Here is a 113597-nt window from a genome sequence, read left to right on the forward strand (position 1 = left end):
ATTTTAGTTTTAATAATATTTTTTATATATTAAAAAAATCAAAATTTCATATCCAAAAACTTCAGCTATTAGATCATTTTCAATTTTAGAAAGTTGTAAACTTTGATTTTATTGGAACTCCTACTAAAATGTGACGCACTTCTACTTTTTTAGTAAAATATAATTAACCAATCACAGTTAAGCGTATTTATAAAGTAATTCTGGTAGAAAGATAAATTTTTTTGAGCAGGGTGATTTCCGTTTCAAAAAGTGCATCCACTCTAGCGCTAAAGCCCGCGTGATGGATAATTTCCTGGCAAATGGTCAGGCAGCTTTAGACCTTGCCGATTTAATTCATCAGGCAAATGCTGAAGTTGTAGGTATTGGTATTGTGATTGAAAAATCTTTCCAACCTGGTCGCCAATTGTTATTGGATAAAGGTTACCATGTTGAATCTTTAGCACATGTTAAATCTTTGGAAAATGGTATTGTTGAATTTGTCCGTGACTCAGATTTCAACTGAATTTAAAAAGAGCACTCAGGCGCTCTTTTTTTATAGCAAATATTTTATATGAAAGAATATTCTGAACAATGGTGACAAAATCGGCAATTAATCGCCGACTCTATCTGAATAAAATTTTCCAGTACCTGCTTCAAATTTAGATACAAGAAAAAGATGAAATTCGTTGCACTCTTTTTCTATCTAATCATTCAAGTAGAACCTTGTGAATAGCGTGGTTTACACTTGATAGCAAGCGAAATTTCAGACCAAATATTATCTTACTGTAGGTTGACTCTATTATAGAGCAATACTCAATAAACATTTTTTGTACTAAAATAAAAAAGTCTAACTATCCGCAAATAGTTAGACCCTGGATCATATTGAACGGTGGATTTACTTTACGGTCACAGTAATGCTACCAGTGTTCACAGCACCAATAGCTGAAGTTTTGATGCCATCAATATGATTCACTTTTCCATCTACATTTACAGATGCATCAATAGCTGCTGAATTAAAGGCTAAATTCGCTGCAGTGTAATTACTCAGAGTTTCAGAGAACTGGTCATAAGTGTCAGTATTCAATGATGTACTGATAGAGCTTTCAAACTCTGATGAGCGTTCAGTACGCCATTCTTCCAAATTACGCGCCGCACTTCTTTCAGCATCAAGAGTTGTCTCTAATGTACCCGTATTCACTGCGCTCAAATTGCCTTGCTGCAAATTGATACTACCGGTGTTTACCGCACCAATTGCTGAAGTTTCTACTGCGATTTTGTCTCCCACATTATTCAGTGAGTTATACCGCCCATCTACATTGACTGTTGCATCAACAGTAGCGGTATTAATGGCAAGGTTAAGCGCAGTACCATTTGGCTGGGTATGTTGAGATAAAAGATTTAAGGCACCATTTAACCCAGTATCTACAGTGACCTCTTGAGCATTAGCCATGCCTGCACCGGACACGAAGGCAACAGATAAGGCGATTGTTTTGATAGTCTTATTCATGGTTATTTTCCTTTTTTCTAATTTTGAAGTACTTCTCGCTAAGCACTTCTTTTTATAATGGGAGCGAGCCCATTTTTATATATTCTTTAATCACGCTGCGTGCTTGACCAGTAGTTTTCGACCACTTCCGGATTAACATCCCACAGCATCTGAGTCTTTTCATTGTCTTTTTCTTCATTCATTTTTTTTAAAGAAGATGAAGGCTTTTTCATACTGATATATTTAATCAAGTCCTGCTTATTCGTTTCAGGCTCCCCTTCAGGATTTTCAATCAATTCAGACTCTTTTTTCTTAGGGGGTTGTGTATCCTTACTTGGTGAATCGGTCGATTTATTTTTCTCATTAGGCAAACTGGTTTTATGTGATGACGATTCCAGAACGGTATTCGGTAAGTTTGCGGTACTTTGCTGCTGACTCTGCTTATACTTGTACAGTGCAACTGAACTTCGGGTTAAACTCAACTGGCCAAATTCAGGCGGTATTTGCGCACGGCAGCTTTCAAATGTTGCTGGCGGAATCACCTGACTGAGCAATTCAAAGGTCGCCAGATTCAGCATTTGACGCAGGGCAAAGTTGGTTGCCTCTCGTTCCCCTTTGCCAAGCTGAATATTTAACAAGGTATGCCCAGCAAACCTGCCTGCACTCAGACCATAATCCTGTGCAGCAATCTGTTTTTGCAGGGAAACATTGGCCACCACCTTACTGCTGCGGGTATCGGTTAGAGACAAATCCAACCCCACCATAATGCGGGTTTGACTGTAATTCGGACCAACCCCGCCTATCTGCATGTCCACACCGCCCCCCGGAATAAAATCCAGACTGTTAATGCTGCCAGTGACATAATAATCAGAAGCCTGGATTTGCCGTGGATCACGAATGCCCCACTTGGCCTCACTTTCGATAATCCGTGGATCGCGCCGGTTCAATAGGCTGACCCCGGCCTGAAACAAGGCCGACTGCACCATATCTCCCGCGCCTTGGGTCACCATTTTGCCACTGCCCCCATTAGTCACCACATCTTTGCCGGTCTGGTCCAGAATCGCGCCAACGGAAAAGCTGACATCACTGCGCAGTTGCCCCTTCAGGCAGGATAAAGCCATATCAAAAGGGGTAAAAATATCGGTAATTGGTGGCCCCTGTACCAAGCTGACCGGCTTCTTGTTTGAGGGTGCCAAGCCAGTACACCCAGTCATAAGTTGACTAAATATAACCAAAGCACTCACAGAAGATATTTTTCTTCTATTTAAAGGAAAGTTCAGCATAGTGAGCCTCCCGGTTGAGTGCTTAAGTTAGGGCATTGCTGATTATTTTGAGTGGTGGTGGAACTTAGAGTCCCATCATTCGTAGTATCATTGGAAATATCTATACCGTTATTGGAACCATTAATATTTACATTGCTCGTAGCCGAATTCACTGTACCGATAGAGCTGGTCGAGGTGCTATTGATGGTGGTCTTTCCCAAGCCGGAATAATAATCAGAATCCTTGAGCTCGATCAGGTTTGCCTGCACCAGATTCTCATTGGAACGGGCACTTGACGATTTCCAGCGCTGACTCCATTCATCCGATGTGGCATAAGCATTGCCCAAAACACAGCAACAAAATAAACCCACATTGATCACTGATATTTTCATAATCATTACCCGTCCTTTGATCCAGGATGTTTATTTATTTTCTAATTAATAAGGTTTAATTTATATTAAAAATATTAAATCACATAAAAAAAACAAAAGGCAAAATTTATGAGGTTTTACATGCATTACGTTTACTATAACAAATTATCTTGTTGTTATTATTAATAAATTGTTAATTATTGTTTATTTTTGAATTGTAAGAAATCATTATGTAACAATTCCCTAAAATTAAAATTTACAACAAAATTTTAGTTTTAATAATATTTTTTATATATTAAAAAAATCAAAATTTCATATCCAAAAACTTCAGCTATTAGATCATTTTCAATTTTAGAAAGTTGTAAACTTTGATTTTATTGGAACTCCTACTAAAATGTGACGCACTTCTACTTTTTTAGTAAAATATAATTAACCAATCACAGTTAAGCGTATTTATAAAGTAATTCTGGTAGAAAGATAAATTTTTTTAGCAGGATGATTTCCATTTCAAAAAATGCCTCCACCCCAGCCATAAAGCCGGGGGCAGGAATGAATAGCAGCCTTGATCTGGCTGATTCAATTGATTAATCAAATACAAAAAAGCTGGGCATAGGTAATTTCGTCTTCCCCATCCGTCCCGTGCAAAAGGAATCTGCCCCCCAGAATAGGTTAATGATTTTATTCTTATCAATTAAATCAATAATTTATTTAAAAAAGAGGCCTAACTATTTACCAATAGTTAAACCTTTAGTCATGTTGCAAACGGGGTTACTTTACGGTTACGGTGATGCTACCTGTATTCACCGCACCAATGGCAGAAGTTTTAATACCGTTGATATTATTCTCGGTTCCTCCTGTGATTGTATTTACAGATGCGTCAATAGCGCCGGAGTTAAAGGCGACATTGGCTACACTGTAATTGCTCAAGGTTTGATTCAACTCCTCATTAAAGCTGGCATCAAGACTTTGACCAAGCGCACTTTCGATCTGTGATGACGAATCGCTCTCAGTATCGGTCAACGACTCCAATTGACTTTGTTGATCTTCAAGCGTTGCATTGAGTGTACCGGTACTCAGAGCACTCAGGCTGCCTTGCTCCACAGCGAGATTACCTGTATTTACAGCACCCAGGGCCGAGGTCTCTATGGTGTTTTCAAAATTATTGACAGCATCAAAACCTCCCTCTGTGTTGACGCTTGCATTAATATCCGCTGTATTGACTGCAAGGTTAAGCGCAGAGCCATTGGTGACCTGCTGGGATAAAGTAGCCAGAGCCGTTTCCAGACCCGTATCTACAGCCACTTCCGTGTCTTGAGCATTTGCCATGCCTGCACCAGTCAGGAAGGCGACGGATAAGGCGATTGTTTTAACAGTTTTTTTCATAGCTGTTCTTCCTTTTCACGTTTTGAAGCACCTCTCGCTAAGTACTTCTTCTGATCATGGGAGCGAGCCCATTTTCATAGTGCTTTTAATCAAGCTGCGTGATTGACCAGTAATTCTCGACCACTTCGGGGCGGACATCCTCCAGCATTGAAGTCTCTCCCTCTTGCTGGTCTTTCTTATCCTTCCGGTCATCTGTCTTACCTAAAGAAGATGAGTTCTGTTTCCTGCTGATGGATTTAATCAAGTCCTGTTTATTCATCTCAGGCTCCTGTACCAGGCTGAACGGCTTCTTGCTTGAGAATGGCAAGCCGATGCGGCTTGAAAGCAAATGCCCAAACAGGACATAGATACCCCCCAGAAGATCTGCTGTTTTGGGTGAACGGAAAATTCAGCATAGCGAGTCTCCCGATGGGGTGCTTAAGTTAGGGCATTGCGGATTATTTTGAGTAGTCGTCGAATTTAAAGTCCCGTCATTCGCAGTATCACTGGAAATGTCTATGTCGTTATTTGCACCACTGATATTGATATTGTTGGTCGGGGTATTTACCGTACCGATAGAGCGGGTATGGGTACTATTGATGATGGTTTTTCCCAAGCCGGAATAATAATCGGAATCCTTGAGCTCGATCAGATTTGCCTGCACCAGATTCTCATTGGAACGGGCACTTGATGATTTCCAGCGCTGACTCCATTCATCCGATGTAGCATAAGCAGTGTTCAGAAAACAGTAACAAAATAAACCCAGATTGATCATTAATATTCTCATAATCTTTGAAGCCCTCTGACCTGAGATGTTCATTTATCTTTAACCCAAATAAGTTTTAATAAATCTAAGTAAAATTAAATCACATAAAAAAAATAAAAGGCAATTTTTATCCAGATTCACATTTTTTCTGTTTTTTATAAAAAAATTATCCACTTGTTTTATATTAAAAAAATAAGGATTTGTTATTTATTTGTGATTTGTAATAAATCATTATATAAAAATTTTTTGAATATAAAATTCACATAAAAAACTTGATTAAAATAATATATTTTTTATCTAAACAGTAATAAATAATTTCGCTAATAAAGTATGAAATTATGTTCTTCACTTATTTTATAGAATGGTAAATTTCGATTTTATGAGGACTTCTTTCTAAGTGTGATTTTCATCATATTTTATTAAAAATATAATTAATCAATCACAGTTAAACCTATTTATAAAGAAACCTTGAGATAAAGGTAATTTTTTGCCTCTATCCCCCAAATCGGCATTCTCCCCCTCCCAGCCTCCATAGAATTAAACTCAAGCACACTTAAAATGAAACTTGAACAGAGGACCGGAGCAGCCTCACCCTGCTTGAGGTTGCAGAACCTAGAGGATGAAGCGATTGCTCATGCTTTTAGAGCTGATGAACACTTAAAAACCCATCCGTAATCCCTCCTATTCGATGAAGAATGAATGTGTTTACAACTCAGATAAACTGTTTTGACTTTATTTCAACTAGAATCAGGTTGGTATGAAATGTTCCTGACATCCAGATGTAGAACAGACATACTGTTGCAACATGTCATAAATACCCGCTGACCTTGAAGCCCGCTCTATTCCATATAGCCCAAGATCGGTCAAGCTAACTTGTTGATGGAAAACTCTATGAAATGTCCTAAATGTGGATCGACTGAAGTTGAAAAACGTGATCATGAAAAGAATTTAAAGACCATTAGTGGAATTTTAATGACCTCAGCCGGGGCAACCGCAGGAACAGTCGGTGGGGCCGCAACAGGTGCATCCACAGGGGCCGCAATTGGGGCAATTGCCGGACCATTAGGAGTGATTTTCGGTGGTACTGTAGGCACCTTTGTAGGTGCCATTGCCGTAGGGGTGACAGGCGGGGTACTCGGTAATATTTTCGGTAAAAAAGCCGGAGTCATTATCGATAAAAATGTGTTCCTGGATTACAAATGCTTAAAATGCAAGCATCGCTTTAAAGAAAAAGCATAAGCATTCAGATACTTAAACTTTAAATTGCAATAAAAAAGACCATTCATTTTTAGAATGGTCTTTTTTATCTCTATATTTTAAGAATAGGGTGAGTTGAACCCCGTTTCTCAATAAAAAATCAGTTTGCCTGCAATTTTTTAACCACATCGCCCAAGCGCTTACCCTGCTCTTCACACAGGATTTTTTCATCCTGGCTCAGTCCCAAGTCATGGCGTGGACCACTCACATGGCTTGCGCCATACGGCGTACCACCCGATTTGGTATTGGACAATGCCGGGTTGGCATTCGGCAGACCCATAATCATCATGCCATGATGAAACAGGGGCGGAAGCATAGTCAGCAATGTACTTTCCTGCCCGCCGTGCATAGAACCTGAAGATGTAAAGACACAGGCCGGTTTCTGATGTAAAGCGCCATTCAGCCACAGGCTGGTGGTCTGATCCCAAAAATATTTCATCTCGGAGGCCATATTGCCAAAGCGTGTAGGCGAGCCCAGAGCCAGACCTGAACAATTAGCCAAATCCTCCAGGGTACAGTAAATATCCCCGTCCTCCGGAATATTCGGTTCAGCCTGTTTCACCACAGTGGATAGATTAGGCACCGTACGAATTTTTACCGCCATACCTGTAGATTCAATTCCATTGGCAATTAAATGCGCCATTTCTTTGGTTGAACCATATTTGCTGTAATATAAAACAAGGACATAAGACTGCATAATTTTTATAAACAAAGCCAAAAGAGAAAACTATACGGTATTTTTCCCATTTTTTGGTTAAGCTTGGTATTGAAAATTCATAAAGACGACTAAAAAAATTGAGACTTCATCACTATGTTAGAAAAGTATTTAAAAAAACTTCCTTTTTATAATGAGACTTGGTTTCAGTTTGCTTTATTTGTTATCAGACGTTTTGAAGCCGATCGTTGTCGTGATCAGGCAGCTTCTCTGACCTATACCACGCTGTTTGCAGTAGTTCCCATGCTGACGGTTTTTCTGGTGATCATTTCTTCCATTAAAGCCCTGGAACCAGCAAGACAGCAATTACAACAACTGATTTACAGCCATTTTCTGCCCCGAACCACCATCGCCTTTGACAAGGCCTTTAATGCCTTTACCGATAAATCCAGCAACCTGACAGTGATTGGTATTTTATTTCTGTTTGTGACTACAGTCATGATGCTTTCCAGTATCGAGACCGTATTTAACCGGATTTGGCGGGTTCAGGAAACGCGAGGTGGAATCATTGGATTTATGCGTTACTGGACCATTATTTCACTCGGTCCAATTCTGCTAGGCAGTGCGTTTGCTATTTCATCGACTGTGGCTTCATTAAATGTACTCAGCAATAATTTTGCCGGTTATGAGGTCAACGGTGAATTTATCTTGTGGGGCATTTCCTTTGTCCTGACCATTTTGGGGTTCTTTATTTTAAACTGGACCATTCCCAACCGTAGCGTTCCAATTAAAGCTGCCTTGATTGCCGGTACATTCAGTGCAGTCGTCTTTGAATTGTTGAAGAATCTGTTTGGCGTCATCATGTCGAATTTCACCAGTTATGAAATTGTCTATGGCGCTTTTGCAGCCATCCCGATTTTCCTGTTATGGATTTTCCTGTCCTGGAACATTGTTTTGCTGGGGGTCGAAATCAGTTATGGCCTGACTGCGTTTAATTCAGGTAAAGAACAGAAGCGTCATCCGGTAATCATGCTGTTAGACGTGCTTGAGCTGTTTTATAGAAAGCAGCAAATTGGCGAAACGGTTTCAGATGAAGAAGCGCTGCTGGTTTTGGGTCGTGATGAAATTGGACGCTGGCCAAGTTATGTACTGATGCTGGAAAAGCAAAATCTGGTGAAACGTACCGATGATGATCAATACATTCTCGCGCGCAATCTGGCTCAGGTCGATTTCTGGAGTTTTTATAAACAGTTACCCTACCCGCTTCCACGCAGCAAAGATGTTGCCAATATCCGTCCGGATGATGAATGGATACAAAGACTCGGACCCGCACTAGTTGAATCGGATGACTATCTGGCTGCAAAACTTTCCATTCCCCTGTCCGCTATTTTTGAAAAGAAATAGCGTTAACTGACGTTGACGATGCCATAAAAAAGCCTTCACATATAAAGGCTTTTTTAATAACTACGCGGAGGTATGAGCAGACGAAAATATCTGATCCAGCCATGCAAACTGACCGTCATGTAAAAATTCAGAACTTAAAAAGGCCACATTTAAGCAGCCTTTTTACTCAGCTTTTTCACTTATTGAACAAAGGTTTTCCAGACAAAATCCTGGCTCTGACCTTGCAACGTCATGGTGAGTTGATCACCTGCCTTTAATGCAGCCACACCCGCAGGTGTACCCGTCATCACCACATCACCTTCTTCCAGGGTAAAGACCTGGCTGATATCAGCAAGTAAAGTCGCAATATCAAAAATCAGCAAAGATGTATCGCCTTTTTGACGCAGCTCATCATTCACATGCAAGGTGTAATGTACATCTTTCCAGTCTTTCACTTCTGAAAGCTCAACCCAGTCACCCAACAGGCATGAACCATCATATGCTTTGGCACGTTCCCAAGGCTGACCTTTCTTTTTCAGGTCATCCTGTAAGTCACGCAAGGTTAAATCCAGGCCCAAAGTTACCGCACCCACAGCTTCCAGCGCCTTAGCCGGATCGGTCTCTGCCTTTAAAGTGCGGTCAATCCGCAGGCTGAGTTCACATTCATAGTGACAATTGCCCCAAGCCGGGTTCCATGAAATCCCCTCTTGCAATGCCGTTAAGGCACTCGGTGGCTTGATAAACAAAACCGGACGATCAGGAATGGCATTGCCTAATTCTTTGGCATGGTCCGCATAGCTACGGCCGACACAGACAATCTTCGATGGACGTGTACTCATGATCTTCCCTTTTTATTTCACTGTTAGGTTATTTCAGGCTTACTTTTTAAATGTATTTTCAAATACGGTTTGCTCGGTAGAATGTTCAAAAGCGCGTTTCGGCACAACCACCACGGTACGGTTCTTCAATTCAATCATGTAGGTCAGTTTACCTGTAGCAAATTTTTGCACGTCGCTATAGTTAAACATCTGTTTACGACCATTGGCATAAATTTCCGCATGATCCTGAAACAATTCGATGCCTTGTTCACTTTTACCAAGCTGGTATTTTACAAATTGACGTTTAAACATCATCGGTAAAAACCAGTAACGCATAATCAGCTGCAAAATTAAAAAGAAAGCACCGAGCGCAACATAATAGCGACCCACGCCATTAAAGCCGAGGTAAAAACCCCAAATAATAATTCCGATACTTACGAAGGGGGTAATAAAGCGGCTAATCTGCTTTTTACCAAACGTCGCAAGCGCAAAACCGTCTTGTGATTCTTCCAGATTTAAGAAATAACGTACCGATACAGCAGGCTTGGTCTCTGACATGATTCATCATCAAATTATTCGAACAATTGTGCTAGATATTACACCAGATTCGGCCTTTTCCTTATTGTTTTTGCTCGGCTCATTACAAGCTAAATTACATAAGTTTGCTTCACAACCGTTTTGAAATTGATTAAAACATCATCATTCACTTAAAAAGCATAAACAGGATGTGAAATGCAAAACAATAAAAATAAATGCGGTTTGCTGCTGCTGTGCTGCCTGCTCGGCACGCAGGTCTCGGCAAAGATCATTCCATGGAAAGAACAGATTCCCAGTAGCCTGAATGCATTTCATGGGAAGGCGCAACTTCTGGCTGACTTAACCGCAAACCGTATTTTGATTTACGCCCATCCGGCACAGGCAATTACTTTACCCACCTTTAAAAATCCGCACAGTATCAGTGGCAAGTTTTATACCGGTGCAGTGGTGGTACCCGCCAGCAGCCAAAACGTAGCGCGGCTTTTAAGCAACTATAACGGGTATAAAGGGCTATTTCCGACCTTAAAGTTAGCAAAGGTCGTTGAGCAACAAGGTAACATTACCCAGATGAAATATCAGGTGTCCATTCCAACGCCGATTCCAATCTTAAACTTTAAAGAAAATGTGCTGATGCAGCACCATTTAACGGCGAACAGTATTTCAACCCTTGTCCTGGATGCACCTATTCCTTATGGTGCAGGCAAAATTGAATGGTTTGATTTAGGCAACAATAAAACCTTAATTACCGTGACCCAATGGGGCGACTTAAACCACCCCAAAGGCTTTTTATTCAGCAGCATTCTGAATGCGCTTCCGGAAGCCAAACTCGGCATTCCCTCTGGCACCAACGCTTTTTTACTCGAAGCCCTGCAACAGCACTTTAAAACACCGAGTTACCACAGCTTGAAAGCTGGAGAATTACCCGAAGCCCCATTAAGCTCGAACCAGGTTCAAAAAATTGCCACACTGAGCCAACTGTCCCAGGAACCGGTTTCTTTTATCTTGCCCTCTAGCAAGGTGCCCTATCCGCATGGTCTGGAAAGCTTGCGTTTTAGTAGCAGCTATCAGTACTTTGCAAAAAAACCGCAACAGATGCAGCACTGGCTGAATGCGCCTGCCTATCAGGAACTTTTTCCACGCCAGATTAAAGAGATCGACCTGAAAAAAATTGACCCCAACACCATTGATGCAGATTACAAAATTTCAGTCGGATTAGGCGTGATCAATATTCCCTTCGATTTTAAGCTGCGTTTTGACTATCCCAACAGTCTGGAAAATCAGTTTGATGCGGTGGGTGGAGATTTGCAGTTTGTCAAAGGCGGGATGCAGCTGATTCCGCAAGGTCACGGCACTTTGTTAAATGTTACCAGTGCCATGAAAATCCATGACCAAGCGCCCTTTCTGCTCAGAGCAATGAGAAGCATGCCTTATCACGACATGTTACCGGCCATAGGGGGCAATACCGTATTGGCATTAAAGATTAAACACAAGATGAAATAATTTTTTCACACATTTAATTTATTCTAGGCACAAAAAAACCGCATTAAATGCGGTTTTTTCCAGTTTTACATCTGTCGATGCGATCAAGTTGGTGCGCTCAGAGAGATTCGAACTCCCGACCCCTTAGTTCGTAGCCAAGTGCTCTATCCAGCTGAGCTATGAGCGCGACGTCTTGATGTGGTGCATTATACGCGTTTTTAATATTCTGTTAAGTGCTTTTTAACAAATACGCAATCAAGTGAACAGTTATTGGGCAAAATTAGATTTTTCATCTATTTTTTAAACAACATTTGTTTTTTGAGGATTGCACAGATTACTTTGAGATCAAAATAATCAATTTCACCAGTGCATTTTTACTCCAGGTTTCGTCCAGATATCTGGAATGTCTGGAGTAGATATTTAAGATGCCCTACTTTTTTTAAAGACATCTCCACTCATCGAAAAAACTTACCCGCTCAACTGCACCAAATTTCAGGCACAAAAAAACCGCAACATGTGCGGTTTCTTCCATTTTTACATCTGTCGATGTGTTCAAGTTGGTGCGCTCAGAGAGATTCGAACTCCCGACCCCTTAGTTCGTAGCCAAGTGCTCTATCCAGCTGAGCTATGAGCGCGTACTTGAGTTGCTTTTCAGCATTCGTTACTATAAAAAATTGCCGCGTTTAACTTGATTGGTGCGCTCAGAGAGATTCGAACTCCCGACCCCTTAGTTCGTAGCCAAGTGCTCTATCCAGCTGAGCTATGAGCGCATTTCAAGTTATTCGTGGCGGTGAGAGAGGGATTCGAACCCTCGGTGGGCTTTAAGACCCACGCTCCCTTAGCAGGGGAGTACCTTCAGCCACTCGGCCACCTCACCGTAACGAGCCGCCATAATACAAATTAAACTTCGTTTCTTCAAGTCAGATTTCAAAAAATTCTGATATTTTTAATCAATCATCTATTTTTTAAACAATTTCCGAGCTGGCTCTGCCCTTTTCGCTGTTTTTTATGGCAAATACTGCTGAAATATTAAACCTTGCCCGAAAATTTGCACTGAAAAACACAATATTGCAATCATTTACGTGCAGTCTGTTGCTGCATGACTTATGCTAATCCTATCTTCTGACATGAAGCCAAAGACATTATGAAAAATTGGGTCGATCCTGAAGCTAAAGCTGAAGCTGAACGCTATGAAAATCCTATTCCCAGCCGTATTCTTATTTCTGAAACGATTGAAAAACTACAAGCACCACAATCTCATGCAGATCTAGTGGAACATTTTGAAATTGCAGATCAAAAAAGTATTGATGCCCTTAGCCATCGCCTGATCGCCATGGTTCGGGATGGCCAGTTGATGAAAGATGGCTACAAGTTCCAGCTTGCCGCCAGCCAGCCGACGCATGAAGCCACGGTCTATATCAACTCCAAAGGTCTGGGCAGTGCCTCGATTGCCGATCATGAAGACCTTTTACTGCCTGAACGCGAGCTGCGTCTGGTCTTTAATGGTGACCGCGTCAAGGTTCGTCAAACCTCGGTCGACCGCAAAGGCAAGGCTTGGGGTTTTATTACCGAAGTGGTGCAGCATCGGGTGAAACAGATTATTGGTAAAGTGGCGGTTCACGATGGCGAATACTTTATTCAGCCCGGCAATCCGAATGCCCATCAGCCGATTACCCTGGAAAAAGAACTGATTGAACATGCCCAGGTCAAAGTGGGTGATTCGGTTCGCGTGGCGATTGATGACTATCCGACCCGGGAAGAACTGGCGACCGGTCATATCGTTCAGTCTATGGCAGACAAGGCCGATACCGAAATCATTATTCCGCAAACCATTTTAGAATTTGGCTTGCCTTATGAATTTCCGGAAGAAGTGATTCGTGATGCGGAACACTTTAAGGAACCTTCTGCACAAGACCGCGAGGGCCGGATCGATTTACGTGATTTGGCCCTGGTCACCATTGACGGTGAAGATGCCCGTGACTTTGACGATGCCGTATATGCCGAAAAACGTCCAGGCGGCGGTTACCGCGTGGTCGTGGCCATTGCGGATGTCAGCCATTATGTGCGTAATGACCAGCCTTTGGATGATGAAGCCAAAGAACGTGGCACGTCAGTCTATTTCCCGCACTTTGTCTTGCCGATGTTGCCGGAAGCCTTATCTAATGGTCTGTGCTCGCTGAATCCGCATGTCGACCGTCTCTGTATGGTTTGTGACCTGAAACTGTCCCGTGCCGGTCGTGTCACTGGTTTTGAATTCTATCCATCGGTCATGCATTCTAAAGCACGTCTGACCTATACCCAGGTGGCGCAGTATTTTGATGGTGACAGCAAAGCCGTTCCTGAAGATCGCGATGTGCGTAAATCGCTGAATACCCTGTTCCAGCTGTATCAGATTTTAAAAGGTTTACGGGCGCAGCGTCATGCCATGGAATTCGAAACCGTCGAAACCTACATGACCTTCGATGAGTTGGGTGGCATTAATGAAATTCTGCCGCGTACACGTAATGATGCGCATAAACTGATTGAAGAATGCATGTTGCTGGCCAATGTGGCCGCCGCCGAATATGCCTTGGAAAATGACATTCCGATGTTATACCGTGTGCATGAGCCACCTGAATTTTCACGTATCCAGAAAGTGCGTGAATATGTGAAATTGCTGGGTCTGCCCTTCCCTGAACAGCCAACGCAAAAAGACTATCAGGCGGTCATTGATGCGACTAAAGACCGCATTGATGCACCAAGCATTCATGCAGTGCTGTTACGTTCCATGATGCAGGCCTATTACGGCGCCAACAATGCCGGGCATTTCGGTTTAGCTTATGATGCCTATACCCATTTCACCTCTCCAATCCGCCGTTACCCGGATCTGTTATTGCACCGTGCCATCAAGGCTCATTTAAAGCAGAAGCCTTTCCTGCTTTCCGGTGCAGCTTTAGATGACGCCGGTGAACATTTCTCGCAAACCGAACGCCGTGCCGATGAAGCTTCACGTTCAGTCACGACCTGGTTGAAATGTCACTATATGCAGCAGCATTTAGGTGAAGAATTTGTCGGGATCATCAGTGCCGTGGCCGAGTTTGGCCTGTTCGTGACCTTAAAAGACCTGTATGTCGATGGCATGGTTCACGTGAGCCAACTGGGCGATGACTATTTTGTCTATGATCAGGCCAGCCAAAGCTTAATCGGTCAGGCACGTGGCCAGACCTTTAGCCTGGGCGATGAAGTCAAAATTAAGGTGGCAGCGGTGAATCTGGAAGATCGCAAGATAGACTTTGAACTGTTGCAACAATTGACCCATGCCGGCCGGGTGATTCGTAGCCGAGCGCCACGTGTGGCCAAGACTACCACAGAGGAAGTCTTTGGTTCACGAGCCAAAGCCGTGGTGAGTGAAGAGGGCGAACAGTCGGTTCGCAAGAAAAAGCCAAAAGCCAAATCTGCTGCACCAGCCAAAAAGTCAGATAAAAAATCTTCAGCCAAGGCAGATGCAAAAGCCAAAGACAAGCTGAAGAAAAAATCTAAGCCGAAAAAGAAAAAGTCGAATGCGAAAACCAAGATAGAATAATTTTTCGATATAAGCCCTACTCCGGTAGGGCTTTTTATTAGGTCTGGTCTACCAAGTATTTACCGACTGAAAAATAATAGCCCTTGATTTAACCCTCTCTAAGCCTTACATCTACTATTAAGTTTATAAATGATATGGCGTATTAGAAATGACTTTAGAAAAGGCGACCTTGCCCGTTCCACAATTTGACCAGATTCAACTGGCCGATTTAAAACAACAGATTGAACAGGCCATTCAACAAGGACAAAGTTTTTTAAACGATTTAACCGCAGTTCCAGAGGATGCTCAGGCACAGCTGAATATTCTGGAACAGGTCGATACGCTGGAAAACAACATGAGTGAAGCTTGGGGTGTGCTGTCACATCTCAATGCCGTGATGAACAATTCAGAAACACGTGAACTGTACCAATCCCTGCTTCCGGCATTAAGCGAATACTACACCCAACTGGGTCAACATACGGTGCTGTATCAAACCTATCAGCATGTGCATGACTCATCCGTATTTAGCACGCTTCCAGCAGCCCATCAAAGTGCCATTAAACTGGCGCTGCGCGATTTCAAACTGTCAGGGGTTGCTTTAGAAGGTGAAGCGAAAAAACGCTATGCAGAAATTTCTGCCCGTTTGTCGCAGCTTTCATCTGGCTTCTCCAACCATGTATTGGATGCCACACAAATCTACTTCAAGCCGCTGACTGAAGATCAACTCAAAGGCTTGCCGCAAAGCAGTATCGATTTACTTAAACAATATGGCCAGCAACGCGAACTTGATCAGCCGGTGGCGACTTTAGACATTCCGGCTTATCTGGCCATCATGACCTATGCCGATGACCGTGGCTTGCGTGAAGAGTTGTATAAAGCCTATACCACACGTGCTTCCGACCTGTCAGAACATCCTGAATTTGACAATACCCAGGTGATGGAAGAAATCCTGAGTCTGCGTCATGAAATGGCTCAACTGTTAGGTTTTAAAAACTATGCCGAGTTATCGCTGGCCAGCAAAATGGCACCGGATGTCGAAACTGTAGATAAGTTTCTGGTCGACCTGGCTGAACATGCACGCACACCGGCCAGCAAAGAAATTGCCGAATTAAAAACCATTGCCATTCAGGATGGCATTCTCGAGTTACAGCCTTGGGATACCGGTTACTATTCGGAAAAACTGAAACAGCAACAGTTCAATTTATCGCAGGAATCACTCAAACCGTATTTCCCTGCACCGAAGATTTTGCAAGGCCTGTTCAGCATTGTGAACCGTCTCTATGGCATCAACATTGTGGAACGTGAAGCGCCGGTCTGGCATCCCGATGCGCGCTATTATGAACTGGAAGATCAAGGCAATGTGGTCGGCGGCTTCTACCTCGATCTGTATGCACGCAGTGGCAAACGCGGTGGCGCCTGGATGAGCGGTTTCCGCTCGCGCATGCAGACCCGACAAGGCCTGCAAAAACCGATTTGCTACATGGTCTGCAACTTCACCCCTGCTGTCGGCGATCAACCGGCGTTACTTACCCATGATGAAGTGAATACCCTGTTCCACGAGTTTGGTCACGGTCTGCATCATCTATTGACCGAAGTCGACCATATTGCTGTGGCAGGAACTCATGGTGTCGATTGGGATGCGGTCGAGCTTCCAAGCCAGTTTATGGAGTTCTGGACCTGGGATACAGACAGCCTCGATCTGCTCAGTGAACACATCGAAACGAAGCTGCATTTGCCAGAAGATTTGCTTAAATCCTTGCTGGATGCCCGTTTCTTCCAGTCTGGCATGCAAACTTTGCGTCAAATCGAATTTGCCCTGTTTGACCTGCATATTCACAAGCACAGTTCGGCTTTGAATGCCGAACAGGTACAAGCGACGCTGGATGAAATTCGCCAAAAATATGCAGTCGCGCCCACAGCCAATTACAACCGTTTCCAGCATAGCTTTAGCCATATTTTTGCTGGCGGCTATGCTGCAGGCTATTACTCTTACAAATGGGCCGAAGTTTTGGCCAGTGATGCCTTCGATCGCTTCGAAAAAGAAGGAATCTTTAATGTTCAGACCGGAAAAGAATTTCGTCAATTTATTCTAGCAGTTGGCGGAAAAGATACAGCACTTGACGCGTTTATCAATTTCCGCGGACGCGAGCCAAAAATAGATGCGTTATTACGTCATCAAGGTTGGACGAACCCCTCTAAAAACGCTTAAACTAACTGTCTAAGATTGTTCGGAAGGTTAGGATGATGACTATCAAACGTCGTTTCATTGCAGGTGCTAAATGTCCAAAATGTGAAGCGCTAGATCGGGTTGTCATGCTAACTTCTGGCGACGATGAATGGATTGAATGTATTGACTGTGGCTATAGCGAAAATCGGCCAACGCATGTCGATGAACCACAGATGCCGGAACAGCCGGATGAGATTGGTGTCATTCAGTTCAAACCGCGTCAGCCTAAATAAAAACAGGTTCAATATGACATTAGATCAAAGAAACAGCCCAAAACTTTTATTGGGCATTACTGGGGGACTGGTTGCAATCATTGCGCTTTTTTTGGCCTATCAATGGTTTTTTGCAACTTCAAATGAAATACTGCCTGAACATGAAGGAACCAGTTTAACGGCGCCTGCAAAACCGGCGGCTAAAGCTGAAAAAGCGCCAGAACCGCTTGCTCAAACCGAGCAGGAAACCATTCAGCTGGTGGATGAAAAAATCCTGAAAGAAGCTGTTCCAGAAAATGAATCACTCGCCAAAGAAGAAGTGGCTAAACTGGAAGATATTCAAAGCCAGCTAAATGAACAGGAAGCCATGCTGAAAGCCCAACATGCCGATGCAGATGAGCTGATTGCCCTGAAAGAAGAACAGATTAAATTACTTGAAGCCCAATTGGCTCAAAAACAATAATTTTATAGTTGAATATTCAGCTAAAATAGCAGTACATATTTTAGCTGAATTGTTTCATGTCCCTACCGACCAGCAGTCGGAACCTGCTTATAGCACTCGCTTTACTGACCTGCTCTGCCTTTTTATTTTCTCTTATGGGTGTCTGTATTCGCTATGCTTCGCATACCGTAGATAATCCCACCATTGTATTTTTTCGCAACTTTGTCGGCCTGTTTATTTTTCTGCCGCTTATTTGCTCTAAGGGAATTGGTTTTTTTAAAACTGAAAAAATCTGGATGCATAGCTGGCGTGCCGTCATCGGGCTGATTGCCATGTATGGCTTCTTTTATGCAATTGCCCATTTAAAGCTGTCCAATGCCATGGTTTTTACCTATTCTTCCCCGATTTTTATTCCCCTGATTGCCTGGTTGTTTCTGAAAGAAAAAATCACCAAATCCATGCTGCTCGCCGCAGCGATTGGCCTGGTCGGGGTCATTTTTGTGGCCAAGCCCGATGCTGGCATGTTTAACCAGATGTCTGTGATTGGGCTAGGTGCCAGCTTGTTGGCAGCCATGGCATTTGTAACAGTCCGCGCGCTCACTAGTACCGAATCTCCAGAGAAAATCGTATTTTATTTCTGTTTTATCGGCACACTCATTTCCATGATTCCGATGTTCTGGTTATGGCGTCCTTATACCTGGACTGAACTGGGTTTCTTGATTGGCGCAGGTCTGCTTGCCAATATTAGCCAGATTTTCATGTCCAATGCCTATAAACTCGCCCCTGCCGGACAGATTGGCCCCGTGAACTATATTGCCATTATTTTTGCAGGAATCTGGGGCTTTATCTTCTGGCAAGAAATACCGGATCATTATAGTTTAATGGGTTTCGGACTCATTCTGGGTGCGATTATCCTCTGTAGCCCCCTGGTTCAAAAACGTGCCACCCCATAATTCAGGCAGATTTCCCGTATATAATTCCCTATATAAAAAGTCATAAAAAAGCACCCGAGGGTGCTTTTTTTATGATGGATTAATGATACCAACCGAACAGCTTAAATACATAAGGAATATAAGCGATGATCAACATGGCAGGCAGCATCACAATCACCGGTAAAACCCAGCGTTCATAGCGGTAGTAGAAAGATAGATGACGCACTTCTGCATCCGCCTCAGCCACCTCGGCATCTCCAACAGACTGCCGAGCCAGAAGATGGTTCAGCGCTACAGGCGGGGTGACATAACCAAGCTCAAAACCAATCAGGGTAATCATCCAGAAATGTACCGGGTGGATACCGTATTGATAGGCCACCGGAGCCACAGTAGCGGAAATCAGAATAACGGCACCAAATGGGTCCATGATCATGCCCACAAAAATCATCAGTCCGACAATCAGGGTAATGACGAGAATGGTACTACTGATATCGGTCGGGAAGGCTTGCATCACTTCGATACGTTCCAGCAATCCCCCCACACTGACAGAAAGTGCCATCAGGATCACCAGGGCACCAATATGTCCAACCGTTTCACTGGTAGAAATATGTAGCGATTTCCAGAATCCGACATTGCGCAAACTTTCTCCATAAGCAGAATGTTTCACGCCATGATCAACTGCCAATTCTTTGCCCTGCTGTTTACCATGCTCTGCTTCACGGTATTCGGCATTCACTGCTGCACCGGCGGTTGCCAGTTCAGGGGTCGATCCCGGATTCAACTGGGCGGTCAGGGTTTCATCCCAATGTCCCACTGCGGGTAAAGGTGCAGGTTCATGGCGTAACTTGTCGAAAAGTACCACCAGCAACAGAATCACTGGCATCATGACTGGAGCGGTAAATTCATTCAGATCGGTCGACAAGGCATATTTGTAGAATAACCAGATCAAGATGAAAATCACGACATAAGGAATCACCGCCACTACAGCACGAGCCGATTGAGGTGCTGCTACACCTGGTGCTGCAATACGGAATTTACTTTCGGCGAAGAACAGTGAAATGATCAAAAATAAAGTTGACGTCAGCAGGAACACATATACGCCATAGTGATACAGCAAGTCCGTTGTCACTTCCTTATTCAGTGAGGCAACCACCACAATCAATAAACATGGACGTAATACCACACCTAGAGAACCTGACATAGCTGTTGCTGCCAGAGCAAACTGACGGCGTCCACCCGCATTCCAGACTTCCTTATAAATAATCGCACCTGCTGCGATCACGAAAATTCCTGATGCTCCTGTATAGGCCGTTGGCAACGCAGCTGCCACCAAGATCAGCCAAGTCAGGGTTTCAGGTGCCAGATTCCATGGACGCAGGATATTCAGGAACATGTCCACGACACGGGTCTGTTTCAGCAACATACCCGCCCAGATAAACAGTGCCAGATTCAGGAAGATACTCGAAAACTCGACCAGCTGCCCCAGGTAAATACCCTGTCCCATTGGATAATCCATCAGGAAGGTAAAACTAATCCCGGTAATGATCGCCATATAGCCATACAGCGGCACACTCAGAAAAGCCATTCCTAAGCTACCGCCCTCTTGGCTCTGCTTGGGCTGTCTGAATATCTGATACAGGCTGATCAAGGTCAGCGTACTAAACAGAATCATCCACAACCAGTAAATATATTTCATGTCTCCGATCGGGACACCCGAATTCAGCATGGACTGATATTGGCTATAAGACGAGTAAGCCAAAAAGGCGTTACCAATCAGCATTGCCACCGAGTACACTTTAAAATCGATACGCGTTGTGGGACTACGTAAACCAATATGATGGGTTTTCAGCGTTGCACTGATCGCTGCAAATACCACCATGATAACCAGTAACAGGGCCCGGTTTTCAGTACCGAACTTGAATACGCCAAAGAAAGACGTTTCAAAGGTACGATATGCGCGAATACTCGGATGAGCCTGCATATGGGCAATCGCTTTATCATAGAACTGATAGGATTCTTCACAGACCTGTTGAGCCTGTACTATCGCCGCACGCACATCAGCCTCTGAACGCACACCGAAAAAATCAGCATACTCGTCGGCTGCATCGGCTTTCATCTGCTCTTGCACTTTACGATCGACATTGACATTACGTTCACAGGTTGGGGAACTCGGTTCGGCACGTAGAAATGAATATTGCATGCCAGTCGCCGGATCACCGTACAGACGCTCACCCATACGCAACAGCTGGCCGTGAATCATTTCACCGGTACCAATAATCAAAGTCAGCAAAAGTAAGACAAGAACGACAAAGGCCGAGATCCACTCTGTCCATATATAACGTAACAGACCTAATCCAGATCTGTTGTTTTCATCATATTGCATGTGTATTCCTATTTTTATTTTGGTCATTACACGGTGGTTTGGTAAAGCCAATTTTGATTTATGAACGGAGAATATCCTTTCCCGATCCAATTTCTTTATTGTTATCTACAAATTTGCATTAACCCGACATTAATGAAAATGACAATATGTATTTTCTTTTCTGTTTTAAATGTCAATCTCGCCACTATTCAACGAAATATTCCCATAGAACATACGCCAAAGCGATGATTATTCCTCCAATCACTCCCAATAAATGAGCTTCAACCAATACCGGACTGCCAATAAGTTCTGCTGTGCTGACACTGCCGACGATATTTTCCCAAAGCAATTTTCCCAGAATCAGGCACAGCACCAAGGCAGCAAAATTGCGCTCTTTCCTATACAACAAATGCACGCAGGCAACGGTGACATAAGCCCCATGCAAGACTCCGGACAAGCCGGCATAGGCTTCTATATCTGGAAAGAAATAATAAAAACACAGGCTGATAAACGGCGGAAGCAATAACAGTAAAGCAACGAAATGCCAGATTCGGACGCGGGGAAAAATAAAAGGTAAGCAGGCAAAAGCCAGCATATTGAGCAGATAATGAATCCACCCCACATGTACCCAATGGGCAGTCCATAAACGCCAGAATTCTTTTAACAAACTGGCTTGCCAATAGATAAATGAATCTGCAAAAACTTGGAGGCATGCCGAGAAAGACATTACAAATGCAATAAAAATAATTTTTCGCATCAGAAACGGGTCTTTCATGGGCATGCCCTCCAGCTTAGAAGTGATGTATTCAAATGAACCTATCCTTCAAGCCAATCTTTTTATTCTCTGTTCAACACACTCGACTTAAGATGATGCAGCAGTCTCATTTTCAGTGAACAAATCATCCAATTCTGCAGAATTGTCCTTCTCATCCCAGAAATGTTGCATGCCGTCATCACTAGAGCGGATTCCGGTATGTTCAGTCCAATAACGGTCTGAAATACCCTGCACCATATTTTGTGCCATGCTGTCTACAAGTCGGAATTGGGGATTGACCGGTTTTTCTTCAGTACGGGCAGCAGCAAATGCTTTTAGTGCATCACGCATCTTGGCATCATCGCCACTGGCTTGAGCTGCAACCGCATACAAGGCATGAGATAAACGCACCCCTTTTTGTTCACCCAGCTGTACCGACTGTTTTAAAGTCTGGTAAGGATCTGGCTTGCCATCGCCTGCACCCGGCAATAAGGTCCAAATGACTGCACGTGCCGCTTCTGGCGCTCCCCAGAATTTGGCATTATCCAGGCACACCATACCGCGTTCAACAACGGCAGCGATATCTTTTGGTACATTGACTGCACCGCCAGAATTAATGTCATTGGTCATGGCCTGTAAGCCACTGATCATCCCCATCAAATACACGGTTTGATCCAAGTCACTTTTCATTTTTGGGCATCCATCACCCAATGCCTTATTATATTTTGCTTCCCAACGCTTTTCTAACAGCTGGTAGCCTGTATATTGACGTTGTGCAGCAATGGCAGCCCAGCGTTTTTGTTGAATACGGGCATCTTGCGCTTCTGAAACCTGCCCCGCTTTAGAGGCACGTAAATAATGTAATTCTGCTTCTAAGGCCTGATTTTCAGCACAAATTCCCGATGAAGCATATAACAGTACCGCAATACGGGTTGGATCTGCCCCCATATCTTTGGTTGACATAATGGCGGGCGTTAAGGCATTGCCTGAATTACACGCCATATCCGCATCATCCATGGCCAAGATTGGCGGTACGATATGTTTCTCACTAAAACCAAGTGCAATATTTGCCCCTGATTTAACCACTTGAGAACAACCTGATAATAAAGAACTTGTAATGATGATAACTGCCATACCCTGGCATATTTTTTGGACTTGCGACATTTTCCTGTCCTCTATAATTGTGTTTATGTCCATAGCAACCAAACATATCAGATGCGAAATCCGAATAAAAGAGTATTCACTCTAATTAGATTTGATACTTTGCCATGAAATGAGTTTGGGAAAATTGACTGTATTCCAGCAAGTTAAAAATTTTGGGCAAAAAAAAGTAGCATTGCGACGGTTCGGCACATGCTACTTATCAAGGGGTCAAAGCCTATTGGCTTTCATGTTGTGCAAATCGATCCTTCAGCACGGTTCCTAGTCGTCCAATAACAATTGCCAAAACAATTGCTACCACCAGAAACATCCAAGTTGGAATCATCATGATGATTTCCTCATTTGCTGTTGGTGTTTTTAATTTACATTTAGCTTAAATAATTCAGGGGAAAAATTGTCTGACAATTGCAATATTTGTTATTTTTTTCATTAAACTGTCTTACAAAATATCAAAAATTAAAATTATATTAATTATTATCAATATCTTACTTAAAACAAATTTTATACAACTGTCTAACAATTAGGTTAATTTTGCCAACTGTTTCAGTGCCTTCCATTGTTTAAAGGGCAATTGATCCACCCAGATCAAGAGTGGCTTTTCCTGAAAATGCTGGAAATACACCACAATATAAACCTGATGATCAATCAAATGACTAATCGAAACACGTTTAACCTGTTGCGATTTTAAATGGGACAACGACCATTCACGTGCATGCAAATGTTCAAGACACATCGGCTGAGGCATTTTAAAGCCATAGATATAGGTCAGCACACCCAGCACAATGCACAGCAACCATAACCATGCCGGCAACAGCTGCTGCAAAAGTATAATCAGCAAAGTAAAAATGCTCAGCTGAAATACAAATGCCAGACGGCTGCATTTCAGCTGAAAACAACGCTTAGCCATGGACGTAATGTTTTAACTTGACAATCAAGGCTTTCATTTCCGGGCGTGGAGGTTCAGAAACTTCCATAAACCAATCTAGCAAGTCCGGGTCCTCTTGTGCGACCAATTCAGCAAAAGCTTCTTTCTCTGCTGCATCTGCCTGCAGATAATGATTTTTTACATAGGGATCAAAATAAACATCAATCTCTTTTAAACCGCGACGGGCACGATAAATGACTTTGCGTTCTTCCAAGCTGATTTCTTCGCTCATAGCCTTTCCCCAACCGTATGAAATTTTTTGCTAGTTTACCCTATCCATCCCCTGCATTTCGAGCCATTTCCCCGAATTGACCAAATTCATCATTTTATCTGTACATTTGAGCATTCATCTCATTGCCGCTTGTGTCTCAATCTTTTAATTTTTATCTGACAATCACTTTGTAGATGGACAGAATAACAATGCAATCAGCTGCAATCCGACCTTTAGCCCCTATGCTGCCCCGCCATTTGTTTAATGCCGAGCACGATGCCTTCCGTGAAACGGTGCGCAAATTTTATGAAAAGGAAGTGGTTCCAAATACTGCCAAATATGAACAGCAGCAGCATGTCGACCGGGATTTATGGAACAAGGCGGGTGCAATGGGCTTACTCTGTGCCACCATGCCGGAACAATACGGAGGATCGGGTGTAGACCGTCTTTACAGCATGATCCTGATTGAAGAACAGGCCTATGCCATGGATTCGGCAACCGGCTTTTCGCTACATTCGGATATTGTGGCCAACTACATCTTCAATTTTGGCAATGAAGAGCAAAAATCAGCCTGGCTGCCCAAAATGGCTACAGGTGAAGTGGTCACGGCCATTGCCATGACCGAACCGGGAACCGGATCTGACCTGCAAGCGGTACGTACAACTGCTGTTTTGGATGGCAATGATTATGTCATCAATGGCTCTAAAATTTTTATCACCAATGGCTACCTGTGTGACATGGCGATTGTGGTCTGCAAAACGGGCAGCAGCGATAAAGGCTCTGCCAATTTATCTTTACTCATCATCGAAGCTGACCGTGCCGGTTTCAGTAAAGGCAAGCCATTAAATAAAATTGGCATGAAAGGACAAGATACCTGCGAGTTGTTCTTTGACAATGTACGCGTGCCCAAAGAAAATTTGCTGGGTATGGAGGGCATGGGCTTTATGATGCTGATGAAAGAACTGGCCTGGGAACGCATGCTGGTCGCAATCATTTGCCAGGCGGGAGCCGAAGCGGCATTCGCGCATACCGTGCAATACACCAAACAGCGGCAAGCTTTCGGCAAGCCGATCAGCGCTTTTCAAAATACCCGCTTTAAACTGGCTGAATTAAGAACCGAAATCGATTTCTGTCGGGCTTATTTAGACCGCTGTATGGAATTACAGCTAGAAGAAAAACTGGGCATTGATGCAGCGGCAGCCGCGAAATACAAAATTTCCGAAATGTTTTCTAAAGTTGTGGATGAGTGCCTGCAACTACATGGCGGTTATGGCTACATGATGGAATATCCAATTGCACGTGCCTATATTGATAACCGTGCCAACCGGATTTATGCCGGCACCAATGAAATTATGAAAGAACTGATCTCGCGTTCCCTGTAATCAAAAGCCCATCTACTGATGGGCTGTTTCTCTTAACTAATCTCTGCTAAAAATTCACTAATCAATGCCAGTACCAGTTCGGGTTGTTCTTTATGCGGCATATGATATAAGTCCTCTAGAATTTGCAATTCAGCTGCACCTTTCACTCCTGCAAATATCTGCCGAGGCTGTGCCAGCGTGCCGTATTCATCTTGCTCCCCATGAATGATCAAGCTGGGGCATTGTACTTGGGGCAATACCTGACTCAAATTCCAGTCCTTAAATGCAGGTGCCAGCCAGGTTTCAGTCCAGGCATCCAGCACCCACTGCGCTTTATCAGGATGATATTTGGCGAGGCGCTCCATTTGTCCCGCTTGCCGAAATGCCTGCTTGGCTTGACGGATGCCGGCTAAAGTTCGTTCTTCAACTTCATATTGCGCAGCAATGGTCACCAAAGCCTGACAACGCTGTGAATATTCAGCAGCGATGGCAGCCGACATTCCCCCACCTACACTATGTCCCAGCACAATAAAATCTTTCAGCGCAAAATAATCAAGCACGGCCTTAAAACCATGAGTCGCCTCAGTGATGACAAAATCCAGGCCTAAAGGCTGGTGATTGACTGCTGACTGTCCAAAGCCGAGCCGGTCATAAGCATAAACAATACGCTTGGTCTGAGCTGCAAGTTGTGCAGGAAAATCTCGCCATAAAGCCACACTGCCCAGTGAATCATGCATCAATAGAATCGGTGCTAATTCTGCATTGGCTTCAGCAGACTGCCAGGACTTGGCATAAAGGAAATAGGAGTCAAATGACAGTTGATATTCACGTGCTAAGATACTCAAAACTTATTCCTGTGCCTGCTCAATTACTTTTACTCCATACTGTAGGAATTTGCAGCAGAACTAAAGATTACAAATTGAACTCGTGATTTCAATATTCATAAAAAAGGAGCATGATTGCTCCTTTTTCAAAAAAGATGCTGAGACTAAACCATATCAATTACGAGACCAAACGCGGTGTCGAGCTTTTCTTATCCTCTTGCTCACGCTTATGAAATTTAAGCACACCATCCTCAAAACGCGCATGCTTCAATTGTTTGCGGTCAGCCAGATAATTATTGGAAACACTCCAAGGTGCATGCTTGCCCTGCTTCGGCATCACATCAGCAGCACGGGCAATATAGCCCGAAGACAGACTGCCCATCACCGTATCTTGCATTAACTCCGTCGCGTCACCTTGTGGAATCACTTCATCATAGCCATTTTTGTCCATATAGTTGATCAGACGGCAGATATAATCCGCTGCAATATCCACTTTAAGTGTCCAGGAGGCATTGATATAGCCAATAATCATGGCCATATTCGGCACATCACTGACCATGATGCCCTGATACAGCATATGCTGGGAAGTGTTCATCGGCTTGCCGTCAATCGTCGCCTGAATGCCACCTAAAATCTGAATATTCAAACCGGTTGCAGACACAATAATATCCGCATCCAAATGTTTACCGGACTTTAACTGAATACCTGTTTCTGTAAATTTTTCAATTTGATCCGTTTCAACCGATGCACGGCCTTCACGCAAGATTTTAAACAGGTCACCATCCGGAACCACACACAGACGCTGATCCCAAGGCTCATAGTTCGGAGTAAAGTGTTTCATATCCACCTTACCCTTGAGCTGAAATTTTACTGCATTCAGCAAAATTTTCTTGAGCAGTTTCGGCTGTTTCTGCGCCAGGGCATAAATACCGCGTTGCATGCCAATATTACGTGCGCGCGTTAATTTATAGGCCACATCTTCTGGCAAATACTTGCGCATTTTGTCATAGACCAGATCTATCGATGGCACAGAAGCAATATAGGTCGGAGAACGTTGCAACATGGTGACATGCCCTGCCCCACCTTTCGCCATCGCAGGCACCAAGGTAATTGCGGTTGCCCCACTGCCAATAATCACCACTTTTTTACCCGAATAATCTAACTGCTCGGGCCAATGCTGCGGATGAATAAAATGGCCTTTAAATACAGACTGATTTGGGAATTCAGGCTGGAATCCCTGATCATAATTATAATAACCAGTGCAACCTAGAACAAAATTGGCCACCCAGGTTTGCTTTTGTTGAGCTGCATCTTCAATTTCAATCACCCACTTTTTAGTGGCCGAATCATAATTCGCCGTCAAAACCCGATGCTGAAAATGGATTTTATTTTTAAGCTGATACTCTTCAATTACTTCAGATAAATAATTTTTGATGGATGGACCATCCGCCAAGACGCTGTCTTTTTGCCATGGCTTAAAATTAAAGCTAAAAGTCGACATATCTGAATCTGAACGAATGCCTGGATACTTAAATAAATCCCAGGTTCCGCCAAAACTTTCGCGACGCTCAATAATGTCAAAAGAGCGTTGCGGACAATTTTTGGAAAGATGAACAGCCAGACCAATACCAGAAATACCGGCACCGACAATCAAGACATCAATATGTTTTTCCATGTTCTTTTTATAACCTGTTTTAAGCTTTGTTTTATTAAACCACAAAATTGACAATACTCAATGTCAAGTTAGTGTAAAACTGACGAAAAATATATCAGTTCAGGACAAAAGCTTAAATTGTCAGACAATTGAAAATCATCAGGCATAAAAAAGACCGGTGAAACACCGGTCTTTTTTAGAACAACTGAAGCTATTCTTGCGAAATTATTTAGCTTCGCGATCTACTAGCTCAACGTAAGCCATCGGTGCAGCATCACCTGCACGGAAGCCCGCTTTAAGAACACGTAGATAACCGCCGTTACGTTCTTTGTAACGAGGGCCAAGAACGGTAAATAATTTACCAACAGTTGCTGCTGAACGAGTACGAGCAAACGCTAAACGACGGTTTGCAACAGTATCGTTTTTAGCTAAAGTGATTAAAGGCTCAGCTACACGACGTAACTCTTTTGCTTTAGGCACAGTTGTTTTAATCAACTCGTGCTCGAACAAAGAGTTAGCCATGTTTTGGAACATCGCTTTACGATGACTGCTTGTACGGCCTAATTTCACACCACTATTACGATGACGCATGGTGATAGTCCTACTTAATTAACGGCTACGATAGGCGAAACGATCGTCCATACGGAGACTAGCTGGTGGCCAGTTCTCTAAACGCATGCCGAGTTGTAAGCCTTTAGAAGCCAGAACATCTTTGATTTCAGTTAACGATTTTTTACCAAGGTTAGGAGTTTTTAACAACTCCACTTCAGTACGTTGAACCAAGTCACCGATGTAGTAAATATTTTCTGCTTTCAAACAGTTAGCAGAACGAACAGTAAGCTCTAGATCATCTACTGGACGAAGCAAGATTGGATCCACTTCTTCGCGAGGCTCTTGAGCAACAGGAGCTTGATCTTTCTGAAGATCAACAAAAATTGCAATTTGTTGTTGCAAGATTGTTGCCGCTTTACGGATTGCTTCTTCAGGATCAACTGTACCGTTAGTTTCAAGATCAATGATCAATTTATCAAGGTCAGTACGTTGTTCTACACGCGCGTTTTCCACGGTGTAAGACACACGTTTGATTGGGCTATAAGAAGCATCTAACTGTAAGCGACCCACAGGGCGAGTCTCGCCTTCTGGGAAACGTGAGTCAGAAGTTTCATAACCACGGCCTTGAGAAACTTTCAGGCGCATTTTTAAATTGCCTGAAGCACTTAAAGTGCCGATCAAATGCTCAGGGTTTACCACTTCAACATTATGAGGTAAACGAAGATCAGCCGCTGTTACATCGCCTGGACCTTGTTTTTCTAATGTCAAATATGCTTCGTTTTGATCGAACAGCTTAATCGACAATCCTTTTAGGTTCAGCAAGAGCTCGACGATGTCCTGCTGCAAGCCTTCTAAGGTACTGTACTCGTGCTCGACACCTTCTATCTCAACTTCTACCACAGCAGCGCCAGGTAAAGAAGATAATAGGATACGACGTAAAGCATTACCAAGAGTATGGCCAAAGCCACGCTCTAATGGTTCCAGAATAACTTTTGCCGAGGTCCCGCTAGCCGCTTCGACCTTGATCGCTTGCGGAGTTAGAAACTCATTTGCAGTACGCGTCATTATTGCTACCTCAAGGGATTATTTAGAATACAATTCTACAATCAAGCTTTCGTTGATTTCAGCAGGTAAATCAGAACGATCCGGTGCAGCTTTAAACGTACCTTCTAGTTTTGAATGGTCAACTTCCATCCAAGAAGGGATACCACGTTGAGCAGCCAATTCAATTGCGCTTTTAATACGTAATTGTTGTTTAGCACCTTCGTGAACCGCGATTACATCACCAGCTTTAACTTGGATAGACGCGATGTTAACACGACGACCATTCAAAGTAATGCTACGGTGAGATACAAGCTGACGAGCTTCTGCACGTGTAGAACCAAAACCCATGCGATAAACTACGTTATCAAGACGGCTTTCAAGCAATTTCAACAAGTTTTCACCTGTTGCGCCTTTCACACGAGCAGCTTCTTTATAGTAGTTACTAAATTGACGCTCTAACACACCGTACATACGACGTACTTTTTGTTTTTCACGTAATTGTAGTGAGTACTCAGATTGCTTAGCACGGCTTTGACCATGTTGGCCAGGAGCTTTAGCATGTTTTTTTGTCTTAACGTCAAACGGTTTAACGCCTGATTTAAGTTGCAGGTCTGTCCCTTCGCGGCGAGAGAGTTTGCATTTTGGACCAATATAACGAGCCATGAATGTTTCTCCTTACACGCGACGTTTTTTAGGTGGACGACAACCGTTGTGCGGGATTGGCGTCACATCGGTAATGCTGTTAATTTTATAACCCACTGCACCTAAAGCACGAACCGCAGACTCACGACCAGGACCAGGACCTTTTACAAGGACGTCCAAGTTTTTCAAACCGTAATCCAAAGCTGCTTTACCAGCAACTTCAGCAGCTACCTGAGCAGCAAACGGAGTTGATTTACGTGATCCACGGAAGCCTTGTCCACCAGAGGTAGCCCAAGCCAGTGCATTACCTTGACGATCGGTAATAGTCACAATGGTGTTATTAAAAGAAGCGTGAATGTGTGCAACACCTTCAGAGACGGTACGAGTGACCTTCTTGCGTGTGCGAGTATCTTTAGCCATCTTTTAGCTTCCAGAAATCTTATTTCTTAATAGGTTTGCGCGGACCTTTACGGGTACGTGCGTTAGTTTTGGTGCGTTGTCCACGGACAGGCAAGCTGCGACGATGACGAAGACCACGGTAGCAGCCTAAATCCATTAAACGTTTAATGTTCATGGAAATTTCGCGACGTAAATCACCTTCGGTTGGAACCTTGGTAATTTCTGCACGAATCGCATCAAGCTGAGCATCATCCAATTCACGGATCTTAGTAGTTGGTGCAATACCAGCAGCAGCTAAGATGTTCTTAGCAGTGTGGCGACCGATACCAAAAATATACGTGAGGGAGATAACAGCATGCTTGTTATCCGGAATGTTTACACCGGCAATACGAGCCATTCACTTTCTCCAAAAAGGCAGTAGAGATAATCAACCGCCCCACAAATATCTTGAGGGGCGGATAATAACCTAATTAGCCTACTGAAATCAACAGGTCTTGATCAGATTAACCTTGACGCTGCTTATGACGAGGTTCAGCGCTACAAATCACGCGGATAACCCCATTACGACGGATAACTTTACAGCTACCACAAATTTTTTTAACAGAAGCTTGTACTTTCATGATGAAACCTCAAGTGCGCTTATCCCTTAGGATGAGCAGTCGTTTTTCTCATTAACGTTTGATTGTCATACTGATGCGAAGTGAGATGAGCTTGTAGCTGTGCCATAAAGTCCATCACAACAACGACTACGATCAGCAAAGATGTACCACCCAAGTGGAATGGAATACCAAAAGAACTTTGCAGAATCATTGGCATCAAACAGATGACCGTAATATAAATTGCACCAATAAACGTCAAACGATTAAGAATATGATCTAAGTAACGAGCAGTTTGCTCACCTGGGCGAATACCAGGTACATAAGCTCCGCTGCGTTTCAAGTTCTCTGATACTTCTTTAGGACTGAACACAAGTGCAGTATAGAAATAACAGAAAAAGATAATTAACGCACCGAAGAGCACCAAATACAAAGGTTGTCCAGGCGATAATACCAATGCCAAATCTTGTAGGCTACGCTTTATGATTCCTGCATTTGGATCAGAACTACCCAACCATTGACCTAAACTTGCAGGGAACAGCAATAATGAACTCGCAAAAATTGCTGGAATAACCCCCGCCATATTCAATTTCAATGGCAAATGTGTCTGCTGTGCAGTAAATACGCGACGCCCTTGTTGCTTTTGAGCATAGTTAACCGGTATACGACGTTGTGCCTTTTCAATAAATACAATCGCAGCAAGAACTGCAACTGAAAGTAATGCAAATATAGCCAGACCAATTAAGCTTGATTGACCATTATCCACTGAAGTGAATGCTTGCATTACAATATTTGGCAAACCAGCAACGATACCTGCAAAAATGATCATGGAGATCCCATTACCAACACCACGTTCGGTAATTTGCTCTCCTAACCACATTAAGAACATGGTGCCTGCAACCAATGAAGTTACAGCAGGAATGTAAAAAGCCAGTCCTGAAGTCAAGGTTATTCCTTGGCTAATCAGACCAGCACACATACCTACACCTTGCACCAATGCAAGTAATAACGTGCCGTAACGCGTATATTGATTAATCTTACGCTTACCCTGCTCGCCTTCTTTCTTTAATGCTTCCAGCGAAGGAACCACTGTTGACATCAACTGCACAATAATCGATGCAGAGATATATGGCATGATCCCCAACGCAAGAATTGACATTCGCTCTAATGCCCCGCCAGAGAACATATTAAACAAACCTAAGAAAGTACCTTCATTAGCTTTGAAAAAACGTTCTAAAGCGACATTATCAATACCCGGCAGTGGAATATGTGCTCCTAGTCGAAAGACCAACAATGCGCCAACCAAAAACATTAATCGACGAATAATTTCACGATATTTCACATGAAATGGTTGGCCTTTCATCATGTTAACATGACCTGAAGAACTAGGAGACATAGACACTAGCGATTACTCCTCGACTTTACCGCCAGCAGCTTCTACAGCAGCTTTAGCGCCTTTAGTCAAAGCAACACCTTGTACAGTGAATGCACGAGTAATATCACCAGAAAGTACGATACGAGCACGAGTCATATCTTTACGTACAACATTGGCAGCTTTTAAAGTTTCAAGTGAAATGATATCACCTTCAACTTTAGCAAGCTCTGATAAACGTACTTCAGCAGTTTTTAAAGCAAGTTGGCTAGTGAAGCCGAATTTAGGTAAACGACGATATAACGCAGTTTGACCACCTTCGAAACCTGGACGTACGCCACCGCTCTTACGTGATTTTTGACCTTTGACACCACGGCCACCAGTCTTACCAACGCCAGAACCGATACCACGGCCTAGACGAAGGTTATCACGCTTAGCACCTTCTGCAGGTGCAATAGTATTTAAACGCAGAGTCATGGCTTATTCCTCTACACTAACCATATAGTAAACTTGGTTGATCATACCGCGGTTAGAAGGAGTATCAACTACTTCAACAGTGTGACCGATACGACGCAGACCTAAACCTTTAAGGCTAAGCTTGTGATTTTTCAAGCGGTGCGCAGAAGATTTAGTCTGGGTAACTTTAATCGTTTTCATGATTGATTACCCTTGAATTTGTTCTACAGACAAACCACGTTTCGCAGCGACTTTCTCTGGAGAAGTCATATCACGCAAACCTTTGAAAGTTGCGTTTACTACGTTAGCAGCATTTGTAGAACCATAGCATTTTGTCAATACGTTATGTACACCAACAGCTTCTAGAACTGCACGCATAGCGCCACCAGCAATTACACCAGTACCTTCAGAAGCAGGTTGCATGTAAACGCGGCTTGCACCGTGACGAGCATTAATAGGGTGTTGTACAGTACCGTTAACAAGCTCAACAGTAATCATGTTACGACGTGCAGCTTCAAGTGCTTTAGAAATAGCAGCTGGAACTTCACGTGCTTTACCACGACCAAAACCTACGCGACCATTACCATCACCCACAACAGTTAATGCTGTGAAAGAGAAGATACGACCACCCTTAACAACTTTGGCTACACGATCAACGGCAACCAGCTTTTCAACAAGACCTTCGTTTTGTTCAACTTTAGCCATGATTAGAACTCCAAGCCGTTTTCACGGGCAGCATCAGCCAAGGCTTTGATACGACCATGATATTTGAAACCAGAACGGTCAAATGCAACTTTAGTAACGCCAGCTGCTTTAGCACGTTCTGCAATTAAAGCACCTACTTTAGTCGCTGCATCAACGTTACCAGTTGTACCAGCACGCAAAGTAGCATCTAAAGTTGAAGCTTGAGCTAAAACTTTGCCACCATCTGCTGAGATAACTTGAGCATAGATGTGACGCGGTGTGCGGTTTACACACAAGCGAGTCGCACCCAATGCACGAATGTGCAAGCGTGTGCTTTTCGCACGACGCAAACGGGATTGTTTCTTTTCGTTCATAAGAACCTCGCGCCTTATTTCTTCTTAGCTTCTTTACGAAGTACAACTTCGTCAGAATAACGAACACCTTTACCTTTATAAGGCTCTGGTGGACGGTAACCACGGATGTCTGCAGCAACTTGACCCAAAGCAGCTTTATCAGCTGATTTAAGAATGATTTCAGTTGCAGTAGGAGTTTCAGCAGTTACACCTTCAGGAAGCGTATAATCGATCGGGTGAGAGAAACCAAGGTTAAGGTTAACAACGTTACCTTTAACCGCAGCTTTATAACCAACACCGATAAGTTGTAACTTACGTTCGAAACCTTCGCTAACACCTTTTACAAGGTTGTTAAGCACAGCGCGAGCAGTACCAGCTTGCATCCAAGCGTCTTTCGACTCAGCTTTAGGAGCAATTTGAAGTTGACCTTCTTCCTGTTTTAGCTCGACCAGCGCATGCAGGTTGAAAGACAATGTACCTTTGCTGCCTTTCACTTCGACCTGCCGGCCGTTCTGAGTAACTGTTACACCGTTAGGTACAGTTACTGGGGCTTTAGCCACACGAGACATGAGGAATCACCTATTAAGAAACAAAAGCAATAACTTCACCACCGATGCCCGCAGCACGTGCAGCGCGATCAGTCATGATGCCTTTGCTTGTAGAAACAATTGCAATACCTAAACCTTGCTTAACGCTAGGAAGTGCATCTTTACCGCGATACTGACGTAGACCTGGACGGCTTACGCGTTTCACAGTTTCGATAACTGGTTTGCCTTCAAAATATTTTAACGTAATGGTTAAAGTTGCTTTGCCTTCAGCATCTGCAACTTCTACGTTTGAAATATAACCTTCTTGTTGAAGTACGTTTGCAATTGCAACCTTCAACTTAGAATTTGGCATAGAAACAGTTTGTTTCTTTGCCATTTGTGCGTTACGAACACGGGTTAACATGTCGGCAACGGTATCTTGCATACTCATTTATAGTGCTCCTTACCAGCTTGCCTTAACAACGCCCGGTACATCACCTTGCATTACTGTGTCACGTAATTTGTTACGGCTTAAACCGAACTTACGGAAGTAACCATGAGGACGACCAGTTAAACCACAACGGTTACGTAGACGTACTGGAGACGCATTACGTGGTAATGCCTGTAACTTCATCATCGCATCGAAACGTTCTTCGTCGCTCGCATTTACATTTGCAATCGTCGCTTTTAATTCAGCACGTTTTGCAGCAAATTTAGCAACTGTTTTTTCGCGTTTCAATTCGCGATTAATCATACCTTTCTTAGCCATATCGACCTCTTATTTGAACGGGAAGCCGAATGCACGCATAAGCGCACGGCCTTCGTCATCGGTGCGAGCAGTCGTAGTGATGGTAATATCCATACCACGAATACGATCAATCTTATCGAAATCGATTTCAGGGAACATGATTTGTTCCTTCAAACCCATCGAATAGTTACCACGACCATCAAATGATTTCGCAGAAAAACCGCGGAAGTCACGAATACGAGGGATCGCGATAGAGATCAAACGGTCTAAGAATTCGTACATTTGTTCGCCGCGTAAAGTAACTTTACAACCAATCGGCCAACCATCACGGATTTTGAAACCAGCGATTGATTTGCGAGCGAGTGTAAGAACTGGTTTTTGACCAGCAATCGCTTGCATATCAGAAAGAGCGCCATCTAACAATTTCTTGTCAGCTGATGCTGCACCAACACCCATGTTAATGGTGATTTTAGTGATGCGAGGAATCTCCATCACATTTTTAACGCCCAATTGCTCTTGTAACTGAGCTTTAAGTACGTCGTTGTAACGTGTTTTAAGTCTGGCCATTGCCTATTTCAACCTTTTACTTCGCTACCGCCACTGATTCACCGTTAGATTTGTAAACGCGAGTTTTCACGCCTTCAATCGTTTGGTAACCAACACGGTCAGCCTTTTGGGTTGTAGCATTAAAAATTGCCACGTTTGAGATATGAAGCTCAGCTTCTTGAGTTACGATGCCGCCTTCAGCGCCAGTAGCTCGGTTAGGCTTTTGATGCTTCTTCACCAAGTTAAGGCCTTCAACCTTAACGCGGTCATTAGAAACTGACAATACAGTACCCTGTTTGCCTTTTTCTTTACCTGCGATCACGATTACTTGATCGCCTTTTTTAATCTTAGCCATGAGTGCCTCTTATAGAACTTCAGGAGCCAATGAAATGATTTTCATGAACTGTTCAGTACGAAGTTCACGAGTCACTGGTCCGAAAATACGAGTTGCAATCGGCGCTTTGTTGTTGTTCAAAATAACAGCAGCATTGTCATCAAAACGAATGATAGAACCATCCGGACGACGTACACCAAATTTTGTACGTACAACTACAGCATTCATCACGTCACCTTTTTTAACACGTGCGCGTGGAATAGCTTCTTTTACAGTAACTTTAATAATGTCGCCAACAGAAGCATAACGACGATGTGAACCACCAAGTACTTTAATACATTGTACGCGGCGAGCACCACTGTTGTCTGCTACGTCGAGCATACTTTCGGTTTGAATCATTGCCCTACTCCAAAACCGAGCATCACCGGTCACATTTCGAAAGGCTCAAAGAGTACTCGAAATTGACCGATGATGCAACAAGAACGTCTAATTACTCAGCAGCTGCTTCAATCACTTCAACTAAAGTCCAAGACTTAGTTTTAGAAATTGGGCGGCTTTCTTTAATGGTCACTACGTCGCCAGTTTTAGCAACATTGTTCTCATCATGAGCGTGTAATTTAGTTGAACGGCGGATTGATTTGCCATACAACGGGTGTTGAACGCGGCGTTCAATAAGCACAACAATAGACTTGTCCATTTTGTCGCTTACAACTTTACCGGTTAACGTGCGAACTGTTTGTTCACTCATTGTCCGTTCCCCTGTTTTTCGGTAAGGAGTGTCTTGATACGAGCAATAGTCTTACGAGTAAGTGCAACTTCGTGCGATTTACCCAATTGACCAGTTGCCTTAGCCATACGAAGACGGAATTGGTTAAGCTGTTGCTCATCAAGCAAAGCTGTCAACTCTTCTACCGATTTTTCACGTAGATCTTTAGTTTTCATTACATTACCGTCCGAGTCACGATAGTGGTTTTAAACGGAAGTTTAGCAGCTGCAAGCGTAAATGCTTCACGAGCCAATTCTTCGTTAACACCATCAATTTCGTACAAGACTTTACCTGGTTTGATTTGGCAAACCCAGTATTCCACAGAACCTTTACCTTTACCCATACGAACTTCTAATGGTTTTTCAGTAATTGGCTTGTCCGGGAAAACACGGATAAAGATCTTACCACCACGTTTAATACGACGGCTGATTGTACGACGCGCAGCTTCAATTTGACGCGCAGTCATTTGACCACGTTCAATAGATTTAAGTGCGATAGTACCGAAAGATACTGTGCTACCACGGTGTGCTAGACCAGTGTTACGGCCTTTTTGCACTTTGCGGAATTTAGTACGTTTAGGTTGCAACATGGATTATTCTCCTTTTTCAGCAGAACGATCATTGCGACGACCACGACGCTCTTGACCTTCACCACGACCGCGACCGCGTTTAGCTGGACGTTCTTCAGCAGGAGCAGGGTTCATGACTTGTTTCATGCCACCTAAGATCTCACCACGGAAAATCCAAACTTTAACACCAATCGTACCGTAAGTCGTTTCAGCACGCATAGTTGAGTAGTCGATGTCTGCACGAAGCGTATGCAAAGGTACACGACCTTCACGATACCACTCAGTACGAGCAATCTCAGCACCACCTAAACGACCAGAAACTTCAACTTTGATACCTTTAGCACCAGCACGCATCGTGTTTTGAACCGCACGCTTCATAGCACGACGGAACATTACACGTTTCTCTAATTGAGAAGCGATTGCTTCAGCAACTAAACGAGCGTCTAAGTCTGGGCGATCGATTTCGTTGATGCTTACTTGCGCAGGAACACCCATAATAGATGTTAATTCGCGTTGTAATTTTTCAATGTCTTCGCCTTTTTTACCGATTACGATACCAGGACGAGCAGTGCTAATCGTAATTTTAGCAGCGCCTGTTGGACGTTCGATAAGAATATTGCTTACCATTGCGTTCTTAAGTTTTTTAGTTAAAAACTCACGAACTTGCAAATCTTTAAGCAAGTATTCAGCGTATTGTTTCGGATTCGCATACCAGTTAGCGTTATGACGTTTCACAACACCTAGGCGGATACCGATTGGATGAACCTTCTGACCCATATCAAACCCCTACCTTAACGGTGATGTGACAAGTACGCTTAGTAATACGATCTGCACGGCCTTTAGCACGTGGCATAATACGTTTCAGGCTGATGCCTTCGTCAACGTAAATCGTAGATACTGTAAGGTCGTCTACATCTAAACTGTTATTATGTTCAGCGTTTGCAATCGCAGATTCCAACGCTTTTTTAACTAAAACTGCAGCTTTTTTGTTGCTGAAGTTCAAGATATTTAAAGCGTGAGCAACAGATTTGCCACGGATCAGATCTGCAACCAAACGTGCTTTTTGTGCCGAGATAGCGGCACCGCGTAATTTAGCAGTAACTTCCATCATCGCACCTTAACGTTTAGATTTCTTGTCAACACCGTGACCACGATAGGTACGAGTTGGCGCGAATTCACCGAGTTTATGACCAACCATGTGTTCAGATACGATCACTGGAACATGGTTACGACCATTATGAACAGAAATTGTTAAACCAACAAAATCTGGGAGAATCATCGAACGACGCGACCAAGTTTTGATCGGCTTGCGAGAGTTACTCGCTACAGCCGCTTCAACCTTAGCGAACAAGTGCGCATCGACGAATGGGCCTTTTTTCAGAGAACGAGGCATTGTCAGATTCCTTTACTTGTTACTTAACGCGACGGTCGCGAATAATCATCTTAGTCGTACGCTTGTTGGTACGTGTCTTGTACCCTTTAGCTTTTTGACCCCATGGGCTTACAGGTTGAATACCCTTGTTACGCCCTTCACCACCACCGTGTGGATGGTCAACCGGGTTCATCGCCATACCACGAACGGTAGGACGAACACCACGCCAGCGTGATGCACCAGCTTTACCTAGTGAACGAAGGTTGCTTTCTGAGTTAGAAACTTCACCCAAAACAGCACGGCATTCAACGTGAATTTTACGCATTTCACCAGAACGTAAACGAACGATAGCGTAAGAACCGTCACGACCCAACAACTGAACAGAAGTACCAGCTGAACGAGCTAATTGCGCGCCTTTACCGATTTTAAGTTCGATGTTGTGAAGAGTAGAACCGATAGGCATGTTGCGAAGTGGCAAGCAGTTACCTGGACGAATTGGAGCATCGTTACCAGATTGTACTTTATCACCAGCACGCAAACCTTTAGGCGCAATGATGTAACGACGTTCACCGTCAGCATACTTTAACAAAGCAATATGCGCTGTACGGTTAGGATCGTATTCAATACGTTCAACTACAGCTGGAATGCCGTCTTTGTTACGCTTGAAGTCAACGATACGGTAGTGTTGTTTATGACCACCACCAACGTGACGAGTTGTAATGTGACCGTTGTTGTTACGACCACCAGTACGTTTTTTAGCTTCAACCAACGGAGCATAAGGCGCGCCTTTGTGAAGATGGTCGTGAACGACTTTCTCTACAAAGCGACGTCCTGGTGACGTTGGCTTACATTTTTGAATAGGCATAATTCTCGTCCTTATTCCGCTGCGCTTTCAGCGGTATCGCCCAAGTCAGCCATTTCAACATCTTGGCCAGCTTTCAGGGTGACGTATGCTTTTTTAACATCAGAACGACGTCCTAATGTTTTACCAAAGCGTTTAGTCTTACCTTTAGTGATCGTTGTGTTAACTTTAACAACTTGAACACCAAAGAGTTGTTCCACTGCTTTTTTGATTTCAAGCTTGTTTGCATCAAGTGCAACTTTAAAAACTTGAACACCAGCAGTTTCACCTAAAACTTGTGCTTTTTCTGAGAATACAGGTCCTTGTAGGACTTGATAGATACGTTCGTTGTTCATCCGAGTTCTACCTCAATTTTCTTAGCAGCAGCTACAGACATAACAACTTTGTCGAACGCGATCAAGCTAACAGGATCGATTGCAGCAGCATCAACCACATCAACGTGTGGAATGTTACGTGCAGCAAGATACAAGTTCTCATCAACAGCATCAGTAACGATCAATGCACGAGTAGCATTCAAGTCGTTAAGTTTTGCAAGCAACTCTTTAGTTTTTGGAGCTGCAACAGCAAACTCTTCAACTAAAACCAAGCGATCTTGACGAACAAGTTCAGCCAGGATGCATTGCATAGCACCGCGATACATTTTACGGTTTACTTTTTGAGACCAGTCTTGTGGACGAGCAGCAAAAGTTTTACCACCGCCAACCCAGATTGGGCTACGAATAGAACCAGCACGAGCGCGGCCAGTACCTTTTTGACGGAATGGTTTTTTACCACCGCCAGAAACGTCTGCACGTGATTTTTGAGCTTTAGAACCTTGACGACCACCAGCTAAGTAAGCTGTAACAACTTGGTGTACAAGAGCTTCATTAAATTCACGACCGAACGCAACTTCTGATAATTCAACAGCAGAGCCGGAAACAGTATTTAAATTCACGTTATTTCCCCTCAGGCCTTGATCGTAGGACGAACAGTTACGTCGCCACCAGTAGCACCAGGAACCGCGCCTTTCACAACAAGAACTGAACGTTCAGCGTCGATAGCAACGATTTCAAGACCCTGTGTAGTTACGCGTTCAGCACCTAAATGGCCAGCCATTTTTTTGCCTTTGAACACGCGACCAGGAGTCTGGTTTTGACCTGTAGAACCTAGAACACGGTGAGAAACAGAGTTACCGTGAGTAGCGTCTTGAGTACGGAAGTTCCAACGCTTAACACCACCTTGGAAACCTTTACCTTTAGACTGACCAGTTACGTCAACGATTTGACCAACTGTAAACAGATCTACACCGATAGTAGCGCCAACTTCACGACCTTCAAGCTCAGCTTCTGAAACGCGGAATTCTTGAACCAGACGACCAGCAGCAACACCAGCTTTCGCAAAGTGACCTTTCTGAGCGTTAGTTACGCGAGATTCGCGACGTTCACCAGTAGTGATTTGAATCGCTTGATAACCATCAGTTTCAAGCGTTTTGATTTGAGTGATGCGGTTAGGATCAACCTCAATCACTGTTACAGGTACAGAAACACCAGCATCTGTAAAGATACGTGTCATACCGCACTTGCGACCGACTAAACCAATAGCCATGTGCATAAACCTCTAAAAAAGCGGCCTAATTAACTTAGAGTGTTAATTAACCCGAAAGCCTTAACCCAAAGCGATCTGAACATCAACACCAGCTGCAAGATCTAACTTCATCAATGCATCAACAGTTTTATCTGTAGGTTGAACGATGTCGATCAAACGCTTGTAAGTGCGGATCTCGTATTGGTCACGCGCATCTTTGTTAACGTGTGGTGATGTTAAAACGTTGAAACGTTCGATGCGAGTAGGCATCGGGATTGGACCACAAACTTGTGCGCCAGTACGTTTTGCTGTTTCTACGATCTCTTGAGCCGACTGATCAATTAAACGGTGATCAAAAGACTTAAGACGGATACGAATTCTCTGGTTAGACATACCAGTTAACTCCAAGCCAAATATATAAAGAATCACTCTTGACGCATCTCACCCCACTTTAATGAGGGCAAGTGTCAAGAGCAGTGAAATATCACTAAGGTCATGATCGATGCCACGACTGTCACGATGTTAACTACTTTATTCGTAGCCAACCCCCCTTTCATCAAAGGGTCGCCCATTATAGCGATTGTTTAACGCTTAAGCAAATCTCTTTTTAACTTTTTCCTCTTTTTTTACGTTTATCTATTGAGTCTCTTGTTTAAAAATAAGTCAGCATGAGGTTTTTTGTAAAACGTACTCTATAGCTTGGTTTAGTATCTGATTTCCTTTAATAAAGTCACTTTTAGGCATACTTTTTAATTGACGTTCAGTTTGTACATATTGACCGGAAAAATGCTCTAATTCTTCATCATTTTCTAAAAATAGTTGTAGCACTTCGGGAGTTATTTCAGGATGGAATTGAAATCCCAAGACATTTTTTCCAATTTGATACATTTGATTGCGACAGACATCATTTTCAGCCAGATGAATAGCACCTTTCGGGATTTCAAAGGTTTCACTATGCCATTGCATCACCTTAAATTGTTCTGGCAACTCAAAGCACTGTTCAGGTACATGCTTCACCTTGCGTACCTCCGTCAAACCTAACTCCTGCTGTTCATTACGCCTGACCGCCGCCCCCAAAGCATTGGCGATCAGTTGCCCACCTAAACACAGACCAATCGCAGGTTTCCCCATAGACAGATAACGTCTGATCCAGCGCTTTTCCACTTTCAACCACGGATAATTTGCTTCATCGTTCACACTCATTGCCCCACCCATAATGATGAGCAAATCTACATCTTCCACTTGCGGTAAAGCTTCGATGTCGAGCGGTCGATCTACAGGTAAAGCGAAAAATTCAGTTGCGGTAATTTTAGCGTGGTGCTGTTTTAAAAACGGATAACAACTGCCGAACCCTTCGCCAGCAATATGCTGAAAATAATGTACTTTTAAATGCGACTTCATGCCCCTCGCCTATTGTTCTAGCTTTGTTATAGGTTTAGCAAGAATGAAGCCAACTTTATATGTGCATTAACCTTTCTATACATTTCGGCATTTATATAGCCTATTCCGCGTGTTTCTCTTAAGCTAAGGTTAATTTTGATACGACTTAGAGCAACACCTTGAAAAAAAACGCGCAAACAGCACTGATTCATGCACCACGAAAGGCCCCACAATATATTTCTACGGTTCAACCTCCCCTGTTTCGTGCATCGACCATTATTTTTGAGAACACCGATGCACTGTTTAATCGCCACTGGACTGATGACTATGACTATAGTTATGGCACCCACGGCACGCCTACAACTTTTACGTTAGGCGACAATATTGCCCAGATCGAAGGCGGAGAATATTGTTTGCTGGCACCGAGCGGTTTATCCGCCATTAATCTGGTGAATTCATGTTTTCTTGCTCAGGGTGATGAAGTCTGGGTGGCAGACAACATTTATGGGCCAAATATGGAACATCTGCGTAATCTGCAAACGCGTTATGGTATTAGCGTTAGAGTCTATAACCCGATTGATGCGGAGACTTTCCAGCCCACCGATCGAGCCAAACTCATCTGGTTAGAAGCAGCAGGTTCCGTGACGCTGGAATTTCCCGACCTGATCAATCTGGTGAAAAAAGCCAAAGCGCACAACATCCTGACAGCACTCGACAATACCTGGGGTGCAGGCCTGGCTTTTAATGCCTTTGATTTTAGCGATGAGCATTTGGCAGTGGATATGACCGTGCATGCGCTGACCAAATATCCAAGTGGTGGCGGTGACATCTTGATGGGTTCTGTCGTGACCCGTGATCAAAAGCTGCATCACCAGTTATTCCGGATGCATGCCATTCAGGGGATTAGCGTATCGGGCGACGATGTGGCACAGATCCAACGCAGTCTGGCTTCAATGCAAGTGCGCTATCAACACCAGTCTGAAAGCTGCCTGACACTGCTGCACTGGCTCAAACAGCAACCAGAATTTGTCCAAGTGCTGCATCCTGCCGATGCAGAATCTGCAGGACATCTGCATTGGAAAGAAATTTGCACAGATGCACAGAGTGCAGGTCTGGTCAGCGTGATTTTCAAACCTGAATACACCCTGGCAGATATCCGCAGATTCTGCGATGCATTGGAACTGTTTAAGCTGGGCTTTAGCTGGGGCGGACCGGTCAGTCTGGCCATGCTGTATAACCTGAAAGATATGCGCGTTTTAGAACACACACATTTACAACAAGGTTTACTGGTTCGTTTTTGCATAGGACTGGAACATCCGGCAGATTTAATTCAAGATATAGAAAACGCATTAAAACAGTTGCCTGCACGACAACATGAATAAAATAAAATAGGAAAAAATATGGGTACACCACTCGTTATTGCCAAGAAAACCACCAACACTCAACAAGAGATTGTTTTACATTCACAGTTTGCCAACCGTCATGGCCTGATTGCCGGTGCAACGGGGACCGGAAAAACCGTCACCTTAAAAGTATTGGCAGAGAATTTTTCCCGCATTGGTGTGCCCGTATTTCTCGCCGATGCCAAAGGCGATGTTTCCAGCCTGGCCAAAGCAGGTGAAAGCAATCCAAAGTTTGATGAACGCATCAAAAGCCTGCATATTGAGTCCATCCCCTTTGCCGCATCTCCTGTAGTATTTTGGGATTTGTTCGGCGAGCAAGGCCATCCGATTCGCAGCACAGTTTCTGAAATTGGACCGCTGTTACTGGCACAAATCCTGAACTTGAATGACACCCAGGAAGGGGTACTTTCAGCAGTGTTCCGCATTGCCGATGATCAGGGCTTATTGCTGATTGACTTTAAAGACTTAAAGTCCATGCTGACTTATGTCAGTGAACATGCCGCCGAATTCAAGGCGGAATATGGCAATCTGTCTCCCGCAAGTTTAGGCGCCATTCAGCGCAATTTACTGGCACTGGCCGATCAGGGCGGTGACAAGTTCTTTGGTGAACCTGCACTCGACATCATGGATTTTATTCAGACTGACAGCCAGGGACGCGGCAACATCAATGTGCTGGCTGCCGATAAACTGATGAATACCCCCAAGCTGTACGCCACCTTTTTGCTCTGGATGCTGTCTGAACTGTTTGAACAGCTGCCTGAAGTGGGCGATCTGGACAAACCAAAACTGGTGTTCTTCTTTGATGAAGCACATTTGCTGTTTGACAATGCCAGTCCGGCGCTACAGGAAAAAATTGAACATGTGGTACGATTAATTCGCTCCAAAGGTGTGGGGATATACTTTGTCACGCAAAATCCGCTGGATTTACCAGAAAGCGTACTGGGTCAGCTCGGCAACCGGGTGCAGCATGCCCTACGCGCCTTTACCCCTAAGGACCAAAAAGCCGTCAAGACCGCTGCCGATACTTTTCGCGCCAATCCTGAATTTAAAGTGGATCAGGCCATTACCGAACTGGGGGTCGGTGAAGCCCTGATTAGCTGTCTGGATGAGCAAGGCACACCGCAAATGGTCGAGCGCGGCTGGGTAATGCCTCCCTACTCTTCCTTTAGCCCGATTAGTGCTGAAGAACGTCTAGCCTGTATGAATCAAAGCGTAATTGCGGGCGTGTATGAAAAGCAATTGGACCGTGAAAGTGCCTTTGAAATGCTGCAAAACAAAGTCGCTGAACGGCAACAGCAAGCCCTTCAGGCAGAACAAGAAAAAGCAGCAGCGAAAGAAAAGGAAGCTTTAGAAAAACAGCAAGCCAAGGAAGCGGAAGTATTGGCCAGACAGCAAGCACGTGAACAAGAACGCTTGGCACGCGAGCAACAAAAAGAGGCTGAACGCGTAGCCAAACAACGTGAAAAACTCACCCAGGATATTGTGGGAACTTTTGCCAAAAGTGCTGCACGCAGCCTGGGGGGCAGCACCGGACAGAAAATCGTGCGGGGTTTACTGGGTTCACTATTTGGTAAACGATAATTCAATAATCTGATCAATTATTAAGAAATTATGGGATATTTTTATATTCCATAATTTTTTTATGGTTTTGTTGATTCTCCCTATTGTCAAAGCATCCTATAAAATGTATTTTAAATACATCTTATAAATAACCGCCATGAGAGATCAAACATGACTCCGCAGCAAATTGACCTAGTAAAAGCAACAGTTCCTGTACTTCGCGAAAATGGCGTAGCCCTGACTGGTTATTTTTATAACCGAATGCTGGGCAATAATCCAGATCTAAAAGAAACTTTTAATATGGGGCATCAGCGCAGTGGTGCACAGGCACAAGCCTTGGCAGGCGCAGTGTTGGCTTATGCTGAAAACATTGAAGATCCTTCCGTGTTGTTGCCTGTGGTTGAGTTAATCGCGCACAAACACGTTAGCCTGAATATTCAAGCACCTGACTATAATATTGTTGGTGAAAACCTGCTCCATTCAATCAGTGAAGTGTTAAGCATTTCAATGGACGATCCACTGATTGGTGCCTGGGCAGCAGCGTATGGTCAACTGGCAGACCTGTTCATCAGCACCGAAAAAGCCATTTACGATCAGCATCAGCAAACCAAAGGCAGCTGGTTAGGCTGGCGTAACTTCAAGATTGCCAAGAAAGTAGTTGAAAGCGATGAAATCACGTCTTTCTATCTGCAACCTGTCGATGGCGGTGCATTGCCGAAATACGAAGCGGGCCAATATATTTCAGTACGTGTTTTCGTTGAAGAACTTGGCTTGAAACAACCTCGTCAATATACGCTTTCAACTAGCCCTCAAGCGGACTATTTACGTATCTCGGTAAAACGTGAAGACCAAAAAGGCGACATGGTTCCAGGTTGGGTATCGAATACTTTACATAGCCTGCCAGAAGGTTCAGAAATTGAAGTTTCAGCACCAACAGGTAATTTTTACCTGATTGACCCAAATAAACGTAATGTGTTTATCAGTGGCGGTGTAGGCCTGACTCCAATGATTGCCATGCTGAATCAGCTGGTGACGCTGGATATGCCACAACCTGTGACATTCATCCATGCCTGCCGTAGCAAACAAGTGCATGCAATGCATCAGCACATTCAGGACTTAAAAGCAAAATATCCACGCCTCAGCACATTTACCGCTTATGAATTCCCACATCCAGGCGATAAATTAGGTGAAGATTATGATGTTGCCGGTCGCCTGGACTTAAGCAGCATGGATAGCGCATTGTTACCTGTCAATGCCGACTACTATCTCTGCGGCCCAATGCCATTTATGGCTGAACAGCAAAAGGCGCTGGTTGCTCGCGGCATTCCTGCTGAAAATATTCACAGTGAAGCGTTTGGTACAGGTGGCGTTAAGCACTAACCCGCTGGGTCAGCATAAAATAAAGAGAGGGTTAGTCTGGTTATGCTAGACTAACCCTAATTTTTTACTTAAAAACATCAGTATTATCATGCAACTGAATAAATTCACTGACTATGCCTTGCGTATTTTAATCTATATCGCCCAACCGCGAGATATGCCTTATACCATTGCAGAAATTGCTCAGGACCTGCATGTATCCAAAAACCATTTGGTGAAAATTGTGCACTTTATGGGCAAACAGAACTGGCTGATTACTACACGTGGCAAAGGTGGCGGTATTGCGCTCAACCCCGAAGCGCTTGAAATGCCCCTCGGTCAAATCGTGCGGATCCTGCAAGGTGAAAACCAGATTGTCGAATGCAATACCCCTCCTTGCGTACTGCGTCCTCAATGCGGTCTAAAAGGCATTCTTGATCTGGCACTGGAACAGTTTTATCTTAGTCTGGATCAATACACCCTGGCTCAGGTTTTAAATAACTCTCCTGCGGCCAAGTACACCACCCAATCCCCGATCCAGATGATCAATCTTTAATTCCTGCGCTTGCAAAGTTCGCTTGACCGAACGACTTCCTTTATAATGTTCGCTTGTAGATCATTTATTGAAGTTGAGTTATGCATCACAGCAGAGGAAAATCCAAAAACAGTAAGACAGCCCATGCGCCTAAGCAAAAGATCAGCTATGAGAAAAAAGTTGATCCTGCCATTACTGAGTACTCTGTTCGCGCGTTGAACTGGTTGCGTAAAGCCGAATTCTTGATGAGTGCGCCAAAGCTGAGCCTGTGTGTTGAAGATACCGGTTATGAAGTTGCTTTTGCCGGACGTTCCAATGCCGGTAAATCTAGCGCCATTAATGCCTTAACCAACCAGAAGCAGCTGGCACGTGCCTCTAAAAAGCCGGGCCGTACCCAAATGATCAACTTTTTCAGCCTGGGTAATCCAGAACAGCGTCTGGTCGATTTGCCAGGTTATGGTTATGCAGCCGTACCGGAAGCGATGAAAATTGTCTGGCAAAAAGAACTGGAAAATTACCTGATTCACCGTAAAAGCCTGCAGGGCTTGGTATTGCTGATGGATATTCGCCATCCACTACAACATTTTGACGTGATGATGCTGGAATGGGCCTATTCACGTAAATTGTTCGTACATGTATTGCTGACCAAATCAGACAAACTGAATCGTGGACCGGCATCGAAAGCCTTGCAGGAAGTGAAAGCGGCATTGAAAAAGATGAAGCTGGATTTCTCCATTCAGTTGTTCTCGTCACTTAACAAGCAAGGCCTGGAAGAGCTGGCCAGTGTCATGGGTGGCCGATTGAACTTCACCCTTGAGCAATCCACACAATTTGATCTGGACAGCATTCCTGAAGCGAGCCTTGGTGATCTGGATGAACCACTCGAATCTTTAGATGTTGTAGAAGAAGAGTGTGAAACTGAAATTGCCGAAGATGCCACCGATGCAAGCCGACAAGCTGATTGATCGGGTCTGATTGAGCTAGACTGTCCGACAAAAATCATCATCAATTGATATTTCCGTGTCCCGTATTGCTAATCACAATGCGGGACATTTTTTTCATACTGGCCTTAAGCTCAAGTGCAGCACTGCACGCCAAAACAATAAGGACAGCATGATGAAACTTCTCTCCCGTTTAAAAAACTCCAAACTCGGCTCATCAATTGCCTATCACATTCATCCACGTAAAGTAAAATTCGAGTGGCAGGACACCCCGATTGACTGGATTCCAAATCAACCCTATGTCAGCTATTTTATTAATGAAATCAACATGATTTTGCCTGCTGGCGAATTCTGGTTCTGTCGTTTATACAACAAGGTTTTGCCACAAATTCAGGATGAAAAGCTGAAACAGGATGTACAGGCCTTTATCCGTCAGGAAGCCATGCATGCCCAGGCCCATAATTCGGCCAACAAAGAATATCTTACTGTGCGCAACATTGATATCCAGCGCAATCTGGATGTGATGGATTTCCTGTTCAGTCAACTTCTTGCCGATCAGCCTTTGGGTGTAAAAGTACCTAAATTGCATGAACATCAATGGGATTTATTCCGCCTTGGCATTATTGCCACGGTAGAGCACATGACCTGCGTACTGGGGAAATATGCCCTGTACAACCAGGAATGGGAAAAGCTGGGGGCTGACCCTGCCATGCTGGATCTGATTAAATGGCACGGCGCAGAAGAAATTGAACACCGTACTGTCGCCTTTGATTTGTATCGTCATCTAGGGGGCAGTTATATTGCCCGCTATTATTTAAGCATCATTGTAATTGTGGCAGTGATTGGCTTGTGGGTCGATGGCACGGCGCATCTGCTCAAGCAGGATCCACGCTTTCAGTCTATCCGTCCTGCCGTTTACAAACCGTGGATCTGGCGCGAATGGTATGCCATTGCCCAGCGTGACAACAATTTAATGCCTAGTCCCTTCTGGCTGGTTTCGCAACAACTGGGTTATCTGATGCCGTGGTACGATCCACTGCACGAAGCCAAAACTGAAGATGCCATTGCTTACCTGAATCGCTCCCCTGCGGCCAAACGTGCAGCCAAACTGAAAGTGGCCTAATCTTTTTTATCATTCATTTGATAATTAAATACATGTATACAATTTAACCACAACAGGGCTTTATGCCCTGCTTTTTATTTGTTTTAAGATAAAAGTCGAGGAAAACAACAACAAGGATCATTTTATGCAAGCACGGATTTCAGTCATTACACTGGGGGTGCGCGACCAGGAAGCATCTTTGCATTTTTATCGCGAAGGCTTGGGCTTACACTGTGAAGGAATTATAGGGCAGGAATTTGAATATGGTGCGGTGGCCTTTATTGAACTGCAGTCAGGTCTGAAACTGGCTTTATGGCCGCAAAGCAGCATTCAACAGGATACCGGGCTAGAACTTATGCCAATGTGTGCCTCTCAAATGACGTTGGGGCAAAATGTCTATAGTCCGCTGGAAGTGGATCAGGTCATGGCTCAAGCAGCACATGCCGGTGCCAAAATCATTAAACCCGCACAAGCCACTTTTTACGGGGGTTATGCGGGTTATTTTCAAGACCCGGATGGTCATGTCTGGGAAATCGTGTTTAATCCCAGCTGGGAAATGGATTAGGACACTTCCGGTTCACGGCTATAACGATCCACCACCACGCTAATCATCATATCGCCCTGAACATTGACCACGGTCCGTACAGTATCCAGCAGACGGTCAATCGGCAGCAAGATTGCAATGGCTTCTGCCGGCAACCCGACCGATTGCAGCACCATAATCATGGTCACCATACCGGCACTTGGAATACCCGGCGCACCCAGCGAGGCAATCATGGCGGTTGCACAGACCACCAGTTGCTGGCCCAAACTTAAGTCCAGCCCCATCAGGTTGGCAATAAAAAGTGCTGCCGCAGCTTCATACAGCGCCGTGCCATCCATGTTCAGCTGAGTGCCCAAAGGAATGACAAAGCCTGCGGTTTGTGGACGTACCTTTAAATTTTCCTGCGCGCATTTCATCGACAGTGGCATGGTAGCCGAACTGGAACTGGTGGCAAATGCGGTAATCAGCGCAGCGCGTGTACCTTTAAAGAAAGTGATCGGACTCATCTTGCCAAAAATCCATAGCAACAAAGGCAATACTACTGCACCATGGAAAATGGTCGTTCCGGTCACCACGGCAGCAAACTCGGCCAGACGGCTTAATACGGAAATGTCTTCAGTTGAAATCAGTTTTGCCAGTAAGGCAAAAATACCAAGCGGTGCCAGCTTCATCACCCAGCTAATCATCAGCATCATGATGTCAAAAAATTGCAGGCTTAACTTGCGTACACTGCGGAAATTATCTCCGCCTTTGACCAGAGCCACGCCAATAAACAGGGCAAATACTACTACCGCCAGCACATTGCCTTCAGCAAAGGCTTTAAAGGGATTAATCAGGGTATTTTGAATAAAATTGGTGAAGAAGGACGATGGCGTTAAGGTATCGGGCGTTTGATGACTGTTCATGGCATCCTGAAACATCACGATATCCACACCCTTGCCCACATTAAACAAATGGGCACAGCTTAAGCCTAAAATGAGCGCCAAGGTGGTGGTGGTGACACAGCACAGCAGGGTGATTTTCCAGACCCGACCCAGCTGTCCACCGGCCTGCAAGTTTGAAACCCCAACCACGATCGAACTGAAAATCAGCGGAATGAGCAGCATCTTTAATAAACCAATAAAAATGCTGCTGGCCAGCCCCAAACCATAGAGGCTGATATCAAAAAACCGGGTATCGGGAAACAGATTTAACAGAAAACCAAATGCCACCCCTAAAATCGCAGCAATCAATATTTGTGTATTTAAGCTCATTACCACATGCTTTTTATCATTAAGTCCTGTCAGGCACTATGCCATGCCCTATTTTTAGAATCGAGAATTTTTTTGTCACAAGCTCAGCAGAAATAGATTAAAGCCAGTAATTCACTTTATCTGAATCATCAACACTGGGCTAAACTAATGGCATAAAATCTGCTTATGAATAAATACGCATTCAGCCAATAATTAAAAGAGAATCAATATGAAAAAAATCATGCTTATGACCGTGCTACTTCTGCATATTCCCTTGGCATTTGCCCATCCAAACCATGGCTGCCATAAAGACATCTCCGAGGATATCCCTCGCTGCCACTAAATCACAATGATCAAGACAAGCATAAAAAACCGGACAGCAGCTCCGGTTTTTTTATGCCATTTTGAGCCTTATTGGGTTTCAATTTCACGCAAGCGGATCAAACCTTCCTGAGTGGTGCTGCACACCAGCTCGCCATTTTGCCACATGCGGCCGAAATTCAGTCCGCGCGAACTGACACTGACAGTCGCCTCCATATCATAGAGCATCCATTCATCGACACGGAATGGCTTATGGAAATACATGGCATGGTCAATGCTGGCACATTGCAGACTTGGGGAAATATAACTCAGACCGTGTGGGCGCAGAGCCGTGGTCATTAAAGTAAAGTCTGAATAGAACGCAGCAATGGCCTGATGCAGAGAAATCTCATCGACCTTATGGGCAATCTGGCCATGGGTTCGGATATAGTGAGCGTATGATGGAGCTTCAGGCTGAGGCTGAAATGGATTAACCGGCATCACCGGACGAATTTCCACATGACGGTCACGCATAAAGCTGGCACGCACATTTTCCGGCACGAATTCGACCAGTTGCGCTTTGAGTTCTGCTTCACTTTTCAGGTCTTCAACCGCAGGATATTCCGGCTCTGAAATCTGGTAATTCAAGCCTTCTTCCGGATTGGCAAATGAAATCATGGCGGTAAAAATCGTGCGTCCATGCTGAATGGCACGCACCTGACGACTGACAAAACTCTTGCCATCCCGCAGGCGGTCTACTTCATAAATAATCGGCGCATTGACATCTCCCCCATATAAAAAATAGGCATGCAAGGAATGCGCAGGACGATTTGTGGTATAGGATGCCGCGCGTAATGCCTGGCCCAGCACCTGCCCACCAAAGACCCGCTTACCGACCAGATTACGGCTTTGACCTCGGTAAATATTTTCTTCAATTTTTTCAAGGCTCAGTAATTCAACCAGTTCTTGGGTTAAGGCGTTCATAAGCAACCTGTTTTTAATGTGGGATACCTAAAATCTAGGCGAAAAATTTCAATCAATCAGCTAAGCTATAATTGCTATTTTGCCACAAATCCCGAGGAAAGCCCTAAAAGTTCGACTGACTGGCCTGTCACGCGATTTGTGCTGAATATTCGCTAAAAATACGATTTTTAACGATAAAATTTAACACTCGAAATGCATTTTGTCAGAAAATGACATATTGTTTTCAATTACAATGATGCAAAACTGTTTCCCCCTCAGAAAATCTGTGGTTTCGGTCATTTAAGTAGGAGTATGTATGTCCAAGAGTGGCTTTGGTCAAATCTATCGTCAGCTTTCCAGTAAGCTGCTTGACCTGGTGGTAACCCCACATGTTCTTGGTGAGGTTCCTACTGAACCGACAACTACAGAAGTAAATTCCCAGACAGAGCACCCTGTTCAACAAAAAGTGGTGTGCTATGTATTACAAAATTATTCGCGCAGTAATGCCCTGATTGTCGATGGCGAAACCCGCCGGCTAAAACTGTCACCGGCATTAGATCCGCTGGTGGTGGGCGATCACAAGGAAAAAGCATCGATACTTTTCCTGCAGCACCATGATGAAAACAATTTACTCAATTCTCCGCCGCATGCCTTTCCGCCGCGCTTATTGCGCCTGATCGAGATTCTGGAACATCATCCTCAGGTAGATATTGAACTAATTCCGGTCACCGTATTATGGGGACGTTCGCCAGACAAAGAAGACTCCTGGCTGAAACTTCTGTTTACCGATACATGGGCAACGCCTGGTACCGTTAAACAGTTGGTGAATATTGGTCTGCATGGTCGTCAATCCTATCTGGAATTCCATCAGGGCCAGTCTTTACGCCAGCTGATCGAATTTGCCAAACAGACCCATCCAAACCTGTCACCTGCAACGTATATTCTGAATAAACTAAACAACTATCTGGACGGTCAGCGTGAAGTCGTGCTCGGTCCGGATCTATCCGACCGCCGTAACGTGATGCATTCACTGATCAAATCTAGGGATGTTCAGGATGCCATCCGCCGGGAAAGCATCCGTGGCAAAATCAGCATGATTGAGGCTGAACGCCGTGCCATTGGCTATTTAAACGAAATTGTATCGGACTATTCGCATTCAGCCGTGCGTTTTGCCGATATGGCGCTGACCCGTTTATGGACCCAGCTCTATGACGGCGTAGAGGTACATAATTTCAGTACCGTGCGTGAACTGGCCAAAGACTACGAGATTATCTATACCCCCTGTCACCGCAGTCACATCGACTACTTATTGCTGTCTTATGTGATTTATAAACGTGGCATGATGGTGCCGTACATTGCCGCGGGCGATAACTTGAACATGCCTTTTGTCGGGCAATTATTGCGTGGTGGCGGTGCCTTCTTTATTCGCCGTACTTTCCGCGGTAATGGTTTATATACCACTGTGTTTAAAGAATATCTTTTCAATATTCTGTCCCGTAACACGCCACTGGAATACTTTATTGAAGGCGGCCGTTCACGTACCGGGCGTTTGCTGCCACCGAAAACCGGCATGCTAGCCATGACCGTGCATGGGCATTTGCGTGGCCGCTCTAAGCCGATCGTGTTTGTACCGACCTATATTGGCTATGAACGCCTGATGGAAGGTGCCACCTATGTCGGCGAAATGAACGGTAAAGACAAAGAATCCGAATCGATCATGGGCATTTTGAAAACCCTGCGCAAAATCGAACGTATCTTTGGCCAGGTGCATGTGAACTTTGGTGAGCCGGTATTCCTGGATGATATGCTGAAACAGCATGGCGCGGAAAATATTAAAATTGCCAAGAATGATGATCCGATTCCGCAAGAAGTCTCGGATACAGTGAACAGTGCTGCCCATGCCATTTTGGAAAACATTAACCGTGCCGTGGTGATCAATCCGGTATCGCTGCTTTCGCTGATTCTTTTGGCTACGCCTAAACACACGCTGGATGAAGAGATCTGCATCAAGCAGCTGGATGCCTACCGCAAGCTGTTGACTGCATTGCCTTATGATGCACGTACTCAGGTGACACCGCTTTCAGGCAAGGAAATTATTGGCTACGGTTTAAAACTGAAACTGATTAAACGCGTGAAGCATGTCCTGGGCGATATTATTGCTATTGAAGACAATCAGGCGGTATTGCTGACTTATTTCCGCAATAATATTTTGCATGCCTTCGTGTTGCCATCGCTGATTGCTGCGCTGGTTGAACATAACGGTTCGATTCGCCGTGGCGATTTGATTAATGTCATCCGTACGCTTTATCCATTCCTGAAAGCGGAACTGTTCCTGAAATGGAAAAAAGATGAAGAGCTGAAAGATCAGATCTGTGCCTATGCAGAAGCGTTGATTCAGGCGAAACTGATTTCTGAAGATAGCGAGGGCAACCTGGTTTCTCCTGCACCAAATTCAGAAGATCACAACCAGCTGGTGGTGCTCGCTGCGCCTGTGATGCAAAGTCTGGAACGTTACTACATGACCCTGGCTTTAATCACCCAGCGTGGTTCGGGCAATATCTCCACCCGTCAGGTGGAAGAGCTCAGTCATCTGGTCGGTCAGCGTCTGTCGGTCCTATATGAATTCAACTCGCCAGAATTCTTTGATAAATCGCTGTTCCAGAGTTTTATTAAGGTTCTGACCCAACAGGGCTATATCCGCAACAATGAAGATAACGCCATTGTGTTTGACGAGAACTTCCAGAACGTGGCGCAGTACGCCAACCTGGTACTGGATGATGTGACCTTGCAGATGCTTCAGCACATTACCACCTTCAGCGATGAAGAGCTGAAAGAAGCGTTGGATGCCGTTGCAGCGCAGCAGGCAAAACGCCGTTTGAAACGGAAGAAGAAATAATCTTCATTCTCCGTTCCCTCTCCTTCTAGGAGAGGAATAGGGAGAGGTCTGTTAAATACTATCCTGAGCTAGAGATAAAGTACTGCTTTAAATCTAGCGCAAGTGAGGGCTAGGGAGAGATTGATTAAAAACCCTCTTCCTAACCTCCTACTATAGGGAGGAGGAACTTCAAATATCAGAGTGACACTCACTCTACCTTTAACAATTCTGCATAATCCCCAAAACAATCCTCATGTTCTAACTGAAATCCAGTTTCAGGCATTCGCGTCGCATAAATCCGTTTACCCGTTTTCTTCTGGCTTTCAACAACCAGTTCAGACAGATTGAGTTGCCGCTGAAACCACTGAATCACTTCATGTAAAGGCACAGGCTGATTATTCGTGACAATATAAGACGGTTCTGGATGTTCCACGTGAAGCAAGTGAGCCAGGAAGCGCGCCAGATCATCAATATGAATCCGGTTGGACCAATGCATATTGGCATAGGTTTTGGTGCTCTCAGCAAGTTTGATCATTCTCGCTACAGAAGTACCATAAATCCCAGTTGGGCGAATGACAATACATTGCTGGGGAAATGCCTGCTGGTAAAGTTGCTCCATTTTCCAGAGTAACTTGCCCTGCTCATCCACAGGCTGAAGAGCAGTTTCATCATCAATTCGCTCACCGGCATTTTCACCATAGACCCGGGTCGAGGACACCACAATAATTCGTTTTACAGGATGATTTTTTAAGGCATTTACAATGGGCTGAACAGAATCGACATAGGTCTGCTGATAGCCCTGTACCGTGCTTTGTGAAGGCGACAATAAAACATAGACCCAATCCACAGGTTCAAGATGATCTAAATCAAGCTGATGCACATCCTGAATCAGATGAGTCGCATAAGCATCCGTTTTCGAACTTTGGCTGATTGTGGTAATTTGGTGGCCTTGCTGAAATAATTGTTTGGCAACCCGGGTAGACGTTTTACCATAACCTATAAATAATATACGCATTAAGCACCTGATGATTTAACTCAAGTTGAGGGCGAATGGCTGCAGTCCATCAATTGCAAGGGGTAGGAACTGCCTCTGCTGCATTACTGGAAAAACTGAATATCTTTAGCACAGATGATTTACTGTTTCATCTGCCGCGTGATTATGAAGATCGTAGCACGATCATCCCCATGAACCAATTGGTCGTGGGGCGCAGCTATTTACTGGAGGGAATCGTTAAAGGGGTCGATTTTCCGCCCGGTAAGCGTAAATCTATGGCCGTACAGCTACAGGATGATTTTGGCAAAGTCACCTTGCGTTTTTACCATGTCTATAAAGCCCTGACCGATCGTGCCAAGGTCGGCAACCGCTTGCGCATTTTTGGTGAAGTCCGCGTGGGTGCGCGTGGTCTGGAGCTGTATCATCCGGAAATTCAGCTCATTACTGAACATACGCCCTTACCGAAAACCCAGCTCACCGCGATTTATCCTGCAACCGATGGTCTAACCCAGCCCAAACTGCGTGAATATGTCAAACAGGCGCTGAAACAGCACAGCGATGAGCTGCCCGAATTGTTACCGGAAAAATTCACCAATGGTTATGCACTGAAACAGGCACTTGAATATATTCATGAACCACCGCTAAATGCCAACATGTTGCAACTGGCCCAAGGTTCGCATCCAGCACAGCAACGGCTGATTTTTGAAGAACTGGTGGCGCATCAGATCAGTCTGTTATCACGGCGTGCCTATATTCAGCAGATTGCCGCCCCTTCTTTTAGTCCAAGTAAAAATTTTGCCAAACAGTTATTGGACAGCTTGCCCTTTAGCCTGACCAGTGCACAAAAGCGGGTTTCCAAGGAAATTGTGCAGGATTTAAAACAGAACAAACCAATGCTGCGTCTGGTTCAGGGCGATGTCGGTGCAGGAAAAACCCTAGTGGCTGGCGTTGCCGCCTGTCATGCTTTAGAAGAAGGCTGGCAAGTGGCGCTGATGGCACCGACCGAAATTCTGGCGGAGCAGCATTATCTGAATTTTAAAAAATGGTTTGAACCTTTAGGCCTGAATGTTTCCTGGCTTTCGGGCAAGCAGAAAGGCAAAGCCCGTACAGCGGCCGAGCAAACCATTAAACAGGGAACAGCCAATCTGGTGGTGGGTACCCATGCCCTGTTTCAGGAAAATGTTGAATTCAGCAAACTCGGCCTGGTGATTATTGATGAACAGCATCGCTTTGGGGTCGATCAGCGGCTGGCGCTGCGTAATAAAGGTGCCAATAACATGACTCCGCATCAACTGGTGATGACCGCTACCCCGATTCCACGCACGCTCGCCATGTCCGCTTATGGTGATCTGGACACCTCGGTGATTGACGAACTGCCGCCCGGCCGTACCCCGATTCAGACCGTCACCATCCCCTTGGATCGCCGTGAAGAGGTACTCAGCCGAATTGCCAGCAATTGCGCCGAAGGCAAACAGGCTTACTGGGTCTGCACTTTGGTGGAACAGTCGGAAACGCTGGATGCACAAGCAGCTGAGGCGACTTATCAAGAAATTAAGGAACGCTTTCCACAGCTCAACATTGGCCTGGTGCATGGCAAGATGAAAGCTGATGAAAAACAGGCAGTGATGCAGCAATTTAAAGACAATCAGCTGCAACTTTTGATTGCCACCACCGTGATTGAAGTCGGCGTAGATGTGCCGAATGCATCCATCATGGTGATTGAAAATGCCGAGCGTCTGGGGCTTTCCCAGCTGCATCAGCTACGCGGTCGGGTCGGTCGTGGTGCGACTGCCAGTTTCTGTGCCCTGCTTTATAAAAATCCGCTTTCGCAAAATGGACAGGAACGGCTGCGGATTATGCGTGAAACCAATGACGGTTTTATCATTGCCGAAAAAGATCTGGAAATTCGTGGCCCGGGTGAATTGCTCGGCACTAAACAAACCGGAGATATGGGCTTTCGGGTAGCCAAGTTAGAACGCGATGATCATCTACTGAATCAGGCGCATTATGTTGCGCAGCAAATTCTGAAAGACTATCCGGAAAATGCAGAGGCTTTACTGAAACGCTGGTTACCTGAAGCGCCGCGCTATGCCTATGTGTAAAAATAATTTTACCTAAACAATTTAGCGGATTATTGATTACAGTATCAGCAGCATGAATGCTGCTGTTTGCTACCTAAATACTGCCTATGCAAAATTAATATTCATCAGAAGAAGAAAAATATGCTGTCATTTATTCCTCCCTTACTGCACAAAGCCATGCAGCGGCTTTCTCCATGTGTACTTTGTGGCATAGACCATCAACGTCATAATTCACTCTGTACCGACTGCTGGCAACAACTCCCCTGGTTGAAACAGAACATCCAGCGACAGGAAATGCAGATTCAGGTGGCCTGTCATTATGCCTACCCGATGGACCGTATTATTCAGAAATTCAAATATGAACAACAGCTGCACTTTCAAAGCGTGCTTGTTGGCTCGCTTATCGACCTCAAGCTTCCCAAAATCCAGGCCATCGTCCCGATGCCGATTTCCAGTCAACGACTGGCAGAACGCGGTTATAATCAGTCATTGGTGCTTGCGAAAATTTTGGCAAAACAGCTGAAGATTCCGGTCTGGCAACCGGTGGCACGACTGGCCCAACATTCGCAAAAAGGCTTGAGCCGTATTGAACGGCTTGACCAGATTGAGCAGCAATTCGTGATTGCCACAAAAACCTGCGTCCGTTACCGTACGGTACTGATGCTGGATGACGTGGTCACGACCGGCAGTTCACTGCATGCCTTGAAACAGAAACTGGAACAATTGGGCTGTCAAAAGATTTATGCAGCCTGTATTGCCAGTGCAGAGATTTAAAGCTAGGAAAGGAAGTCTACTGATTTCCCTTATTTCCTGGCACAAGCCCATGCTCATCCTTGCGGGGAAGAGTTTATTTTATCCATCAGGACATCGTGCTTTCTGTGAAATACCGCTTCACCCACGGCATGACAATTTCACGGGTTAAAGGTGCCAGTGGGGTGGTTTTATCCGCTAAACCGACCCACTTCATCTCGGCAATTTCAGCGTCAATTTTTGGGGCGTGATCTAAAGTTACATGATAAACATAGCTGACCAGCTGATGATCTGGCTCGTTGGCGGTTGCAGTTTCAAACCGACCGACGAATTGCTCAATCGAGGCCCGACAGCCAATTTCTTCCTGAATTTCACGCAGCATGGTCGCTTCAGGTGGCTCGTTGGGTTCCAGCTTGCCACCCACCTGCATAAAGCAGGAAGTATTCTGCTTACGTACCACTAAAAGTTGCTGTTGCTCATTTAAAATAATGGCAGCCGCTACCGTAATCACTTTCATTTTTATTTCACCAGCACTTGTTGATCAGCCATACCCCATTTCGGCTGTGGTGCCTGAAAAGCGTCAAACTGTTGCAAAATTTCTTCAATGCAGTCCGAAGCAATAATGCTGTCCGCAAAACGTGGCTGGGTAAAACCTTTCACTGTCGTAAACTGAATAAACTTGAGTAAATCATCATAAAAACCGGCCACATTTAAAAATGCGCAAGGCTTTAAATGAATACCGAGCTGCGCCCAGGTCCATTGCTCAAAAATCTCTTCCAGCGTTCCTGCACCACCCGGCAGTGCAATAAAGGCATCGGACAGTTCCGACATTTTGGTTTTGCGTTCATGCATATTGGCCACCACATGCAATTCGGTTAAATGCGGATGAGCCAGCTCACGATCCACCAATACATTGGGAATGACACCAATGACTTTTCCGCCTGCCTGTAAAGCACTGTCGGCCACTACTCCCATCAAGCCAGAACGGCCGCCACCATAGACCAGCGTTTTACCTTGCTGGGCAATGGTCTGCCCCATTTTTTGCGCGGTGTCTAAAAAAATGGAATCTGTCCCAATAGAAGAGCCGCAAAAAATTGCGATTGATTTCGTCATTTTTTCACCATGTTTTACAGATGTCATATTAATAAAGTAAATTTTCAGGAGATTTTTTAATAAAAAAGCGATTGAATCAGTGTTTTTATTCAATTCCTTGTCTAAAATACACCCATCAATTAACCTATACTGCGCAGGGAAAAGACAGCATGCTTGAAGCCTTTTACGCCACAGAGCGCGGTAGTTTGGAAGATGCCACCATCAATGGTGGTTTTGATCTCCACCCGGATTTAGTGTGGATCGATCTCATTGCCCCATCACAAGAAGAACAACAATGGGTCTTAGATGCTTATGAGCAAAATTTACCCACCCTAAAATCTTTAGAGGATATTTCTTCATCGGCACGATTTTACCGTGATGATGACGGTATTTTACATATCAGCACCTACTTTTTGACGAAAAATAAAAATTTTCAGGTCGATGGCGAAACAGATGACAATTCGAGCATTTTAGCAACCGTGCAAACGGTGGCTTTTATTCTGCATAAAGAGCGCCTGTTTACCCTGCGCGGTGAAAAACTGGTGGCCTTTCGTGCTTTTCGTGCCCGTGCCCGCCGCAATGACTATGAGATTGACTACAAAGAACCGACCTGGGTGCTGCTGGGACTGCTGGAAGCCAAACTGGACGAGCTTGCGGATATCCTGGAAGATATCCACAAAGACCTGGAAAAGTATTCCACAGAAGTGCTAAACAACCGCCATCGCGAACAGATTCTCGATCTGGATGACATGATTACCCGTCTGGCACAACTCGAAGACATGCTCGGAAAAGCGCAATTGTGTTTAATCGATTTGCGTCGTGTCCTGACTTTCCTGTCCCGTCCACGTGCTTTGGGTAGTCATATTTATGATGCCGATATTCGGGAACTCAGCGAAGACGTTCGGTCTCTGGTCGAACATGATGCCTTCCTGTTCCAGAAGGTTCGATTCTTGCTGGATACCACCTCCGGATTCATTAATACCGAACAGAACGATACGATTCGTCGCTTCTCGATCTTGCCAAGCATGCTCGCGCCACCCATGCTGGTTGCCAGTGTTTATGGCATGAATACCGATGTGCTGCCTTTTGCACGAGGCACCACCAGCTTCATTATGGTCAGTATTATTTTAGCGGCTTTCTTTATCGGACCACTGGCCTATTTCCGCTGGAAAAAATGGATTTGAGGCATCATTTATCCTCCCTCCTTCCAGGAGGGAGTTAGAGGGAGGTATTTTAAATCCCATCAATTTCATTACTTATCTAAGCTGCTTTACTCGCCAATCTAGCTACAGGAAGAAATCTAGAATTCTAATTTTATCCCCTCTCTCTAACCCTCTCCCTAACCTTCTCCCTGAGGGAGAGAGGACTGCTCAATATTCATCTCTTACAAGCTCAGCTCAATAAAAAAGCACCTTGCGGTGCTTTTTTATTGGATTAGGCAATCAGCTGCAGATCATCGTGCAAATGACAGGCCTGAATGATTTTCAGCATCTTCTCAGGGACTGCTTTAAACTGTAACCCTTGGGCTTTCGGGGTCTGACGCAACCAGCGCACCAATACAGCCAAAGCCAGCGTACCGCCCTGTTCCAGCTGTGCCAGATTGACCACCACAGGAAACTGATTCTGTGATTGAATCAGTTTCAAACCTTGCTGGTAATAGTCCTCTGCATTGGCATAATCTATTTTGCCTGAAACCTGCAATTCCTGATGAATGAATTGAATCACTGAACACCCTTCTTAGTTATTTTTTATCTACAGATGCATCTGGTTCGAAGTTCGCAATGGCTTTATCGATATTGCCACCATTACGTTTTACCGTTGCAGCAAACTGATTGCGGAACTGTAAACCTAAATCAATACCAGCCACATTGATATTACGTACCTTCCATTGATTGCCTTTATCCACCAACTGGAAAGATACTGGTGTTTTTTCGCCTTTGTTGTTGAAATCAATCGTGACTACAGGATTTTTACTATTGGTTTCTTTATATGGACGCAGGCTATACGTCTGGTTGGTATATTTAGCAAAAGCTGTACCGTAATTTTCGATTAAAGTTTCACGGAAATTGTGTTCAAACTTGGCACGCTGAGCAGCCGTACTGTACTGATTGGTGGCATAAGTTCCCATCACCAGACGGGTAAAGGCTTGTGAATCAATATAAGGGTCAAGGTTTTGACGCACAATCGCTTTCACTGCAGCAGGATTGTTTTGCAATTTTCCCTGATCCGCTTTTAAACGGCTAATCAGGCCATCCGCCACTTTTTTAACAAACGCCGGTGGCGTTTCAGCCGGTTGTGCAAAAGCAGTACTCGCCATCATTGTTGATAAAACACTTATACCAAGTGTATGTTTAAGTAAAGTATTCATTAAATTCTCCTCTCAAAATTACTCAACAAATGAAGTTTGCGCATCTTCTGTTGATTCAGTTGATGTATTTTCTTCCGCCGCCTTCGCTGATGACTTGCCCGCACCGCCAGTAATGAACTTGCTGATCAAATCCTCAAGATCCATGGTGCCTTGGGTATTGGCAATGCTTTCACCACGTTTGATATAGTTCAGGCCACCACCTGGTACCACTTTCAAATATTTTTCGCCCAATAAACCATTGGTGGCAACCATAATGTAAGCATCTTCATCAATACTGGTGATGGAGTTCATGTTAGCAACAAGTTGCTTTTCCATTTCTTTTTGTTTCGAAGGAGCCGCTTCGCTGTATTCTGTGCTATAGCGCAATTCTTCCAAAGCATTGGCTTGAACCTTTTTCAGCTGTTCTTTGTTAAAAGAAGTCAACTTGCCGTCCAGGTCAAAATGTACCGTTGCCAAACGTGACACCGGATCAAGGGTAATATCGGTAACACGGCCAATCGTGACGCCACTCATGGTCACTTTGGCACGCGGTTTCAGGCCGTTGACGTTGTCAAAACTTGCGGTCATGCTATAGCTGTCACGCAGGTTGGTTCCCATCAGGCCACTGACTTTCATGGCCAGGAAAAATAACGCAATACCGGTCAGAATGACAAAAATACCTACGGCCAGCTCACTTGCACGTGATTTCATTAAACACCTCCAAACATGACCGCAGTCAACACAAAATCAGAACCTAAAACACACAATGAGGAATACACCACTGTTCGGGTAGTCGATGTTGCAATTCCTTCTGACGTTGGTACACAGGCATAGCCTTGATAGACCGCAATCCAGGTACAAAGCAATGCAAAAACCAGGCTTTTAATAATGGTCCCGTTGAAAATATCTTTATAGAACTGCACGCTATTTTGCATGCCACTCCAGAAAGAACCCTCATCTACCCCTAAAAAATCGACGCCGACCATTTTACCGCCCATGATGCCAATCGCACCAAAAATAATCGATAACATCGGCAGGCTGACAATTCCGGCCCATAAACGCGGTGAAACAATCCGTTTGAGTGGATCGACCCCAATCATTTCCATACTGGCCAGCTGTTCTGTGGCTTTCATCAGGCCAATTTCAGCCGTTAAAGCCGAACCGGCACGTCCTGCAAACAGTAATGCCGCCACTACAGGAGCCAGCTCTCTTAATAATGTTAGAGATACCATGGTGCCCAGCATGGCTTCCGAGCCAATATTGACCAAAATGGAATAACCCTGTAAGCCCAGCACCAAACCAATAAATAAACCCGATACGGCAATAATCAGTAAAGACATCACGCCTACCCGGTACATTTGGTAAATAAACAGTTTGACCCCAAGCCAGGTCGGCATGGAAAACAGGATTTGCAGCAACATCTGGGTTGCCACGCCAATCCCCTGAACGCGTTCAATGACGCGTTTACCTAATGAGGCAATAGCATTCATGAATGCACCTCATCACTTAAATAAGCCTTATGGCTAAATTGATAATCGACAGGACCTTCAGCAGCACCGGTTAAGAATTGACGCACAAATGCCGATTCATGCTGCTTTAATTCAGCAGGCGTCCCCTCACCCTGAATTACACCCTCAGCAATAATATAGATGTAGTCGGCAATTGATAAGGTTTCCCCCACATCATGCGACACAATAATCGTGGTTAAATCCAGAGCTTCACGCAAGGTACGAATTAAACGCGTAAGTACGCCTTTTACAATCGGGTCTTGGCCGGCAAAAGGCTCATCATACATGATCAGTTCCGGATCAAGCGCAATTGCACGTGCCAGGGCCACACGACGGTTCATCCCGCCTGAAAGTTCTGCAGGCATGAGCTTTTCGGTACCGCGTAAGCCTACCGATTCCAGTTTGAGTGCCACCAGCTCTGCAATAAGATGTTCAGGAAGCTGGGTATGCGCACGTAACGGAAAAGCCACATTTTCATAGACGCTCATATCGGTAAACAAGGCACCACTTTGAAAAAGCATGCCCATACGTGCGCGCGCAGTAAATAATTCCTGACGCGACATATGTGCAATACTTTTACCGTCCAATAGAATTTCACCGTGCTCTGGTGCCAATTGACCACCAATCAAACGGAGCAGAGTCGTTTTCCCTGTACCTGAAGGTCCCATAATGGCGGTAATCTGACCACGCCGAATCTTTAAACTGACATTATCGAAAATGACACGTTTCCCTCGTTTAAAGCTCAAATCATTGACTTCAATCCAAGATTGAGCTTGTTGAGGCATTTGATTATTCATAGCTGAGGGTTTTCCTGCATTTTTTCAGCATGCATACTATAAAGGATTCGGGTTTAAAATGTTACCTTTAGATAAAAAGCAACCAATTTACCATAATTTTTAATTTTTTTAATTGTCGTCAGTTATTTGAACCAGCAAGAGACCGGGTTACAGAAAAGAATTATAGATATAGTATGCGATGTTACTGAGTAATAAAATTAAACCAATATAAGGCATAATCACCTCTTGATTAAAATTCCCAACATAGTCATTAGATTCATTATTCATATTTAACAGAATTAAAACAAACTATGATCCAGTATACATTTTTATTCGACAAGGTCAAAGATTAATCCCATAAAAAAACCGGTGTTTCCACCGGTTTTTTACTACCTAAATCTAACGTTATTAGTCGTTAAATTTGCGACGTGGGCGATCTTCACCAAAACTGCGCTTAGGACGATCTTCACCAAAGTTGCGTTGTGGACGGTCACCAAAATCACGCTTAGGACGGTCACCGAAACTGCGTTGCGGACGGTCACCATTGAATTCGCGACGTGGACGGTCACCACCTTCACGCGCCGGTTTATAGTCTACGCGGTTGCCACGGTTGTCATCGTTAGAACGCGGTTTGTCACCAAAGCTGCGTTGCGGACGATCACCGAAGTCACGACGTGGACGATCTTCACCGCCAAAGCTACGTTGTGGACGATCACCGAAGTCACGACGTGGACGATCTTCAAAACCACCTTCGCGACGTGGACGATCGCTGTTGAATTCACGACGTGGACGATCTTCGAAAGAACGTTGCGGACGGTCGCCATTAAATTCACGACGCGGACGGTCGCTGTTAAATTCGCGACGTGGACGGTCTTCACCAAATGAAGGACGTTCGCTGCGTGGTTTGTCATCATAGCTGCGACGTGGACGATCTTCACCGCCTTCACGACGTTTGAAGTTGCTTTCACCTTCAAAACGACGACCGCCACCGAAACCGCCACGGCCACCACGACCGCCGTCACGACGACCACGACCGCCATCACGGCTACCACGTGCAGGAGGTGGAGATGGCTCAAGACCTTCAATTTCAGAAACGTTTAAACGCGTTTCCAAATAATCTTCCAAAGCACGGATTTTGCCGCGTTCACGGTAAGTTGCCAAAGTAATGGCTTTACCAGTACGACCCGCACGGCCGGTACGACCAATACGGTGTACATAATCTTCATTCTTCATTGGAAGACCGAAGTTAATTACGTGCGAAATGGTTGGTACATCCAGACCACGTGCTGCAACGTCAGTCGCAACCAGGATTTTTGCACGGCCTTCACGAATACTGCGTAAACGACGGTTACGTACGGTTTGTGGCATCGCACCGTGAAGTGCTACAACAGATAGACCCGCTTCTGAAAGTTCTTCAGCCAGCATGTCGGTATCTTCTTGAGTAGAAGCAAATACTACTGCCTGATCCAGATCTTCTTCATTTAACCAGTGGGTAAGCAATTTTTTCTTGTGCTCGAAACCATCAGTCCAATGTAAAGTCTGAGTGATGTCAGTATTGGTTGAATGACCTGTTTCAATTGCAATACGTTCAGGATCATTCATCATGCGTTCAGCAAGATTAATGATACGTGGTGCAAATGTTGCAGAGAACATTAAGGTTTGTGTACGGTTAACCGCTAAATCACTGATGGCTTCCAGGTCTTCAGAGAAACCGAGGTCAAGCATACGGTCAGCTTCATCGACAATTAATGAATCTACTTTATCCAGTTTAATTTGACGACGGTTAACCAGGTCAAGCAAACGACCTGGAGTCGCTACCACAACCTGTGCGCCTTTTAACTGCTGGATCTGTTTACCGAAAGGCATACCGCCCATGATCGCAGCAACACGAACGCCTTTCATATGACGAACGAATGCAATCGCATCCTGACATACTTGTTGTGCAAGCTCACGCGTCGGTGAAATTACCAAAATTGACGGTTGAGTAATTGCTTTCATACGTTCTTTAAACGGTACGAAAGTGTCTTGATTTGCAAGCGCGTTCAAAGTCGGAAGCAGGAATGCAGCTGTTTTACCAGAACCGGTTTGGCTTGATACTAAAAGATCTTTACCTTCAAGTGCAGCAGGAATCGCTTGTTCTTGTACAGGAGTTGGCGTAGTGAAGCCTAAGCCTTCTAGAGCCTGTGTTAACGACTCATCAAGGGAAAAATCAGCAAAAGTTTTGCTCATAGAGAGTATTCACCCGAAAATGGGTGCTCCATTTAATAAATTACAATATGGACATCGGCAAAAAGCGGCACAGCAATTAGAGCTGAAAAATATAAGAATTCAGCAGCGATCCGAATAACGACGATGTGGATATAACGCACGCATGATTACGGCCGCAAACCTGAAGGAATCGCTTAAGCGATTGGGGCGCGAAGGATATGTCCTCTCTATGGACAGGACGCGCATACAATGATTAGAAGATAATGTTCAGGTAAAGAACGGAAATTTAAGTGCGTGGCGGCATAATAACAGAACCATTTAAAAAAGTAATCATTTTTTTCGATCAAATTATGCATACATACTGTTTTTTTCAGTAACAGTCTATTTTACAACTCAATTTTGTTTAATTTTTAAGCAGTCAATATTGTAACCCTTTATATGGGTAAACATACGGGCAAATGGATGCTATCCGGCATTTTCATGCCATCAGGAATTTAATTCAAAAATAAAAAAGCCCTCACAAGGAGAGCTCTTTTGTCATGTCACTCGTTTCAATCGATCTTACTTGGCTGCATCACCCCAAGCTGGAACAACAGCTTGCATTAAAGGTTTCAGCATTTTCATAGAGCAAGCAAGTACTTGACCATTTTCCATAGAATCGGCACCACCACGTGCATCCACTACAGTACCACCTGCTTCTTTCACGATTAACTCGCCTGCAGCGATATCCCAAGGTTTCAAGCCAAGTTCAAAATAACCATCCAAACGGCCTGCAGCTACATACGCCAAGTCTAATGCAGCAGAACCTGCACGACGGTATTGTGCACCCGCTTCAGTTACGTTTAATAATGAATCGAAATGGTTTTTTGCATAAGAAATCACTTCACCGTTACGTTTAGCACGGTAAGCATGACCTACGGCAAGGAAAGTATTTTGCAGGCTGTCTTTGACATTTACGCGAATACGGCGTTGATTCAACATTGCACCGCGACCACGACTGGCAGAGAATAACTCGTCTTTCACAGGATCATAAATGACACCGTGTTGAGTCACACCTTTGTGCTGAACAGCAATAGAAATACAGAAATGCGGGAAACCGTTAATGAAGTTTAAAGTCCCATCCAGCGGATCGATCACCCAACACCAGTCGGCGTCGTGACCTTTACCTTCTTGCAGACCAAACTCTTCACCAAGGAAGCTGTGGTTTTTATAGCTTTTACGTAGCGTATCGATAGTCAACTGTTCCAAATAACGGTCTACACGCGTTACCGGACCATCAATCCCTTTTTCTTCGACTTGTAGATCGAGTTTATGACGATTTTGATGCGCTTTTAAAAGCTCTTGACCAACTAATTGAGCCGCACGCGCAGCCATCACCACCATAGGTTCCATTGAACACCCATTACAATTTGAAGATATTGATAAAGAATAATGCATAAAAGCCCTCGCATTTTAGCAAATACGAGGGCTTTTAGGGAAAAAATGTTTCTAAAATTTTTAAGCCGATCAGGACACCGACTGCACAAGTTTTGACCAGGCCAATTCAATTGATTTTTCAATGCCTTTGGCATCCAGTTCGGCCTGTTGCAGCATCTGTGCATGCGAAGCCTGGTGCATGAAGATGTCTGCCAGCCCTAAATTCAAGATTGGCTTAACAATTTGTGCCTGAGCAAGATATTCGTTTACCGCACTGCCTGCACCTGCCATCACGGCATGTTCCTCAACCGTGACAAATAAACTGGTTGTCGCAGCCAGCTGTTCAATGATCTGCTCGTCCAAGGGTTTAACGAAGCGCATATTCACCACACGCACTCCCACCTCATGGCTAGCGGCGAGTGTTTGTGCTGCTTCTACCGCCACACTGACACGGCTACCGAATGCCAGAATGCTGATCTGGTCTTCTTGAGATTCATTAAAACTGGCCACAATTTCTGCTTTGCCAATCTCCAAAGCCGTCATTTGTTGCTGAATTTCCACGCCTACCCCATTGCCACGCGGGTAACGCACCGCTGCGGGACCATTGTATAAATAAGCAGTATGCAGCATCTGACGACATTCATTTTCGTCTTTAGGCGCCATGATCACCATATTCGGGACAGTACGCATAAAGGCATAGTCATAAGCTCCGGCATGGGTCGGGCCATCTTCACCCACCAGCCCGGCACGGTCGATGCCGAAAGTAACATCCAGATTTTGCAAGGCTACGTCATGAATCAACTGGTCATAACCACGTTGCAGGAAAGTCGAATAAATCGCCACGACCGGTTTTAAACCTTCGCAGGCCATCCCTGCTGCCAATGTTACGGCATGCTGTTCGGCAATCGCCACATCAAAAAAGCGTTCCGGGAATTGTTTGGCAAACTGCACCATGCCTGAACCTTCACACATAGCCGGCGTAATGGCCAGCAAACGCTGATCTTGAGCGGCTTCATCACAGAGCCATTGTCCAAACACATCGGAATATTTCGGTGCTGGATTGCTTGAAGATGCAGCATTTAATTTGCTGATGGCATGGTATTTAATCTGATCGGCTTCCGCAGGCGCAAAGCCTTTACCTTTTGTGGTATAGACATGAATTAAACGCGGACCTTTACGTTTTTTCAGGGCATTAAACACTTGCACCAGCTGATTGACATCATGACCGTCAAATGGGCCAAAATAGTCAAAACCGATAGCTTTAAACAGGTTGTCTGCAGCATCTGTTGCAGCACTGTGCAAACGTGAGTTATAGGTCCATGCTGGATGAGGCTGCACATAGGCTTCACCTTCATCCGAAACATTGACCGACTGGCCCCGTTCCCATATGGCAGCCAGATGTTTGGCAAAACCACCGGTACTGCATGAAATCGACATGTCGTTGTCATTCAGTACCACAATTAAATCAGCATCATGTGCAACGGCATCATTCATGGCTTCAAAGGCCATACCGGCGGTCATGGCACCATCACCAATAATGGATACCACTTCACATGGGTCTTTCTGGTAACGGCGCGCCAGTGCCATGCCCAGTCCCGCAGAAATGGCTGTTGAAGAATGCCCCACCCCAAAGGTATCAAATATCGATTCTTCACGTGCAGGAAAGGCAGCCAAACCGTCTTTGGCACGAATGGTGGTCAACTGTTCACGGCGACCGGTCAAGGCTTTATGCGGATAGGCCTGATGACCCACATCCCAGATCAGGCGGTCATGCGGGGTATTAAAACAATAGTGCAAAGCCACCGTGAGTTCGATCACACCCAGATTGGCACCAAAATGCCCACCGCTTTGTCCTGCTGCATACAAAATGTACTGACGTAACTCATCCGCCACTTGTTCTAGTTGGCTACGCTCGAGCAATCGTAATTGTCGAGGATGATCAATCGCATCCAGCAACGGAGTTACAGGGCGGTGAGTCGGTATTTCTGTATACAACATAAATGGCGAAGCCTTCTAAAGCCTGGCAAATCCTAAGCTAGGTCAATGGGTTTATTCGAGCATAATGATCGAATTGTATCACCTTTAAATCAGCCACATTTTTAGCGATGCAGTTTAGAGGCAAATCTCTACACTGGGTGTTTGTTCATGAGCGAGATTATCCTGAATAATCTTACTATTTATCAACCATTATCGTTCGCTTTATACAAAAAAGAAAATCTTCTGCATAAATTCATCTTTACAATTCAACTAATGTCCAATCATTCCGCTATACTTTAGCCAATTAATGAACTATTTAACGAGTTAAGCAGTGCCCATAGAATTTGTCGCGACTTCAAGATTACCAACCGCTTTTGGTGAATTTAAAATCACGGTATTTCAAGACCCTAAAACGGGCGAAGAACATGTAGCACTTTCTAAAGGTCTGGATACGCCGCCCACTGAGCCGGTATTGGTCAGGATTCATTCTGAGTGTTTAACCGGTGATGCCTTTGCTTCACTGAAATGCGATTGCGGCCCGCAACTGCAAGCCACCCAGAAACTGATCAATGAAGTCGGTCAAGGCGTGATTCTGTATTTACGTCAGGAAGGTCGCGGTATTGGACTGACCAACAAGATTCGTGCCTATGCCCTGCAAGACCAGGGACACGATACGGTGGATGCCAACTTGATGCTGAACTTGCCGGCGGATGCACGACGTTATGACATGTGTACCATCATGCTCGACCATTTGCAGGTGAAGCAGGTTAAACTGATTACCAATAATCCTTCCAAGATTCAGGCATTACAAGAACTGGGCATTGATGTGGTTGACCGTGTGCCGCTCACTGTCGGTTTAAATCCTTTCAATGCAGAATATCTAAAAACCAAGCATGAACGCATGGCGCATATGTATAAGAAAGGTGATTTTTAATCTCTTTTTTATAAATCCCTCCAAACCTCCCTTTAAAAAAGGGAGGCTTCCCCCTATTTGGTAAAGAGGGGGTTAGGGGGAGATTCAAATCGTCATCGAAAAAATCCGATTTTCCGGAACACGGCGTTTTAAACGCAAATCAAAAGCCATACAAATATTACGTACAAAAGGCTTGCCCTGTTCAGTCACGGTAATGCCCTGCTCATCAATCTGTAATAGCTGATCCTGCTGCATTTCTGCAAGTTGCAGCAAAACCTCCTCGGGCAGTTCAGGAAATTGCATCTCTTTCGATGCCCAAGATGTCGTAAAAGTACACATCAAGTTCAAGATATGCTTGCGGATAATCAAATCTTCGGCACTCAGCACATGGCCTTTGACCACTGGAATTTCATCCAGCTCCAGACGTGCATAATAATCTTCCAGTTTCTTTTCGTTTTGCGCAAAGCTGTACCAGCTGTCGCTAATGGAAGAAATTCCCAGGCCAATCATCACTTGGGTTTTGGATGCGGTATAGCCCATAAAGTTGCGATGTAAAGTCCCCTGTTTAAAGGCCTGGTACATGCCGTCTTTTTCTAGGGCAAAATGATCCATACCAATTTCATGATAACCATGCGCCAGCAGTTGTTTTTTGCCTTCTTCATAGCACTGGCGTTTCAATTCATCTTTCGGTACATCGGCATCTTTAAAACCACGCTGGCCATTGCCCTTAATCCACGGCACATGAGCGTAGCTATAAAATGCCAAACGGTCTGGCATTAAACTTTTGGTTTGATCAATGGTATTCAGAACATCTTCCAGGTTTTGAAAAGGCAAACCAAAAACCAGATCATGGGAAATGGAGGTATAACCGATTTCACGTGCCCACTCCGTGACACGCTGTACATGTTCAAAAGGCTGAATCCGGTGAATGGCTTTTTGTACCATTTCATTGTAGTCCTGCACACCATAGCTGACCCGACGAAAACCCAGATCATACAAGGTTTGCAGATGTTCACGAGTGGTATTGTTGGGATGCCCTTCAAAGCTGAATTCATGCTCGGCAGCCACCTCTGCCTTTGCCAGAATGCCCTGAATTAACTGTTGCAAATGCTCAACCGAAAAGAAGGTCGGTGTGCCGCCACCCAAATGAATTTCTTTAATTTTCGGCGTTGTTGCCAGCAACTGGCAATACAAGTCCCACTCCTTGAGCACGGCCTGAATATAAGGCTGTTCCATCTCATGCTTTTTCGTGACCCGTTTATGGCAGCCACAGAAGGTACACAGGCTTTCACAAAATGGCAGATGGATATACAGACTGATGCCTTCACTTGAGTTGGATTCATCAAAGGAACGCTTTAAGCTCTGTTTCCACAGCTCAAGTGAAAATGGCTCGGTTTCCCAGTACGGCACCGTTGGATAACTGGTATAACGGGGTCCCGGCACATTATATTTTTGAATTAAAGAACGCGTCATCGCTGCTATCCATTCTCTACTGCAACAGCCGGTTATACCTATAACCGAACCTATATTTTGCATACATATTCAACTCATTTTGCTGGGCTTGGTCATAGAATTCAACCTAGCGATCTAGTCGGAATATTTTTCAGCGACCACTTTGCATCAAAGTCTGTATAAAATGGAGGGTATCTGTTTCAATAAAAAAGCGTGCTGCATAAAAGTCCTTACTCTTTTATACAATTTATGCTTTGATGTATCTCAGTTTTCTTTTCCGCTATGAGGGCTTTGATGCAGCATCCTACATCTGCCGATATTCAACGCGTTCGCGAATTCCTGCTTGACCTGCAAAGCCGTATTTGCTCGGCACTTGAACAACAAGAACAACAAGGTGGCGGCACAGCTCAATTTGAAATTGATGACTGGCAGCGCCCTGAAGGCGGTGGCGGCCGTTCACGTGTGTTGCAAAACGGCAGCGTGATTGAAAAAGGCGGGGTCATGTTCTCGCACATCAACATTTCCAAACTTCCCGCTTCTGCCACAGAACGCCATCCGCAAATTGCCGGTGCCAAAGCCCAGGCCATGGGCGTGTCTCTGGTGATTCATCCCAAAAACCCAAATGTGCCGACTTCACATGCCAACGTACGCCTGTTCGTGGCCGAAAAAGAAGGCCAGGATCCGGTGTGGTGGTTTGGTGGCGGTTTCGACCTGACGCCTTTCTATCCCAATGATGAAGATGTTTTGGCGTGGCATCAAACAGCCCATGAGCTATGTGCACCATTTGGTGATAGGGTGTATGCCGAACACAAAAAATGGTGTGATGATTATTTCTATTTAAAGCATCGCGACGAACAGCGCGGGATTGGCGGCTTATTTTTTGATGATTTGAACCAGTGGGATTTTGAAGCCTGCTTTCAGTATATGCAGGCTGTCGGCAATGGTTATCTGCAAGCGATTGTTCCGGTCTTTCAACGCAACCAGGATAAACCGTATAGCGAAGCACAACGTGACTTCCAGCTTTACCGTCGTGGCCGCTATGTAGAATATAACCTGGTCTATGACCGTGGCACTTTATTCGGTCTGCAAACCGGTGGTCGGATTGAATCGATTCTAGTCAGTATGCCGCCATTGGCCGCCTGGTCGTATCGTCCCGAGTGGGAGGAAAATTCGCCTGAAAAACGCCTGACCGACTATTATCTCAAACCGCATGACTGGTTGACTGAACTTAAGAAATAAAAAAGTTTTGATCCCTTTTTTCCGCGCAGAAAAAGGGATTTTTCCACTGAAATACATTTTAAAACCAAATCACCACTTCAATATTTAAATAATTAAAATCAATACATTAAAATAATCAAGATATTTAACCAGTGCATTAATACAAGAAAACGGACATATTTCCTTACAGCACTAGACACGAGTGTGTCACAAAAATCGTTTAGACTGATTGACTACATTCATGACCTATACAGATTTAATCAGCATGGATAAATACAAAAAAGCATGCTGGAGGGAGAAAATGATGCTCAACACAATCTTAAATCATAAGGTGATTTTATTTTGGTCGATTGTAACCATGATCATCTGTTCAATCACCATTACCCTGCTTTCACACAATACCCTTGCGGACAGCCTGTCAATCAGCTTTACCGTATTTGCAGGTCTGGCTTTATTTTTTACTGCAGCCATGTGGCTTGAAGACCAGGTCCACGACATCTGCAATCCTTGATGCCAGATAAACGGCTCTCGTCTTCCAGTTAGATTTGAAAAAGCCGGGGCCAAACGATTTCAGCTTCTGCTGCTCTTTTTTAACTTTCCCCGTGGTGCTGGCTTTAGCCAGGGCACAAAATCACGTATATTGAATGCCATTTCCGCACACGGACCTTGTGAAATGAGCAAACAATTCGCAGTGGTTGGCAATCCAATCGAACAATCACGCTCTCCAGAACTGCATCATGCCTTTGCAGAAAAAACCGGTATTGATCTCGTCTATAGCAAACGCCTTGCTCCACTGGATGGTTTTGAAGCCAATATCCAGGCGTTCTTTGCTCAGGACGGTATGGGCCTGAACGTGACGGTGCCTTTCAAAGAGCAGGCTTTCGCAGCCTGTGCAGTATTAACCGAACGTGCCAAAATTGCCAAGGCAGTCAACACCCTCTGGATGCAAGATGGCAAGCTGCATGGCGACAATACTGATGGCCAGGGTCTGGTCAATGCCATCAAGGCCCTAGACTGGAAACTGGAAGATACTGAGCTGTTGATTATTGGTGCAGGCGGTGCAACCCGTGGGGTCGTCTATCCCCTGGTACAGGCAGGTGCGAAAAAGATCGTCATTGCCAACCGGACTTTAGCCCGTGCAGAACAACTGGTGGCCGATTTGAAACCCGCTGTGCCGCAAGCCACCCTTGAAGCCATTTCATTAAATGATCTGGCAGGCAACTTCGACATTGTCATTAATGCAACTTCGGCAAGCTTGACCGGCGATGCCCTGGTTTTACCTGAAGCTTTACAGTTTAAGCATGCCTATGAAATGGCCTATGGCAAGCCGTCCAGCTTTTTAGATCAGGCCAAAGCCCGCGGTGTTCCGACTTCCGAAGGTTATGGCATGCTGGTGGGACAGGCAATCGAATCTTTTTCGATCTGGAACGGGGTCAAGCCTGAACTCAAAGATTTTCTTTAAATGGTAGGAATCAAATAATTGAAAAGAAGTAAATCACTGCTTCTTTTCAGTTTTTATCGGTATAAATGGCTCACCATTGGATTTTATGACATCTGTCCTGATTTAACCATCTTCCTTCTAAGAAAAAGAGGAAATCCGTTGCCTTTATGTCAAAAATTACAATAACATGTTTATTTAATTATATTTTTACATAAATAATCGAAAGTCGCATATCCCAAAAAATGTACAAAAGCATATAATTATTTAGACTTGAAGCTGAATCATAATATTTTAAATTAGCCTTTCTGACATTTTTCTCAGGCTGCATCATCAATGTATTTTAATCAACAATGTGAATAATCAAATTATCGATTCGGATAATCCAATACTATTTCTAAATTAGGATTAACACTATGCCAGCGTATAAAGCCCCTTTGCACGATATTCGTTTCTTAATGAACGAAGTGCTTGATTACCCAACACATTATAAAACTCTCTCAAATGGTGAAGCAGCAGATGCTGACACTGTAGACATGATTCTTGAAGGTGCGGCAGATTTCTGTGAAAACGTACTTTCTCCACTTAACCAATCCGGTGATGAAGAAGGCTGCCACTTTGAAAATGGTGAAGTCAAAACACCAAAAGGTTTTAAAGAAGCGTATGACCAATTTGTGCAAGGCGGCTGGCAAGGTCTTTCTTTCCCTGAAGAATTTGGCGGTCAAAACCTGCCGCAATCTTTAAACCTGATCAAATCAGAAATGATGGGTACTGCGAACTGGTCATTCCAGATGTACCCAGGTCTGAGTATCGGCTGTATGAACACGATTCTTCAGTTTGGTACTGAAGAACAGAAAAATACCTATATGCCAAACCTGGTCACCGGTGAATGGTCAGGCACGATGTGTCTTACCGAACCACAATGCGGTACAGACTTGGGCCAGGTGAAAACCAAGGCGGAACCAAATGCAGATGGCACGTATGCCATTTCGGGTACGAAAATCTTTATCTCTGCCGGTGAACACGATTTAACAGAAAACATCATTCACATCGTTCTCGCACGCCTTCCAGATGCGCCTGCAGGAACCAAAGGTATTTCGCTATTCATCGTGCCAAAATTCTTGGTCAATGCAGACGGTAGCGTGGGTGAGCGCAACCCTGTAACTTGTGGTTCAATCGAACACAAAATGGGGATCCGTGCTTCAGCTACTGCGGTATTAAACTTTGACAATGCAACGGGTTACCTGATTGGCGAGCCGCACAAGGGCCTGCATGCCATGTTCACCTTCATGAACACGGCACGTATCGGTACTGCAATCCAAGGTATTGCGCATGCTGAACTGTCATTCCAGGGCGCCCTTCCTTATGCCAAAGAACGTATGTCCATGCGTGCCCTTTCAGGTAAAAAAGATCCAGAAAAAGTGGCGGATGCGATCATTCATCATGCTGACGTACGCCGTATGCTATTGACTCAAAAAGCGATTGCTGAAGGCGGTCGTGCAATGATTTATTATGCCGCGCAAATTGCCGACAAAATGGCGGATGCGTTAATGCATGGCGATACTGCAGCCTATGAAGCGCATGATGACCATCTGGGTTTCTACACGCCTATCCTGAAAGGTTTCTTGACTGAATTGGGTTTTGAAGCTGCCAACCACGGTATGCAAGTCTATGGCGGTCATGGTTATATCAAAGAATGGGGCATGGAACAGATTGTTCGTGACTCGCGTATCTCGACCCTTTACGAAGGAACCACCGGTGTACAGGCACTTGACCTGATTGGCCGTAAAGTCCTGTTAACCTCTAGAGGTAAAGTGATTCGTGACTACACGGCTGAAATCCTGAAGTTCTGCGGTCAGCATGCACGCAACAAATACATGCGCCGTTTTGCCTGGGACCTGACCAAGCTATGTGCGCAATGGAATGCACTCACGGTTCGTATCATGCTTGCGGCACGTAAAGACCGTGACATCGTGTCATCTGCTTCGGTCGATTTCCTGATGTTCTCGGGTTATGTCATGATGGCTTACTTCTGGGCGCAGCAAGCCGCTGTAGCTTCAGCAAAACTGGCTTCCGGTGAAGGTCAGGAAGTGCCTGAGTTCTACAAAGCGAAAATCAAAACGGCGGATTTCTACTTCGAACGCCTGCTTCCACGCAGTCAAGGTCATGCCGAAGCAATGGTCAACCCATCCAAGACCATGACGTCACTTGCACCTGAACACTTTAGCTTTGACTATTAAGCGGTAAAGTTTAAGTCCAAATCAAAGAGCACTACGGTGCTCTTTTTTATGCGCTACAATAATTCAAATGCAGACCGGATTTTCAAAAGCATATAATAATCAAAAAGCATCTGGGGGCTTGTTAGATGAAAAAATTATTTTCAATACTGACCCGCTTTTATCAGCCCTACAGTGTCACTGTGCCTTTAAATACCCATCATCTTGAACAAAAAATGGATTCTCCGCATTTTGCCAGCCTGGGGGATGCTGCCGAACCCATTACACTGCTGAGAACCGGATTGGGAAATCAGCATATTATCCAAGGTCTAGCCATCGATCACAGGCAAAATATGTTGTATACCACGCATGTTGAAGGTCATCCTGAACAGGGCGTGATTAATCGATTCAAATTTCACAGCTCGAATTTATGGTCGGCACAGGATGCGCAAAAACCTTCACGGCTTATTGGTCATCAGGGGATTTCTGTCGATCCACAAACTAGCTTTATGTTTGCTTCTGCTGGTTCAGCCATCCCGAACAAAGGTTGGTATATCCTGAAATTTCAATACATGCCTCATGCAGAACCTATAAATACTCAAGTCATTCAGGTGTTCGATAAAAGATACAGCAAGATCACCAATACCATGCCAACCTTCACTCCCGACGGAAAATATCTGCTGGTACGCGGCAATAACCATAAAAGAAATGTCATCCGGATTTTTAAGTCAGATCTTATTCGCCAGAAAAAATTAACCGATCTTTGTTTCTTGTATGAAGATGAATGGCCGATTGACTCAGGCTTCACTCAGGATCGCTGTGCATTTCAAGGCCTGAGCACCGATGGAACCTATATCTACCTGCTCAGCGGCAATAAGAACAAAGGTCCTAAACGAATCTATGTGTATGACTTCACGGGAAAACTCATCCAAAAAATGGATCAGGTGACACTCGGCCATTTTGAAGCTTCATCCAGTCATGCTATCCGGTATTGGGAACCAGAAGGCCTAACGGTAGATAGCCGCAACCATCAACTCTATATTCTCTACACCATTGGCAATAGCGGCCAATTTTTGGGCCGTATTTACCGGATAAAGATTAACACCTAAAACATAAAATTTATCAAAATTAAATATTTATAAGTATTTTTTCACTTGTGAAAATTAATCATGATGAACGGTTATCTTCCATTAATCCGCTAAACTCGGATCATACCCATTAATTTAACTTTAAATTTTCTCATCGTTTTTTATGTTAGTTATGTAAAAAGATAAAGCTCTTGTGAACCTGTTTAATCAATAAGCCCTCACCTAAACACCATGATTTAATACTAATCGCCCCTTGTCTTTGCTTAAATCAATCACCGCTTTATATATTTATCTCACAAAGCCACTGAAATTTTACATTGCTTTTCAGGTTATGGACCTATCTTAGTAAGGCAAATTTTAAATCATAAACTTTAAAGGTTGCCGACATGAAAGCAATTACCATGAAGAAGATGATTCACTGTATTGCAGTGAGTAGTGCATTGAGTTTTGCTGCATCTCAAAGTATAGCCATGGAACATCAATCGACCAATGAGGGCAAAGAGCATTCTAAAATGTCGCACGATGCTCATGAACGTTTAACAGACAGTCAAGTGATCAAGGTGGTCAGCACCGCAAATAACGGTGAGATCATGCAGTCAAAAACTGCCTTGCCCAAGCTAAAAATGGATCAAACCCGCAAGTATGCCCAGTTGATGATTAATGCACATTCATCAAATGAGAAAAAAGGCCAGGCCCTGGCAACTCGTCTAAAATTAACGCCACAAGGGAGCAATATCAGCACCTCATTGCAAAATGACAGCGATAAGATTGTGAATAAGCTGAGTCAATCATCCGCAGTTGATAAAGACTATATGATGAGCCAGGTTAAAGTACATCGTAAAGTTCTGATGATTATTGACAAGCAATTGCTACCCAATGCTAAAAATTCCGAATTAAAAAATATGCTTACGCAAACCCGGACTGCAGTGGCCAAACATTTGCAAATGGCTGAACAAATTGTTGCCAAGATGAAATAGCATCAAATCAATATATGAGTGAATCACACCTTCTTAACCAGCCTGGCATCAATAAACCAGGCTGGTGAATACTTTTTGTCTCACCGTATTTTAAAAATAACTTCTTCGACATCAAGTTTGAATATTTTTGAATATTTTTGAATATTTTTGAATATTAAAGGAATTCTTCCAGCACCGAGTTTAAAAACACATGCCCCTGCTCGGTACAAGCCAACTGGCTTTGATCTTCGACCATCAACTTCCGTGAACGTAATGACGCTAAAAGCTCATCCAAACTCGCCAGGTCTAAACCTGTGCGTTCAGCATACAGCTGGGCAGCCACGCCATCATTTAACCGCAGCGCATTCATCATAAATTCAAACGGCATGTCTGCATCTTCAATCTTTTTAAACTGAAGATGCTCAGCCGGAACTTTGGCCAAATAATCTTTCGGCAAACGGGTTTTCTGGAAACGGTACACGCCATCCGGCCGGGTCACTTTAGCGTGTGCACCTGCCCCAATGGCCAGATAATCGCCAAATTGCCAGTAATTTAAATTATGTGCCGACGGTTTTTCTTTGCGCCACGCCGAGACTTCATAATTCACAAAACCGTTGGCTTTTAAATAGGCTTCACCCTGTTCCTGAATATCTTCCAGCACATCATCCACCGGTAAAACCGGTTGCGTGCGGAAAAATACGGTATTGGGTTCAATAGTCAGCTGATACCATGAAATATGGGTTGCGCCATTTTCTACCGCCAGTTTTAAATCATGCAAAGCCTGTTCCAAGGTCTGTTCCGGTAGGCCATGCATCAAGTCGACATTGATACGTTCAAAGCCGGCTTCTCGGGCCAAATGAATGGCATGGATCGCATCCTCATTACTGTGAATACGCCCCAATTTTTTCAGCTGATCGGTATTAAAACTCTGCACACCAATGGAAAGGCGGTTAATCCCTGCTTTTAAATAACCTGAAAAAGGATCATGTTCGACTGTTCCGGGGTTGGCTTCCAGGGTAATTTCACAGTCATCTTCAAAAGGAATAAGCGCTTTAAGCTGCGCAAATAACCACTCATAACCCTTGGCAGAAATCAGTGACGGCGTGCCTCCGCCAATAAACACACTATGAATCTGACGGCCCTGGGCAAATTCGACCTGGGTTTTAAAGTCTTCGACCAAAGCCTGCAAATATTGCTGCTCCAAATCTAAAGACAGTTTTCCATCCGGTACGGCATGTGAGTTAAAGTCACAGTATGGACATTTACGCACACACCACGGCATATGAATGTATAAAGATAAAGGAACCAGTGCAGGATTTAGGTCAGCCAAGGAACAAGCTCGAAACGGATAAGGGAAGATGCATATTTTAACATGACTGCATCAGGACACTGATAAAATCTCACCAGGAATATCAGTACACTAGGAAAAACTATTAAAGAATTAAATTGTTAGAATGATGAAAATATCCGCTCAGTTATTGTTGTTCATCCCGCTGACACTGGGGATTGGTATCGCGCTCACCATCCAAACGGCCATTAATAGCCAGTTGAGAGAATATTTAAATTCGCCTTTACAAGCTGCCCTTTTATCTTTTCTGGTTGGTACAATACTGCTGGCCATATTGGTGTTTTTTCAGCCAGCAGAAAAACCCGGTTTTGCTAACTTTGTGCAACTGCCGTGGTATTTATGGTTGGGGGGATTTCTGGGCGTGTATGCCATTAGCCTCAGTATTTATGCCGCGCCCAGACTCGGTTTTTTGACCCTGTCCGGTTTGATTATTTTTGGTCAACTGGTCACTTCAATGGTTCTGGATCATTTTGGTTTACTGGGTACAGAAAAAACACCGGTTAACTGGCAACGTCTGTTAGGTGGCGTAGTGATTTTTATTGGTGTGCTTCTCACTTTACAACGCTAACACCTCATTATTCTAAGCACATGATGAGTAATTTTTGTGTCTCATGTATCGTCGGTTACAACGACCCGTTATGAATTAAAACAGCTTTTTCATTTGATGATTCCGATTTTGGTCACTCAATTTTCCCAGGCCGGTCTGGGACTGATTGATACCATTATGGCCGGACGTCTGTCTCCGGTGGACCTTGCCGCGATTGCTGTCGGGGTCGGCTTGTGGATTCCGGTCATGCTGCTGTTCAGCGGCATCATGATTGCCACCACGCCTTTGGTTGCGGAAGCCAACGGTGCACGTACGCCTGAAAAAATTGCCAGCATTGCACGGCAATCGCTGTGGATTGCATTGCTTCTGGGTATCATCGCTGCGCTGATTTTACAGATCATGCCGTTTTTATTGCCTGTTTTAGGCGTACCTGAGGTCTTGCTGCCCAAAGCCAGCCTGTTCCTGCATGCCATTGGCCTGGGCATGCCTGCCGTGACCATGTATGCAGCGCTGCGTGGCTATTCGGAAGCGCTGGGGCATCCACGCCCCGTGACCGCCATTAGCCTGATTGCATTAATTGTTCTGGTGCCGCTGAACTTTATTTTCATGTATGGCTGGGGACCAATTCCGGAGCTAGGTTCGGCCGGTTGTGGTTTTGCCACGGCGATTTTGCAATGGCTGATGTTTATTGCACTCGCAAGCTATGTATTGAAAGCTTCGGCCTACAAAAAAACACAGCCCTTTGCCGCATTTGAAAAAATGAATCCCTACTGGATCAAGCGCATTTTAAAACTCGGTTTTCCGATTGGCTTGGCCATTTTTTTTGAAGTGAGCCTGTTCAGTACAGCTGCGATTGTACTTAGCCCTTTGGGCGAAACCCTGGTGGCCGCGCACCAGATTGCCATGTCCGTGACCTCGCAATTATTTATGATTCCGATGTCCCTGGCCATTGCGCTGACCATTCGTGTAGGTACGTACTATGGGGAAAAAAACTGGCAGGCGATGTATCAGGTGCAATATCTGGGTTTGGCCACCGGCACTGTTTTTGCCTTTGCCACCATGGCACTGATCTGGTTTTTCCGGCCAGAAATTGTGGCCATTTACACCTCGGATTATGAGGTCACTCAGGTCGCGCTGTATCTGCTGCTGTTTGCCATGGCCTATCAGCTGATGGATGCCTGGCAGGTCAGTGCAGCGGGTTGCCTGCGTGGTATGCAGGACACCAAAGGCCCGATGTGGATCACCATGATTGCCTATTGGGTCATCGCCTTTCCGGTCGGGGTTTATCTGGCGCGCTTTACCGACATGCAGGCCGCGGGTGTCTGGGTCGGCCTGATTGTCGGTTTAACTGTGGCCTGCATCTTGTTATTGACCCGTTTATATAGAATCAATCATCGACTTAGAACTTCTTAACAGCGTCTAGACTCATTCCTTTTCCCATGAAAAGGAATGAGATCAATACAAAATAAATAGAAAAACAATGATAAAAATTTCAATAATTTATCCACTTAAAAATGTTCTTGTTTTGAATGATCCCACTTTAAAAATGCCGCTTTTTAACAATTTAAAGTAGGCAATATCCAGTTTAACGCCTATGATCATTAAAACCCATCTCTGATGATCCTGAGGAATTTCGAATGGCAAAAACGGCTAGGACCCCCGGTCGTCGCTTTATGAAACTTGCCAGTATGACGGCGAGTATTGCAACTAAAACCGTGTCAAACTCGATTAAAAATTTTAATGCCGATGAAGAACAAAAAAATGCCGCGCGCACTAAACTTTTTCAGGATATAGGTTTACAGATTGCTGACACCCTGGGCGAAATGAAAGGTGCAGTCATGAAAGTGGGGCAAATTGCTTCCCAGTATAAAGACATCTTCCCGCCTGAAGTGGCGCGTGCCATCAGCAAGTTACAGCGCCAGGCCCCAGCGATGCCTTTTGCTGAAATTAAAGCACAAGTTGAAAAAGAACTGGGCAAACCGCTCAATCAAATCTTTAAACACTTCGATGAACAGCCTTTTGCGGCTGCATCTATTGGGCAGGTACATAAAGCCATCCTGCCGAACGGTCAGCAGGTCGTGGTCAAAGTGCAATATCCGGGCGTGGACGAAGCCTGTGAAAGTGACCTGAAACAGGTTCGCCTGGCCTTGCGTTTGATGGGTGTACTGAAAATTGACCGTAAATTGCAGGACCGCTTATTTAAGGAAATTCAGGAAAGTCTGGATAACGAGCTGAATTACCAGATTGAAGCGCAGAATCTGGAAGTGGCACGTACCTTCCATGAAACTTTAGACAGCAAGATTATTATCCCGCAAGTTTATAAAGACTATTCTTCGCGTCATATTCTGACTTTAAGCCTGGAACAGGGCGAAAGCATCGAAACGGCCAGTACCTGGTCTCAAGACATCCGTAATGAACTGGGTCGCCGTCTGTTCCGTGCCATTGGTCAGGAAATTTTTTATCTGAAACGTTTCCACTGTGACCCGCATCCGGGCAACTTTGCTTTCCGTGAAGATGGTACGGTGATTATTTACGATTATGGCGGTGTTAAAACCCTGTCCACTGAAATTGTTTCTAATTTCAAAACCCTGATTAATGCCGCCCGTGAAGGTAATATTGCCGAAATGGAACAGAAACTGGATGACCTGCACTCCCTCACCATGCAAGGCAAATTTCCTGAAGACCTCTATCGCCAGTGGCTGGAAGTGTTGATGCGTCCGCTGATCACCCATTACGATTTTGCCGAAAACTCGGCCCATCATGATGGTGTCGAGCTGCTCAAACCGTCATTAAAATATTGGGATGTGTTTAAGCCTTCACCGGATACCTTGATGGTCAACCGCACGGTTTCCGGACATTACTGGAATTTAATCCATTTAAAGGTCCATGATAACCTGAATGATTTATTCGAAGAGCTGGTGCCACCTCGCGTCTGATTACCAATAATAAACCCGGTTAACCAATCGTTACCGGGTTTTATTTGACCTTGCAATTGTTATGTTATAACATTTCTTTAAATTTAAAATATACGATGGAGAAATGTATGCGCCCAGGTATTCACCCAGATTATCAACAAGTCCTGTTCCACGACACCAATGCGGATGTCTATTTTGTGATTGGCAGTACCTTAAAGCCGACCCAGACCCGTGAATATGAAGGCCAGACTTATCCTTATGTCACTCTGGATATTTCCAGCGCCTCTCATCCGTTTTATACCGGTGAACAACGTCAAACCAGCAATGAAGGTCGTGTGGCAAGTTTCAACAAACGTTTCGCACGTTTCAAACGCTCACATTAACTTCATATTGTTTTAAGATTTCAACGCTAATCTTAAGACTTGAAAAGCCCAAGCACTCTTCTCCAGCCTGGGCTTCTTTTTTATGTTTATTCTCACTATTCAATTTATCTGCTGTGTAGCAGCCACTGAAACAGGTAAAAACCGAGCGTCAAAACCAGAATTCCCATCATTACGCTGGAAATCATATAGCCCAAAGCCAGTGTGGTTTGACCATGTTTTAATAACTGGAAGGTTTCCAGACCAAAACTGGAAAAAGTGGTAAAACCGCCTAAAATGCCGACCATCAGAAACAGACGTGCTTCATTTTGCAAAACGGGAAATTTCTGACTATAAGCAAAGAAAATACCGGCAAGCAGGCAACCAAAGATATTCACCCACCAGGTGGTCCATGGAAATCCGCTCGTGGGTTTAAATAGCAATATCCCTGCCCCATAGCGCAAACTTGCGCCCACCGCTCCCCCTAAAGCCACCAGTAGCCAATTCATATCCGTTCCATTTTTATCAAATCAAAGATCAGGACTGTGTAAATTCTGGGTCCACTATACCCTACAAATGAACTGAAATAGTAATGAAATGCTGCCCTAAAAATTGTTATAGTCTCGATGTTTTTAAACTGTTTTCTATGAATTGAGGAAATTATGGCTCAGGATTTATTGGCACAGCTTCAGGCAGGTGAAATCAAATTTGCAGACGTGATTGCATATATTGATGCCCGTTATCAGCATACCCCGACAGCATTTCAAAACGGCAAACAGGCCAATGCTGCAACCGAAAACCAAGGCAGTGCCAAAGTATTTTCTTTTGCCCAACTTAATGGTCTAGATCAGGCACAAACGCTCAGTTTATTTGCTGAACATTATGCAGCGGTATTAGCGACCCCTGAAGCCACAGACCACCAGAACATTCGCCAGTTTATGCAAAATGGCTGGGATGGCATTCAGTTTGATGGTCAGGCATTAACAGCGAAATAAGTTATTTATATATATTTTAGAATATAAAAGGCCCGCTTTAATCAAGCGGGCCTTTTACTCCTCCCTTAGAAAAAGGGAGGTCGGGAGAGATTTAGAAAATCAATAAATATCCCTTTTCATAAAAGTAATCTAAAAAAATTAAATCAGGAAATTCTGACCCGACAACGCCACTCATCAACCAGATTCTGTTCCCATGATCGGCCATGTTTCACGTGAATCCATTCTTCACCGGGTTGCAGTGCAGTAAATATAAACTGTTTTTGTCCACCCATACCCACCATCGGCGGTTGGCTTTCCCCTTGATCTTGCCGATAAATTTCTTCGACTTTTAAGATGTTCTGCGGCTCGGCCACTTGCCAGATATAACCTGTAGCCGGATTCTCTGGCAACGTTAATTCCAGGGTTTGCCCCACACTCATTTCCAGTAAAGCTGGACATTGCTGCTTTAAGGAATAGACATGAGTTTTGCCATCAACCGTTGGACTCACGCTACTACACCCCAGCATGCCAAATCCCATTATTGCGGCAAAACATAACCCTAAAACTTTCATCAACTTACTCTTAACTCTCTTCTTAGGGAAACGAATTAACCTTTAACCCGTTCAATCCATTCGATTGAACTGACACGAAATAGCTCACACGCGCCATCACCCGTATCGGTTGGGGTTAAAGATGAAGTCCAGACCAGATTTTTGTCTTTAATTTCCACCAGCTCGCCTTTCAGACGTACCAAATCACCGCGTTTGACATGTTTAATCTGCTTGGCAATTTGAGGGTTGGCAGGAATGATGTGCATATTCGACACCATCTGCATGGCCTGCTCGGCAGGAACGGGTAAGCGGTCAATCTTCCAGTTTAAATAGCGGTCATATTGGTTGACCGAGATATGCCGTGCAATTTCAGGCTCGGCAAACAGCCCCCAACTCACCGCATAGTCAATGGGCGAAAACTTGGCCTGTTCATCACTGGTATAGGTTTTCGAGCCTAAAATACGAAAATCCCCTTTAAAGGCTTGCAGCGTTCTGATGGACTGTTGTTTAGATACCGGAGCCAGACCTTTGGCAATATTATAGTCAACCGAGGCACTGGCACTCACTTGCAACATGCTCGCTGCAAATAAAGTACTGAATAATATTGACCTGATCATCTTTATGCCCCTAACAAATTTATTGATTTCTAAATTAATTTTAAGTCAGTCACCTTAAATAACTATATGGACTTGGTAACAATATAGATATGTTCAGTCACTTTTTTGTCTTATTCCCTGAACAGAAGATTGGTTAAACTAAAATGATATAAAGTAAGAAAAATTAAGTGACAATGATTTATAAATTTTACCAGCAACACATTTTTCCGCATTTGCTCAATCAGGTAATGCAAACACCCAGCCTCATGGATCAGCGTCGCGAACTACTACTCCCCATTGCAGGCGAAGTGCTGGAAATTGGCTTTGGTACCGGAGTGAATCTGCCTTTTTATCAAAATGTCGATACGCTCTACGCACTGGAACCGAATGCCGATATTTATCAGCTGGCGATTAAACGCGTGCACGAAAGTGCCATTCATGTGCAGCACGTTCAGGCCAGTGCAGAAAAGCTGCCTTTTGCCGACAATAGTATCGATCATATCGTCAGTACCTGGACACTTTGCAGTATTGAACATCTGGATCAGGCCCTGGCAGAATTGCATCGCGTGCTCAAGCCTGGCGGAACCTTGCATCTGGTCGAACATGTACTGTCTGACCGCCCGGCACTGCAACATCTGCAAAACCTGCTGACGCCCGTTCAAAAACGCCTTGCCGATGGCTGCCATCTGAACCGCAATATTGAACAGGCCTTGCTGGATGCACATTTCAGCTTTACAGAAAAACATTATCTGGATGCGGCTGGTATTCCTAAAATTGCCCAGCGCATGTTGTTTGCACGCGCTCAAAAACAATAGACTTCTTTCATCAATTGTTTTCAATGACTGCAAGTTTTTCAAATTGAATATTGTTTGACTTATCAAAGATCTCTAGTGATGTTGAATTCAACCTCATGCAGTCATCATCACGGTGTTAATCATCAAAATCGATGCGCACCGTTTCAAAACGTACCCGCCCTTCCCGAACGGCCTGGGCAATCGCCTGTTGCCCCTTAGTCAGGCGTGCACCGCCACTTTTAATATCAATCAGTACCACCTCGATATCTTCGGGACTTCCCTCGCCATCCCGCAGGTCGGTATAGCCATCGAAAACCACATAATCCACCGGATCGCCCAGAAATTTGGCATCACTGGGTAAATACTGAAACTGGGGCATAATCGGTGCCAGCTGCTCGGCCATTTTGCCTTTTAGCACCGCACGACTGGTATTGACGCTGCGTTTTTGCGCATGGGCCAGAGCCTGCTGATGCTCCAGTTCCAGTTCCGCAATGTACTGCTCATACTCTGCCTTGACGCGTCCATTACGGGTGTTGCTTAAAATCATGGTGGTGAGCACCACGCCAATACACGCACCAATCAGCATTGCCATCCAAATGGACATTCTTTTTCCTTAATTGTAAAAATTACCGCTACTTATATCTTTAGACTTTTGTCATGAGTCATCTTCATCACATCAAACAATGATATGCTAGGACTGAGCAGAATAAAATCGTTAGGGTCATGAAAACTATCTTAATTGCCAATCAAAAAGGGGGATGCGGGAAAACTGTTACCGCAATTAGTCTTGCTAGCGCTTTGGCACAAAAGGGATATAAAGTTGCACTTGCCGATGCAGATAATCAGAAATCGGCCTTGCAGTGGCTGAAACAGCGTCCGGAAGATGCAGCTCCTATTCAAAGCCTGGACTGGCGTCAGGAAAAATCGATTGGTGAGGTGCCTAAAAATATCGAATATCTGATTGTGGATGCTCCTGGCGCCCTGTCCGGCGAGCATGCCGAACAGCTGATCAGTGAAGCCCATGCCATTATTACGCCATTGCAGCCTTCTTTCTTTGATATAGAAAGTACCCGCCGTTTTCTGAAGCATTTAAAAGAGATTAAGCGTATCCGCAAAGGCAAGGTGCAAATTTTACTGTTGGCCAACCGGATGAAAGCAAACAGTGCCAGCTCCAAAGATATCCAGGATTTCTTCCAAAAAATTGAACAGCAGCCGGTAACCTGGATTTCCGAACGGGCGGCCTATGCCCAGCTTGCCATGCATGGACTGAGTGTTTTTGATAAAACGCAAAAAAACTATTTGTCCATGCAAGCGCAATGGCAACCGCTGTTAAATGCCATTATTGATGATCCCAGTGCCTGGTTTTAATTGCATTGAATGGCGCAGTCCAAGCTTTGGCATGGAAATGTTCAATAAATATTCATCACAACTTACCCAGCTCTCGTTTTCGGGAGCTTTTTTTTCGGTTAAGATGATCTCCGAACTTAGGAAGTAGTCAGTGAATTCAGTGCAACATTACGCGCCCACATTACAAAAGGTTTTATTATTTGGACTGTTTTTTGTCCTGATGTATTTGAGTTTTAATGTGCTCAAATATTTTATTGTACCTGTGGTTTGGGCGGCAATTATTGCCTATGTCACCTGGCCGCTGTATCAGTCGGTATTGCGCATGTGTGGACAGCGTCCTACGCTGAGCGCCACAGTAATGATTCTTTCTGTCGTTTTAGTCCTGGGTTTACCGATTATTTTTGCGATCTTCATGTTGCAGCATGAAGGCCGAAACCTGTATTACGAATTACAGAAACAGGTGTTTTCCGGTCACCTGAACGTTCCTGACTTTATCCGGCAGTTACCTTTTATTGGCAAAGAAATTTCACGTACGTTAAGAGAGATTAATCAGGACCCGAACAGCATTATCCAGTCCGTCTCGATCTGGATTCAAGGTCATTTAAATTACGGAAAAGCGGTACTGAACGAAGTCAGCAAGAACATGATCAAGCTCTGCTTTGCCGTGCTGTCGTTATTTTTCTTCTACCGTGATGGTCACACCATTTTACATCAGGTCAGCAAAGCCTTGGAAATGGTGATTGGTCCGCGTATCCACCATTACCTGGACACGATTTCTGAAACCACACGTGCCGTAGTTTACGGTGTAGGACTGACTGCCATTGCCCAATCGGTTCTGGCAGGCATCAGCTATTTTGTAGCCGACGTGCCTAACCCGATGGTGCTGACCATCATTACCTTCCTGCTGGCACTGATTCCTTTTGGGCCTCCGATTGCCTATACCTCTGTTTCGCTATGGTTATTTTCTCAGGGGCACACCATTGAAGCGATCGGGGTGATGGTATGGGGCGTATGTGTGGTCAGTACCGCAGATAACGTAATCCGTCCACTGGTGATTTCAGGGGCTACCCAGATTCCCTTCCTGCTGATTATGTTTGGTGTGCTGGGTGGGCTGGCCAGCTTCGGTATGGTGGGATTGTTTGTCGGTCCGGTCATACTGGCGGTATTACTGGCGATCTGGCGGGAATGGCTGCATGAAACCAATGAAACTGAAGGCTTAATGATGCCCAAAGCCACCCTTGCCCATGATATTGATGATGAAACCCATCATCCTGATTAAGCTGACAAGCCCAGGTTAAGAAACTTATACATTCCACTACTTAAATCACGTGGTCTTGCATCCACGACTTTGTTTCAATGGTGCCAATTATAAAAAAGTCAGGATGCTTACAGTCATGAAAATACCATTTAAACCCCTTGCAATTGCCACCCTGGGGGCAATATTTTTGGCTGGTTGCGCCAGCCCCCAACCTATAGATGAACATAAAGCGCAACACGTCACGGTCAATGCCGTCACTGCACAAGGCATAGGCAATAAAATCGGGACAGTAGAATTACTCGATAGCCCTTCTGGTCTGGTCATCAATACCGATTTACGTAATCTGCCACCTGGCCCTCACGGCTTCCATATTCATGAAAAAGGTTTGTGTGGCCCGGCAGAAAAAGATGGCAAAATGGGCGCCGCCCTTGCCGCTGGCGGTCATTTCAACCCCAACCAGGCGCCACATCACGGTACACCACTCACCGGACATCTGGGAGATTTACCCCTCATTACCGTGGATGCTTCAGGAAAATCTCAGGAAAAACTGGTGGCCCCACGTTTAAAACTGGCCGATGTTCAAGGCCTGGCGATTATGGTGCATGCCGGTGGTGACAACTATGCCGATGAGCCCAAACCTTTAGGCGGTGGCGGAGACCGGATTGCCTGTGGTGTGATTCAATAATGTGTCCATAAAACCATAAAATAAAAAAAGCAGGCAGAGTGTCTGCTTTTTTTATGATGACCTCACAATCAGAGATCGTACCGAGCCACATTGGGGGTGAATAACTTCACAGCTCTACGGAAAAAGCAGGCTATATTCACACTAATCGAGCTTTAGAAAAAGCCTGAACTGGCTGAAAGACCGGTTTCAACACGTGATTATAAGCATTTGATAAGTTATTAAAATATATCGAGCTTTTATTCACCATTGCGGCAATATTCGGTACACTCAGGGTTCATTCTCATTAATTTAAACATGACCATGAATATTCAAACTTTACGTGTTGTCGGTCTTTTAGAAGGACTTTCCTTTCTCCTGCTTTTGTTTATCGCCATGCCAATGAAATATATGCTGGATAATCCAATTCTGGTGAAATATGTTGGTATGGGACACGGCGTACTGTTTATCCTGTTTTTAATTGTTTTGTTTGTTGTGTGCGAAAAACAGAAATGGTCGCTTCAGATGTTTATTTTGGGGTTGATTGCATCTATTTTACCGTTTGGCACTTTTGTTTTCGATCGCAAGTTAAAGGCTGTTGCGCAGCCGATTGCCGAGTCCAAGCTATAGTTTCTGATTAAAGGGCTATGTCCTTTTTCAGCAAATAATAATATTCCCTCTCCTTCTAGGAGAGGGTTAGGGAGAGGTCATTTTACAATCTAAATACACCCTCATCCCTTGCGGAATATATTCCTCATATCCTACAAAGAGAGGGAAAAAAATCAGTCACTTAAAACTGTCCCTGCTTCACCCGTTCCTTTAAAATCTGCTTGAGCATCGCTCGCGGAAAACTGAACCACAGTGCAATTAAAACAAAACACGCCACGCTATATGCCAAATAGTGGTAGTGTTCATACATCACCCGAACCAGTTCAATAATGATAAAGAAGCTGAACATCAACAGCATCGAAACGGCTGCTGCCACTGTACCTTTGGATACTTCCGATGACATCAGCGCAAAACGATACAGCACCGAAAAGCTGATACCTTCACCAAAGCTGATGAGCGTCATGCCTGCAATGAGGCACCAGATCAGATAATCCGGAAAAATCACCCCAACCAGTAAAATTACCGTGCCGAGCAGCATAATCGGCAAGCCCATCAGCACCGATCTGCCCAAAGCCAGTTTGTCGATAATTTTAATCAGCACCACATTACCGACAATCAATCCGCCCAATACCGGAAATTGTGCCAAACCATATTGCATGCTGCTAAAACCCAGTTCTTCCACCAGCATGACCGGTGACAGTGCAATCCAGAGCATCAACGGCATACTGACCATCGGCAAAGCCAAGGTCATGGCCAGAAAACGTCTGTTTTTATAAACCTGTTTAAAGTCATCCCATATATAACCGAATGGCTGTTTTGGTAGGCTGACTTTGTTCTCGGGCATTTTGGCTTTCAGTCCAAACCAGCTTAAAAAGGCTAATGACGCGATGCCGATAAAGCCCCAATGCCATGACACATGGTCAATCAGGAATGCACCAATCACGGGACCGAGTAATGGTGCAAGCAGGGAAATATTGGCCATCAGTGCCATGACTTTAATCGCGTCACGTTCTGCAAAAGTTTCCTGAATGGCAGCATAACCGACGGCAGAAATGACGGTGAGACCAATCCCCTGTAAAAAGCGCAGTGCCAAAAAGCTTTCAATATTTTTCGTTAGCAAAATCAGCAAGCAGCACAATACAAAGAACAGTACGCCTGCAAGCAGCACTTTTTTACGTCCCAAACGGTCGGACAATGGGCCGAGTAACCAGGCCACACATGCCCCACCCAGCAGGTAAAACGACATGGAAGATGGTGCCCACGAACTGCTGACGCCAAAGTCTTTGGTAATGGCGAGCATGGCAGGCTGCACCAGGTCATTGCCAATATAAACGGAAAACTCAAACAGGACCAATGCCAATGGGAACATCAGCGTGGCACGGCTTAAGGTGGCGGTATAGGACTTTGAGGTTTGCATAAGCTGCTAGAAATCTACCATTCATTAACATGCTTATATTAAACATGTTTTAAATACTTATATTATCCCATACAGCTTATGATTATATTATCGCTTTCGTATTTGTGAAAATTCCAGCATTTAATGTCATAAGAACAAAATTTAGTTATCTAATCAAATTCAATTAATTACCTATTTTCTGGATATTTTCTAGTATCAAGAAATGACTCATAATTTTGATAATAATATTCAGCTATTTTATCCATTGTTTCTAATCTGCATTTATTATTAAAAGTAGCAATACGCCCTGCAGGAAACCAATTTCCACCATTTTCTAAGTTTTTTTCAAAATAAGTTGCCAATAATCCTAATTTCGAGTCAGGACAATTGGCAACTAAACGCCCCATAGCTCTTTCCATAAGGCTCGAAGGCATCATGTCTTTTTTTACAGTATCTAATAGCTCTATTTTCCCACTTTCTGCATTGATTATTTTAGCCATGAGTACATCTCTCCAGTGATCTTCTGGACTTTGATCTGAGATTATTAAATGTATCACAGCAACATATGGGAACCCTGCTTCAATCAATCCTTTAGCCTGTGAAAACCCAAACTCATTTGGAGATTTGTGCTGTTTTATAAATTTTGCTCTTATAATTTTTAATTCAATAGCTATAGTTTTTGAAATGATTAGTTTATCGTCTTCATATGGAATAATTAAAAAATCTATATCTCCAGGAAACTTTAATGTTGGGAATACTTCCCCCGATATCGTAAATGGTTTAATCAAAATTCCACTATTCTTCCCCATTCCCTCAAAATGATCCCTCATTATTTGCCTATATCCCAAACCAAATAAATATCGATTACAGACATATCTTAAACCTAAGGCAATCTCATCATCTTTATTTACTAATTTTTTATTTATATAAAAAATCACCTCACCATCTTTTTTAGATATAGGTTTTAACTTAATTGGTTTTATATAGTCTTCCAAATTATTTGACATCCATCTCTCCCCAAACGCAAAAAAGCGCATCAATCGATACGCTTTTTATGCAGCATAACAGCTTACTTTTCAACCATAAATCAAAGATTTATTAAGGGCATTTCGCTTTCTGAAAAGACTTGGTATTTTTCCCACGCAGACATTGATACGATTTTTCTGTATCTACCTTCTTCCAGTCCCCATCCACCAGTTTAAAACTATACACCGTACGCATTGAACGAACCGAGTCATCCATTAAACCCGTTTCCGTGACTTTTACCTGAGCAGCAGTTGGTGACTCTACACTATTAAAAAACTGACGAATCTCCACCGTTGCCGAACCCTTACGCAAATCCGGTCGTTCTTTTAACACTTGCTGCAAAGGCGTATTAGAAGAACCAATATTCACTTTAGAGGCCAATTTTTTAGTTGTTGCACAACCCGTCGTGATTAAGCCCAAACACATTATAGAGGTAGAGAGTAAACGTAACATTGGGAAATCTCCCCCATAAAAAAAAGACATCGCATCTATGATGCCATGCCTTTTTTTCGTACTCGATAACAGTTATGTAGTCATCGGCGCATAGAACTTACAGGTTAAATATTAAAGATCGAACAGTTTACCCGGGTTCATAATGCCGTTTGGATCGAATACCTGTTTCAAGGCTTTCATGTAGCCAATTTCTTCTTCAGAACGGGTGTAGTTGAGGTAAGGTTTTTTAGTCATACCAACACCGTGTTCTGCAGAAATCGAACCGTCATATTTTTTCACAGTATCGAATACATATTTGTTCACCACCTGACATTTGGCAAAGAATTCATCTTTAGACAGGTTCTCTGGTTTTAAGATGTTCAAGTGCAAGTTACCGTCACCAATATGACCGAACCAGCAGATTTCAAAGTCAGGGTAATTATCCGCAACAATCGCATCAATTTCTTTAATAAATGCAGGAACATGCGTAATGAGTACGGAAATGTCATTTTTGTATGGTGTGAACGGTGCGATTGATTCAGAGATATCTTCACGCAAACGCCATAAGCTGTGTACCTGTTCCAGGCTTTGGCTCATTACGCCATCCAGCACCCAACCCTGTTCCATGCAATGCTCAAAAATTTCCATCGCCTTGTCCATGATTGGTTCAAATGGCGCTTCAAATTCAAGCAGTACATAGAATGGACATTCCGTTTCAAACGGACGTTGTACATGACCATGATCCAGCACTTTTTGCATCGCAAGTTCACCAAAGAACTCAAATGCAGTTAAATCAATTTTCGCCTGGAAGGCGTGAAGAACTGGCATCACGGCTTCAAAGTCAGGTACACCCAGGACCATCACTTGCAGGTCTTGCGGTTGACGTTCCAGCTTGATTTCAGCTTCAGTTACCAGACCAAGCGTACCTTCACCACCAATGAACAAATGTTGTAATGCATAACCGGTCGCGTTCTTGATCATGCCCTTGTTCAGGCGCAGGATGTCGCCTTTACCAGTTACAACGGTCAGACCCAGCACCCAGTTACGGGTCATGCCGTATTTGATCACTTTAATACCGCCGGCATTGGTGCCGATGTTACCGCCAATTTGTGATGAACCTGAAGACGCGAAATCCACCGGATAATACATGCCCTGTTCTTCGGCATAGTTTTGTAACTGTTCAGTCACCACACCCGCTTGTACACGCACCATACGGTCTGCAGGGAAGAATTCCAGAATCTGGTTCATCTTGTCCATGCTAACCACAATTTCACCGTTGGCTGCTACTGCACCGGCCGATAAACCGGTACGGCCGCCCGACGGTGTGATGGCAATATTGTGTTCATTGGCAAATTTAACAATCGCCTGCACCTGTTCCGTACTTGATGGAAAAACAATGACTGATGGGTTTGGATCGAAATGCTTGGTGTAGTCTTTGCCCCAGGCATCGAGACTAGCAGCATCAGTTTTAATGCGGTTTTCACCCACAATGGCTGTCAATTGGGTTAATAACTCAGGTGTTAAAGCGACTGGAGCATTCATCGTTTGCAGACCTAGCAAGAAATATACAAGTGGTGGACGGTCTATAGAGCATTCTTTGCAAAGAGATTTACAAAAAAATCATGTCTTAGACTGGGTGTGAGCATAAAATCAACAATATAACTGTGATCGATTTCACTACTCGACATTATAAGACATTTTTTACTGAAACCTGGTGAAAATAAGCATTTTGACAATCTAGGCTTAAAAATTACAGCTTTAGTTAGACCAAAATCTGTAGTTCCTGGCATATGTATGGCAAAAATACCTATAGTCTCCGTCATAAAGGAAATGTATATAGACCCTTCTCGTATGTTATCATATCGCGACTAAATTTGGCCTTTGTAGCGGAGCCGTAATGAGCCAACATCTTTCACTGCCTAAAGATAAAATTCGTTTCTTGTTGTTAGAAGGCGTTCATCAAAACGCAATCGACACTTTAAATGCTGCTGGATACACCAACATCGATTACCGTAAAACTGCGCTTGAGGGTGAAGCGTTGAAAGAAGCGGTAAAAGATGCTCACTTCATTGGTATTCGTTCACGTACTCAACTGACTGAAGAAGTATTCGAAGCAGCCAACAAGCTGATCGCTGTTGGCTGTTTTTGTATCGGTACCAACCAGGTAAACCTGGATGCAGCAATGCGTCGCGGTATTCCAGTATTTAACGCACCATATTCAAATACCCGTTCAGTAGCTGAACTGGTACTTGCTGAAGCTATTTTATTGCTTCGTGGCGTACCTGCTAAATCTGCTTCTACTCACCGTGGTGGCTGGAACAAGTCTGCAGTAGGTTCGTATGAAACTCGTGGTAAAACTTTAGGTATTGTCGGTTACGGCTCAATCGGTTCTCAACTTTCAGTGCTTGCTGAAAGCATGGGTATGAATGTCATTTATTATGATGCAGTAACCAAACTTCCTATGGGTAACGCACGCCAGGTCGGTACGATGGGCGAGTTGCTTGCAAATGCTGACGTGGTATCTCTACACGTTCCAGACGTTCCATCTACGCGTAACTTCATGGGCAAAGAACAGTTTGCTCAAATGAAAGAAGGTTCAATCTTCATCAATGCTGCACGTGGTACATGTGTAATCATTGAAGACCTTGCGGATGCCATCAAGTCTGGTCACATTGCAGGTGCTGCAGTTGACGTATTCCCTAAAGAGCCTAAAGCCAACGGTGAAGAATTCGTTTCTCCACTTCGTGGCCTGGACAACGTGATCTTGACACCTCACGTGGGCGGTTCAACCATGGAAGCGCAAGCCAACATCGGTCTTGAAGTTGCAGAGAAATTCGTTGCTTATTCAGATAAAGGCATGACCTTGTCTGCGGTGAACTTCCCTGAAATCGCGTTGCCATTGACTGAAGGTAAACACCGTTTACTGCACATTCACAAAAACATTCCAGGCGTGCTGTCTAAAATCAACAACCTGTTTGCTGAACACGGCATCAACATCTCTGGTCAGTCTTTAATGACTAAAGGTGATGTCGGTTACCTGGTGATGGACGTTGATGCAACTGCGTCTAAAGAAGCACTCGATACGCTTCACGAAGTTGAAGGCACAATCCGCGTTCGCGTATTGTTCTAATTCAGTTTTATTTAAAAAACCACAGCATTCATGCTGTGGTTTTTTATTTTTCCAGATTTTTAAAATCTGGCATTTTGCCTATCTCATTTTGTGCGAACAATCAGATCAGATTAAGGGTCAGCCAATTTTCAAAATTGCCCTGCTACAGACCGTACTGATCATGCTGATTACCCTGATCAGCAAGCCACGAACCAAACTGCAAACCCATTAAAAAATGGATCATTTAAATTCAAATCGATAAAACCATCCTGCATCTACCGATTATTTTAAATTCAAAGTTCTGAATTTAAAATTTTCCACAGTAAAAACTCAAAAAATCAGCATGAACCGCTATACTGTGCACACCCATAACATGGTTAATTAACTTGACCATCCAACTGCGTGTCTCATGCCAAATTCTCAACTTCTTGCCGTAGTGTTCATGGTTCTGTCCATGATCTCCTATCAAATTAGTGCATCTTTCGCCAAACAGCTGTTCATGGTGCTCGATCCCCTGACCGTGACGATTTTGCGCTTGTGTTTTGCCGCGGTGATTGTTTGCATCATGTTTCGTTCATGGCACATCTTAAAGCGGCTGTCCTTTTTAAAATGGCGTGACCTACTCTGCTATAGTGCAGCACTTGGGTTCATGAATATCCTGTTCTACATGTCCTTGGGCAAACTGCCTCAAGGCATTGCGGTGGGTCTGGAATTCATCGGCCCTTTAGGACTGGCTTTGCTGTCGATTAAGCAGCGTAGTGATTATCTGTGGGTCGGACTGGCCATTTTAGGCATTGCCCTGATGGTGCCTTGGGGACAGGCTCGAAGTGAACAATTTTCGCTGATCGGTGCTGCATGTGCCTTGACGGCGGGGCTGTGCTGGGCTTTTTATATTTATTTTGGTCAAAAGGTGGTGCAGCAGAATATTGGTATGCATGCCTTAACCATTGCCATCAGTTTGTCTGCTCTCAGCCTGTTACCGATTGGCTTATACAACAATGCTGCTGCATTGGTGGAAACCCAGTACTGGGGCAAAGCCCTGGCAATCGCGATACTGGCCACCGCCATTCCTTATGCGCTTGATCTACAAGCGTTGAAGCATTTAAGCAAACTGAGTTATGGCACCTTATCCAGCCTTTCTCCTGCTCTGGCTGCACTCACGGGACTGCTTTTGCTTGGAGAAAAAATAGGATGGCTACAGTGGATTGCCCTGCTGTGTGTCATGCTGGCATCGGTTGGCGTGACATTTAGAGCCAGTAAAACACCAAATCCTCAAAGCTCATAATCAGAAAACCTGGTAAAAAAGATGGCTACACGCCGTCTTTCTGTTTATATCGCTTTAAGTCAGACTGTCTTTATCTGCCTTTTTATACTTTTTATATTCAGCCAAATATTTCTTGGCTAGACTTATCTTTTGCTGGTCTTCCAGAATTTTACCCGCCTGCTGGAAAAAACCATGCTCTTCCTCTTTTAAATGATGATGCACCTTTTCAGAAAGTTTCTTGGCTATCGCCAACCAACCATGATTGCTAAAATCGGTTTCGGTCAATTGGTCAAGTAATTCATCAATTTCATGGTGTTCCGCCAGGGCATGACGGGTAATACTCAGGCCAGAATCGGTCATCATCAAAGGAATATATAAATAACGATCCTCAGCAACTGCATGAGCAAACAGTTCATTTTTAAGCAGTTCAAACAGCTCACGACGTTCTTCACTATTCCCCGAGGTCTGGATTAATTTTTCAGAAAGTTCTCTCTGGATTTCATGGCTTGCACGTAAAGCTTCGAAAATATTCATCTACACCACCCTTTAATTTGCTACAGCCGCTACACATTCAAAAGACTGCTTATCATTATTTTGAAGACATTCTGCTCATGATCTTAAAAGCGAATGACGCACATGTGGGTGACGAGATGAAGCAATTTGTATAAAAAATTTTAATATCGGGAATGATTTAAGGAAAAAAGGTCTGATATCCCAAACGAACGATCAGGATGCTGACTAAAATTAAAAACAGAATACGGATAAAACCGCTGCCGTATTTCAAGGCAGCTCGCACACCGACTATTGAACCGACTACATTGGCGGCAGCCATCATCAGCCCCAAACCAAACAGGACATGACCCGTAGGGGCGAAAAAGCTCAGTGCAGCAAGGTTGGTGGTTAAATTGGCCACCTTGGACAAGGCCGAAGCATGCAAAAAGTCCGCTTGAAGATAACGGATAAAAAAGAAGATAAAGAAACTGCCAGTGCCTGGACCAAAAATGCCGTCATAAAAACCAATCGCGAGGCTGCCTACAGCAGCCAGCAGCAAGATTTTCGGTGTCAGTTCCTGCCGTACATGTACTTGCCCAAACTGCTTTTTCATAAAGGTATAGATGGCAATCACAATCAGCATCACTAGCACAAAAGGACGCAGCACCTCTTTGGGAATCATGCTGACACAGGCCGCCCCGGCAAAGGAGCTGACAAAAGCACAGCTGGCTATAACCGCCAGCAGCTTCCAGCGCAGTTTGACCTGACGCACAAATGAATAGGCCGCCGATGCAGTACCGCAAATCGAGGACAGTTTGTTGGTGCCAAACACCGTCGCTGGCGACAGTTGCGGCATGGCATTCATAATGGCCGGAATTTGAATCAACCCGCCACCTCCTACTGCTGCATCAATCGCACCGGCAAAAAATGCAAAAAACAGAAGGCTTAAGACAATTTCAATTTCCATACATTTATTTCAACAATTATTCGAGATTTAACACGCGTTTCGGAACCAGACGCTTACGGTCGGTAATTTTAGCCAGACCCAGACATTTTTCGCCATCAAACACCAGCACCTGTGCTTCCGCAGCATGTTCAATATTGCTTTCCATGCCACGGCTAAAATATTCTGCACGTCCTTCAGGTGCCTGAACTTTAGGAAAATGATCGACCGGTGCATAGGCAGGCAGCAACAAAGCCTCTCGCTGCTGTTCAGTCAGACTCTCCAGATATTCGATCGTATATTCAGGAATCAGGTCAAAATGACCGGTTTTAATCCGGTGCAGATAAGTCAGATGACCATATGTACCCAAGGCTTGGGCAATATCTTCGCCCAATACACGAATGTAGGTGCCTTTAGAACAGGTCACCTCAAGGGTAATACTATTTTCAGTAAAAGAAAGTAATTCGATGGCATAAATATGAATCGGACGGGCTTCCCGTTCAATTTCTATCCCTTTACGCGCCAATTCATACAGCGGACGGCCTTCTTTTTTCAGTGCCGAATACATGGGTGGCACTTGCTGAATATCGCCAACAAATTTTTCCAGAACCTGCTTTATTTTGTCTTCCGTCAATGCAGGTACAGCCTGTTCCAGCAGCACCTCACCTTCAACATCACCGGTGGTGGTGCTGTGCCCCAAGTGAATCGTGGTCTGGTAGCGCTTGGTCGAATCGAGTAAATAATGGGAAAATTTGGTGGCCTCACCCAAACAGATGGGCAGTAAGCCTGAAGCCAGTGGATCCAGTGCGCCGGTATGTCCGGCCTTTTCTGCCCGATAGAGCCAGCGCACTTTTTGCAAGGCCGCATTTGAACTGATACCTAGAGGCTTATTCAGTAAAAATACGCCGCTGATATGACGGCGCTGAATTTTAGGTGAAGTCTTTTTCATAGTGAAAATCAATCAAGTTCAAACGGCTGCTATGTTAGCAACCGCTTGTCATTTTTTACAACTTTTCTACGTTTTATTCAGTTTTTTATGGCAAATTGAGTTCAATTTTAGAACCTTAATAAACAGAAAAAGAAGGTTGCATAGGAAATGCATAAACATCATAAATTATGGATTATTTTGCTGGTAATTTTGGTATGTCTAGGCGTGCTGTTATTTTGGCTCGCCCCGTCCCAGTCGACCGCAGAACGAACTGATGCTGCTCAAACCCTTAATGCACCACCTCCTACCTTAACCTCATCAATGCCTGCCCCCACAGACCAAAGTCGGGCTTTGGTCAGTCCTAGCCAGCAAGACACCGAAGTGAACTGTCAGTTAAGCCTGGACAATGCCAATCGCTTGATTGTGAATGAACAGACCCGCAACTGTTTTGAATATTTCATTACCCAGTATGGCGAAAAAGATCTCAAGCAAATCAAACATGATTTCAAAGCCTATATCCAGCAAAACTATAAAGAACCCGCTCTAGGGCAAATTATTGATTTGTGGAACCGCTATATCAATTACCGGGAAAAACTGGGCGAGTTGCAGCCCCCAAATATCGATAAGGAAGATCCTAAATATTACCAAAGCATTTTTGCCCATATGAAAAACCTGCGTAAACAGCTGTTTTCTGACTACGAAATTGAAGGCTTATTTGGTACTGAAGATACCTATCATGAATACACGCTCAATCGCATGACCGTTCTGGCAGACAAGAGCTTAACCGAAGCACAAAAAGCACAAAAATTAAAAGATCTTTTCAACCAGTTACCTGAAGACTGGAAAGAAAATCTCGAACAGCTCAATAAACTGGAAGATCTGCGTAAACTCACAGCGGATATTAAAGCGCGTGGCGGTTCAGCCGAAGATATTCATCAGATGCGCATGAATCTGGTCGGTCCTGAGGCGACGCAACGTCTAGAAACCCTAGATAAGCAACGCAATGACTGGAAAGACAAGGTCAATCAGTATCTGGCTGAACGGGACAGCATCATGAAAAGCGGCATGAGTGACGAGGCCAAGCAGCAAGCCGTACAAAAATTACGGACTCAGCACTTTAATAAACCCCAAGAACAACTACGAGTAGGGACTTTTGAAACCATCCATGATCAGGGAGGAAAATTACCATATACCGAATAATCTTAATGTCGTCTGATAAGGAGATGAGATGGATCAACTTATGGATGTACTGATATGAATAAAAACAAAAGTATTAAAAGGAAAAGTTGATGAAAACTTTAAAAAGTAAAAAAGCGCTAACGCTTGCTGTAATGATGACCCTCACTTGCGGTCTTACAGCTGAAACACAGGCAGCAAAAGGAATTTTGCAGATTCAAGAAACGGTCAAATCCGACTATGCCAAGACCCGGTATCCCATTGTCATGACCCATGGCTGGTTGGGCTGGTCACGCATCGGCGATGACAGTTTCAATATTGATTACTGGTATCAGATTTTGCCTGATATGGCGCGCAATGGTTCGACTGTTTTTGCCGCACAACTCTCCCCGGCCAATACCACCGAGTTCCGTGGTGAACAGCTGATTGCTCAAGTCGAAGAAGTGCTCGCAATTACGGGAAAGGATAAAGTGAACCTGATTGGTCACAGTCATGGCGGCCCAACCGTACAGTATGTCGCAGCCGTAGAACCGCAATATGTGGCATCAGTCACGGGCGTGGGCGGAACCTATCGCGGTTCTAAAGTCGCCGATGATATTCAGAGCAATAGCATTAGCCGCACTGCCTTCAATATTCTGGGACAATACATCATTGGTCCACTGATGACCTGGGCTCAAGCCAATCCGGACATTCCGGTAAGCTTTGATGCTTCAATGAAGTCTCTGACTGAAGTGGAATCTACAAACTTTAATAAACGTTTCCCAACCTCTGCTTTGGCTTCAGACTGTAACAAGAGCGGTGCCAAAGTAGATAAAGGCATTTATTACTATTCCTGGGGTGGAACTGCACAAACCACCAACCTGCTGGACATTGATAGCATCTTGATGCAACTCGGACCATTATCTTATGGCAACAAAGACAATGATGGTATGGTCGCTCGCTGTAGTTCACATATTGGTCTGGTCATTCGTGATAATTACAATCTCAATCATACTGATCTGGCGAATATGATGTTTGGTTTAAAAGGAATGTTCGCCCCTGATCCAGTTACCCTGTTCAGACAACATGCCAACCGTTTAAAGTTACAAGGTTTATAATAACCAGCACATCCGGGATATTTTCCCTGATGTGCCCCTTGTTTAAAAATATTTTGTTACATCTATATATTTCACTGATCGAGAACTTATCGTTATTTCATTCTGCCTTATTCAATAATTAATATGACAATCTAAATTGTCTAAAAATAAAAGCATCAAGAAAATATAAAAAATGAGGATTTTTTATGAAATATGGATTATGGCTCGCCGGTCTAGTCACCAGCACGCTATTGGGTACGGCTCAGGCATCCAACACCTCACAGGTGACAGCGAAAGCGGTCTCAACTTATGCAAAAACCAAATACCCGATTGTCTTTAGTCACGGTATGGCAGGTTTCATTACCGTAGGTACAGACCAGTTTGGTCTTGATTACTGGTATCAGATTTTGCCCGACTTGGCACGAAACGGTGCCAATGTCTGGGCCACCCGCGTATCGCCATTTAATTCATCTGAAATTCGTGGCGAGCAACTGGTACAACAAGTCGAAGAGATTCTGGCATTAACCGGGGCAGAAAAAGTCAATCTGATTGGTCACTCGCATGGTGGCCCAACAATTCGCTATGTGGGCGGAGCATTGCCAGACAAAGTTGCTTCCATGACAGGTGTAGGTGCGCCACATAAAGGCTCGCCTGTGGCAGACCTGATTTTATCTGCTGAAGGCACAGCGATCGAAGGCCCACTGGTAGGGGTAATCAATTTTGTTTCCAAAGCCATTACCTGGGCACAAGGGCTTGACCCGCAAAGCTTCCCGCATGATTCACTTGCAGGCGGAACAAGCTTAACCCTTGCAGGCTCTGCACAGTTTAATGCCAAGTTCCCTATCGGCATGCCAAGCACAGCTTGTGGCGAAGGCAAGTTACTCGACCAGGGCATTTATAACTATTCCTTTACCGGTGTCGGGACAGTAACCAATTTGCTGGACCCTGATGGTGCCTTAAAAGTAACAAGTTTGCTGATTGATGGCGGCAAAGAAAATGATGGCCTGGTGTCGCGTTGCAGTGCCAAGTTTGGTAAAACCATCCGCGATAACTATAACTGGAACCATTTAGATGAAGTCAATCAGGTTCTTGGTTTGAAATCTTTATTTGCACCAGACCCGGTAGATGTCTACCGCCAGCATGCCAACCGTTTGAAACAGCAAGGCTTGTAACCACTGCAATGTCAGACATAAAAAAATGCGCCAACAGGCGCATTTTTTTTACTCGTATAAAACTTAAAATTAAGCTTTAGTTTTACGAGCTGGCAATTTTTCACGAATACGTGCAGCTTTACCAGACAATTCGCGTAGGTAGTAAAGTTTAGCACGACGAACGTCACCACGACGTTTCACTTCGATACCAGCAACGATTGGTGAGTGAGTTTGGAATACACGCTCAACACCAACACCGCTAGAAATTTTACGTACTGTAAACGCAGAGTTCAAGCCACGGTTTTTCTTAGCAATAACAACACCTTCGAACGCTTGTAGACGTTCACGGTCGCCTTCTTTTACTTTTACTTGGACAACTACTGTGTCACCTGGTGCAAAAGCTGGGATGTCTTGTTTAAGCTGAGCATTTTCAACAGCTTGTACTAAAGGATGCTTACCGCTCATGGGGTATCTCCAATAATGTGTGGCTCAGAAGGGTCTGAATTCCACTGGATATAGAGGCTAAAGCGCATATACCCGATTATATTTCTTTTTATGCTTGACCGCTTCAATGCATAAAAAGCCTATTAACGAATACAATTAAGTATTCAAATCTCGTAGCCATTTTTTTTGCTGGCTGGTCAGCTCAACTTTTTCCACAAGCTCTGGCCTGCGTTCCAAGGTGCGTTGATAGCGCTGCAAAAACCGCCATTTTTCAATATTGGCATGATGCCCGGATTTAAGTACTTCAGGCACCTTCAAACCTTCAAAATGGTCTGGCTTGGTATATTGTGGACAATCTAAAAGACCATCCACAAATGAGTCTTGCACGTGAGATTGTTCATCTGACATGGCACCCGGAAGTCTCCGGATAATACTGTCCAATAAAACCATCGCAGGCAGTTCGCCACCCGACAAGACGTAATCTCCAATTGACCATTCCTGATCAACATAATGCTGGATCAAACGTTCATCGACCCCTTCATAACGTCCACACAATACAATCAACCCGTCATATTGAACGAAATCTTGTACCGCAGCTTCGTTTAAGGTTTTACCTTGGGGTGACATATACACCACAGGCACGTTCACCGCTCCTGCTTCTTGCGCAAGCTCTTTGGCATGGTTGATTGCTTTTGACAGAGGTTCTGCCATCATCACCATACCCGGACCACCACCAAATGGACGTTCATCCACTCTTTTGTAGTTGCCCTCAGCATAATCGCGTGGATTAATACAAGTGACTTGTACTATTTCACGTTTCGCCGCACGCCCGCTAATACCATAGGCTGTAATCGCTTCAAACATTTCAGGAAAAAGCGTAATGACTGCAAAAAACATCGCAGACTCCCGTATTTCCGAAAAATTGTTAGTAGTCTACGCCCCAATTGACGTAGATACGACCAGCTTCAATATCAACGCGTTGTACCACATCTTTATGCCATGGAATCATACGCTCTTCAGCATCAACGCTGTCTGGTGTTGCGTGAACCACCATCACATCATTGGCACCGGTCTCAAACAGTTCATGGATTTTACCGAGATTGACTTCCTGGTCTTCTTCATTCAGACCTAACACAGTTAAGCCTTTTAAATCTGACCAGTAATACTCGTCCACACCTGCTTTCGGAAGCTGCGCTTTTGAAATCCAGACATTTGCGCCAACCAGTTCATCCGCTGCAGTACGATCACTCACACCTTTTAGCGAAACAACCAGGCCTTTGCCATGCGGTTTCCAACGTTTTACATCTACTGTTTGCCAACCTGCTTTGGTCTCAATGTACCAAGGCAGATAGTCAAAGATGTTGCTCATAGGTTCTGTATTGGAATAGACCCAGAGCCACCCATTTAATCCATAAGCTGAACGTAACTGTCCAATCTGAATACGATCTTCGGGAACATTCTGTGTTGGTGTCATGGGCAAACTACTACCTAATTTATATAAAAATTATGCAGCAGCTGCAGCTTTCTTAGCTTGAGCAGCTAAAGAAGCAACACGTTCAGAAGGTTGAGCACCTTGTGCTACCCAGTGAGCAAAACGGTCAGCATCTAAACGAAGTTTTTCTGCTTTACCTTGAGCTGTAGGGTTGAAGAAACCGATACGTTCGATGAAACGACCGTCACGCGCATTGCGGCTATCAGTTACAATAATTTGATAGAACGGACGTTTTTTAGCACCACCGCGTGCAAGACGAATAACTACCATGATACAACCTTATAGTTTTTACGGATTATCCCTGTACCGACCATCGATACATTTCAAACCCCTTTCATAGAGGGCGATATTTTACGTTATATTTGCGCTGAAAGAAAGATCAAATTTCAGGTTATCCACAGTTTGAATTTATCTTAGCGACCGTCCCAGTTTGAGGTGGCTGAAAGTGCACACGCTGTTGCGCCCTGAGCCCAGAACTTTTGGCCTTGATCGTTTAGACAAATAATACCATCCCCTGCTTGTGATGAGGTTGATATAGGCGTTGCTGTCATTACCCAGGTATTGGCATTTGATAAACTAAAGGCCAGTGTAAACAATGCAGTCCCAGTTCTCGGAAAAACATTGCTCCCATAAAAACTTGTCATGGTAGTTACCGGATACTTGAAATTTGCCAGTTTATGAGATTCCAAACGCTGTGCAATATTCATCATTTCCGCCTGAACGTCGGCACGGCTTACTCTTTTTTTATATTGAGAATAACTAGGCTGTGCAATTGCGGCAATTATTGCAATAATTGCCACTACAATCATTAATTCAATTAATGTAAATCCATTACGCATTACCAGGCCTCACTATTGGTTTCACAAACCGTGCACACTGCACTTGAACAAGCATTATCCACTGCAGTTGCTGTTGTACTCTGACAGCGTAATCCCGAACTTTTCGCCAATAACTTCATTTGTCTAGCATCTGAAGTTGTGGCTTTAATCACCCAGGTTTGACCATTTGTTGCAGTTGAATTTAATGCATTCCCTGTTGTGGTATCGTCGGTAATAGTCAGAGTGTATCCACCACGATTAAGCGTAACTGTGCTCGGGGCAAAATTTTTATAATTGAAGTTTCTGGTCTTATGTCTTTCCAGTTGATCAGCTAATTTTAATATTTCCTGCTGAGCAAAAGCAGCATTTGCCTTACGTGTGTATGCTTGATAACTTGGAAGTGCAATTGCTGCAAAAATTGCAATCACCATTACCACAATCATCAATTCAATCAGGGTAAAACCCTGATTGAATTTTAGCGTTAAAGATCTGTTCATTTATTATGTCCTGTTAACGATAACGCTCATACCATCGTGTTGGAATAAAATGACTTGTACATTGCCATTCACCTGTCCCCGAAGCATTTCCAGCCATGGTAATTTTTCCACAATTCGTTGTAGAACTACCTCCTGTGGAATCTGCTTTAGGAACAAATGCTATACTTCTTATGCCTGGGCCAATGATATTTTTATTTCTATTAGCTGCATCAACTTTAAAACCTGTATTTCCCTCTTTTGTAGAGTTAATAGTACCATCCGAATTTAAACAGGCACCAAATGGTAAACAAAATGTTTGCCAATCTGTTTCGCCAACAACCCTTGGCATACATGGAATATTATCGCCCACACCCGTTCCTTCTGGATCATACACTGATACCAGCAGGTTTCCAGTAATAGCCATTGGTTCTTCGAAAGCTTTTAATCCGCCTTTAACACGAATTCCACTTGTTCCCCCCGCTTTCTCTACACCTGCATCTGTACTGGACAGTGATCTATACCAACCATCTTTTCCGGCACCAGTTGATGGAAAGAAGAAGTTAGCTACTTTTTCACCAGTCGCTAAAATTTGCGGATTTTTCTTAAAGTCAGTCCGCACTTTATTAATACTGACGAGTGTCGGCGTACCTGAAATTAAGTCTTTCTTTATAAAGTCTTTATCAATAACCCCATATACATTATTGACCGGTCTATCAGTTAATGCAGTAGTGGGCTTCATATTGTCACGGCCCGTTGTACCAGTAGGAGAAACATCCAAAGGAGTACTACGATCGCCCGATGCTATCCCTAAAGCAATAAAGGTATCTTTACCTTCATCATGAATAGTTACCGTGGGTGGCTCATAGAATCGTGGAGCTTTACTACCTGTATAATCATTTGCTGAATCAGAAGTCGTATCATTTGTCGCAAGGTTAGCTAAACGGACTACACGAACCCCAAAATTACTGTATGTCGAACCTGTCAGAGTTTGATTATTATTCAAGTCAATGCGAAAAACCTGACCACCCAAATCACCAAAATATAGGTGATCAACCAGGCCATCTGCATTGCGATCTAATGTACTAATACGACTTACAATACTATGGGCCATATATTTTCTTCCATCGGTTGCAGCTGCAGAAGAATTATAGGTAGCTGACCAAACAAGTGAACCATCAGAAGCATCGATGATATAAACTGCATTACCTTGTGCTTGGGTTTTACTATTGCAAGATGTATCCGGATAATCTGTATTTGATATTCCGCTTGTATTTAACTGGAAGTTAGGGTTTTCATAACAAGTGTCATACCCCCCTCCCACAATCATTACGCGTTTAATCGTACCATTATAACGAATATTGGCTAAAACAGGCTTGGACCAAGTTTGACCTAAACGACTATAATCACTCAATCCAGAATGAATTCTAAATAAAAATTTCGGCGAAGTTGGTGTAAGAACATCTAAACCATAATAGCTACTTCCACCCATACGAAGTCCACCATACACATTCATTTTACGTGCTTTGACGTTGGTCGTCGTTGTATTACTTGTAGTAGATGTAGACATATCATATGCTGAATCAGCAACCCAAGCACCATCAACACCATGCGTAGGCACTGTCCCCGAATCAACTGAACCCGCAATTAAACCCTTAGAAGCTATGGCATCTTCCAAAATATCTGCAGGAACAAATACCATTTGCTCTTGGCCTGTAGAAGCATTCACTATATGCAATCCTCCTTCAGAAGAACCGTACATAATTGACTGATCACGTGTTGTCGTTAAATTTCCATTTGCATCCAGACTACCGGAATAAGTTAATTGCACAGGTAAAGAATGAACACTCCCTCCCATTGATAAATAAGGAGAATTTTCAGTCGTTAATTCCGTCGGAAGTGCGGTAGCGCTAGTATCTGTTTTATAGCCTAAATAGTTTAAAATCTTCAATTTTATTGCTGTAGGAAAATCCTTTAGGATATTTTGGCCACTCGAAACATTAAATTTCCCTAATACATAAGAAGCTGTAGATGCCGCAGAAGTAAATGGATTTGTACCTTCAGCCGGAGCTTCTGGAAGCTTAAGTAAAGAGGTATTTTGTGCTGACATTTTTGTTAAAGTGGTTGTGGTGGCAGCAGAAACGTCTGTAAATAAATTACGAATGTTATTTGAAGCAGTATAGGCATAACGTGTTATTTTACCTGTGGCATCAGCTTGTTGTGTCTGACCTAAAATTGGTAATGGTACTTTTGAATATGCACCACCTAACCACGTAATACCGCCATCATTATAACTAGATGCATTCCAGTAATCTTTGGTGCCTGTTCTGAATTTACCTGTGGAATCAAAAACCAAGCCACCAGAACTAGCTGTAAATGCTCCTGCAGTTGTACCCGATAACACGACCTGATATTTTTTTAGATTGCCATTCCAAGTTACATTTGTACTTGCTGGATTTGGTTCTAGAGCACGTAAATAACCATATTCTTGTAATGTATTTGGGTTTAGCGCATCATAAGGCACAGATATCTGACCTGTTGCTAATGGAGCAATAATTCCATTTTGGTTATCTTTAATGAAGTTCGCAATGCTTTGAGTGACCTGAGTATTTGTAGTTACATAGTAGAATCCACCATTACCAAACCCGCCGGATGGATTTTTTAAAGTCGTATTCGTAGCATCAGGCGAACATGCATCCCCGGTTAATTTTGAGCCTAATTTACAAGCATATTTAGCACCTCTGGCAGCATCACTATTCGCCGTCATATCTCCAAAAGCGCTACCAAATCCCACAAAAGCGGTATTAATTGATCGAGCTTTAGGATTAGAAGTTCCTCCTGCATATAATCGTTTAGCTAATGCTCCCATACAATTCCAGTTTGCCTTACCTATGCCACTATCCCCATTAGGGTTAGGTAAATCATTACTTGTTTCAGGAGTGTCATTATCACTTGCAGGACAGGTAAAAGTTGAATCGTTAAGTGCTGTCTGCATTAAAGGTTCGACAGTTGCTGTCGTAGTTTGATTGGGTAAACCATCGGACAGAAAATATATTCCCTGACCATCACAACTTACACTATTGGTTGGAAGCGGTGATTTATATCTCAAGTCAAGATTTGATGAGGTTTTACTTAATAAAATATCCGCATCCGCAGTACTACTTTTAGCATCAACTATGCCACTCGTTTTAACACTAGCGTTGGCATTCGTTGTATATCTATAAACTTGGGTATCATTTATACTGTAAATAATCGTCTGATTCTGATTATTACTAGGTGTCCGCGGATTAGAAGAGGAACTATCATAAGATGGAATACTTGGTTGCCCAACCCATTGAGGAGATTCCACCCAATTCGAATCACTTCTTGAATATGATTTAGAAGCATCCTTAACCCAACTGCTACAACTCTGGGTATTGGTACTAAAATCGGTAGCACTATAGTCTGTACAGTCAGAATATTCGTATGTATAAGTATACTTATATTCTGTACACTTTTTACCACAGCTTTGTGAAGAATCTTGCGTATATTTACGAACCAAACGATACTTTTCTTTATTAATATTCCTATCCTGTGTTATTTCTTTTTCCCAATATGTTGTAGTTCCCAATAAATAAGCGGCTGCTTCTGCCATGGCATGGGCAGAAGGGGTATAACTGGCACCCGTCATTGCATCTACAGCCTGCTTAAGCTTTAAACGCTGTCCTGCAAGACTATTTGGATCACCTACAGCACCAAGTCGTGCTGCTGGCACCTTTATTATTCCATGCTGATTACTTGAGGAATCAGAAAAATATCCCAATCCCACATAGGCATCCTGCAAATTTACCCTTGTACCATTCGCAAGAGTAACACTATCTTGTTTTAATAAATCATTGATCCCAGCTTTAAGTCTAACCAACCTATTCGAACCTAAACCATCATTATACATCGTCATAGACATAGAATTATCTAACATTAGAATGACTGTTGTTTGACCACCTTCTGGTTTAGCATAAATCTGCAAATCACTGGCTTGTACCACTGAAGCTGCTGTTAACCAGGTGATAGCTAAAGAACTTGTATAAACGGCGTACCACAATTTATTTTTTTTAAAGCTTAAAAGTTTATTGTTCATCTAATTTCTCCTTAAGCCCCTGGTGCAGTTGTTTCAGTCAATTTGTTTATATAGTTAAACTCTTGCACCTGAACACTAAATGGAACATTTTTTGATTTCAAACAGTCTGCTAGTGTCTGTTTTGTACTTAAATCGGAAGCCAAATTATCACTAATTTTTGCTTTTGCATTGCTCAAACAATCCGCCTGAATTGTAGATGCAGCAGTCGATGAATATGCAGGGAGCATTGCTGTTGTTATTACCCTAACTCGCTGTGCAGATGTCATACTTTTTGGAAGCTGAGTACCTTCTGATACGTTTATTCCTCGTGGCAAGTTTGCCCCAGGAAGGTCATTATTTGTATCTGTTGGAACGCTTACAGCCACCTGTGTCAGCACAGCTTGACGCTTACTACCGAAATCACTATCCAAATTGCAAAAACCATCGACACTACCTGCTTCCTTAGTCGCATCATTGCCAGTACCCGCCCGAATACGAATAGCATCTTTCGTCTGCGCAAATTTTGCTGTGGTCGAGACAGGCTGATAGCAAAATATATATTCTGCCCCTGGATTATTTTCATGCTCTCTTAAACTGGCACCAATAACATTACCAAAATTAGTCATATCTATTGGTTTCATTTGAGCAATTAATGCTAGTGGAGTATCTGAAGACTGAAAATTTAATTGATCAATCTGACTATTTGTTGCTACGCCCAATGAAACAATCGCAACACGTATGGCTAAAACCCCCACCACAGTAATAATCAATAAAATAATCAGGACTACAATTAACGTCGCACCTTGCTGCCGATGCAACACATATGTTGGAGTCATTGGTCTCATAGGTTTTCCCCCATTGCATTACGCAAAGCTACCGTAGAGTTATACACACGTCTTAAAAAACGATTGGAAGTATCTGTTGCTTTAACTGTTGTATCCAACATGACATAAGTTGCTTGTGTTGGATCAACCACTGTATTTTTTGCATTATTTGTAGATCGAATCAGTACAGAAGCCTGAATTGCCAAAATTCTTGGTGCCTTCTTGGCTGTAGGGGTGGTCGCCCTTGCAGTAGTTGCAGCTGCCCTATACTGTGGAATGGTGTAGTAACTTAAATTGCCATCCTCATCTCTTGCTTTTAACAACACATGAAAATGGTCTACACGTGGAATAATAATTTGTCCCGCCGTTCCTAAACCTGTAACTGTTGTAGGTTGAGCAGAAGCAGCTGCTGCTGTTGTCGCAGGTGCATTTGCATCGCATGCCAATGCAATGTCACTAGCTCCAGTACCGTTAGCATCTACTCTTAAAAAGTACCGTTGCACGATTAAATCACCTGCATATACCGTTTGCC

At 44.1% G+C, this 113597-nt stretch carries 122 protein-coding genes, 4 tRNA genes and 2 pseudogenes (1 of these 128 running past the window's edge); 44 read left to right on the forward strand and 84 right to left on the reverse strand.

Annotated elements, in window-relative coordinates; all coding sequences use genetic code 11:
* Positions 1 to 274 precede the first annotated feature (274 nt).
* A pseudogene (locus E0H88_RS02645) lies at positions 275 to 502 on the forward strand (type I phosphoribosyltransferase); the annotation flags it as partial.
* 372 nt (positions 503 to 874) lie between these two features.
* Here the strand turns inward: E0H88_RS02645 and E0H88_RS02650 are convergent.
* The 6 genes from E0H88_RS02650 to E0H88_RS02670 all read right to left on the reverse strand — a co-directional run bounded on the left by E0H88_RS02650 (position 875) and on the right by E0H88_RS02670 (position 5247).
* The gene (locus E0H88_RS02650; protein WP_131273014.1) at positions 875 to 1486 is read right to left on the reverse strand and encodes a hypothetical protein; all 612 of its coding nucleotides are present in this window, start codon (positions 1484 to 1486) and stop codon (positions 875 to 877) included.
* 86 nt (positions 1487 to 1572) lie between these two features.
* On the reverse strand, positions 1573 to 2748 hold the full coding sequence (locus E0H88_RS02655) for a CsgG/HfaB family protein (protein ID WP_131273015.1): 1176 nt from the start codon (positions 2746 to 2748) through the stop codon (positions 1573 to 1575).
* Positions 2742 to 3119 carry a hypothetical protein gene (locus E0H88_RS02660; RefSeq protein ID WP_131273016.1) on the reverse strand — a complete coding sequence of 126 codons (378 nt, stop codon included), beginning with the start codon at positions 3117 to 3119 and terminating at the stop codon, positions 2742 to 2744. Before E0H88_RS02660 ends, E0H88_RS02655 begins: the two co-directional genes overlap by 7 nt.
* Positions 3120 to 3866: 747 nt before the next feature.
* Entirely contained in the window at positions 3867 to 4481 is a 615-nt protein-coding gene (locus tag E0H88_RS02665) for a hypothetical protein (protein ID WP_131273017.1), read from the reverse strand.
* Between the two features lie 85 nt (positions 4482 to 4566).
* Positions 4567 to 4740 carry a hypothetical protein gene (locus E0H88_RS15850; protein WP_165493268.1) on the reverse strand — a complete coding sequence of 58 codons (174 nt, stop codon included), beginning with the start codon at positions 4738 to 4740 and terminating at the stop codon, positions 4567 to 4569.
* Positions 4741 to 4869: 129 nt separating this feature from the next.
* Complete coding sequence (locus E0H88_RS02670) at positions 4870 to 5247, reverse strand: hypothetical protein (RefSeq protein ID WP_092820820.1); 378 nt, start codon at positions 5245 to 5247, stop codon at positions 4870 to 4872.
* 858 nt (positions 5248 to 6105) lie between these two features.
* Between E0H88_RS02670 and E0H88_RS02675 the strand changes: the two genes are divergently transcribed.
* Positions 6106 to 6465 carry a hypothetical protein gene (locus E0H88_RS02675; RefSeq protein WP_131273018.1) on the forward strand — a complete coding sequence of 120 codons (360 nt, stop codon included), beginning with the start codon at positions 6106 to 6108 and terminating at the stop codon, positions 6463 to 6465.
* Positions 6466 to 6583: 118 nt separating this feature from the next.
* Here the strand turns inward: E0H88_RS02675 and wrbA are convergent, their stop codons facing one another.
* Positions 6584 to 7180: an NAD(P)H:quinone oxidoreductase gene (wrbA, locus tag E0H88_RS02680; RefSeq protein ID WP_131273019.1), complete on the reverse strand. Its 597-nt coding sequence runs from the start codon at positions 7178 to 7180 to the stop codon at positions 6584 to 6586.
* 114 nt (positions 7181 to 7294) lie between these two features.
* Here wrbA and E0H88_RS02685 point away from each other — a divergent pair, with 114 nt between their 5' ends.
* Positions 7295 to 8542 (forward strand): YihY family inner membrane protein, encoded by a 1248-nt coding sequence (locus E0H88_RS02685; RefSeq protein WP_131273020.1) that lies wholly within the window; start codon positions 7295 to 7297, stop codon positions 8540 to 8542.
* 179 nt (positions 8543 to 8721) lie between these two features.
* On the opposite strand, the gene E0H88_RS02690 is transcribed toward E0H88_RS02685, so the two are convergent.
* A complete protein-coding gene (locus E0H88_RS02690; protein ID WP_131273021.1) occupies positions 8722 to 9360 on the reverse strand; it encodes a fumarylacetoacetate hydrolase family protein in 639 nt (212 codons plus the stop codon).
* 39 nt (positions 9361 to 9399) lie between these two features.
* Positions 9400 to 9897, reverse strand: a complete 498-nt coding sequence (locus tag E0H88_RS02695) for a YcxB family protein (protein ID WP_131273022.1) — start codon at positions 9895 to 9897, stop codon at positions 9400 to 9402.
* Between the two features lie 174 nt (positions 9898 to 10071).
* Between E0H88_RS02695 and E0H88_RS02700 the strand changes: the two genes are divergently transcribed.
* A complete protein-coding gene (locus E0H88_RS02700) occupies positions 10072 to 11376 on the forward strand; it encodes an SRPBCC family protein (RefSeq protein ID WP_131273023.1) in 1305 nt (434 codons plus the stop codon).
* 89 nt (positions 11377 to 11465) lie between these two features.
* Here E0H88_RS02700 and E0H88_RS02705 read toward each other — a convergent pair.
* The 4 genes from E0H88_RS02705 to E0H88_RS02720 form a co-directional block, all read right to left on the reverse strand.
* Positions 11466 to 11542 (reverse strand) — tRNA-Arg (locus E0H88_RS02705).
* Between the two features lie 371 nt (positions 11543 to 11913).
* A tRNA-Arg gene (locus E0H88_RS02710) sits at positions 11914 to 11990 on the reverse strand.
* A 58-nt stretch (positions 11991 to 12048) separates the two neighbouring features.
* Positions 12049 to 12125, reverse strand: a tRNA-Arg gene (locus tag E0H88_RS02715).
* A gap of 15 nt (positions 12126 to 12140) precedes the next feature.
* Positions 12141 to 12232: transfer RNA gene (locus E0H88_RS02720), tRNA-Ser, on the reverse strand.
* 267 nt (positions 12233 to 12499) lie between these two features.
* Here E0H88_RS02720 and rnr point away from each other — a divergent pair.
* From rnr to E0H88_RS02745, 5 genes are all read left to right on the forward strand, one after another.
* Positions 12500 to 14917 carry a ribonuclease R gene (rnr, locus tag E0H88_RS02725; protein ID WP_131273024.1) on the forward strand — a complete coding sequence of 806 codons (2418 nt, stop codon included), beginning with the start codon at positions 12500 to 12502 and terminating at the stop codon, positions 14915 to 14917.
* A gap of 148 nt (positions 14918 to 15065) precedes the next feature.
* Complete coding sequence (locus E0H88_RS02730) at positions 15066 to 17105, forward strand: M3 family metallopeptidase (RefSeq protein ID WP_131273025.1); 2040 nt, start codon at positions 15066 to 15068, stop codon at positions 17103 to 17105.
* A 41-nt stretch (positions 17106 to 17146) separates the two neighbouring features.
* Entirely contained in the window at positions 17147 to 17356 is a 210-nt protein-coding gene (locus tag E0H88_RS02735) for a YheV family putative zinc ribbon protein (RefSeq protein WP_171259728.1), read from the forward strand.
* 13 nt (positions 17357 to 17369) lie between these two features.
* Entirely contained in the window at positions 17370 to 17798 is a 429-nt protein-coding gene (locus E0H88_RS02740) for a hypothetical protein (RefSeq protein WP_131273026.1), read from the forward strand.
* A 56-nt stretch (positions 17799 to 17854) separates the two neighbouring features.
* A complete protein-coding gene (locus E0H88_RS02745; protein WP_131273027.1) occupies positions 17855 to 18730 on the forward strand; it encodes a DMT family transporter in 876 nt (291 codons plus the stop codon).
* A gap of 79 nt (positions 18731 to 18809) precedes the next feature.
* Here E0H88_RS02745 and E0H88_RS02750 read toward each other — a convergent pair whose 3' ends face one another.
* The 5 genes from E0H88_RS02750 to E0H88_RS02770 form a co-directional block, all read right to left on the reverse strand.
* Positions 18810 to 21092: a TRAP transporter large permease subunit gene (locus E0H88_RS02750; RefSeq protein WP_131273028.1), complete on the reverse strand. Its 2283-nt coding sequence runs from the start codon at positions 21090 to 21092 to the stop codon at positions 18810 to 18812.
* Positions 21093 to 21276: 184 nt separating this feature from the next.
* Positions 21277 to 21846 carry a rhombosortase gene (gene rrtA / locus E0H88_RS02755; protein WP_131273029.1) on the reverse strand — a complete coding sequence of 190 codons (570 nt, stop codon included), beginning with the start codon at positions 21844 to 21846 and terminating at the stop codon, positions 21277 to 21279.
* An 87-nt stretch (positions 21847 to 21933) separates the two neighbouring features.
* Positions 21934 to 22989: a hypothetical protein gene (locus E0H88_RS02760; RefSeq protein WP_131273030.1), complete on the reverse strand. Its 1056-nt coding sequence runs from the start codon at positions 22987 to 22989 to the stop codon at positions 21934 to 21936.
* A gap of 517 nt (positions 22990 to 23506) precedes the next feature.
* On the reverse strand, positions 23507 to 23893 hold the full coding sequence (locus tag E0H88_RS02765; protein ID WP_131273031.1) for a hypothetical protein: 387 nt from the start codon (positions 23891 to 23893) through the stop codon (positions 23507 to 23509).
* The gene (locus tag E0H88_RS02770) at positions 23886 to 24143 is read right to left on the reverse strand and encodes an FAD assembly factor SdhE (RefSeq protein ID WP_092820788.1); all 258 of its coding nucleotides are present in this window, start codon (positions 24141 to 24143) and stop codon (positions 23886 to 23888) included. Before E0H88_RS02770 ends, E0H88_RS02765 begins: the two co-directional genes overlap by 8 nt.
* Positions 24144 to 24331: 188 nt before the next feature.
* On the opposite strand from E0H88_RS02770, the gene E0H88_RS02775 reads away from it, so the two are divergent.
* The gene (locus E0H88_RS02775) at positions 24332 to 25504 is read left to right on the forward strand and encodes an acyl-CoA dehydrogenase family protein (RefSeq protein WP_131273032.1); all 1173 of its coding nucleotides are present in this window, start codon (positions 24332 to 24334) and stop codon (positions 25502 to 25504) included.
* 32 nt (positions 25505 to 25536) lie between these two features.
* Here the strand turns inward: E0H88_RS02775 and E0H88_RS02780 are convergent, their stop codons facing one another.
* The 31 genes and pseudogenes from E0H88_RS02780 to E0H88_RS02930 all read right to left on the reverse strand — a co-directional run bounded on the left by E0H88_RS02780 (position 25537) and on the right by E0H88_RS02930 (position 42746).
* The gene (locus E0H88_RS02780; protein ID WP_131273033.1) at positions 25537 to 26328 is read right to left on the reverse strand and encodes an alpha/beta fold hydrolase; all 792 of its coding nucleotides are present in this window, start codon (positions 26326 to 26328) and stop codon (positions 25537 to 25539) included.
* A 157-nt stretch (positions 26329 to 26485) separates the two neighbouring features.
* Complete coding sequence (locus E0H88_RS02785) at positions 26486 to 27982, reverse strand: flavin-containing monooxygenase (RefSeq protein WP_131273034.1); 1497 nt, start codon at positions 27980 to 27982, stop codon at positions 26486 to 26488.
* 204 nt (positions 27983 to 28186) lie between these two features.
* Positions 28187 to 28552, reverse strand: a complete 366-nt coding sequence (gene rplQ / locus E0H88_RS02790; protein ID WP_131273035.1) for a 50S ribosomal protein L17 — start codon at positions 28550 to 28552, stop codon at positions 28187 to 28189.
* A gap of 18 nt (positions 28553 to 28570) precedes the next feature.
* Positions 28571 to 29578: a DNA-directed RNA polymerase subunit alpha gene (locus E0H88_RS02795; protein WP_004869497.1), complete on the reverse strand. Its 1008-nt coding sequence runs from the start codon at positions 29576 to 29578 to the stop codon at positions 28571 to 28573.
* 18 nt (positions 29579 to 29596) lie between these two features.
* The gene (rpsD, locus tag E0H88_RS02800; RefSeq protein WP_092820780.1) at positions 29597 to 30220 is read right to left on the reverse strand and encodes a 30S ribosomal protein S4; all 624 of its coding nucleotides are present in this window, start codon (positions 30218 to 30220) and stop codon (positions 29597 to 29599) included.
* 12 nt (positions 30221 to 30232) lie between these two features.
* Positions 30233 to 30619: a 30S ribosomal protein S11 gene (rpsK, locus tag E0H88_RS02805; RefSeq protein WP_001040166.1), complete on the reverse strand. Its 387-nt coding sequence runs from the start codon at positions 30617 to 30619 to the stop codon at positions 30233 to 30235.
* Positions 30620 to 30638: 19 nt separating this feature from the next.
* Positions 30639 to 30995 carry a 30S ribosomal protein S13 gene (rpsM, locus tag E0H88_RS02810; protein WP_086174447.1) on the reverse strand — a complete coding sequence of 119 codons (357 nt, stop codon included), beginning with the start codon at positions 30993 to 30995 and terminating at the stop codon, positions 30639 to 30641.
* Positions 30996 to 31101: 106 nt separating this feature from the next.
* Positions 31102 to 31218, reverse strand: a complete 117-nt coding sequence (gene rpmJ, locus E0H88_RS02815) for a 50S ribosomal protein L36 (protein WP_000867907.1) — start codon at positions 31216 to 31218, stop codon at positions 31102 to 31104.
* Positions 31219 to 31237: 19 nt separating this feature from the next.
* Positions 31238 to 32557 carry a preprotein translocase subunit SecY gene (gene secY / locus E0H88_RS02820; protein ID WP_171259726.1) on the reverse strand — a complete coding sequence of 440 codons (1320 nt, stop codon included), beginning with the start codon at positions 32555 to 32557 and terminating at the stop codon, positions 31238 to 31240.
* A gap of 45 nt (positions 32558 to 32602) precedes the next feature.
* Positions 32603 to 33043, reverse strand: a complete 441-nt coding sequence (gene rplO / locus E0H88_RS02825) for a 50S ribosomal protein L15 (protein ID WP_086174449.1) — start codon at positions 33041 to 33043, stop codon at positions 32603 to 32605.
* 3 nt (positions 33044 to 33046) lie between these two features.
* Positions 33047 to 33223, reverse strand: coding sequence for a 50S ribosomal protein L30 (gene rpmD / locus E0H88_RS02830; protein WP_092820776.1), 177 nt, complete (start codon positions 33221 to 33223; stop codon positions 33047 to 33049).
* A gap of 6 nt (positions 33224 to 33229) precedes the next feature.
* The gene (rpsE, locus tag E0H88_RS02835) at positions 33230 to 33727 is read right to left on the reverse strand and encodes a 30S ribosomal protein S5 (protein WP_086195763.1); all 498 of its coding nucleotides are present in this window, start codon (positions 33725 to 33727) and stop codon (positions 33230 to 33232) included.
* 2 nt (positions 33728 to 33729) lie between these two features.
* Entirely contained in the window at positions 33730 to 34080 is a 351-nt protein-coding gene (gene rplR, locus E0H88_RS02840; RefSeq protein WP_053579516.1) for a 50S ribosomal protein L18, read from the reverse strand.
* 14 nt (positions 34081 to 34094) lie between these two features.
* Positions 34095 to 34628: a 50S ribosomal protein L6 gene (rplF, locus tag E0H88_RS02845; protein ID WP_092820774.1), complete on the reverse strand. Its 534-nt coding sequence runs from the start codon at positions 34626 to 34628 to the stop codon at positions 34095 to 34097.
* A 13-nt stretch (positions 34629 to 34641) separates the two neighbouring features.
* A complete protein-coding gene (gene rpsH, locus E0H88_RS02850; protein WP_053579514.1) occupies positions 34642 to 35037 on the reverse strand; it encodes a 30S ribosomal protein S8 in 396 nt (131 codons plus the stop codon).
* A 12-nt stretch (positions 35038 to 35049) separates the two neighbouring features.
* Positions 35050 to 35355 carry a 30S ribosomal protein S14 gene (gene rpsN, locus E0H88_RS02855; protein WP_086174452.1) on the reverse strand — a complete coding sequence of 102 codons (306 nt, stop codon included), beginning with the start codon at positions 35353 to 35355 and terminating at the stop codon, positions 35050 to 35052.
* Between the two features lie 9 nt (positions 35356 to 35364).
* Positions 35365 to 35901 (reverse strand): 50S ribosomal protein L5, encoded by a 537-nt coding sequence (gene rplE, locus E0H88_RS02860; protein ID WP_086195767.1) that lies wholly within the window; start codon positions 35899 to 35901, stop codon positions 35365 to 35367.
* Positions 35902 to 35917: 16 nt separating this feature from the next.
* Positions 35918 to 36235 (reverse strand): 50S ribosomal protein L24, encoded by a 318-nt coding sequence (gene rplX, locus E0H88_RS02865; protein ID WP_086195768.1) that lies wholly within the window; start codon positions 36233 to 36235, stop codon positions 35918 to 35920.
* A 9-nt stretch (positions 36236 to 36244) separates the two neighbouring features.
* Entirely contained in the window at positions 36245 to 36613 is a 369-nt protein-coding gene (rplN, locus tag E0H88_RS02870; protein WP_086174455.1) for a 50S ribosomal protein L14, read from the reverse strand.
* A gap of 91 nt (positions 36614 to 36704) precedes the next feature.
* Positions 36705 to 36962, reverse strand: a complete 258-nt coding sequence (gene rpsQ / locus E0H88_RS02875) for a 30S ribosomal protein S17 (RefSeq protein ID WP_086195769.1) — start codon at positions 36960 to 36962, stop codon at positions 36705 to 36707.
* Complete coding sequence (gene rpmC, locus E0H88_RS02880) at positions 36959 to 37156, reverse strand: 50S ribosomal protein L29 (RefSeq protein WP_004650482.1); 198 nt, start codon at positions 37154 to 37156, stop codon at positions 36959 to 36961. The genes rpsQ and rpmC overlap by 4 nt, the downstream gene beginning before the upstream one ends.
* Complete coding sequence (gene rplP / locus E0H88_RS02885) at positions 37156 to 37569, reverse strand: 50S ribosomal protein L16 (protein WP_067669331.1); 414 nt, start codon at positions 37567 to 37569, stop codon at positions 37156 to 37158. Before rplP ends, rpmC begins: the two co-directional genes overlap by 1 nt.
* A pseudogene (gene rpsC / locus E0H88_RS02890) lies at positions 37509 to 38325 on the reverse strand (30S ribosomal protein S3). Before rpsC ends, rplP begins: the two are co-directional and overlap by 61 nt.
* A gap of 1 nt (position 38326) precedes the next feature.
* A complete protein-coding gene (gene rplV / locus E0H88_RS02895; RefSeq protein WP_086195771.1) occupies positions 38327 to 38656 on the reverse strand; it encodes a 50S ribosomal protein L22 in 330 nt (109 codons plus the stop codon).
* Positions 38657 to 38665: 9 nt separating this feature from the next.
* Positions 38666 to 38941, reverse strand: a complete 276-nt coding sequence (gene rpsS / locus E0H88_RS02900; RefSeq protein WP_004869548.1) for a 30S ribosomal protein S19 — start codon at positions 38939 to 38941, stop codon at positions 38666 to 38668.
* Positions 38942 to 38960: 19 nt separating this feature from the next.
* Entirely contained in the window at positions 38961 to 39785 is an 825-nt protein-coding gene (gene rplB, locus E0H88_RS02905) for a 50S ribosomal protein L2 (protein ID WP_086195772.1), read from the reverse strand.
* Positions 39786 to 39796: 11 nt separating this feature from the next.
* Positions 39797 to 40117, reverse strand: a complete 321-nt coding sequence (gene rplW, locus E0H88_RS02910; RefSeq protein ID WP_004691323.1) for a 50S ribosomal protein L23 — start codon at positions 40115 to 40117, stop codon at positions 39797 to 39799.
* A complete protein-coding gene (gene rplD / locus E0H88_RS02915; protein WP_086195774.1) occupies positions 40114 to 40716 on the reverse strand; it encodes a 50S ribosomal protein L4 in 603 nt (200 codons plus the stop codon). The genes rplW and rplD overlap by 4 nt, the downstream gene beginning before the upstream one ends.
* An 11-nt stretch (positions 40717 to 40727) precedes the next feature.
* Positions 40728 to 41366 (reverse strand): 50S ribosomal protein L3, encoded by a 639-nt coding sequence (rplC, locus tag E0H88_RS02920; protein ID WP_086195775.1) that lies wholly within the window; start codon positions 41364 to 41366, stop codon positions 40728 to 40730.
* Positions 41367 to 41426: 60 nt separating this feature from the next.
* Positions 41427 to 41738 carry a 30S ribosomal protein S10 gene (gene rpsJ, locus E0H88_RS02925; protein ID WP_000070912.1) on the reverse strand — a complete coding sequence of 104 codons (312 nt, stop codon included), beginning with the start codon at positions 41736 to 41738 and terminating at the stop codon, positions 41427 to 41429.
* Positions 41739 to 42008: 270 nt separating this feature from the next.
* Complete coding sequence (locus tag E0H88_RS02930; protein WP_092820768.1) at positions 42009 to 42746, reverse strand: type 1 glutamine amidotransferase; 738 nt, start codon at positions 42744 to 42746, stop codon at positions 42009 to 42011.
* Positions 42747 to 42904: 158 nt separating this feature from the next.
* On the opposite strand from E0H88_RS02930, the gene E0H88_RS02935 reads away from it, so the two are divergent.
* From E0H88_RS02935 to E0H88_RS02965, 7 genes are all read left to right on the forward strand, one after another.
* A complete protein-coding gene (locus E0H88_RS02935) occupies positions 42905 to 44107 on the forward strand; it encodes a PLP-dependent transferase (protein ID WP_131273036.1) in 1203 nt (400 codons plus the stop codon).
* An 18-nt stretch (positions 44108 to 44125) separates the two neighbouring features.
* Positions 44126 to 45709, forward strand: a complete 1584-nt coding sequence (locus E0H88_RS02940) for a helicase HerA-like domain-containing protein (protein WP_131273037.1) — start codon at positions 44126 to 44128, stop codon at positions 45707 to 45709.
* Positions 45710 to 45859: 150 nt separating this feature from the next.
* Positions 45860 to 47068, forward strand: coding sequence for an NO-inducible flavohemoprotein (gene hmpA / locus E0H88_RS02945; RefSeq protein ID WP_092820762.1), 1209 nt, complete (start codon positions 45860 to 45862; stop codon positions 47066 to 47068).
* 88 nt (positions 47069 to 47156) lie between these two features.
* A complete protein-coding gene (locus E0H88_RS02950; RefSeq protein WP_131273038.1) occupies positions 47157 to 47600 on the forward strand; it encodes an RrF2 family transcriptional regulator in 444 nt (147 codons plus the stop codon).
* Positions 47601 to 47680: 80 nt separating this feature from the next.
* Positions 47681 to 48544 (forward strand): ribosome biogenesis GTP-binding protein YihA/YsxC, encoded by an 864-nt coding sequence (yihA, locus tag E0H88_RS02955; RefSeq protein ID WP_131273039.1) that lies wholly within the window; start codon positions 47681 to 47683, stop codon positions 48542 to 48544.
* 151 nt (positions 48545 to 48695) lie between these two features.
* Positions 48696 to 49643: a metal-dependent hydrolase gene (locus tag E0H88_RS02960; protein WP_131273040.1), complete on the forward strand. Its 948-nt coding sequence runs from the start codon at positions 48696 to 48698 to the stop codon at positions 49641 to 49643.
* A 124-nt stretch (positions 49644 to 49767) separates the two neighbouring features.
* Positions 49768 to 50187 (forward strand): VOC family protein, encoded by a 420-nt coding sequence (locus E0H88_RS02965; protein ID WP_131273041.1) that lies wholly within the window; start codon positions 49768 to 49770, stop codon positions 50185 to 50187.
* Here the strand turns inward: E0H88_RS02965 and E0H88_RS02970 are convergent.
* A complete protein-coding gene (locus E0H88_RS02970) occupies positions 50184 to 51419 on the reverse strand; it encodes a dicarboxylate/amino acid:cation symporter (protein ID WP_131273042.1) in 1236 nt (411 codons plus the stop codon). The two genes, E0H88_RS02965 and E0H88_RS02970, sit on opposite strands and share 4 nt — an antisense overlap.
* 390 nt (positions 51420 to 51809) lie before the next feature.
* Entirely contained in the window at positions 51810 to 52682 is an 873-nt protein-coding gene (locus E0H88_RS02975; protein WP_092820752.1) for an acyl-CoA thioesterase, read from the reverse strand.
* Between the two features lie 295 nt (positions 52683 to 52977).
* On the opposite strand from E0H88_RS02975, the gene plsB reads away from it, so the two are divergent.
* Positions 52978 to 55557, forward strand: coding sequence for a glycerol-3-phosphate 1-O-acyltransferase PlsB (gene plsB, locus E0H88_RS02980; protein ID WP_131273043.1), 2580 nt, complete (start codon positions 52978 to 52980; stop codon positions 55555 to 55557).
* A 187-nt stretch (positions 55558 to 55744) separates the two neighbouring features.
* Here plsB and E0H88_RS02985 read toward each other — a convergent pair whose 3' ends face one another.
* Complete coding sequence (locus tag E0H88_RS02985) at positions 55745 to 56551, reverse strand: NAD(P)H-binding protein (protein WP_131273044.1); 807 nt, start codon at positions 56549 to 56551, stop codon at positions 55745 to 55747.
* A 35-nt stretch (positions 56552 to 56586) separates the two neighbouring features.
* On the opposite strand from E0H88_RS02985, the gene recG reads away from it, so the two are divergent.
* Both recG and E0H88_RS02995 read left to right on the forward strand, forming a co-directional pair.
* On the forward strand, positions 56587 to 58632 hold the full coding sequence (gene recG / locus E0H88_RS02990; RefSeq protein ID WP_131273045.1) for an ATP-dependent DNA helicase RecG: 2046 nt from the start codon (positions 56587 to 56589) through the stop codon (positions 58630 to 58632).
* Positions 58633 to 58752: 120 nt separating this feature from the next.
* A complete protein-coding gene (locus E0H88_RS02995; protein ID WP_131273046.1) occupies positions 58753 to 59385 on the forward strand; it encodes a ComF family protein in 633 nt (210 codons plus the stop codon).
* Positions 59386 to 59470: 85 nt separating this feature from the next.
* On the opposite strand, the gene E0H88_RS03000 is transcribed toward E0H88_RS02995, so the two are convergent.
* Both E0H88_RS03000 and E0H88_RS03005 read right to left on the reverse strand, forming a co-directional pair.
* The gene (locus E0H88_RS03000; RefSeq protein ID WP_131273047.1) at positions 59471 to 59878 is read right to left on the reverse strand and encodes an NUDIX hydrolase; all 408 of its coding nucleotides are present in this window, start codon (positions 59876 to 59878) and stop codon (positions 59471 to 59473) included.
* A 2-nt stretch (positions 59879 to 59880) separates the two neighbouring features.
* Complete coding sequence (locus tag E0H88_RS03005) at positions 59881 to 60474, reverse strand: LOG family protein (protein ID WP_171458660.1); 594 nt, start codon at positions 60472 to 60474, stop codon at positions 59881 to 59883.
* A 149-nt stretch (positions 60475 to 60623) separates the two neighbouring features.
* Between E0H88_RS03005 and E0H88_RS03010 the strand changes: the two genes are divergently transcribed.
* Positions 60624 to 61637: a CorA family divalent cation transporter gene (locus tag E0H88_RS03010; protein ID WP_131273049.1), complete on the forward strand. Its 1014-nt coding sequence runs from the start codon at positions 60624 to 60626 to the stop codon at positions 61635 to 61637.
* 250 nt (positions 61638 to 61887) lie between these two features.
* On the opposite strand, the gene E0H88_RS03015 is transcribed toward E0H88_RS03010, so the two are convergent.
* The 8 genes from E0H88_RS03015 to dxs all read right to left on the reverse strand — a co-directional run bounded on the left by E0H88_RS03015 (position 61888) and on the right by dxs (position 70706).
* Positions 61888 to 62178, reverse strand: a complete 291-nt coding sequence (locus E0H88_RS03015) for an STAS domain-containing protein (protein WP_092820738.1) — start codon at positions 62176 to 62178, stop codon at positions 61888 to 61890.
* A 16-nt stretch (positions 62179 to 62194) separates the two neighbouring features.
* Complete coding sequence (locus tag E0H88_RS03020; protein WP_092820736.1) at positions 62195 to 62821, reverse strand: MlaC/ttg2D family ABC transporter substrate-binding protein; 627 nt, start codon at positions 62819 to 62821, stop codon at positions 62195 to 62197.
* An 18-nt stretch (positions 62822 to 62839) separates the two neighbouring features.
* On the reverse strand, positions 62840 to 63511 hold the full coding sequence (gene mlaD / locus E0H88_RS03025; RefSeq protein ID WP_131273050.1) for an outer membrane lipid asymmetry maintenance protein MlaD: 672 nt from the start codon (positions 63509 to 63511) through the stop codon (positions 62840 to 62842).
* Entirely contained in the window at positions 63511 to 64290 is a 780-nt protein-coding gene (gene mlaE / locus E0H88_RS03030) for a lipid asymmetry maintenance ABC transporter permease subunit MlaE (RefSeq protein WP_092820732.1), read from the reverse strand. The genes mlaD and mlaE overlap by 1 nt, the downstream gene beginning before the upstream one ends.
* Positions 64287 to 65105 carry an ABC transporter ATP-binding protein gene (locus E0H88_RS03035; RefSeq protein WP_131273051.1) on the reverse strand — a complete coding sequence of 273 codons (819 nt, stop codon included), beginning with the start codon at positions 65103 to 65105 and terminating at the stop codon, positions 64287 to 64289. Before E0H88_RS03035 ends, mlaE begins: the two co-directional genes overlap by 4 nt.
* A gap of 387 nt (positions 65106 to 65492) precedes the next feature.
* Positions 65493 to 67313: a DEAD/DEAH box helicase gene (locus E0H88_RS03040; RefSeq protein ID WP_092820730.1), complete on the reverse strand. Its 1821-nt coding sequence runs from the start codon at positions 67311 to 67313 to the stop codon at positions 65493 to 65495.
* Positions 67314 to 67853: 540 nt separating this feature from the next.
* Entirely contained in the window at positions 67854 to 68684 is an 831-nt protein-coding gene (locus E0H88_RS03045) for an inositol monophosphatase family protein (RefSeq protein ID WP_131273052.1), read from the reverse strand.
* A gap of 114 nt (positions 68685 to 68798) precedes the next feature.
* Positions 68799 to 70706: a 1-deoxy-D-xylulose-5-phosphate synthase gene (dxs, locus tag E0H88_RS03050; protein ID WP_131273053.1), complete on the reverse strand. Its 1908-nt coding sequence runs from the start codon at positions 70704 to 70706 to the stop codon at positions 68799 to 68801.
* Between the two features lie 310 nt (positions 70707 to 71016).
* On the opposite strand from dxs, the gene ribA reads away from it, so the two are divergent.
* Positions 71017 to 71619 carry a GTP cyclohydrolase II gene (ribA, locus tag E0H88_RS03055; protein WP_131273054.1) on the forward strand — a complete coding sequence of 201 codons (603 nt, stop codon included), beginning with the start codon at positions 71017 to 71019 and terminating at the stop codon, positions 71617 to 71619.
* 84 nt (positions 71620 to 71703) lie between these two features.
* Here the strand turns inward: ribA and hemN are convergent, their stop codons facing one another.
* A complete protein-coding gene (gene hemN, locus E0H88_RS03060; protein WP_131273055.1) occupies positions 71704 to 73071 on the reverse strand; it encodes an oxygen-independent coproporphyrinogen III oxidase in 1368 nt (455 codons plus the stop codon).
* Between the two features lie 273 nt (positions 73072 to 73344).
* Between hemN and hemF the strand changes: the two genes are divergently transcribed.
* From hemF to E0H88_RS03090, 6 genes are all read left to right on the forward strand, one after another.
* Positions 73345 to 74289, forward strand: a complete 945-nt coding sequence (hemF, locus tag E0H88_RS03065; protein ID WP_131273056.1) for an oxygen-dependent coproporphyrinogen oxidase — start codon at positions 73345 to 73347, stop codon at positions 74287 to 74289.
* Positions 74290 to 74569: 280 nt separating this feature from the next.
* Positions 74570 to 74779 carry a hypothetical protein gene (locus tag E0H88_RS03070; protein ID WP_252151976.1) on the forward strand — a complete coding sequence of 70 codons (210 nt, stop codon included), beginning with the start codon at positions 74570 to 74572 and terminating at the stop codon, positions 74777 to 74779.
* Between the two features lie 162 nt (positions 74780 to 74941).
* Positions 74942 to 75730 (forward strand): shikimate dehydrogenase, encoded by a 789-nt coding sequence (gene aroE, locus E0H88_RS03075; protein WP_131273057.1) that lies wholly within the window; start codon positions 74942 to 74944, stop codon positions 75728 to 75730.
* 392 nt (positions 75731 to 76122) lie between these two features.
* Positions 76123 to 77946 carry an acyl-CoA dehydrogenase C-terminal domain-containing protein gene (locus tag E0H88_RS03080; protein ID WP_131273058.1) on the forward strand — a complete coding sequence of 608 codons (1824 nt, stop codon included), beginning with the start codon at positions 76123 to 76125 and terminating at the stop codon, positions 77944 to 77946.
* Positions 77947 to 78071: 125 nt separating this feature from the next.
* On the forward strand, positions 78072 to 79031 hold the full coding sequence (locus E0H88_RS03085; RefSeq protein WP_131273059.1) for a phage baseplate protein: 960 nt from the start codon (positions 78072 to 78074) through the stop codon (positions 79029 to 79031).
* Positions 79032 to 79396: 365 nt separating this feature from the next.
* Complete coding sequence (locus E0H88_RS03090) at positions 79397 to 79987, forward strand: DUF4142 domain-containing protein (protein ID WP_131273060.1); 591 nt, start codon at positions 79397 to 79399, stop codon at positions 79985 to 79987.
* A 154-nt stretch (positions 79988 to 80141) separates the two neighbouring features.
* Here E0H88_RS03090 and hemW read toward each other — a convergent pair whose 3' ends face one another.
* On the reverse strand, positions 80142 to 81296 hold the full coding sequence (gene hemW / locus E0H88_RS03095; RefSeq protein ID WP_131273061.1) for a radical SAM family heme chaperone HemW: 1155 nt from the start codon (positions 81294 to 81296) through the stop codon (positions 80142 to 80144).
* Positions 81297 to 81420: 124 nt separating this feature from the next.
* Here hemW and E0H88_RS03100 point away from each other — a divergent pair, with 124 nt between their 5' ends.
* The 4 genes from E0H88_RS03100 to E0H88_RS03115 all read left to right on the forward strand — a co-directional run bounded on the left by E0H88_RS03100 (position 81421) and on the right by E0H88_RS03115 (position 85159).
* Positions 81421 to 81882, forward strand: coding sequence for a DMT family transporter (locus E0H88_RS03100; RefSeq protein ID WP_131273062.1), 462 nt, complete (start codon positions 81421 to 81423; stop codon positions 81880 to 81882).
* Between the two features lie 36 nt (positions 81883 to 81918).
* Positions 81919 to 83274 carry an MATE family efflux transporter gene (locus E0H88_RS03105; protein WP_131273063.1) on the forward strand — a complete coding sequence of 452 codons (1356 nt, stop codon included), beginning with the start codon at positions 81919 to 81921 and terminating at the stop codon, positions 83272 to 83274.
* A 224-nt stretch (positions 83275 to 83498) separates the two neighbouring features.
* Positions 83499 to 84797, forward strand: a complete 1299-nt coding sequence (locus tag E0H88_RS03110) for an ABC1 kinase family protein (RefSeq protein ID WP_131273064.1) — start codon at positions 83499 to 83501, stop codon at positions 84795 to 84797.
* 107 nt (positions 84798 to 84904) lie between these two features.
* Positions 84905 to 85159 carry a type B 50S ribosomal protein L31 gene (locus tag E0H88_RS03115; RefSeq protein WP_092820145.1) on the forward strand — a complete coding sequence of 85 codons (255 nt, stop codon included), beginning with the start codon at positions 84905 to 84907 and terminating at the stop codon, positions 85157 to 85159.
* A 104-nt stretch (positions 85160 to 85263) separates the two neighbouring features.
* On the opposite strand, the gene crcB is transcribed toward E0H88_RS03115, so the two are convergent.
* Positions 85264 to 85644: a fluoride efflux transporter CrcB gene (gene crcB / locus E0H88_RS03120; protein ID WP_131273065.1), complete on the reverse strand. Its 381-nt coding sequence runs from the start codon at positions 85642 to 85644 to the stop codon at positions 85264 to 85266.
* A gap of 153 nt (positions 85645 to 85797) precedes the next feature.
* On the opposite strand from crcB, the gene E0H88_RS03125 reads away from it, so the two are divergent.
* Positions 85798 to 86130 carry a HopJ type III effector protein gene (locus E0H88_RS03125; RefSeq protein ID WP_086198570.1) on the forward strand — a complete coding sequence of 111 codons (333 nt, stop codon included), beginning with the start codon at positions 85798 to 85800 and terminating at the stop codon, positions 86128 to 86130.
* Positions 86131 to 86273: 143 nt separating this feature from the next.
* Here E0H88_RS03125 and E0H88_RS03130 read toward each other — a convergent pair whose 3' ends face one another.
* Both E0H88_RS03130 and E0H88_RS03135 read right to left on the reverse strand, forming a co-directional pair.
* Positions 86274 to 86681 carry a protease inhibitor I42 family protein gene (locus E0H88_RS03130; protein WP_131273066.1) on the reverse strand — a complete coding sequence of 136 codons (408 nt, stop codon included), beginning with the start codon at positions 86679 to 86681 and terminating at the stop codon, positions 86274 to 86276.
* Between the two features lie 35 nt (positions 86682 to 86716).
* A complete protein-coding gene (locus tag E0H88_RS03135) occupies positions 86717 to 87277 on the reverse strand; it encodes a hypothetical protein (protein ID WP_131273067.1) in 561 nt (186 codons plus the stop codon).
* 173 nt (positions 87278 to 87450) lie between these two features.
* Between E0H88_RS03135 and E0H88_RS03140 the strand changes: the two genes are divergently transcribed.
* Entirely contained in the window at positions 87451 to 88071 is a 621-nt protein-coding gene (locus tag E0H88_RS03140; protein ID WP_131273162.1) for a class I SAM-dependent methyltransferase, read from the forward strand.
* A 115-nt stretch (positions 88072 to 88186) separates the two neighbouring features.
* Here E0H88_RS03140 and E0H88_RS03145 read toward each other — a convergent pair whose 3' ends face one another.
* On the reverse strand, positions 88187 to 88654 hold the full coding sequence (locus E0H88_RS03145) for a Holliday junction resolvase-like protein (protein WP_131273068.1): 468 nt from the start codon (positions 88652 to 88654) through the stop codon (positions 88187 to 88189).
* Between the two features lie 119 nt (positions 88655 to 88773).
* Here E0H88_RS03145 and E0H88_RS03150 point away from each other — a divergent pair, with 119 nt between their 5' ends.
* The 4 genes from E0H88_RS03150 (at position 88774) to E0H88_RS03165 (ending at position 91946) form a co-directional block, all read left to right on the forward strand.
* Positions 88774 to 89418 (forward strand): AAA family ATPase, encoded by a 645-nt coding sequence (locus tag E0H88_RS03150; protein WP_131273069.1) that lies wholly within the window; start codon positions 88774 to 88776, stop codon positions 89416 to 89418.
* 130 nt (positions 89419 to 89548) lie between these two features.
* Positions 89549 to 90676, forward strand: a complete 1128-nt coding sequence (locus E0H88_RS03155) for an AI-2E family transporter (protein ID WP_131273070.1) — start codon at positions 89549 to 89551, stop codon at positions 90674 to 90676.
* A gap of 115 nt (positions 90677 to 90791) precedes the next feature.
* On the forward strand, positions 90792 to 91340 hold the full coding sequence (gene sodC, locus E0H88_RS03160; protein WP_131273071.1) for a superoxide dismutase family protein: 549 nt from the start codon (positions 90792 to 90794) through the stop codon (positions 91338 to 91340).
* A 300-nt stretch (positions 91341 to 91640) separates the two neighbouring features.
* Positions 91641 to 91946, forward strand: coding sequence for a DUF3817 domain-containing protein (locus E0H88_RS03165; RefSeq protein ID WP_131273072.1), 306 nt, complete (start codon positions 91641 to 91643; stop codon positions 91944 to 91946).
* A gap of 160 nt (positions 91947 to 92106) precedes the next feature.
* On the opposite strand, the gene craA is transcribed toward E0H88_RS03165, so the two are convergent.
* The 4 genes from craA to E0H88_RS03190 form a co-directional block, all read right to left on the reverse strand.
* Entirely contained in the window at positions 92107 to 93342 is a 1236-nt protein-coding gene (gene craA / locus E0H88_RS03170; protein WP_131273073.1) for a chloramphenicol efflux MFS transporter CraA, read from the reverse strand.
* Positions 93343 to 93509: 167 nt separating this feature from the next.
* Complete coding sequence (locus E0H88_RS16040) at positions 93510 to 94328, reverse strand: hypothetical protein (RefSeq protein ID WP_252151977.1); 819 nt, start codon at positions 94326 to 94328, stop codon at positions 93510 to 93512.
* 91 nt (positions 94329 to 94419) lie between these two features.
* Positions 94420 to 94800, reverse strand: coding sequence for a hypothetical protein (locus E0H88_RS03185; protein ID WP_131273074.1), 381 nt, complete (start codon positions 94798 to 94800; stop codon positions 94420 to 94422).
* A gap of 111 nt (positions 94801 to 94911) precedes the next feature.
* Positions 94912 to 96321, reverse strand: a complete 1410-nt coding sequence (locus E0H88_RS03190) for a D-2-hydroxyglutarate dehydrogenase (protein ID WP_092820158.1) — start codon at positions 96319 to 96321, stop codon at positions 94912 to 94914.
* A 355-nt stretch (positions 96322 to 96676) separates the two neighbouring features.
* Between E0H88_RS03190 and serA the strand changes: the two genes are divergently transcribed.
* From serA to E0H88_RS03200, 3 genes are all read left to right on the forward strand, one after another.
* Entirely contained in the window at positions 96677 to 97909 is a 1233-nt protein-coding gene (serA, locus tag E0H88_RS03195) for a phosphoglycerate dehydrogenase (RefSeq protein WP_092820160.1), read from the forward strand.
* An 88-nt stretch (positions 97910 to 97997) separates the two neighbouring features.
* A complete protein-coding gene (locus E0H88_RS16195) occupies positions 97998 to 98120 on the forward strand; it encodes a hypothetical protein (protein ID WP_257230573.1) in 123 nt (40 codons plus the stop codon).
* A 177-nt stretch (positions 98121 to 98297) separates the two neighbouring features.
* Complete coding sequence (locus E0H88_RS03200; RefSeq protein WP_131273075.1) at positions 98298 to 99173, forward strand: EamA family transporter; 876 nt, start codon at positions 98298 to 98300, stop codon at positions 99171 to 99173.
* Between the two features lie 54 nt (positions 99174 to 99227).
* Here E0H88_RS03200 and E0H88_RS03205 read toward each other — a convergent pair whose 3' ends face one another.
* From E0H88_RS03205 to truB, 3 genes are all read right to left on the reverse strand, one after another.
* Complete coding sequence (locus E0H88_RS03205; protein ID WP_131273076.1) at positions 99228 to 99686, reverse strand: hemerythrin domain-containing protein; 459 nt, start codon at positions 99684 to 99686, stop codon at positions 99228 to 99230.
* 157 nt (positions 99687 to 99843) lie between these two features.
* The gene (locus tag E0H88_RS03210; RefSeq protein ID WP_131273077.1) at positions 99844 to 100611 is read right to left on the reverse strand and encodes a sulfite exporter TauE/SafE family protein; all 768 of its coding nucleotides are present in this window, start codon (positions 100609 to 100611) and stop codon (positions 99844 to 99846) included.
* Between the two features lie 16 nt (positions 100612 to 100627).
* The gene (gene truB, locus E0H88_RS03215) at positions 100628 to 101536 is read right to left on the reverse strand and encodes a tRNA pseudouridine(55) synthase TruB (protein WP_131273078.1); all 909 of its coding nucleotides are present in this window, start codon (positions 101534 to 101536) and stop codon (positions 100628 to 100630) included.
* 147 nt (positions 101537 to 101683) lie between these two features.
* Here truB and E0H88_RS03220 point away from each other — a divergent pair, with 147 nt between their 5' ends.
* The 3 genes from E0H88_RS03220 (at position 101684) to E0H88_RS03230 (ending at position 104939) form a co-directional block, all read left to right on the forward strand.
* The gene (locus E0H88_RS03220; RefSeq protein ID WP_131273079.1) at positions 101684 to 102715 is read left to right on the forward strand and encodes a lipase secretion chaperone; all 1032 of its coding nucleotides are present in this window, start codon (positions 101684 to 101686) and stop codon (positions 102713 to 102715) included.
* An 89-nt stretch (positions 102716 to 102804) separates the two neighbouring features.
* Positions 102805 to 103788, forward strand: a complete 984-nt coding sequence (locus tag E0H88_RS03225; protein WP_131273080.1) for an esterase/lipase family protein — start codon at positions 102805 to 102807, stop codon at positions 103786 to 103788.
* 185 nt (positions 103789 to 103973) lie between these two features.
* Positions 103974 to 104939, forward strand: a complete 966-nt coding sequence (locus E0H88_RS03230; protein WP_131273081.1) for a lipase family alpha/beta hydrolase — start codon at positions 103974 to 103976, stop codon at positions 104937 to 104939.
* A 69-nt stretch (positions 104940 to 105008) separates the two neighbouring features.
* Here E0H88_RS03230 and rplS read toward each other — a convergent pair whose 3' ends face one another.
* From rplS to E0H88_RS03275, 9 genes are all read right to left on the reverse strand, one after another.
* Complete coding sequence (rplS, locus tag E0H88_RS03235) at positions 105009 to 105383, reverse strand: 50S ribosomal protein L19 (protein WP_086197174.1); 375 nt, start codon at positions 105381 to 105383, stop codon at positions 105009 to 105011.
* 135 nt (positions 105384 to 105518) lie between these two features.
* A complete protein-coding gene (gene trmD, locus E0H88_RS03240; RefSeq protein WP_131273082.1) occupies positions 105519 to 106259 on the reverse strand; it encodes a tRNA (guanosine(37)-N1)-methyltransferase TrmD in 741 nt (246 codons plus the stop codon).
* A gap of 28 nt (positions 106260 to 106287) precedes the next feature.
* Entirely contained in the window at positions 106288 to 106836 is a 549-nt protein-coding gene (gene rimM / locus E0H88_RS03245; protein ID WP_092820169.1) for a ribosome maturation factor RimM, read from the reverse strand.
* A 30-nt stretch (positions 106837 to 106866) separates the two neighbouring features.
* A complete protein-coding gene (rpsP, locus tag E0H88_RS03250; RefSeq protein ID WP_092820170.1) occupies positions 106867 to 107124 on the reverse strand; it encodes a 30S ribosomal protein S16 in 258 nt (85 codons plus the stop codon).
* Positions 107125 to 107267: 143 nt separating this feature from the next.
* Positions 107268 to 107693, reverse strand: a complete 426-nt coding sequence (locus E0H88_RS03255) for a type IV pilin protein (RefSeq protein WP_131273083.1) — start codon at positions 107691 to 107693, stop codon at positions 107268 to 107270.
* A complete protein-coding gene (locus E0H88_RS03260) occupies positions 107693 to 108169 on the reverse strand; it encodes a type IV pilin protein (protein ID WP_131273084.1) in 477 nt (158 codons plus the stop codon). The genes E0H88_RS03255 and E0H88_RS03260 overlap by 1 nt, the downstream gene beginning before the upstream one ends.
* Positions 108170 to 108182: 13 nt before the next feature.
* Positions 108183 to 112262: a PilC/PilY family type IV pilus protein gene (locus E0H88_RS03265; protein WP_131273085.1), complete on the reverse strand. Its 4080-nt coding sequence runs from the start codon at positions 112260 to 112262 to the stop codon at positions 108183 to 108185.
* A gap of 11 nt (positions 112263 to 112273) precedes the next feature.
* Positions 112274 to 113086, reverse strand: a complete 813-nt coding sequence (locus E0H88_RS03270; RefSeq protein WP_252151978.1) for a PilX N-terminal domain-containing pilus assembly protein — start codon at positions 113084 to 113086, stop codon at positions 112274 to 112276.
* Positions 113083 to 113597, reverse strand: the 3' portion of a protein-coding gene (locus E0H88_RS03275; protein ID WP_131273086.1) for a PilW family protein. It continues 499 nt past the right edge of the window; only the last 515 of its 1014 coding nucleotides appear in the window; its start codon lies beyond the right edge, outside the window — the gene reads right to left on this strand; it ends in the stop codon at positions 113083 to 113085. The genes E0H88_RS03270 and E0H88_RS03275 overlap by 4 nt, the downstream gene beginning before the upstream one ends.

It is taken from the genome of Acinetobacter sp. ANC 4216, assembly GCF_004331195.1.
In the GTDB taxonomy this organism is placed as follows: Bacteria; Pseudomonadota; Gammaproteobacteria; order Pseudomonadales; family Moraxellaceae; genus Acinetobacter; species Acinetobacter kookii.

What these genes read in the sequence shown, in the direction of transcription:
- E0H88_RS02650 (WP_131273014.1), bottom strand. Translation starts at nt 1,486, where the DNA reads ATGAATAAGACTATCAAAACAATCGCCTTATCTGTTGCCTTCGTGTCC.
- E0H88_RS02655 (WP_131273015.1), bottom strand. Translation starts at nt 2,748, where the DNA reads ATGCTGAACTTTCCTTTAAATAGAAGAAAAATATCTTCTGTGAGTGCT.
- E0H88_RS02660 (WP_131273016.1), bottom strand. Translation starts at nt 3,119, where the DNA reads ATGAAAATATCAGTGATCAATGTGGGTTTATTTTGTTGCTGTGTTTTG.
- E0H88_RS02665 (WP_131273017.1), bottom strand. Translation starts at nt 4,481, where the DNA reads ATGAAAAAAACTGTTAAAACAATCGCCTTATCCGTCGCCTTCCTGACT.
- E0H88_RS15850 (WP_165493268.1), bottom strand. Translation starts at nt 4,740, where the DNA reads ATGAATAAACAGGACTTGATTAAATCCATCAGCAGGAAACAGAACTCA.
- E0H88_RS02670 (WP_092820820.1), bottom strand. Translation starts at nt 5,247, where the DNA reads ATGAGAATATTAATGATCAATCTGGGTTTATTTTGTTACTGTTTTCTG.
- E0H88_RS02675 (WP_131273018.1), top strand. Translation starts at nt 6,106, where the DNA reads ATGGAAAACTCTATGAAATGTCCTAAATGTGGATCGACTGAAGTTGAA.
- wrbA (WP_131273019.1), bottom strand. Translation starts at nt 7,180, where the DNA reads ATGCAGTCTTATGTCCTTGTTTTATATTACAGCAAATATGGTTCAACC.
- E0H88_RS02685 (WP_131273020.1), top strand. Translation starts at nt 7,295, where the DNA reads ATGTTAGAAAAGTATTTAAAAAAACTTCCTTTTTATAATGAGACTTGG.
- E0H88_RS02690 (WP_131273021.1), bottom strand. Translation starts at nt 9,360, where the DNA reads ATGAGTACACGTCCATCGAAGATTGTCTGTGTCGGCCGTAGCTATGCG.
- E0H88_RS02695 (WP_131273022.1), bottom strand. Translation starts at nt 9,897, where the DNA reads ATGTCAGAGACCAAGCCTGCTGTATCGGTACGTTATTTCTTAAATCTG.
- E0H88_RS02700 (WP_131273023.1), top strand. Translation starts at nt 10,072, where the DNA reads ATGCAAAACAATAAAAATAAATGCGGTTTGCTGCTGCTGTGCTGCCTG.
- rnr (WP_131273024.1), top strand. Translation starts at nt 12,500, where the DNA reads ATGAAAAATTGGGTCGATCCTGAAGCTAAAGCTGAAGCTGAACGCTAT.
- E0H88_RS02730 (WP_131273025.1), top strand. Translation starts at nt 15,066, where the DNA reads ATGACTTTAGAAAAGGCGACCTTGCCCGTTCCACAATTTGACCAGATT.
- E0H88_RS02740 (WP_131273026.1), top strand. Translation starts at nt 17,370, where the DNA reads ATGACATTAGATCAAAGAAACAGCCCAAAACTTTTATTGGGCATTACT.
- E0H88_RS02745 (WP_131273027.1), top strand. Translation starts at nt 17,855, where the DNA reads ATGTCCCTACCGACCAGCAGTCGGAACCTGCTTATAGCACTCGCTTTA.
- E0H88_RS02750 (WP_131273028.1), bottom strand. Translation starts at nt 21,092, where the DNA reads ATGCAATATGATGAAAACAACAGATCTGGATTAGGTCTGTTACGTTAT.
- rrtA (WP_131273029.1), bottom strand. Translation starts at nt 21,846, where the DNA reads ATGAAAGACCCGTTTCTGATGCGAAAAATTATTTTTATTGCATTTGTA.
- E0H88_RS02760 (WP_131273030.1), bottom strand. Translation starts at nt 22,989, where the DNA reads ATGTCGCAAGTCCAAAAAATATGCCAGGGTATGGCAGTTATCATCATT.
- E0H88_RS02765 (WP_131273031.1), bottom strand. Translation starts at nt 23,893, where the DNA reads ATGGCTAAGCGTTGTTTTCAGCTGAAATGCAGCCGTCTGGCATTTGTA.
- E0H88_RS02770 (WP_092820788.1), bottom strand. Translation starts at nt 24,143, where the DNA reads ATGAGCGAAGAAATCAGCTTGGAAGAACGCAAAGTCATTTATCGTGCC.
- E0H88_RS02775 (WP_131273032.1), top strand. Translation starts at nt 24,332, where the DNA reads ATGCAATCAGCTGCAATCCGACCTTTAGCCCCTATGCTGCCCCGCCAT.
- E0H88_RS02785 (WP_131273034.1), bottom strand. Translation starts at nt 27,982, where the DNA reads ATGGAAAAACATATTGATGTCTTGATTGTCGGTGCCGGTATTTCTGGT.
- rplQ (WP_131273035.1), bottom strand. Translation starts at nt 28,552, where the DNA reads ATGCGTCATCGTAATAGTGGTGTGAAATTAGGCCGTACAAGCAGTCAT.
- E0H88_RS02795 (WP_004869497.1), bottom strand. Translation starts at nt 29,578, where the DNA reads ATGACGCGTACTGCAAATGAGTTTCTAACTCCGCAAGCGATCAAGGTC.
- rpsD (WP_092820780.1), bottom strand. Translation starts at nt 30,220, where the DNA reads ATGGCTCGTTATATTGGTCCAAAATGCAAACTCTCTCGCCGCGAAGGG.
- rpsK (WP_001040166.1), bottom strand. Translation starts at nt 30,619, where the DNA reads ATGGCTAAAGATACTCGCACACGCAAGAAGGTCACTCGTACCGTCTCT.
- rpsM (WP_086174447.1), bottom strand. Translation starts at nt 30,995, where the DNA reads ATGGCTCGTATTGCCGGTGTAAACATTCCGGATAACAAGCATGCTGTT.
- rpmJ (WP_000867907.1), bottom strand. Translation starts at nt 31,218, where the DNA reads ATGAAAGTACAAGCTTCTGTTAAAAAAATTTGTGGTAGCTGTAAAGTT.
- secY (WP_171259726.1), bottom strand. Translation starts at nt 32,557, where the DNA reads ATGAAAGGCCAACCATTTCATGTGAAATATCGTGAAATTATTCGTCGA.
- rplO (WP_086174449.1), bottom strand. Translation starts at nt 33,043, where the DNA reads ATGACTCTGCGTTTAAATACTATTGCACCTGCAGAAGGTGCTAAGCGT.
- rpmD (WP_092820776.1), bottom strand. Translation starts at nt 33,223, where the DNA reads ATGAAAACGATTAAAGTTACCCAGACTAAATCTTCTGCGCACCGCTTG.
- rpsE (WP_086195763.1), bottom strand. Translation starts at nt 33,727, where the DNA reads ATGGCTAAAGTTGAACAAAACGAAGGTCTTGTTGAAAAGCTGGTTGCC.
- rplR (WP_053579516.1), bottom strand. Translation starts at nt 34,080, where the DNA reads ATGAACGAAAAGAAACAATCCCGTTTGCGTCGTGCGAAAAGCACACGC.
- rplF (WP_092820774.1), bottom strand. Translation starts at nt 34,628, where the DNA reads ATGTCTCGTGTGGCTAAAGCCCCAGTAACTGTACCTAACGGTGTAACA.
- rpsH (WP_053579514.1), bottom strand. Translation starts at nt 35,037, where the DNA reads ATGAGTATGCAAGATACCGTTGCCGACATGTTAACCCGTGTTCGTAAC.
- rpsN (WP_086174452.1), bottom strand. Translation starts at nt 35,355, where the DNA reads ATGGCTAAGAAAGGTATGATTAATCGCGAATTGAAACGCGAAAAAACA.
- rplE (WP_086195767.1), bottom strand. Translation starts at nt 35,901, where the DNA reads ATGGCCAGACTTAAAACACGTTACAACGACGTACTTAAAGCTCAGTTA.
- rplX (WP_086195768.1), bottom strand. Translation starts at nt 36,235, where the DNA reads ATGGCTAAGATTAAAAAAGGCGATCAAGTAATCGTGATCGCAGGTAAA.
- rplN (WP_086174455.1), bottom strand. Translation starts at nt 36,613, where the DNA reads ATGATTCAAACCGAAAGTATGCTCGACGTAGCAGACAACAGTGGTGCT.
- rpsQ (WP_086195769.1), bottom strand. Translation starts at nt 36,962, where the DNA reads ATGAGTGAACAAACAGTTCGCACGTTAACCGGTAAAGTTGTAAGCGAC.
- rpmC (WP_004650482.1), bottom strand. Translation starts at nt 37,156, where the DNA reads ATGAAAACTAAAGATCTACGTGAAAAATCGGTAGAAGAGTTGACAGCT.
- rplP (WP_067669331.1), bottom strand. Translation starts at nt 37,569, where the DNA reads ATGTTGCAACCTAAACGTACTAAATTCCGCAAAGTGCAAAAAGGCCGT.
- rplV (WP_086195771.1), bottom strand. Translation starts at nt 38,656, where the DNA reads ATGGAAGTTACTGCTAAATTACGCGGTGCCGCTATCTCGGCACAAAAA.
- rpsS (WP_004869548.1), bottom strand. Translation starts at nt 38,941, where the DNA reads ATGCCTCGTTCTCTGAAAAAAGGCCCATTCGTCGATGCGCACTTGTTC.
- rplB (WP_086195772.1), bottom strand. Translation starts at nt 39,785, where the DNA reads ATGCCTATTCAAAAATGTAAGCCAACGTCACCAGGACGTCGCTTTGTA.
- rplW (WP_004691323.1), bottom strand. Translation starts at nt 40,117, where the DNA reads ATGAACAACGAACGTATCTATCAAGTCCTACAAGGACCTGTATTCTCA.
- rplC (WP_086195775.1), bottom strand. Translation starts at nt 41,366, where the DNA reads ATGGCTATTGGTTTAGTCGGTCGCAAGTGCGGTATGACACGTATCTTT.
- rpsJ (WP_000070912.1), bottom strand. Translation starts at nt 41,738, where the DNA reads ATGTCTAACCAGAGAATTCGTATCCGTCTTAAGTCTTTTGATCACCGT.
- E0H88_RS02930 (WP_092820768.1), bottom strand. Translation starts at nt 42,746, where the DNA reads ATGAAGTCGCATTTAAAAGTACATTATTTTCAGCATATTGCTGGCGAA.
- E0H88_RS02940 (WP_131273037.1), top strand. Translation starts at nt 44,126, where the DNA reads ATGGGTACACCACTCGTTATTGCCAAGAAAACCACCAACACTCAACAA.
- hmpA (WP_092820762.1), top strand. Translation starts at nt 45,860, where the DNA reads ATGACTCCGCAGCAAATTGACCTAGTAAAAGCAACAGTTCCTGTACTT.
- E0H88_RS02950 (WP_131273038.1), top strand. Translation starts at nt 47,157, where the DNA reads ATGCAACTGAATAAATTCACTGACTATGCCTTGCGTATTTTAATCTAT.
- yihA (WP_131273039.1), top strand. Translation starts at nt 47,681, where the DNA reads ATGCATCACAGCAGAGGAAAATCCAAAAACAGTAAGACAGCCCATGCG.
- E0H88_RS02960 (WP_131273040.1), top strand. Translation starts at nt 48,696, where the DNA reads ATGAAACTTCTCTCCCGTTTAAAAAACTCCAAACTCGGCTCATCAATT.
- E0H88_RS02965 (WP_131273041.1), top strand. Translation starts at nt 49,768, where the DNA reads ATGCAAGCACGGATTTCAGTCATTACACTGGGGGTGCGCGACCAGGAA.
- E0H88_RS02970 (WP_131273042.1), bottom strand. Translation starts at nt 51,419, where the DNA reads ATGAGCTTAAATACACAAATATTGATTGCTGCGATTTTAGGGGTGGCA.
- E0H88_RS02975 (WP_092820752.1), bottom strand. Translation starts at nt 52,682, where the DNA reads ATGAACGCCTTAACCCAAGAACTGGTTGAATTACTGAGCCTTGAAAAA.
- plsB (WP_131273043.1), top strand. Translation starts at nt 52,978, where the DNA reads ATGTCCAAGAGTGGCTTTGGTCAAATCTATCGTCAGCTTTCCAGTAAG.
- E0H88_RS02985 (WP_131273044.1), bottom strand. Translation starts at nt 56,551, where the DNA reads ATGCGTATATTATTTATAGGTTATGGTAAAACGTCTACCCGGGTTGCC.
- recG (WP_131273045.1), top strand. Translation starts at nt 56,587, where the DNA reads ATGGCTGCAGTCCATCAATTGCAAGGGGTAGGAACTGCCTCTGCTGCA.
- E0H88_RS02995 (WP_131273046.1), top strand. Translation starts at nt 58,753, where the DNA reads ATGCTGTCATTTATTCCTCCCTTACTGCACAAAGCCATGCAGCGGCTT.
- E0H88_RS03000 (WP_131273047.1), bottom strand. Translation starts at nt 59,878, where the DNA reads ATGAAAGTGATTACGGTAGCGGCTGCCATTATTTTAAATGAGCAACAG.
- E0H88_RS03005 (WP_171458660.1), bottom strand. Translation starts at nt 60,474, where the DNA reads ATGACGAAATCAATCGCAATTTTTTGCGGCTCTTCTATTGGGACAGAT.
- E0H88_RS03010 (WP_131273049.1), top strand. Translation starts at nt 60,624, where the DNA reads ATGCTTGAAGCCTTTTACGCCACAGAGCGCGGTAGTTTGGAAGATGCC.
- E0H88_RS03020 (WP_092820736.1), bottom strand. Translation starts at nt 62,821, where the DNA reads ATGAATACTTTACTTAAACATACACTTGGTATAAGTGTTTTATCAACA.
- mlaD (WP_131273050.1), bottom strand. Translation starts at nt 63,511, where the DNA reads ATGAAATCACGTGCAAGTGAGCTGGCCGTAGGTATTTTTGTCATTCTG.
- mlaE (WP_092820732.1), bottom strand. Translation starts at nt 64,290, where the DNA reads ATGAATGCTATTGCCTCATTAGGTAAACGCGTCATTGAACGCGTTCAG.
- E0H88_RS03035 (WP_131273051.1), bottom strand. Translation starts at nt 65,105, where the DNA reads ATGAATAATCAAATGCCTCAACAAGCTCAATCTTGGATTGAAGTCAAT.
- E0H88_RS03040 (WP_092820730.1), bottom strand. Translation starts at nt 67,313, where the DNA reads ATGAGCAAAACTTTTGCTGATTTTTCCCTTGATGAGTCGTTAACACAG.
- E0H88_RS03045 (WP_131273052.1), bottom strand. Translation starts at nt 68,684, where the DNA reads ATGGAACCTATGGTGGTGATGGCTGCGCGTGCGGCTCAATTAGTTGGT.
- dxs (WP_131273053.1), bottom strand. Translation starts at nt 70,706, where the DNA reads ATGTTGTATACAGAAATACCGACTCACCGCCCTGTAACTCCGTTGCTG.
- hemN (WP_131273055.1), bottom strand. Translation starts at nt 73,071, where the DNA reads ATGACGCGTTCTTTAATTCAAAAATATAATGTGCCGGGACCCCGTTAT.
- hemF (WP_131273056.1), top strand. Translation starts at nt 73,345, where the DNA reads ATGCAGCATCCTACATCTGCCGATATTCAACGCGTTCGCGAATTCCTG.
- E0H88_RS03070 (WP_252151976.1), top strand. Translation starts at nt 74,570, where the DNA reads ATGATGCTCAACACAATCTTAAATCATAAGGTGATTTTATTTTGGTCG.
- aroE (WP_131273057.1), top strand. Translation starts at nt 74,942, where the DNA reads ATGAGCAAACAATTCGCAGTGGTTGGCAATCCAATCGAACAATCACGC.
- E0H88_RS03080 (WP_131273058.1), top strand. Translation starts at nt 76,123, where the DNA reads ATGCCAGCGTATAAAGCCCCTTTGCACGATATTCGTTTCTTAATGAAC.
- E0H88_RS03085 (WP_131273059.1), top strand. Translation starts at nt 78,072, where the DNA reads ATGAAAAAATTATTTTCAATACTGACCCGCTTTTATCAGCCCTACAGT.
- E0H88_RS03090 (WP_131273060.1), top strand. Translation starts at nt 79,397, where the DNA reads ATGAAAGCAATTACCATGAAGAAGATGATTCACTGTATTGCAGTGAGT.
- E0H88_RS03100 (WP_131273062.1), top strand. Translation starts at nt 81,421, where the DNA reads ATGATGAAAATATCCGCTCAGTTATTGTTGTTCATCCCGCTGACACTG.
- E0H88_RS03110 (WP_131273064.1), top strand. Translation starts at nt 83,499, where the DNA reads ATGGCAAAAACGGCTAGGACCCCCGGTCGTCGCTTTATGAAACTTGCC.
- E0H88_RS03115 (WP_092820145.1), top strand. Translation starts at nt 84,905, where the DNA reads ATGCGCCCAGGTATTCACCCAGATTATCAACAAGTCCTGTTCCACGAC.
- crcB (WP_131273065.1), bottom strand. Translation starts at nt 85,644, where the DNA reads ATGAATTGGCTACTGGTGGCTTTAGGGGGAGCGGTGGGCGCAAGTTTG.
- E0H88_RS03125 (WP_086198570.1), top strand. Translation starts at nt 85,798, where the DNA reads ATGGCTCAGGATTTATTGGCACAGCTTCAGGCAGGTGAAATCAAATTT.
- E0H88_RS03130 (WP_131273066.1), bottom strand. Translation starts at nt 86,681, where the DNA reads ATGAAAGTTTTAGGGTTATGTTTTGCCGCAATAATGGGATTTGGCATG.
- E0H88_RS03135 (WP_131273067.1), bottom strand. Translation starts at nt 87,277, where the DNA reads ATGATCAGGTCAATATTATTCAGTACTTTATTTGCAGCGAGCATGTTG.
- E0H88_RS03140 (WP_131273162.1), top strand. Translation starts at nt 87,451, where the DNA reads ATGATTTATAAATTTTACCAGCAACACATTTTTCCGCATTTGCTCAAT.
- E0H88_RS03145 (WP_131273068.1), bottom strand. Translation starts at nt 88,654, where the DNA reads ATGTCCATTTGGATGGCAATGCTGATTGGTGCGTGTATTGGCGTGGTG.
- E0H88_RS03150 (WP_131273069.1), top strand. Translation starts at nt 88,774, where the DNA reads ATGAAAACTATCTTAATTGCCAATCAAAAAGGGGGATGCGGGAAAACT.
- sodC (WP_131273071.1), top strand. Translation starts at nt 90,792, where the DNA reads ATGAAAATACCATTTAAACCCCTTGCAATTGCCACCCTGGGGGCAATA.
- E0H88_RS03165 (WP_131273072.1), top strand. Translation starts at nt 91,641, where the DNA reads ATGAATATTCAAACTTTACGTGTTGTCGGTCTTTTAGAAGGACTTTCC.
- craA (WP_131273073.1), bottom strand. Translation starts at nt 93,342, where the DNA reads ATGCAAACCTCAAAGTCCTATACCGCCACCTTAAGCCGTGCCACGCTG.
- E0H88_RS16040 (WP_252151977.1), bottom strand. Translation starts at nt 94,328, where the DNA reads ATGTCAAATAATTTGGAAGACTATATAAAACCAATTAAGTTAAAACCT.
- E0H88_RS03185 (WP_131273074.1), bottom strand. Translation starts at nt 94,800, where the DNA reads ATGTTACGTTTACTCTCTACCTCTATAATGTGTTTGGGCTTAATCACG.
- E0H88_RS03190 (WP_092820158.1), bottom strand. Translation starts at nt 96,321, where the DNA reads ATGAATGCTCCAGTCGCTTTAACACCTGAGTTATTAACCCAATTGACA.
- serA (WP_092820160.1), top strand. Translation starts at nt 96,677, where the DNA reads ATGAGCCAACATCTTTCACTGCCTAAAGATAAAATTCGTTTCTTGTTG.
- E0H88_RS03200 (WP_131273075.1), top strand. Translation starts at nt 98,298, where the DNA reads ATGCCAAATTCTCAACTTCTTGCCGTAGTGTTCATGGTTCTGTCCATG.
- E0H88_RS03205 (WP_131273076.1), bottom strand. Translation starts at nt 99,686, where the DNA reads ATGAATATTTTCGAAGCTTTACGTGCAAGCCATGAAATCCAGAGAGAA.
- E0H88_RS03210 (WP_131273077.1), bottom strand. Translation starts at nt 100,611, where the DNA reads ATGGAAATTGAAATTGTCTTAAGCCTTCTGTTTTTTGCATTTTTTGCC.
- truB (WP_131273078.1), bottom strand. Translation starts at nt 101,536, where the DNA reads ATGAAAAAGACTTCACCTAAAATTCAGCGCCGTCATATCAGCGGCGTA.
- E0H88_RS03220 (WP_131273079.1), top strand. Translation starts at nt 101,684, where the DNA reads ATGCATAAACATCATAAATTATGGATTATTTTGCTGGTAATTTTGGTA.
- E0H88_RS03225 (WP_131273080.1), top strand. Translation starts at nt 102,805, where the DNA reads ATGAAAACTTTAAAAAGTAAAAAAGCGCTAACGCTTGCTGTAATGATG.
- E0H88_RS03230 (WP_131273081.1), top strand. Translation starts at nt 103,974, where the DNA reads ATGAAATATGGATTATGGCTCGCCGGTCTAGTCACCAGCACGCTATTG.
- rplS (WP_086197174.1), bottom strand. Translation starts at nt 105,383, where the DNA reads ATGAGCGGTAAGCATCCTTTAGTACAAGCTGTTGAAAATGCTCAGCTT.
- trmD (WP_131273082.1), bottom strand. Translation starts at nt 106,259, where the DNA reads ATGTTTTTTGCAGTCATTACGCTTTTTCCTGAAATGTTTGAAGCGATT.
- rimM (WP_092820169.1), bottom strand. Translation starts at nt 106,836, where the DNA reads ATGACACCAACACAGAATGTTCCCGAAGATCGTATTCAGATTGGACAG.
- rpsP (WP_092820170.1), bottom strand. Translation starts at nt 107,124, where the DNA reads ATGGTAGTTATTCGTCTTGCACGCGGTGGTGCTAAAAAACGTCCGTTC.
- E0H88_RS03255 (WP_131273083.1), bottom strand. Translation starts at nt 107,693, where the DNA reads ATGCGTAATGGATTTACATTAATTGAATTAATGATTGTAGTGGCAATT.
- E0H88_RS03260 (WP_131273084.1), bottom strand. Translation starts at nt 108,169, where the DNA reads ATGAACAGATCTTTAACGCTAAAATTCAATCAGGGTTTTACCCTGATT.
- E0H88_RS03265 (WP_131273085.1), bottom strand. Translation starts at nt 112,262, where the DNA reads ATGAACAATAAACTTTTAAGCTTTAAAAAAAATAAATTGTGGTACGCC.
- E0H88_RS03270 (WP_252151978.1), bottom strand. Translation starts at nt 113,086, where the DNA reads ATGAGACCAATGACTCCAACATATGTGTTGCATCGGCAGCAAGGTGCG.